Below are 113,749 nucleotides of genomic sequence, written 5' to 3'. Positions count from 1 at the left end.
CGTGCTCGCTTCCGGAAGACCTTGACCACCTCGCCGAACGCCCTCAGGCTGTCCGACACCTCCGGCTCGCCGCCGTCCGTCATCCCGTCCACCTCCCGTGCCCCGGACTCCATCCCGAGCCATGGTCACGGGCTGTCACCCCTACTGTCCACACTCCGAACCCGTACGCTCACTCAGCGTACGGGTCGCTGACCTGGTAACCCGCCCTTCGCATCGCCACATTGATCGCATGACGCCACCCCCGACTCGCCAAGAGCCCGTCACCGTACGTGTGTTCACCCAGCGCTTCAGTTCCACGCCCCGCGGCGCCCGGCTCGCCCGGCACCTCGCGCTGCATCAGCTCCACCGCTGGGACATCCCGCACGGCAGCGACGTCTCCGACGTCGCCGGGCTGCTCGTCTCCGAGCTGGCCACCAACGCCGTCACCCACGGGCGCGTGCCCGGACGCGACTTCGAGCTGGTTCTCTCGTACGGTCCTGGCCTCCTCCGCATCGACGTGTCCGACACCCGCACCGAACTCCGCCCTCCCCGCCCTGGCGCGCTCCCCGTCCCCGACCCCGCCGCCGGCACCGGGCGCGGGCTGCTCCTCGTCGAGGCCCTCGCCTCCCGGTGGGCGGTGCTCGACCGCCTGCCCGTCGGGAAGACCGTACGGGCCGAGCTGGATCTGTCCTGATCGCGGATAATCCCCCCATGGAGTCCGCTCAGTTCGATGAGCTCGTCGCCCGCGCCCGACGCCTCGCCGCACCCGGCGCGCGCCGCATCCTGGGCCTCGCCGGCGCCCCCGGTGCCGGGAAATCCACCCTCGCCTCCCGGCTCGTCTCGCGGCTCGACGGGCTCGCCGTGCTCGTGCCGATGGACGGGTTCCATCTCGCGCAGGCCGAGCTGGAGCGGCTCGGGCGGGCCGAGCGGAAGGGCGCCCCGGACACCTTCGACGCCGCCGGGTACGCCCATCTCCTCGGCCGGCTTCGCGCGCCCGAGCCCGGCGTCGTCGTGTACGCGCCCGCCTTCGACCGGGCTCTGGAGGAGCCGGTCGCCGGGGCGATACCCGTCCCTGCCGACGTTCCCCTTGTCGTCACCGAGGGGAATTACCTGCTGCACGACGAAGACGGCTGGGCCTCCGTCCGCCCGCTCCTCGATGAGGTCTGGTACCTGGAGCTCGATGATCGCCGCCGGGTGCCTCGTCTCGTCGAGCGGCACGTTCGGTTCGGGAAGGAGCGGGACCGGGCCGAGGAATGGGTCCGGCGGTCCGACGAGGCCAACGCCCGCCTCGTGGCGCGCGGACGGGACCGCGCCGACCTCGTCGTACCGATGAGCTGAGCTACGCGACGGCCATCCGGGACGCCCTCTCGACCGCAGCCGTCGCCAGTGCCCTCACGATCGGGTGCGGCCGGCTCCCGTCGCCCGCCAGCTCCGGCTGGAACAGCGTCGCCAGGAAGAACGGGTGTCCCGGCAGCTCCGCGATCCGCACCTGTCCGTCCTCGTCCTCGCCCGAGAACCGCAGCCCGTGCGCCCGCAGGGCGTCGAGGTGGCGGCCGTCCGGGCCGTAGCCGCAGTGGTACCGCTCCGTCGTGCGCTCCGCGCCGAGGATCCTCTCCGCGAGCGAGCCGGGCGCGACCCGCACCGGACCCTCGTGGCCGACGAGCGAGCAGGCCAACGGGGCGATCAGTAGGTCGCCTTCGTCGGCCGCCGGGTCGTTCTCGGCGTGCGCGGCGCGCTCCAGGCCGCAGACGCCGCGCGCGTACTCGATCAGTGCGTGCTGGAAGCCCGCGCAGGTCCCGAGGAACGGGATCCTGCCCTCCCGGGCCGTCCGGACCGCCGCCAGCGCGCCCTCCTCGCTCTCGTACGGGCTGCCCGGCAGCAGCCACACCGCGTCGAAGCCGCGTACCGCGTCCGGTTCGGCCGCGTCTGCGGTGCCGGTCCAGTACGCGTCGAGGATCAGGCCGTCGCGCTCGGCGAGGGCGTCGAGCAGCAACGGCACGCGGACGTGCGAGCGGACGTGCGGGGAGCGGTCGCCGACCAGGGCGATGCGGGGGACGCGGCGAGTGGTGGTCGTGTTCGTCATGGAGAACATGCTGATCGGCCCCGTCCGTTCACGTCCAACGATGATTCCTGCTTCCTCCATCGCGATCGCTTATGGCCCCGGCGCTAGGCTCCTTCCATGACCGCCGACACCACCGCCACCACCCCCTGGGACGACCGCGTCGCAGCCCTCTGGGCCGCGATCGACACCCACGAGCCGGCCGACTTCCGCGCTCGGATCGCCGAACTGGCCGCCGAGCGGCCCGCCGACGACGCGCCCGCGCTCTTCGAGCAGGGCGCCGCGCACGATTCCACCGGACTGCCCGTGGAGGCCGTGGAGTTCTACCAGGCGGCGCTCGACCGAGGCCTCAGCGGGCTGCGCCGCCGCCGCGCCGTGATCCAGATGGCCAGCAGCCTGCGCAATCTGGGTCAGGTCGAGCGGGGCCTCGAACTCCTCACCGCCGAGCGGGCGATCCCCGTCGAGCGGCTCGACGCCGACGAACTCGCGCTGTCCGGAGCCGTCGACGCCTTCCTCGCGCTGTGCCTCGCGGACACCGGCCGCGAGCGTGAGGCCGCCTCGCTCGCGCTCGGCGCGCTCGCGCCGCTGCTGCCCCGCTACAACCGCTCGCTCGCGTACTACGCCCAGGCGCTGGTCACCCCCGACGCACCGGCCTCCGAAGAGCCCGCCCCCGACGCGCCTGTCCCCGACGCACCGGCCTCCGACGAGCCGGCCCCCGACGCGGGCTGACCGTCCCATGGACCCGCACCTGCTGCGTACGTACGTCACGGTCGCCCGGCTCCGTTCCTTCTCCGCGGCGGCCCGCGAACTCGGCTACACGCAGTCGGCGGTCTCGCAGCACATCGCGGCCCTGGAGCAGGACCTCGGTCTGCCGCTGCTCGGCCGTCGCCCGGTCGCGCCGACGCCCGCAGGGGAGCGGCTGCTCGAACACGCCGGCTCCCTGCTGCTGCGCATCGACGCGGCCCGCGCCGACCTCGCCGGGTACGCCGCGGCGCCTCGCGAGGAGTTGACCGTCGCGGCCGCCCCGCTCGCCGCGCACCCCGCCGTGCTCGACGCGCTCCCGTCCACCGGGGTCACGCTGCGCGTCCTGCCGCGCGACGAGGTGCCCGGCGCCGTCGCGACCGGCGGCGCCGACCTCGGGCTCGTCGACGGGATCGCCGCGCCCAGCGACCCGCTGGCGCTGCCCGACGTGGCCCCGCTCACCGCCGCCGCGATGCCAGGCGCGGCGGCGGAGCCGCTGGTCGTGGTGGTGCCGGACGACCATCCGCTGGCCCGCCGGGCCGGTGTTCGGCTCACCGATCTCGCCGACGCGCGCTGGCTCGACGCGCCCGCCGTCGGACCCCCGCTCGAACGGCTCCGCGCCGCGGTGGGCACGCCCGGCGGTTTCCGGCCGTCGCTCCGGTACGAGGGCACCGACGTGCGCACGCTCGTCGCCCTGGCCGCCGCCGGGCACGGCCTCGTCCTGCTGCCGGCCGGCGCGGCGCGCACAGCGGACGTGGCGGCGGACGTGGCGGCGGTGCCGGTCGTCGCGCCCCGGCTCGTCCACCGCACCGAACTCCTGCGCCCCGGCGGCGTTTCCGCAGGTCCGGTCGCCCGCGTCCTCGACGCACTGGGAGTTGCCTCACAGGGCCCATGAGTTCGTCCATGTGTGGGTACGTCACCCCTCTGTAAGGTGGGCCGGAACGCAAGAACCGGCACCGAAGTGGCTCGACAGCGGCTCGACAGTGGCTCGACAGCAGTGCGACAGCGGCTCGACGGAAGGCGGCGGACGGTGGGTTGGTTCCTGCGAAGGCCAAAACGCGACGGGGACGACGTCCCCAGGGACACGGAGTTCGCCTACTTCTCCGATCGGGAGGCGGCGCACTTCCGCGGCCAGGTACGCGAGGCGTTCGCCGAGCACGGCCTCGAAGTGACCGTCTTCGCCGACATGGTGACCGACGACGGCGGCCGACACTTCGGCCTCGGCAACCTGGCCGCCGTCTGCCACAACGACGACCGCGGCCCGCGCGTCTGGCCGGACCTGGTCCGACAGCACGTCGAGCGGGTGCTGCGCACCATGGACGCGCCGTCCGCGCTCGACACCCTGTCCCCGGAGCAGATCCGGGCGCAGCTCTACCCGCGGGTGGTCGGAGTCGAGGGCATCGACCCGGCGGCCTTCGGCTACGCCCGCAGCGTCGCTCCCGGCCTCTACGAGATCCTCGCGCTCGACCTGCCGGAGAGCGTCATGATGCTCACCGACGAGGCCCTCGAACCGCTGGGCGACGTCCGGCACCTCCGGGACCGGGCGCTGGCCAATCTGCGCGGACTCCCGGTCGAGGGCCACGAGACCGTGCGGGACACCGACGGCATGCGCTTCGAGGTGCTGATCGGCGACTCGTTCTACACCGCCAGCCGGGTCCTGGACCTGGACGCGGTGGTCCGCCGGGTGACCGGCGAGCCGCTGGGCGAGCACGGCGCGCTGGTCGCGATGCCGTTCCGGCACCAGCTGGCCTTCCACCCCATCCGTGACACCGGGATCATCCCGGCCCTGGGCGCGATGGCGTCCTTCGCCGCCGCCGGGTACGCGGACACCCCCGGTGCGATCAGCCCGTACGTGTTCTGGTGGCGCGACGGCACGCTCACCCAGCTCAGCGATTACGACGAGGACGGCGACGGCCTCCGGATCGTCGTCGGCGGCGACTTCGAGGACCTGCTCGAACGCCTCGTCGCGGAGAACCCCGGCCCGGGCTGACCCCGGCCCGGACCGACCACGACCCCGGCCCGGACTGACCCCGGCCTGGACTGCCCCCGGCCCCGGCCCGGCCCGACGGCCGGACCGCTGCGGCTGCGCTCGCGCGCCCTGCCCGGTGCGGGCAGGATGCTGTACGTCGAGGAGGAGCCCCATGCCGCACACCCCTGAGCCCGCGCCCGAGTCCGCGCCCGAGTCCGAGTCCGCGCCGACCCCCTTCACCGCCGACGACTACCGCGCCCGCATGGCCCGCGCCGCGCAGTCGGCCGCCGATGCCGGGCTCGCCGGAGTGCTGGTCGCACCCGGCCCGGACCTCGTCTACCTGACCGGGTACCAGCCGACCGCGATCACCGAGCGGCTCACCGTCCTCGTGCTCACCGCCGGCCAGGACCCCGTGCTCGTCGTCCCCACCCTGGAGGCCCCGGACGCCCGGCACGCCGCCGGCGCCGCCGCGCTCACCCTGCGGGACTGGACCGACGGCAAGGACCCGTACGCCGTCACCGCCCCGCTGCTCGACAAGCAGGGCCGGTTCGGGGTCAGCGACAACGCCTGGGCGATGCACCTGCTGGGCCTGCAGCAGGCGCTGCCCAGCACCTCGTACGTCTCGCTCACCGAGGCGCTGCCGATGCTCCGGGCCGTCAAGGACGAGCACGAACTGGCCCGGATCGCGGCGGCCGCCGCCGCCGCCGACCAGGCGTACGGCGAGATCCTCAAGGTCCGCTTCGCGGGCCGCAAGGAGACCGACGTGGCCGCCGACCTGGCCGCGCTGCTGATGCGATTCGGCCACTCCCAGGTGGACTTCACCGTCGTCGGCTCCGGACCCAACGGGGCCAACCCGCACCACGAGGCCGGCGACCGGACCATCGAGCGCGGCGACATGGTGGTCCTGGACTTCGGCGGCCTCAAGCACGGTTACGGCTCCGACACCACCCGGACCGTCCATGTCGGCGAGCCGACCGCCGAGGAACAGCGCGTCCACGACCTCGTGCGCACCGCGCAGCAAGCCGGTTTCGAGGCGGTGCGGCCGGGCGTCGCCTGCCAGGAGGTGGACCGGGCGGCCCGCGCGGTCATCGCCGATGCCGGCTACGGCGAGTACTTCATCCACCGCACCGGCCACGGCATCGGGGTCACCACCCACGAACCGCCGTACATGATCGAGGGCGAGGAGCAGCCGCTCGTGCCCGGCATGTGCTTCTCCATCGAGCCGGGCGTCTATCTGCCGGGCCGGTTCGGCGTCCGGATCGAGGACATCGTCACGGTCACCGAGGACGGCGGGCGACGCTTCAACGCCACCCCGCACGAGATGGCGATCGTCGAGTAGCCGCTCCGCAACAAGGCGCCGCCTCGGCCGCGTCACGCCGGCGGCCGACGGGCCGTCGCGTCGGGCGGCGGCGCACCGAGCCCCGCGTCGCGCGCCTGCGAGACGGCCTCGGCCCGGTGGGCGACGTGGAGCTTGGCGAAAATACGGCTCACGTTGTTGCGGACGGTCTTCTCCGAGAGGACCAGCTCCCGCGCGATGCGCCGGTTGTCGTGCCCCCGCGCGACCAGATCCAGCACCTCGGCCTCCCGCTGCGTCAGTTCGGGGAACGGAGGGCCGGGGGCCGCACGGCGGACGCCCGCGAGCCGGGCGGCGATCCGGCCGGCGACCTCGGGCCCGAAGACCGCGCCCCCGGCCGCGACCGTCCGCACGGCGCTCAGTACCGCCTCCCGCCCCGATCCCTTCACCAGGTACCCGCGCGCCCCCGCGCGCAGGGCGGCGAGGAGATCGTCGTCGTCCTGCGACATCGTCAGCATCAGGACGGGCAGCGACGGATGGCTCGAGCCCAGTCTGCGCACCGCCTCCGTGCCCGGGATCCCGGGCAGCCCCGCGTCCATGACGACCACGTGCGGCCGCGTTTCGTCGACAAGGACGTCCAGCGCTTCGGCGTCGCCCGCCTCGGCCACGACGTCGATGTCGGCGGCACTGTCCAGCGCGGCGCGCAGCCCGGAGCGGAAGAGGGGGTGGTCGTCGACGATCAGAACACGGATGTGCGAGTGGTCTTCGATGGTGTCTGCCACACCCGCATGCTACTTGTAGTGGAGTGATCACGAAGGGTAGCGACCAGGGGGCGGTCGGAGCACGACCCGCGCGCGACGCCGCCGTCCGGGAGCGCGAGTGGTCGGCGGCGGCCTTCTGCGTGCTGCTGTGCGTGCTGTCCGTACTGGGCTGGGGATCCCTGTGCACGCTCCACCCGCCGCGGGACGGCTGGTACCTGGACATGGGGTCGGACCTGTCCACCGCCCTGGTCGGTCCGCCGTGCGCCGTCCTGGGCTTCCTCGTTCTCGTACGCGCCGCCGACCGCACGGCCGGTTGGCTGCTCCTCGTCACCGGGATCGGGCTCACGCTGCCGCTGATCACCGGGCAGCTCGTCGTCCTGGCCGAGCCCGGTCCACGGGTGCGCCTCGCCGCCCAGCTCTTCGCCCAACTGTGCTCGCTGGCCCACGGCTACGCGATGGTGGTGCTGCCGCTGACCTTCCCGGCGCCCCGGCGCGCCGGCCCGGTCGTCCGCCTGTACGTGGCAACGCTGGCGGCGCTCTGCGTCGGGATCGCGCTCGTCGCCACCGCCGTGGAGGAGGCGCCCGGCGCCGGCGCCCACCCGCTGCACGGAACCTCGTGGGAACGCGCCGCGCTGGCCGTCCTGGAGCCCTGCGCCGCCGCGAACCTCTGGCTCCTGCTGGGCTGCACCCTGGTGAACGTGTCGGTCGTCGCCCGTCGTTGGGGCCGGGCCGGCCGGTGGGCGCGCGGGGAGGCCGTCGTCTTCGGCGCCGCGTATCTCCCCTGGACGTACGGCGACATCGCCGAGGAGCTGCCCGGGCTGCCCCCGTGGACGGTGATCGCGGCCTTCGTCACCGGCGCGGTCGGCTGGTACGCGGCGGTCGCGTACGTCATCGGCAAGGGCGGTATGTGGCAGATCGGCCGCACCAGCCGCCGGCTGCTCGTGACCGCTGTCGTCGTGACGGCCGTCGTCCTCGCCTACACTGCCGCCGCGGCCACGGTCTCCACGGCGCTGCCGGACGCCGACGGCGCCGGGGCGTCCGCCGTCGCGGTCGTCGCCGTGCTGATCGGATCCGGTCTGCGGCCGCTCGCCTCCTGGGCCAGCCGCCGCGTCGACCATGTCTTCCACGGCAAGAGTTCGGTGCCGTACGAGGCGGTGCGCGTGCTCGCCCGGCGCCTGCGCGAGGCGCCGGAGCCGGACGACGTCCCGGTGGTGCTGTGCCGTTGCGCGACGGAGGACCTGCGCTTCCCCATGGCCCTGGTCGAGGTGGCGACCCGCTCCGGGCCGTGTGTCCTGGCCGCCATCGGAGGGCCGTGGCACGGCGAGGGGGCGCACGAGTTCCTGCTGCGGCATCACGACGAGGTGATCGGCACGCTGCGCGTGGCGCCGCGCTCGGGCGAGCCGCACCTGTCGGGCCGGGACGCCGAACTCCTCCAGCTGCTGAGCGACCAGGCCGCGCCCGCGATGGCCGCGCTGCGGCTGATCCAGGACGTACGGGCCGCCCGGCGGCAGCTCGTCCTCGCTCGCGAGGAGGAACGTCGGCGGCTGCGCCGGGAGTTGCACGACGGACTCGGGCCGCTGCTCGCCGCTGCCCGGATGCATCTGGACACCGCCCTGGCGGTGATCCCGCCCGCCGCGCCCGCCCCGTCCACCCCGACCGAACCGGCACGGCACGCCGCCACGCCGTCCGTACCGTCCGCGCGCCCGATACCGGCGCCCGCGGAGACGGCCGCGGGTGTCGAGGCCGCGCTGCGGCCCGCCGTCGAGGCGGTCGTTCAGGCGACGGCCGAGACCCGGCGCCTCACGGACGGTCTCGGGCCGACCGTGCTGACCGAGCAGGGACTCGACTCCGCGCTCCGGGAGCTGGCGCGGACGCTGGCGGCGCCCGGGATGGTCGTCACGGTGGTCACGGACACGGACACGGACACGGACCAGCAACCGGAGCCGGACCAGCACCCGGACCGGCACCCGGACGCGGACCCGGCGCCGGATCAGGGGACGGGCTCGGCGCCGGAACCGCCGCTGCCCGCCGCCGTGGAGAGCGCCGTGTACCGGATCGCGTCGGAGGCGCTCACCAACACCGTCCGGCACGCGGGCGCCACCCGGTGCGAGATCCGGCTCACCCGGCAGGCCCATGCCGCCGCCCTGACCGTCGTCGACGACGGAACGGGACTGCCCGCCCGGGTCCGTCCCGGTGCCGTGGGGCTGGCGTCCATGGCCGAACGGGCCCGGGAACTCGGAGGTGTCTGCGAGGTGACGAGCGGCCCGGCCGGCACCCGGGTGCACGCGGTGCTGCCGACGGCCGCCGTGCCGCCCCCTCCTGTCCCGGCCGCAGGACGGGACAGGGACGAGACCGGCGCATCATGCGCCCGGGACAACGGGCGGCGGAAGCTCTGACCACGGCGCCGGAACGGCCGGCGCGCCCCGTGGAACAGGAACCCTCCCATGACCATGCGTATCCGCCTGCGGTCGGCCACGGCCGCCCTGGCGACAGCGGCGGTGCTCGTCCTGACCGCGCAGACCGCGGTCGCCGCGCCGCAGGGCGTCGGCCGCTGGGACATGCCCAACGGCATCCTGTGGGCCGAGAGCGCCCCTGATCACGTCGACGTGGGCTACCAGCGCACCGGAGACGGCACCAGGGTGTCCATCGGCTGGGTCGACAACGAAGGCGAGCGCCGCTCGCACACGGAGACGCTGCTCACAGGCCGGTCCATGGCGTTCAGCTGGGACAGGGGAGCCCTCTCCGGCCCGTGCGTGACGGTGTTCGTGCAGTTCACCTTCACGCGCGAATCGTTCGAACTGTGCGACTGACAGCCCGCGCCGCGCCCTCACTTCCCGCCGCTCCACGGAGAAAGGCCACCGCCGTGCCGACCGCCCACCGCTTCCTCGTCCTGTCGAGCGTCCTCGCCTCCGCCCTCCTCTCCTCCGTCGCCCCGGCCGGCTCCGCGCCGAGCGGGTTCGACCGTTGCCCCGCCGGCCACTTCTGCCTGTTCGACGGTCCCGACGGCACCGGCCTGATGGCCAGCTTCCGCACGGGCTCGCCCGACCTCGCGCGGCAGAGCATGGACAACCGGGCGTCGTCCCTCGCCGACAACGTCCCCGACACGGTCTGGTGCATCTACGACGAGCGTGACTACGCCGGAACCGAGTACCAGCGCGTGTACCCGGGGGCCGCCGGCAACTTCGAGCCCGAATGGGACGACAGGGTCAGCTCGACCCGCCTCGGCGAATGCAGCCCCTGACGCAAGCCCTGACGCAAGCCCTGACGCAACGCCTGTGACGCAACCCCTGACATCGACCTTTGGAGCTCCCATGCGCGTCCGGAACGTTCTGACCACACTCACCACGACGGTGGCCGCGGTGTCCTTCGCCACCGTCGCCCATGCGGCCTCCGGTCCGCCGTCGGCGCCTCGGGCGGAATGCCCGGCCGGCCACATCTGCCTCTGGGAGGGTGCCGACTTCCAGGGCTTCCAGTGGGGCGGCCCGCCCGAGCCGAACGAGGAGCCCAACGGCTGCGTCGACTTCACCGAGAAGTCGCCCGGATCGGTCATCAACAACTCCGGACGGACGTACTACGTGTTCCGGGAAGGCACCTGTACGAACGCCGGCCGCACCTTGGACCTCCCGACGGGCGAGTCCCCGCGGTTCCCCTGGCGGGTCGGCTCCGTCTCGTGGTGCCGCGGCTGCTGATCGGTGTGGGCCGGCCCCCGTTCAGCCCCGCGCAAGGCCGTTCGCCAGCACCACGCACGATTCCGCGGGCAGCCGCAGCACCCCGTCCGGGCCGGGGGCCGGCACCGGCTCCCAGGCCGCGAGGACGCGGTGTCGGCCGCCCAGCGGGATCTCCGCGGGCTGCCCGGCCAGGTTGACGACGACGCGCAGGTCACCGCGCCGGAACGCCAGCCAACGGGCCTTCTCGTCGAAGGCGGCGCGGACCGCCGCGAGGTCCGGGTCGGTCAGGTCGGGGTGGCTGTGCCGCAGGCCGATCAGCTTTCGATACCAGGCGAGCAGCCGGGCGTGCGGCTCGCGCTCCCGCTCGGCCCGGTCGAGGACGGACCGGTCCCGGGTCGCCGGGTCCTGCGGGTCCGGCACCTCCTCTTCGGCCCAGCCGTGCGCGGCGAACTCCCGGCGCCGGCCCTGCCGTACCGCCTCGGCCAGTTCGGGGTCGGTGTGGTCGGTGAAGTACTGCCAGGGCGTTCCGGCGCCCCACTCCTCGCCCATGAACAGCATCGGTACCGACGGTCCTGTCAGGACGAGCGTGGCCGCGCAGGCCAGCAGGCCGGGGGAGAGGGAGGCGGAGAGCCGGTCGCCGAGCGCCCGGTTGCCGATCTGGTCGTGGGTCTGGGCGTAGCCCAGGAAGCGGTGCGCGGGGGTGCGCACCCGGTCCACCGGGCGGCCGTGGTGGCGGCCCCGGAAGGCCGAGTAGCTGCCGTCGTGGAAGAAGACGTGCCCGAGGGTCTTGGCCAGCGCGGCCATCGGCGCGCGCGCGAAGTCGGCGTAGTAGCCCTGCGACTCACCGGTCAGCGCGGTGTGCAGGGCATGGTGGAAGTCGTCGTTCCACTGGGCGTGCAGGCCGAGCCCGCCGGCCGCGCGCGGGGTCGTCGTCCGCGGGTCGCCGAGATCCGACTCGGCGATCAGGAACGGCTCGCGGTTCTCCGCCGCTCCGTGCGCGTCCACCGCCGCGGCCAGCTCCTCCAGGAACGTCAGCGCCCGCGTGTCCGCGAGCGCGTGCACCGCGTCGAGCCGCAGCCCGTCGATCCGGTAGTCCCGCAGCCAGGCCAGCGCACTGCCCAGCAGGTACGCGCGGACCTCGTCGGACCCGGGCGCGTCCAGGTTCACGGCCGCGCCCCAGGGCGTGTGGTGGGTCTCGGTGAAGTACGGGCCGTAGGACGGCAGGTGGTTCCCGGACGGGCCCAGGTGGTTGTGCACCACGTCCAGGACCACGCCGAGCCCGAGGCCGTGCGCCGTGTCGACGAATCGCTTCAGCGCCTCGGGCCCGCCGTACGGCTCGTGCACCGCCCACGGCGCGACCCCGTCGTACCCCCAGCCGTGCACCCCCGGGAAGGAGCACAGCGGCATCAGCTCCACATGCGTCACGCCCAGCTCCGCCAGCTCGCCGAGCTGCTCCGCCGCCGCGTCGAGCGTCCCCTCCGGGGTGTACGTGCCGATGTGGAGCTCGTACAGGACCGCGCCGCGCAGCGCACGCCGCGGGAAGGGGTGCCGCCAGGGGTACGCGGTGTGGTCGACGACGGCGCTCAGGCCGTCCGGGCCGTCCGGCAGCCGGCGCGAGCGCGGATCGGGCAGCACCGGCCCGCCGTCCAGCGAGAAGCCGTACCGGTCGCCGTCCGCGGCGGGCGCCTCGGCCTGCCACCAGCCGTCCCGGGCCGGGTCGGGGGCCAAGGGGAGCCGGGCGTCGCCCAGTTCCAGCTCGACCCCGTCCCGGGCGTTCGGCGCCCACACTTCGAACAGCACTGGCGGAATCCCCTCGCCGACGATTCGGAACGACGGGAACCATCCTGGCAGTCAGGACCCCGTCGTGCCTGGTACGTCCCACACGAAGTTGATCGCGCGTTGGAAGTTCACGTATCCGGCCCGCGCGAAGGCGTTCGCCATCGGTACGTTGCCGAGGTCGGTCGCGGCCCGGATGCGCGGCACGTCCCGCGCGGCCAGGAGCGCAGTGCCCTCGCGCAGCACGTCGTCGATGTAGCCGTGGCCGCGGTGCGCCGGGAGCACGCCGATGTAGGCGATCGTGTGGTGGTAGTTGTTGCGGGCCGGGACGACGAAGCCGACCGGCTCAGCGGTGCCGGGCAGTTCGGCGATCCGCCACCACTCCCGCGGCGACGCGTAGTGCGCGAACTCCTCGTCGTAGTGCTGCTCCGCGGCCTCCCGCGCGGACAGTCCGGAGGCGAGGTCCGCCTGGCCGTGCGCGTCGAGCGTGCCCGCCATGACCGGCGTCATCAGCGCGACCAGGTCCTCCCGGTCCCGTACCGGACGGAACGCCAGTCGGCCGGACGGCTCCGCCACCGGGGTGCCGGGCCGCCACTCCAGGCGCAGCCGCTCCACCAGCGGCCGGGCGCCCGCCCGTTCCAGCACGGCGAACAGAGTCTCCAGTTGTTCGCGGACCGTGTCGTCCTCCCGCCAGTCGGAGGGCAGGAACCGCCCGTACTCCGGGCGCGGCGCGCCGGCCGGGACGACCGCGGCGGTCGCCGTCTCCAGCAGGCGCAGGCCGGTCGCGATCCGCTCCTCGGCCGGCAGCGCGGGGTCGAGGTCGAAGAAGTCCAGGGCCTGCGGCTCGCCGCCGGGGACACCGGTCCACCAGGCGATCCGGGCCACGACGCGGTCGCCGCGCAGCGCGACCCACATCCATTCGGGCAGCCTGCGCCCGGTCCCCAGGTCCTCGGCGAGCTCGTCGTCGAGGACGTACTCCAGGCCGAGGAACAGGTCCAGTTCCTCCGGTCCGGCGAGCGGGCGCAGCACGAGGCCGTCACGGGATTGCGGCGCGGGTGTCCGGGCAGTGGTCAAGAGAGGTTCCCCCAGGTGGTCGAGAGCGCAGACCGTATCAACGATCTTGAACGGCCGGTACCGGATTGCGCCGGGGCCCGGCCGGGCCGCCTCACGGTGCGCCGGGACAGCGCTTCTGGACACTTCGGGCCCTTCGGCCCGACAATCACGTCTGTGACGACCCCTTTCGAGTTCCCGACGCATTCCGCTCGGCTGTCCGACGCCGAGCGGGACCGTGCGCTGGTGATACTCCGGGAGGGCGCGGCACAGGGCCGGCTCTCGCACGACACCTTCCTGTTCCGGATGGAGAAGGCCCTCGCCGCCCGCCGGCCCGACGAACTCGCCCTGCTCACCGCCGACCTGGAGTCCGAGGGCCGCTGGTCCCGGCGGGTCTTCGGGGCGGTCGAGCGGGTGTCCGCGTTCACCGCGCGCCTCGGCCGCGCCTGGACGTCGGAGCGCCTGCCGAAGCTGCTGCTGCCCGAACCGGGTCCACATCCGCTGCGGATCGGCCGCGACCCGGTGAACGGGCTGCGGCTCAGCCACGAGACGGTGTCCCGGCTGCACGCCGAACTGATGCTGCACCGCGACGTGTGGCTGCTGCGCGACCTCGGCTCGACCAACGGGACGACGGTGAACGGCCGCCGGGTCACCGGCACGGTCGTGGTGCGCGCCGGCGACATCGTGGGCTTCGGCCAGATGAGCTTCACCCTCTCCCACCGCTGAACCCGCCCGCGTGGCAAGGGAGTTCCCCTAAGGGACCTCAGGGTGGGGGTAACCCCCGACGCAGACGCCGGGAACCGCCAGTGACTGGGACCCGCCCGGGGCGGAAGGCTGACTCCCGTTCGAGCAGTCAGTCGTCCCAGAGGGGGTGCCCGCATGTCGGGCAGAGTTCCGGTCACGGTCCGTACGGCGCGGTGGTGCGCCACACATCCGGGGAAGGCCGTGGTCGGCTGGCTCGTGTTCCTCGCGCTGTGCATCGGCGCCGGAGCGGCGGCCGGCACCAACAAGGGCACCTTCGAGGACTTCTGGATCGGCGAGGCCGGCCGCGCCGAGGCGATGGCCGCGCACAGCGGGCTCACCCCGCCGCCCGTCGAGCAGGTGCTCGTCGAGGCGGCGGCGAAGGGCGCCCGCCCCGAGGCCGCCGCCGGGGAGATTCGCCGCCGGATGACGGCGCTCGCCCCGGTCGTGGTGGACGTCGCCGCGCCCGTCCGCAGCGCCGACGGCTCGGCGCTGCGGATCGCGGTCACGCTGCGCGGCGACCGGGAGACCGCGAAGAAGGACGTCGACGCCCTGCTGGCCGAGACGGCCGCCGTCCGGGCTGACCACCCGGAGCTGCGGATCGAGCAGACCGGCAGCGCCTCCATCTCCGTCGCGGTCAACGACAAGCAGGGCCAGGACCTGCAGCGGACCGAGATGATCAGCCTCCCGGTCACCTTCCTGATCCTGTTCGTCGTCTTCGGCGCGGTGCTCGCGGCCGGCATCCCCGTGCTGCTCGCGCTGTCCGCTTTCGCCGGCTCGGTCGGCCTGTACGGGCTCGCCTCCTGGGTCTTCCCGGACGCGGGCGGCGCCGCGCTCAGCGCCATCTTCATGCTGGGCATGGCGGTCGGCGTCGACTACTCGCTCTTCTATCTCAAGCGGGTCCGCGAGGAGCGGGCCCGTACCGGCGGCACGCTGTCCCACACCGCCGCCGTCGAACTGGCCGCCGCGACCTCCGGCCGCGCCGTCGTCGACTCCGGTCTCGCCGTCTCCCTGGCCCTCGCCGGGCTGTACGTCATGGACGACGTGATCTTCTCGTCGATCGCCACCGGCTCGATCCTCGTGACGCTGGTGGCCGTGGTCGGCTCGCTGACCGTGCTGCCCGCGGTGCTGGCCAAGCTCGGCCCGCGGATGGACGGCCGCCGGCTGCGCCGCCGCGCCGCCCGGAACCCGCAGGGTGCCCGGCAGGAGGGCCGGCTGTGGGCCGCGCTGCTGCGCCCCGTGATGCGCCGTCCGCTGCTCGCGCTGGTCTCCGGCGTCGTCGTCACCGCCGCGCTGGCGGCACCCGCCCTGGGCATGAAGCTCGGCACCGAGGGCAAGGAGACCTTCCCCGACAGCATCCCGGCCGTCGCGGCGTACGACCGGCTCGTCCGGCACTTCCCCTCCGCCGGCCCCGCGCACCTCGTCCTCGTGCGCGGCGACGACCCGGCCGCGGTGCTGGGCAGGCTCGCCGCCGCGACCCGCGGCGACGCCCTGTTCGCCCAGGACACGGTGCCCGTGCCGAGGACCGCACCGGACGGCCGGACCGCGCTGCTCGCGCTGCCGGTGCCGTACGCGCAGAACTCGGCCGAGGCCACGGAGTCCCTGGCGAAGCTGCGCGGCGAGCTGCTCCCGGCCGCCGTGGCCGGCGCGGGCGTGGAGACCGCGGTCTCGGGTGAGATCGCGGGCGGCGTGGACTACGCCGCGCACCAGGAGAAGCGGCTGCCCTGGGTGATCGTCTTCGTCTCGCTGGCCGGCCTCGTCGTGATGTACGCGGCGTTCCGCTCGCCGGTGCTCGCGCTTCTCGGCACGGCGCTCAACCTCGCAGCGGTGACGGTGTCCTGGGGCATCCTCACCCTGGTCTTCCAGGGGACCTGGGCCGAGGGGCTGCTCGGGTTCGAGTCGCTGGGCTTCGTCGGCTCCCGGACCCCGCTGCTCGTCTTCGGCATCCTGGTCGGACTCTCCACCGACTACCAGATCTTCGTGGTCAGCAGGATCCGCGAGGCGGTGCGGCGCGGAGTGCCGACCCGCACGGCGGTCGTGGACGGCATCGCGGGCTCCGCGAGCGTGGTGACCAGCGCGGCCGTGATCATGGTGTCCGTCTTCGCGGCCTTCCTCTTCATCGACCGGATCGAGATGAAGCAGCTCGCGGTCGGCCTGACCGCCGCCGTCCTCTTCGACGCGATCGTGCTGCGCGCGGTGATCCTGCCGTCGGCCATGGCCCTGCTGGGGGAACGCTGCTGGTGGCCGCGCCGGCCGGGCGCCGAGCCGGCGCGCGAGGCGGTGGCGGCCGGGGGCGGTCGCCCCCGCCCGGTCCGGGCCTGAGTCCGACCCCGACCCCGCGCACACCGACGCCGCCCCGCACCCCGGGGCGGCGTCACCCGTTCGGCCGCACGCGGACTGCGGGCGAGGCGCGCCGATGGTGAGCTGGGGCCAGGCGCGCCGCGACGGAGCGGCCGCGGTGATTCCGACGGCCGCACCGAGCGAGGGGGCCCGATGGCGCAGGAACTCCAGCCCGACATGCCCGGCACGCCCGGCACGACCGGCGCCCCCGTCACGACCGGCGCCCCCGTCACGACCGGCGCCCCCGGCACGACCGGCGCCCCCGTCACGACCGGCGCTCCCGTCACGACCGGCGCCCCCGGCACGACCGGCGCCCCCGTCACGACCGGCGCTCCCGTCCCGTCCGTCCCGCCCGTCACGTACCCGTCCCGGACCGTGCCGCCCAGCCCGCTCCAGCCGGGCGCCGGGCGCGACCCGTACCGGCTGTACCGCACGCTGCGGGAGGAGTTCCCGCTCACGTACGACCCGCTGCTGCGGGCCTGGCTGCTCAGCCGGTACGCCGACGTGGCCGCAGCGCTCACCGACGCCCGCTTCGGCCACGGCCACCGGCCCGGCGACCCGCCCTGCGCCACCGGTCACCAGGACGTCGACGAGGCCGAGTTGCGGGCCGTCGCCGCGCGGACCGCCCATGTGCTGGCCCGCCGGCTCGCCGGGCGGACGCAGGTCGACCTGGTCGCCGAGTTCTGTCACTGGCTGCCCGCCGGAACGGTCGCCGCCGCGGTCGGCGTCCCGTACCGCGACATGATGCGGCTGGTCCGTGGCCGGGCCGCGAGCGCCCTCGCCGGGCAGTGCACCGCCCAGATCGCCGTCCGTGAGAAGGCCCTCGCCTCGTTCCTGGCCAACGTGCTCGACGACCCGCTGCGCGCCGCCGAGTTGCGCGAGGCGCCCGCCGGGGTGGTCGCCCGCGCGTGGACCGAGTCGCTGCGCCGCGACCCGCCCGTCCAGGTCGCGATGCGCCGCACCACCGCGGACGTCCCGGTCAGCGGGGGGACGGTGCCCGCCGGGGTGGCCGTCGCGCTGCTGATCGGCGCGGCGAGCCGGGACCCGGAGCGGTTCCGCGACCCCGGACGGTACGACCCGGACCGCGACGACCCCGGCCAGCTCACCTACGGCACCGGCCCCTGCCCCGCCGTCCTCCTCGCCGGCCTGGAGGCCGAGTACGCGCTGCGCGCCCTGTTCGACGCCATGCCCCGCCTCACCCTCGCCCCCGGCTTCCGCCCCGAACAGACGGGCCTCATCACCCGCGCCCCCCGCACTCTGCTGGTCCGCCCCGGCGGCTAGCGCCTCTCGCCGTCCTGCTCGGCGTCGAGCCAGCCCTGCCGTGCCGCGTGAAAGCCCAGTTGCATGCGATTGCGCACCTTCGCGGTGTCCATCAGCTGTCGGATCCGGCGCTGCACCGTCCGGGTGGAGGTCTGCAGTTGGGTGGCGATCGCCTGCTCGGTGAGGCCGGTCAGCAACAGGCTGAGGATCTGTGTGCCCAGATCGTCGAGGACGGGCGCGCTCGGTGAAGCGCCCGCCGAGGTGACGAACGGGGTCGCCTTCTCCCACGCGGACTCGAAGAGCGCGATCAGCGCGTCGAGCAGACTGCTCTCGCGCACGAGCAGGGCTCCCGCTCGTACGGAACGGGTCGAACCGAGGAGTGGGACGACGGCCAACTCGCCGTCCACGACAAAGAGTTTCAATGGGAGGGTGTCGGCGATCCGGACGTCCTCCCCCGCGGCCCGCGCCCGGCTGATCTCGTCGAACGAAGGGGCTCCTTCGTCCAGCATCGAGCGCTCGAGGATCACGCGGTAGCGGACGCCGCGCTCCATGACCGCGCTGTCGGTCATGCTGCCGGGCGAGAAGAACGGCGCCTTGACGAGGTTCATGATCTCTTTCCGCGCGCCGAGTTGTATGTGCCCGACGCGTTCGCGGATGGCCTCGGTCCCGTGGATCACGTCGACGACCTCCGCGACGCCGCGCCCGAGGGTGGCCGCGCGGTAGATCTCGTCCAGCGAGTCGAGTTCGAGTTCCGCCAGTTTGAGTTCGTGCTGCCGCTGGACGAGGAGCGCCCGCAGCGCCGCCGCCGGCGGGGAGGCGACGAACCGGGTCGTGTCGCCGACGCTGCGCGCGGCGAGCCCCTGGCCCTCCAGCCGGACGAGGATGCGCACCACCAGGAGGGAGTTGCGGCCGACGAGTTCGGCGAGTTCGGCGGGTGTGGCGGAGGCCACCGAGACCAGGGTGCGGTAGGTGTCCGCCTCTTCGGGGGTGAGCCCCAGCACGTCCGACAGCATGATGCTCCTGTGCTTGTCCTCGGGTACGTCGGTCGGGCGCCCGTGTCCTGGAAGGAGCACGCCGGGGCCGGACACGTGTGTCCGGCCCCGGCCGTGGCCCCTCAGGGGCGCTTCACCGTTTCGGCGGTCCGCCTCAGCGCAGTCGGTACGCCTGCGGGATCGTCTGCTCGACGGTGTTGCCCGCACTGTCGGTCGCGCTGATCCGCAGCGCGACCCCTCCGGACGCCCGGTCCCGACTCGGATGCGTGATGCGCGCGGTGAAGGTGTTCTTCCCGCCGGCCGTGGTGGTCACCGGCTTCCAGGTCTTGCCGCCGTCGAAGCTGGCCTCCGCCCGCAACCGGGTCACGGTCGGCGGCGTGCCGAGCCGGTCCTGGTAGTAGCCGGTGACGGTGACGGGGTGGGCCTCCTCGGCCGGTGCGGTGTTGTCCAGGCCCAGGCCGAAGTCATACCGGAGGAAGATGAGCGGCTCCGGACGGCACGGACCGGGCTCCTTGACGACGACGTCCGCGAGGCACGGCTGTGACGTCGGCGTGTCGGCCTTGGTCGGCCGCTCGGAGGTGTACCCCCACACGGTCTTGACCCCGTCGGTCTCCGCCCGGAACGAGTAACGGGCGGATTCCGCCGGCAGGTCGTAGGCGATGACGTCGGCCTTGCACCCCACCAGGGCGAGCATCGCCAGGGCGGCCGAGACCACCAGCTTCACCTTCCGGCGCCGACTCGACGGCGCGGCCGCGTTCATCGGAGCACCCTCCATTCCCATGTCGGTCATCACCGCTCGCTCCTCGACGTCAGGTCCGACGCGTCGCCGGGCTCGCCGAGCTGGAAGGCGAACTCGACCGGGTGGAGCTTCTGCTCGATCTCACGGCCGGTGTCGTCGAAGAGGCCCACGCGGCAGGCGGGGGGCTCGCAGGCCTGGACTCCGTAGATCAGATGGGCGATGCCCGTGTCGTTCAGCATGCCCATCATGGCCTGGCGTCCGCCCCCGCCGCTGGTCAGGTACAGGGTGGGCCAGAAGCGGTCGCCCTCCCGGCAGCCGGCGCACGGCAGGCCGGTGTCGGCGGTGAAGCCCGACGCGGTGCGGACCGGGGGTGCCGCGCCGGGAAGGGACGGTCCCTCGTTCCAGTCGATCGTGTTCTTCGCCCCGAGCAACCGGTCCTGCGTCTCGCTCGGGCCCGAAGGACCTGCCACGGACGGCGCGAGATAGTCCCTGACGGACATCTCGAAGCGGTCGATCGCCTCGGCGTTCCGCGGCCCCACCCAGGTCGTGAACTGCCGCTGGCTGTCCGGCTTGGGCAGCATGCTCTCCTCCGTCACCGGGCCGGACTTCGTCATCCGGTTCCAGCTGAAGTGGGGAATCGCGCCGGGCCGGTCGGAGTGGAAGCGGTGATCGACGCGGTCGAGATCCCGGGAGTCGACCCGGTACGGCAGGTTGCCGGGAACCCGTCCGGGGGAGTCGAACGCCAGAGCGTAGGCCTCGGACACCTCACGGCTGCCGCCGAGCGCGATCCGGACGTCGGCCTTCGCTCCGTCGATCCGCCGGATCAGGGTGTCGGCCTGGGCCGGAGGCACGGTCACGATCGGCAGCGCCGCGTACGGGTCGACCGGCGGACAGCTGTCAGGGCCGTTCTCGCACTTGTACTGCCGGAACGACTCGTACTTCAGCAGGGCGACCCGGTCGGTCTCGCCGGTCACGAGCACCCCGACCGCGCCCGCAGCGGCGGCCGCCGCCACGCGCTTGCGCAGCGCCGTGAAGTCGCAGGTCGTCGTGCAGATGTCGGTCGGCTTCAGCAGCACCAGCGCACCCTTGGCGTCGACCCCGGCGAGTTCCTCGGCCGAGCCGGTGCCCGCGTGGACGACGCGCTTCGTCCCGTTGACGGGCAGCCGGGGGATCGCCGACCGCACGAGCGTGGACACGGGCTTGCCGTCCTTGGTCCACCGCTGGTTTCCGCCGTTGATGGTGGTGTCCGGTGTCGCGTAGCGGGCGTCCAGGCCGAACGCGTCGCCGTTCCCCGTGACCGTCATCGTCACCGACGGCGGAACGAGAACGTGCCGACTGAAGAAGTCGAGCGTCCCGAGGCTGACCTCGCCGGTGGTCGGCAGCGCCCACCAGTGCGGGTCACCGGGACCGTACTCGGCGCTCAACGAGGCCGTGATCCCCCAGGCTCCGTCCACGGAGACCCGCTGGGTCTTGAAGAGTGCCGCGTACGTCTCGGTGGGCTCCGGGGTGTTCACCCTGATGGGCTTGACCTTCCGCAGGTCCAGCTCCACCGTGGTCGCCCCGGCGACCTTCACCTCGGGCACCAGCGGCGCGGCCATGTGCTTCTCGCCCGCCGCGTCACGCCACGTCACCCCGATGGCCGCCGTGACCGTGCCGGCGAAGACCCGTGCCCGGATCGTCTCGCCGCCCGGGACCGTCAGCGGCTTCTCGTACAGCTTCAGCTTGTCCTCGTCGACCGGGACGATCAGCGCGCTGCCGTACGAGACATCGGTGGCGCCCGCCGGAGGAACGATCCTGATGTTCAGGTCGTGGCGGATCGGCTCCACATAGGTCGAGATCCGCGTCGATCCGAACAGTGTCCCCGCGCCGTCCTTGGCGGTCAGGACGCCGGAGTACGCGCCGTACTGCCCGGAACTGTCCACCGCCCTGCCGTCCATGGTCACCGTCACGTCGGCCGAGCCCTTGGCGGGCACGGTGACCTGGTCGGCGCCGAGGGCGAAGAGCCCGGCCGGTGCGGGCTTGCCCGCGGAGGAGGCCGAGGCGGACAGCGCGAGCGTGATCGGCTCGTCGGTCACGTTGGTGTAGGTGACCGTCCTGGAAACCGGCGCGTGCGGATACTCGGCTCGGCCGAAGCTCAGGTTTCCGTCGGGGATGATCTTCGGGTCGATCGCCCGGGCCACGTCCACCCGGCCGGCGCCCTGCGCGAACAGGTCGTGCCCGAGGTCCTTGGACGTCGCCATCAGCAGCGACTTGATCTGCCGCCCGGTGAAGTCCGGACGCTGCTGGGCGATGATCGCCGCGGCGCCGGCCATATGGGGCGTAGCCATGGAGGTGCCGCTGGCGGACGTGTAGTAGTCGTCCACGGGCTTGCCCATCCCGGTGCCCTTCGCGCGCGCCGCGACGATGGCGACGCCCGGGGCCGAGATGTCCGGCTTGACCGCGCCGTCCCCGACGCGGGGTCCGCGGCTGGAGAAGCGGGCCATCTGGTCGCTCTTGTCCACGGCCGCGACGGTCAGCGCCTCGTCGGCGGCACCCGGCGCCCCGACCGTCTCGGAGTCCGGGCCGGCGTTGCCCGCGGCGATGACGAACAAGGTGCCGTAGGTGCGGCTGAGCGCGTTGACCGCTGTGCTCAGCGGGTCCCTTCCGTCGGAGGGCGCGCCGCCGAGGCTCATGTTGACCACGTCGGCACCGGACTTGGCGGCCCACTCCATGCCGGCGATGACCGAGGAGCCGGCGCACGAGCCGTCCGCACCGCAGACCCTGCCGACGGCGAGCTTCGCACCGGGCGCCACACCGCGACGCAGCCCGTCGGAAGCCTGTCCGGTACCGGCGATCGTGGACGCCACATGGGTACCGTGTCCGTGTTCGTCCACCGCACCCTTCGGGCTGTTGGTGAAATCGACCGCCTCGGCGATCCGGCCGGCGAGATCGGGGTGGGTGGCGTCGACGCCACTGTCCAGCACCGCGACCTTCACGTTCGCGCCGTCGTAGCCGCGGGCCCAGGCGGCGGGCGCGCCGATCTGCGGTACGGACTGGTCGAGCTGCAGCTTCGTCAGCTCGTCCAGCCACACCTTCCCCACCCCGGCCAGCGGGCCGGAGGCCCTGGAGGCGGCGGCGGACTTGCCGGTGGTCTTCTCCCGCACCTCTCGCCACCACCGGCCGTCGCCCTTGACGCTCATCGCGCGGGCGTTGATGCCCGGCAGGACGGACTTGGCGGTCGTACCCGTCGGGGGCGTTGCCGTCCGGGCACTGGCTTTGCCGGTGTACGTGGCGATCACCGGGACCTCGCCGGTCCTGCCCGCGGTCGTCCAGTCGGCCAGCTTGGCCAGGTTGAAGAGCTCCCAGTCCAGCAGGTCGGCGCGGAGCAGCGACAACGCGTCCTGCGGGACGACGTAGACCTTGTCGCCCCGGGTGACGGTGTGGAAGAGGACCGACTCGTTGCCGGGCCGCGTCGCGGGCACGATCTCACGGACGACCGGCTTCCGGTCCTTCGTGATGCCGATCTGCACCTTGTCGCCGGTCACCAACGTCAGTGACAGGTTCGCTCGCGTTCCGGCGGCGGCCTTGAGGAGGCTGTCGCCGACCGAAGCCGGCAGGTTGAGGGAAGTGGGAGAAGACGGAGCCCGGTTGGGGTCGGAGGCACTCGCCGCGGTGCTCGACATGACCGTCCCGAGGACAGTGATGCCGGCGGCCGCCGCGGCCAGCCGTCGCCCGAAACGCCTCATCGCGAGGCCTCCTGTGATGTCGTTCTTCCGGCTTCGTCGTGAAAATGGCGCGGGGGATGCATGAGCGTCTCCAACTCGTCGTGAGAGAGAAGTTCTTGCTGCATCAGGCACTTTCGGGCGCTGCGTGGACCGAGGCAACGGATCAGCTGTGGCGGACTTGGTCCTTGTCACGAACCCGCCACGACACTCGGGCGGAAGGCAGGCGGAGGCACGCCAAGGTGCCCGCGGTCAGGGCAGACCGTCGGCGCTGCGTTCGGGAACGAGAAACCGCGCCCACGAGGGCGCGGTATCGACCGGACCGGTTTCGACTTCGAAACCGCGGATGAATTCGGCCTTTCGAGCCTGCTCTCGATGGTGGCGACAGGGAATGGGGAGCGGTCGAAAGAAGGCTCCGTGAAATGGAGGGAATTCCGTTGCTAACGGCGTTCCATCAGGGCCACCGGGCGGTTCGAGAGAAGCTCTGCGAGGCGCAGTGGACCGCCGGTGAACTCCCGTCCTCCGTGTCCGAGTTCGACCCAGCGCCCGGCCGGCAGCGGCAGGACGGTGTCCCGCCAGCCGCCCGATTCCGCGAGGCGCAGCGAGAGCCGGGTGACCACGGTGAGCGATCCGTCCCCGCGGACGAAGGCAAGACAATGGCCGGCCGCCGGGCCCTCTGCGGTCAGCGGCGCGTACCCGCCGCCCGGTCCGAACAGCTCCGGGCGGCGGGTACGCAGCGCCAGGGCGGCCCGGGTCAGTGTCGTCTTCTCGTCGTCCTCCGCGACCTTGAACGGCGCCCGGTTGTCCGGGTCGACCAGGGCGCGGTACTCGCGCTCCGTTCCCTGGTACAGCTCCGGGACCCCGGGCATCGTCAGGTGGACCAGCGCCGCGCCCAGTGACTGCGCGCGGATGTGCGGCTCCAGGGCGAAGGCCGCCGGGGATGCCGTCCGCAGCGGGATCCGGCCCGGGCCCGCCGCCACGAACTCGGTCACCGCCTTCTCGTACGCCGGGTCCGGCTCCGTCCAACTGGTGTGCAGGCCCGCTTCCCGTACGGACTTCAGCAGCGCGGGCCCCAGCCGCTCAGGGTCCGGCACGCCGAAGCCGAACGCGGTCTGCCAGGCCGTCCACGCGAGGTGCGGGTCCGGCGCGGGCACCCCCGCGACCTCGTCCAGGAGCTCCGCCCAGCGCTCGGGGCACTGCGAGAGCACCGCGATACCGGCCCGTACGTCCGCGCTGCGCTTCGTGTCGTGCGTGGTCAGCACCGTCCCGGTGGACGGCCAGTCGCGGGCCAGCCGTTCGCAGTACGCGTGGAACTCCTCCGGGCCGACCGCCGGCCGCCCGGGATCCCCGCCGACCTCGTTCGCCGACAGCAGCGGCGTGTACCGGTAGAACGCCGTGTCCTCCACGGACTTCGCCCGCAGCGCCGACGACGTCTGCGCGAACCGGGCCCGGAACGCGCACTGTTCGGGCCCGTCCCCGAGCCGCCCGAGCGCCAGGTCCCGTACGAGGTCCACCGCCGCGGCCTCCTCCTCCACCGCGAACGCCGCCTTCGCGCCCCGGGCCGCCTCCTCGGTCAGCACCTCCTCGCCGCCGGTCCGGTACGTGCGGTACACCGGTACCCGGACGAGCAGTTCGCGCACCGCGGTCCGCAGCGCCCACGGCGCGTGGTCCCGCAGGGCGGGGTCGGCGGCGCAGATCCGGGCCGCGGTCCGGGTCAGCGCCGCGGTCTCCGCGGCCAGTTCGTGGGTGACCACCTTGTACGCGGCGCGCCGCGCCGTCGCGTCCCAGCTGCCGCCCCGGTCCGCGGCGCGCCCCGCGAACTCCCGGTAGAGGTCGCGCAGTTCGTCGGCCCCGGCGCCGTCGACGAAGACCCCGTCGACGTACCGCAGCGCGTCGTACCCGGTGGTGCCGGCGACCGGCCAGCCGGCCGGCAGGTGCTCGGGACCGGTGAGGATCTTCTCGACGACCGTCCAGCAGCCGCCGGTCGCGTCCCGCAGCCGTTCCAGGTAACCGTCCGGGTCGGCGAGCCCGTCCGGGTGGTCGATCCGCAGCCCCTCGATCACCCCGTCCCGCACCAGCCGCACGATCGTGTCGTGGGTGGCGTCGAACACCTCCGGGTCCTCCACCCGCACCCCGATCAGGTCCGAGATCGTGAAGAACCGCCGATAGTTCAGCTCGGTGCGGGCCAGCCGCCACCAGCCGAGCCGGTACCACTGCGCGTCCAGCAGCTCTGGCAGCGGCAGCCCCGCCGTACCCTCCCGCAGCGGGAACTCCTGCCCGGCCACGTGCAGCGCCCCGTCTGCGACGCGCATCCCGTCCAGGACGCCGCCGACCCGGCCGGGCAGCACCGGCAGCAGGATCCGTCCGTCGCCGGCCGCCCAGTCGATGTCGAACCAGCGCGCGTACGGCGACTCCGGGCCGCCCCGCAGCACCTCCCGCAGCGCGTGGTTGTGCCGGGGGGAGGCCGCCATGTGGTTGGGCACCAGGTCCACGACCAGGCCCAGGCCGTGCGCCCGGGCGGTCGCGGACAGCGCCCGCAGCCCCTCCTCGCCGCCCAGCTCGTCCCGGATCGAGCGGTGGTCGGTGACGTCGTAGCCGTGCGTGGACCCGGGCACGGCCTCGAGGACGGGCGACAGGTGCAGGTGCGAGACCCCGAGCCGGGCCAGGTACGGCACGGCCCGCTCGGCGGCCGCGAACGGGAAGTCGGGCTGGAGCTGGAGCCGGTAGGTGGCGGTGGGCGCAGGCGTCATGCGAACGTACGTACCCCGCTCGGCGGTCATCCTGACATGCGGTCATACGTCCGATCGTGTGTATTACGCCGGGCGGCGCAGCACCGTCAGGCTCAGCGGGGCCAGCGGAACCCGCTCGCCCGCCCCGACCTCCGGTCCCTCCTGCGGGGGCATGCCCTCCGGGTGCGAGGTGTCCACCACCATCCGCCAGCTCCGCCCGTGGTCGTCCGGCACCGCGAACTCCAGCTCCTGCTGCGAGGCGTTGAACATCAGCAGGAAGGAGTCGTCCGCGATCCGTTCGCCCTGCGGCCCCGGCTCCGAGATCGCGTTGCCGTTCAGGAAGACCGTCAGCGCCTGTGCGTGCGCGGCCTGCCAGTCCCGGTCCGTCATCTCCTCGCCCTCGGGGGTGAACCAGGCGATGTCGGTGAGCTCGTCGTGGGTGCCCTGCACCGGCCGGCCGTGGAAGAAGCGGCGCCGCCGGAACACGGGATGGTCGCGGCGCAGCCGCACCATGGCCCGGGTGAAGTCCAGGAGCGTGCCGTCGGCCTCGGAGCCGGGCTTGGGCCAGCGGACCCAGGAGACCTCGTTGTCCTGGCAGTACGCGTTGTTGTTGCCGCCCTGGGTGCGGCCGAACTCGTCGCCGTGGCTGAGCATGGGCACGCCCTGCGACAGCATCAGGGTGGCGATGAAGTTCCGCATCTGCCGGGCCCGCAGCTCGACGATGCCGATGTCCTCGGTGTCGCCCTCCGCCCCGCAGTTCCACGAGCGGTTGTAGCTCTCGCCGTCCCGGTTGCCCTCGCCGTTGGCCTCGTTGTGCTTGCCGTCGTAGCTGACCAGGTCGCGCAGCGTGAAGCCGTCGTGGCAGGTCACGAAGTTCACCGAGGCCAGCGGCCGGCGGCCGTCGTCCTGGTACAGGTCGGAGGAGCCGGTCAGCCGGGAGGCGAACTCGGCGAGGGTGCGCGGCTCGCCGCGCCACAGGTCGCGCACGCAGTCACGGAACTTGCCGTTCCACTCGGTCCACAGCGGCGGGAAGTTGCCCACCTGGTAGCCGCCCTCGCCGACGTCCCACGGCTCGGCGATCAGCTTCACCTGGCTGACCACCGGGTCCTGCTGCACCAGGTCGAAGAACGAGGACAGCCGGTCCACCTCGTGGAACTGCCGGGCCAGCGTCGCCGCCAGGTCGAAACGGAACCCGTCCACGTGCATCTCGGTCACCCAGTACCGCAGCGAGTCCATGATCAGCTGGAGCACGTGCGGGGAGCGCATGAGCAGCGAGTTCCCGGTGCCGGTGGTGTCCGTGTAGTACCGGGGGTCGCCGCCGAGCCGGTAGTACGACGGGTTGTCCAGGCCGCGGAAGGAGAGCGTCGGGCCCAGGTGGTTGCCCTCGGCGGTGTGGTTGTAGACCACGTCGAGGATGACCTCGATGCCCGCCTGGTGCAGCGCCCGCACCGCCGACTTGAACTCCAGGACCTGCTGGCCCCGGTCGCCCCAGGACGCGTACGCGTTGTGCGGGGCGAAGAAGCCGATCGTGTTGTAGCCCCAGTAGTTCGAGAGTCCCGCGTCGGCCAGCCGGTGGTCGTTCACGAACTGGTGCACCGGCATCAACTCCAGTGCGGTCACACCCAGTTCCTGGAGGTGGCCGATGACCGCCGGGTGCGCGAGCCCCGCGTACGTGCCGCGCAGCTCCTCCGGCAGGTCGGGGTGGAGCATCGTCAGGCCCTTCACATGGGCCTCGTAGATCACCGTGCGGTGGTAGTCCGTCCGGGGCCGGCGGTCGTCGCCCCAGTCGAAGTACGGGTTGACCACCACCGAGGTCATGGTGTGCGGCGCCGAGTCCAGGTCGTTGCGCGAGTCCGGCCGCCCGAAGTGGTAGCCGTACACCGCCTCGCCCCAGTCGACCGCACCGGCGACGGCCCGCGCGTACGGGTCGAGCAGCAGCTTCGCCGAGTTGCAGCGCAGCCCCCGCTCCGGCGCGTACGGGCCGTGCACCCGGAACCCGTAGCGCTGCCCGGGCATCACGCCGGGCAGGTAGGCATGCCGCACGAACGCGTCCGTCTCGCGCAGCTCGACGGCGGTCTCCGAGCCGTCGTCATGGATCAGACACAGCTCGATCCGCGAGGCGGCCTCCGAGAAGACCGCGAAGTTGGTACCGGCGCCGTCGTAGGTGGCGCCCAGGGGATACGCCTGTCCCGGCCAGACCTGCATAGATACGACTCTTCCACTTCTGATCCGGGTACTGGGGCTTTCGGCCAGATCCTGCCCGAAAGAGGGGCAACCTCCTAGGACTTCGGCCCGTCCTACCGGGTGACCACCGCTCCATAGGGGGACAGAGGGGGATACGTGTACGAAAAACTACGCCGCCACCTGGGGAAGGTGGTGGCGGGCACGGCCATGGCGGTCACGGGGAGCGCGATCATGGTCGGCGTCACCCTGCCGGGCACGGCGGGCGCGGACGACACGGGGGGCCGCGCCACCGGGACGGTACGAGCCGAGGGGGAGAACGGGCCGGACGCGCAGGGCGCGCCGGAACCCGGCACCGTCGCGAGCGTGCCGCCGGCCGGCGCGAAAGGGGTCGGCACCGACCCGCTCACCGACGACGAGCTGAAGCGTGCCGAGGCGCTGGCGCTGACCCCGCCGGCCCGGGCCGCCTACCGCGACGTCGAGGGGGAGCGGGGCCCGCAGCACCTGGCCACCGTGCTCGCCGAGCCGCCGCCCGCCGAGGCGGACGCCCCGGCCCCGCCGCGCCGCGCCGAGGTGCGGTACTACGACTACGGCCGCGACGAGCTGATCACCAGGACGGTGAACCTGGACACCGGGAAGGTGGAGAGCTCCCGCGCGCAGCGCGGGGTGCAGCCCTCCGCGCACCCCGGTGAACTGCGCGAGGCGCTGCAGCTGATCCTGGTGAGCCCGCTCGGCAAAGGCGTCCGGGAGGACTACAAGGACGCCACCGGGAAGGCCCTTACCTCGCCGGATCAGCTCTGGTTCAACGGCGACGTGTACCGGACCTACCGCGAGGCGAACGTGCCCGCGGCGCTCGCGAAGTGCGGCGAGCACCGCTGCGTCCGGCTCGTCACCAAGATCCGCAACGGTTCGTGGATCGACACCCGGAATCTGATCGTCGACCTCAGCGCCCGGACCGTGACCCGCGTCGGCTGACCACCCGCGCCTGTCCGTCTCCGTCCGGCTCCGTCTTTTCAGCACTTCCGTACTTCTGTACGAGGGGGTTCCTGTCCCATGCTCTTCTCCCGGCTCCGCCGTGCCCGCAGGCACGGCGCCGTCCTTGCCGCCGCCGCGCTGCTCGGCACCGCCACGGCCGCCGCGGGCCCGGTGACGGCCACCGCCGCCCCGGCGCCCACCCGGCCCGACTGCTCCGCCGCGTACCGCATCGAGCAGAAGCTCGACGGCGGCACCACCTGGCGCATGTGCTGGCGCTACGACACCGACCACGGGCTGATCCTGAACAAGGTCACCTACCAGCCCAAGGGTGCCGCCGCCCCGATCCGCGTCCTCAACAGCGCCAAACTGGCGCAGATCCACGTCCCGTACGACGACGGCAACGCCGAGTACGACGACCTCACCGGCGCCGGGTTCGGCTGGGGCCTGCAGAACCTGCGCCCGGCCGAGTGCCCCGGTGGCACCCTCACGCCCGTGAAGATCCCCGAAGCGGGCACCGTCAACGGGCTCTGCACCACCACCCGGTCCCGCGGCCACGCCTACCGGATGGCCAACGACGAGGGCACCAAGGTCTGGCAGGCCCAGGGCAAGGACCTGCTCGTCTACACCGTCAACAAGGTCGCCTGGTACGAGTACATCACCGAGTGGCGGTTCTCCTCCGACGGCCTGATCTCGGCCAACGTCGGCGCCACCGGCAGCCTCTCGCCCGGCGACTACAACGCCACCGACGGCCGCGGCTGGCCGATCGGACCCGGCGCGGGCTCGTACGCCACCAGCCACGCCCACAACGTGTTCTGGCGGCTCGACTTCGGCCTCGACGGCAGCGTCAAGGACCGGATCGAGCAGTTCGACTCCAAGGTCACCCCGCCGCGCGGCAGCGGTCAGCCGAAGGCGAAGACCACCCGCACGCCGGTCACCAAGGAGCTGGCCGGGGACGCGAAGACCATGCGCTGGTGGCGGGTGGTGAGCGCGAACGGCAAGAACAAGGACGGCCACCCGCGCTCGTACGAGATCGTGCCCGGCCCGTCCGCCAAGCACGACGGGCGGAGTTTCACCCGGCACGACGTCTACTTCACGCAGACGAAGCCCTGCGAGCAGTTCGCCAGCAACAACATCCGCGACTGCGGGGCGGGCGCGCCCGACAGCGTGGACAAGTGGGTGAACGGCGAGACGCTGACCGATCCGGCGGTCTGGGTCAACATCGGGTTCCACCACATCGCCCGGGACGAGGACCAGCAGCCGATGCCGGTCCACTGGCAGGGATTCCAGCTCGCGCCCAGGGACGTAACCGCTATGAATCCGCTCACTCCGGCAGATCTCGCCGATCAGAACGGGGCTCCCCGGCTGGGTAGTTGAGCCGCGAGCCTGCCGATCCGGCTGCACCGCCTCCTTCTCCCGGAGTACCCTTCCTTGATCGTTGCTAAGGGCGTCCAGGAGCAGAAGGCGGTGCGTGGGTGAGCTCGGGAGGTCTGGAGCTTCCCCCAGGTGACGCGGGTCACGAGGGGGACCCCGTGAACCCTGTCGACCCGGACACCGTCGTCGTGACGCCGGGCGCGGTGCCGCTCGTGCGGCCGATGGAGATCGGGGCCGAACTCGACTGGGGCGCGGAGGCCTGGAGCGAGGTCCGCACCCGCGCCCAGCGGGCCGGCCGGGCCTACATCTGGCTGAATCTCGTCGAACAGCGGCTGCGGGCCGTCGTGGCCGCCGTGCTGCGCCCGGTGTACGAACCGGTCCACGGCGAGGACTGGGTGGTGGCGGCGGCCGGGCCGGCCGGACAGGAGTGGGTGCAGCGCGCGGTCGCGGTGCGGGAGGTGTCCCGGCGCAAGGGCTATCTGCTGGACCCGGCCGACGACAACGTCCTCAGCTTCCTGACGCTCCCGCAGCTGCGGGAGCTGATGGTGCAGCACTGGCCCTGCTTCGAGCCGTACTTCGACGACCGGCGCGAGGTCGAGCTGGCGCTCGACGAGCTGGAGGTCACCCGCAACGTCGTCTCCCGCAACCGGGCCCTCTCGCTGACCGTGCTCGCGCAGTCCGAGCGGGCCTCCGCCCGGCTCCTGGAGATCCTGGGCAGCGGCGCCGGCGTCCCGTCCGCCGACCGGCTGCCGGTCGACGCGGTCGAGGACCTGGTCGGCGACCGGTACGCGGACGTGGTCTCGGTCCACCCGGACCGGGTGCGGCTGCAGCGGCAGCTGCCGGCCGAGGACCTGTTCGGCGGGGCGCGCCGGCTCGACGCCACCGGCATAGGCCTGAACCTGCTGGTGCAGAACTTCTCCGGCCGGCGCCTGGTGCGCCTCGCCGAGTCCGGCTGCCGGATACGGCTGCTGTTCCTCAACCCGGCGAGCAGCGCGGTGAAGCGGCGCGAGCGGGAACTGGGGCTGAAGAAGGGCGAGCTGAGCCGCTCGGTGGAGATGAACATCCTGCACATGCGGCGGGTGCGTTCCCGGCTGCGCGATCCGGGCGCGTTCCAGATCCACGTCTTCGACGAGACCCCGCGCTTCACGGCCTACCTGGTGGACGGGGACGGGCCGGACGGGGTCGCGGTCGTCCAGTCCTATCTGCGCCGGGCGCGGGGCATGGAGGCCCCGGTGCTGGTGCTGCGCGGCGGTGGCCGGAACGTGGTCCGGGAGGGCCGGCCGGGCGGGGATGGCGAAAACGGACTGTTCGTCACGTACCGGGAGGAGTTCGAGTCGGTCTGGCTCGATTCCCGTCCGGTTTCGTGAGATTTGTCCGGGCTGGCCGGTCTGTTGTCAGTGCCGCGTGCGAGGGTGGTCGGCACCACGGGGGAGATCACGTAAGGAGGACCCGATGGCCTGGCATGGGGAACCACTGGTCGGCTTCGACCTGGAGACGACGGGCACCGATCCGCTGGAGGCGCGGATCGTGACGGCCTCGGTCGTCGCCGTCGAGGGCGGCCGGGTGGTCGGCCAGCGCGACTGGCTCGCCGACCCCGGCATCCGCATCCCGGAGCAGGCGTCCGCCATCCACGGCATCAGCAGCGAGCGTGCGGCGGCCGAGGGGCGGCCGGTGCGCGAGGTGGCCGAGGAGATCGCCGAGACGCTGACCGGGTACTGGAACCGGGGCGTCCCCGTCGTCGCGTACAACGCGGCCTTCGACCTGACCCTGCTGTCCGCCGAACTGCGGCGGCACGGACTGCCCTCGCTCGGCGACCGGCTCGGCGGGGCGCCGACCGGCCCGGTCGTCGACCCGTACACCATCGACCGCTCCGTGGACCGGTACCGGCGCGGCAAGCGGACGCTGGAGGCCGTCTGCGCGGAGTACGGCGTCGTCCTCGACGCGGCCCACCAGGCGGCCGCCGACGCGCTGGCCGCGGTCCGGGTCGCCGTGGCGATAGCCGAGCGGCACGCCGCCGTGGCCGCGCTGACCCCCGCCGAGCTGCACACCCGTCAGATCGGCTGGTACCGCGACTGGGCCGAGAACTTCCAGGCCTTCCTCCGTGGGAAGGGAGACCCGGAGGCGTTCGTCGACCCGTCGTGGCCGCTGCGGGAGCTCGTCCCCGCCACGAACTGAGCCGGTTCAGCCCATCGGGTGCTCCGCGAGGAAGTCCAGGAGCAGCGCGTTCAGCCGCTCCGGGGCGTCCAGCTGGAGCCAGTGGCCCGCGCCGTCGATCCGCTCGTACCGCCAGGAACCGTCCACGTGCTTCGCCGTGCCGGTCATCGACTGCTCGGTGAGGAACCGGTCGCCCGTGCTCCACACGCCCATGACGGGACCGGGCAGCGGCTGCGGCTCGCGCACCGGGGCGAACATCTGCTCAGGCGGCAGGGCCGCGCGGTAGATGTTCAGGGCGGCGGTCAGCGCGCCCGGCTCCTTCAGGGTCTCCAGGATCGCCTCCGCGTCCCTGTGCTCGCCCAGCATCTCCTGGAGGTTGGCGAAGCCGTCCCGGGTCATCCAGTCCTCGGCCACCCCGGCGAACTGGAACAGCAGCATGTACCAGGACCGCTGCTTCTGCTCCCAGCCCGCGTCCTGGATCGAGGCCCAGTGGCCCACCGACAGGATGCTCAGGGAAGCCACCCGGTCCGGCACGATCTGCGCAAGACCCTGCGCGATGCCCGAGCCCCAGTCGTGGCCCACCAGGTGGAACCGGTCGATCTCCAGCCCGGCCAGCAGCTCCAGCAGGTCGCCCACGTGCTTCGCCGGGTGGTACGCCTCCGGGCCGCCGTCCGGCCGGTCCGACGCGCCGAAGCCCCGCAGGGTCGGGGCGATCGTGCGGTAGCCGGCCGCGTTCAGCGCCGGCACCTGATGGCGCCACAGGTCGTGCGAGTCGGGGAAGCCGTGCACCAGCAGCACGGCCGGTCCCTCACCGCTCACCTCGACGTCCAGCGTCACCTCGGACAGTTCCCTACGCATCGCAACACCCCGTCCTGGCATGGGTTTTAGGTCCCGGCCATGATGTCAGAACGGGTACCAGCGCACCTCGGGGTCGCCGTCCCGCAGCGAGGCCACCCGGCGCTCGAACTCGGCCAGTGCCTTCGGGTTCGCCGGCGCGTGCTGGGCCACCCAGGCGCAGCTCGCGGTCTCCCGGGCGCCCCGCAGCACCGCGCAGCCCTCCCACTCCCGGACGTCCCAGCCGTACGCGGCGGTGAACGCGTCGTACGCCGCCGGGTCGAGCCCGTACCGGTCGCGGGAGAGGGCCAGGACGACCAGGTCGTGCTCGCGCAGGTCCGAGGAGAAGGTCTCCAGGTCGACCAGGACCGGCCCGTCCGGGCCGACGTACACGTTGCGGGGGAGCGCGTCGCCGTGGATCGGGCCCGGGGGCAGGTGCGGGGTGAGCGCTGCCGCCGTCGGGGCGAAGGAGTCCCGCCGCTCCCGCAGGAAGGCGGCGTCCGCCGGGTCGATCGCGTCGCCCGCCAGGCGCAGCCAGCGCTCGACCCCGCCGAGCAGGTCGCGGCGGGGGAGCGTGAAGCCCTGCGGCTCGGGCAGCTCGTGCACCCGGCGCAGCAGCGGGGCCAGGTCCTTCGGTTCGGCCGGGCGCACCGCGTCGGGCAGCCGGTGCCAGACGGTGACCGGGTGGCCGTCCACCAGCCGCGGCTTCGGCTCCGCCGCCCGTACGGCAGGGACCTCCGCCTCGGCCAGCCAGTCGGCGAGCGCCAGCTCCCGCTCGGCCCGGTCCAGCAGCTCCGCGTCCCGGCCGACCTTCACCACCAGGCCGCCCGCGGCGAAGACCGCGTTCTCGCCCAGCGCCAGCAGCGTCGCGTCCGCCGCAGGCAGCCCGGCGGCGGCCAGGACGTCCCGTGCCCGCGCCTCGTCCATCGATATCTCCCCAGCTCCAGGTGCGAATGCGACAAAGTCTCGCATCGACGCAGGGCGCCTTGACGAACCGACAGCCTGTCAGGACCATGACGGAGGCGGGTTCAACTTCACAAAGGGCACCAAAAGGGGTCGAACGTGAGTTCAGTGACCGCAACGAAGCGGTCCGGCGGAACGAAGTCGGCCGCCGGCCCGAGACCGGACCACGCACGACGCGACCACGGCGCCTGGTTCCTGGTGCTGCCCGCGCTGATCCCGATCCTGCTGCTCAGCGTCGGCCCGCTGCTCTACGGCCTCGCGCTCGCGTTCACCGACGCCCAGTCCGGCCGCACCCAGGCCACCCAGTGGGTCGGCGCCCTCAACTTCCAGGACCTGTGGCACGACACCCTCTTCTGGGACTCCTTCCGGATCGGCCTGTCATGGGCCGTCGGCGTCACCGCCCCGCAGTTCCTGCTCGCCCTCGGCCTCGCCCTGCTGCTCAACGAGAAGCTGCGCTTCCGCTGGCTGACCCGGGCGCTCGCGATCATCCCGTGGGCCATGCCCGAGGTCGTCGTCGGCATCATGTGGCGGCTGGTCTACAACCCCGACGCGGGCGTCCTCAACGAGACGATCCGCGACCTGGGCCTCGGCGACGGCCGCGACTGGCTCACCGGGCTCGCCACCGCACTGCCCGCCGTGATCCTCGTCGGCGTCTGGGCCGGCATGCCGCAGACCACCGTGACCCTGCTCGCCGGACTCCAGAACACCCCGCACGAACTCCACGAGGCCGCCGCGCTCGACGGCGCCGGCGCCTGGCGCCGCTTCCGCACCGTCACCTGGCCCGCCCTCAGACCCGTCGCGCTGGCCGTCACCGCGCTCAACTTCATCTGGAACTTCAACGCCTTCGCCCTGGTCTACGTGCTGACCAACGGCGGACCCGGTGGCCGCACCCGGCTGCCGATGCTCTTCGCCTACGAAGAGGCCTTCCGGTACGGGCAGTTCGGCTACGCCGCCGCGATGGGCTGCGTGATGGTCGCGGTGATCTCCGTGCTCCTCGCGCTGCATCTGGTCGGCCGGCTCAAGGGGGAGGACCAGCGGTGAGCGTGACGCGTACGAGCAGACCCGCCCGGCTCGGCCAGTACCTCGCGCTCCTCGCGTACCTGGTCTTCCTCGCCTTCCCGTTCCTCTGGCTCGTCTCCACCGCCTTCAAGCCCGCCAGGGAACTCGGCTCGCTGCACCCCACCTGGATCCCCGAGGACCCGACCCTCGACAACTTCCGCCAGGCCTTCGACGAGCAGCCGCTGCTCCGGGCCGCCGGCAACAGCCTGCTCGCCGCCCTCGCCGCCGCCCTGATCGCCGTCCTCGTCGCCACTCCGATGGCCTACGCGATCGCCCGGCACCGCTCCCGGCTCTCCACCGCCGCCACCGGCTGGGTGGTGGTCAGCCAGGCGTTCCCCTTCGTCCTGGTGATCATCCCGCTCTTCCTGGTCCTGAAGAACCTGCACCTGATCAACAGCCTGGCCGGACTCGTCATGGTGTACGTGGTCTGGGCGCTGCCGTTCGCGCTCTGGATGCTCGTCGGGTACGTACGGGCCGTGCCGGCCGAACTGGAGGAGGCCGCCGCGGTCGACGGGGCCGGACGGCTGCGCGTCCTCGTCTCGGTCACCGCGCCGCTGCTCACGCCCGGCATCGTCGCCACCGCGCTCTTCGCCTTCATCACCGCATGGAACGAGTTCTTCTTCGCGCTCGTCCTGCTCAAGACCCCGGAGAAGCAGACCTTGCCGGTCGTCCTCACCCACTTCCTCGGCGCCGAGGGCGCGGCCGACCTCGGACCGCTCGCCGCCGCCGCCTTCCTCGCCACCCTTCCCTCCCTGGTGATCTTCGCGATCATCCAGAAACGGATCACCGGCGGCATGCTGGCCGGGGCGGTGAAGTCCTGATGCGCGCCCCGAGACTCGCCGCCGCGGCTGCCGCGCTCGCGCTGATGCTCACCGGCTGCACCGCCGGCGGCGACGACGGAACAGCGGGCACGGTCCGGCTCCGGTTCCAGTCGCTGGCCTGGCAGAAGGAGTCCGTCGACGCCAACAAGCAGCTGGTGGCGGAGTGGAACGCCGCCCACCCGGACATCCAGGTCGACTACGTGCAGGGCAGCTGGGACAGCGTCCACGACCAGTTGCTGACCTCCTTCGAGGGCGGCGAGGCCCCGGACGTCATCCACGACGCCTCCGACGACCTGGCCGACTTCGCGTACGGCGGCTATCTCGCCGACCTGCGCGGGCTGCTGCCCGAGCGGCTGCGCGCCGACATTCCCGCACGCAGCTGGGAGACCACCACCTTCGGCGACGGGATCTACGGCGTGCCGTTCCTCCAGGAGCCGCGCGTCATCATGGCCAACAAGAAGATCCTGGAGTCCTCCGGCGTCCGGATCCCGACACCCGAACAGCCCTGGACCTGGACGGAGTTCCGCCGGGTCACCAAGGACCTGACGACCGCCATGGGCAAGGGGAAGCACGCGATCGCCTGGCCGCTGAAGGAGCCCGTCTCGGTCAGCCTCAACCTCGGCCTCTCGGCCGGCGGGCAGCTCTTCCACCGCGGCCCGGACGGCCGGGTGACGATCCGCTTCACCGACGCCGACTCCGTCGTCCCCGGCACCGTCCACGACCAGGTCAACACCGATGGCAGCGCCTCCCGTTCGACGCTCGGCACCGGCGGCTCCGACACCCTGCCCGGCTTCTTCGGCGGCAAGTACGCGATGGTGCCGCTGGGCTTCTCGTACCGGCAGCAGATCACCCAGCAGGCCCCGAAGGGCTTCGAGTGGATCGTGCTCCCGGCCCCCGCCGGACCCGAGGGGCTCGCCCAGGGGGTCAGCCCGCAGACCCTCTCCATCGCCGAGGACAGCCCGCACAAGAAGGAGGCCGCGCGCTTCCTCGACTTCCTGCTGCAGCCGGCGAACATGGTCCGGCTCGCGCGCGGCGACTGGATGCTGCCGACCGGCACCACCGCGCTCGCCGACCCCTCCCTGCACACCGCGAAGGACGGCTGGGCGACCGGCGCGGCCGTCGCCGCGCATCTGCGCTCGGCGCCCGCCCAGTCGGTGCGCGGATATCCGGAGTGGAAGGACAAGGTCGCGACCCCGGCTTTCCAGGAGTTCTACAGTGGTGCGATCGATGTGGGGGAGCTGCGTAAGAGGCTTGTGAAGGACGGAAACAGGGTGCTGTCGCGCTACCAGCGCTAGCCCAGGGCGAGTTGAGAGGTACGCCCGACTTTGTTATTACGAAGGCTTGTTGAGTAAGTCACAGCTGTATGAAGGTCTTGATCTGAGCGCGTCAGTCGGCCAGGGTTTTTGACCAGTCGCCGGAGATTTTCCGTCCGGAGGCCCAACCCCCCACAAAATGCTGACGAGGAGACCTCTCTTCATGGCAACACACAAGCGTGCCCGCAAGCTGACGCTCACCGCCGGAATCACCGCCGTGGCCGTCGCAGCCGGACTGACCGCACTCACCTCCCCGTTCGCGGGCGCTGCCTCCGCCCCCACCGAAGGCACCGTCTACGGACTCAACGCGACCGGTGAGGTCGACGGCAGCTTCATCGTCCTCCTCGACGAGAAGGCCGACAGCAAGAAGCTCGCCGCGAAGTACGGCGGCACCCTGCGCCGCAGCTACACCTCCTCGATCAACGGCTTCTCCGCCGGGAACCTCTCGGACACCGAGGCCAAGCGCCTCGCCGCCGACCCGGCCGTCGCCAAGGTCGTCCAGAACAAGAAGTTCTCGATCAACGAGACGCAGGACAACCCGCCGTCGTGGGGCCTGGACCGCGTCGACCAGACCGAGACCGCCGGCGACCAGAAGTACACCTACCCGGACCAGGCGGGCGAGGGCGTCACCGCGTACGTCATCGACACCGGCGTCCGGATCAGCCACGAGGACTTCGGCGGCCGCGCGTCGCACGGCTTCGACGCCGTGGACAACGACGACAGCGCCGACGACGGCAACGGCCACGGCACGCACGTCGCCGGGACCATCGCCGGCACCGCGCACGGCGTCGCCAAGAAGGCGAAGATCGTCGCCGTCCGCGTCCTCGACGACGAAGGCTCCGGCACCACCGAGCAGGTCGTCGCCGGCATCGACTGGGTCACCAAGAACCACCAGGGCCCGTCCGTCGCCAACATGAGCCTCGGCGGCGGCGCCGACGAGGCCCTCGACGAGGCGGTCCGCAAGGCCATCGACTCCGGCGTCACCTTCGCCGTCGCGGCCGGCAACGAGTCCTCCGACGCCGGCCAGGGCTCCCCGTCCCGTGTCCAGGAGGCCATCACCGTCGCCTCCTCGACGAAGGACGACGAGCAGTCGGACTTCTCCAACTTCGGCTCCGTCGTGGACATCTACGCCCCGGGCTCGGACATCACCTCCGCCTGGAACGACAGCGACAGCGGCACGAAGACGATATCCGGCACCTCCATGGCCACGCCGCACGTCGTCGGCGCGGCCGCGGTCTACCTGGCCGGGCACCCCGACGCCACCCCGGCGCAGGTCGCCGAGGCCCTGGTCGCGGGCGCGACGGACGGCGCGATCAAGAACCCGAGCGAGGGCACGGCCAACAAGCTGCTCAAGATCGTCGAGTAGCAGCGGCACCCCGATGACCGGCGGTCGCCGTGCCCTCCCCCACGGGGCACGGCGACCGCCCTATCGTGTGCCCATGACAACGACGTACGCGCTGCTGCTCCGCGGGATCAACGTCGGGGGCCACCGCAAGGTCCCGATGGCGGATCTCCGTTCGGTCCTCGAAGGTCTCGGGTACCGGGACGTGAAGACGTACCTCCAGAGCGGCAACGCCGTTTTCACCGCCCCGGCGGACCACCCGGACGACGTCGTCCGGCAGGCCGTCGAGGCGGCGATCGAGAAGCATTTCGGCTTCAGCGTCGACTGCCTGGTCCGCGACCACGACTACCTCGCCGCCGTCGAGCGGGACTGCCCGTTCCCCGCCGCGGAGCTCGAGGGCAAGCAGCTCCACGCCTTCTACCTCTCGGGCTCCGTCGACGAGAAGCGCTTCGCGGGAATCGACGAGGAGGCCTTCCGCCCCGAGGCGTTCGCGCTCGGCGACCGGGTCCTCTACCTCTACGCGCCCGACGGTCTCGGCCGCTCCAAGCTCGGGGAGGCGCTGTCGAGGCCGGCCGTCTTCAAGGGTGTCACCGTCACCGCCCGCAACTGGAACACCGTCCGGAAGCTCGTCGAGTTGACCGAAGTGGCCCAGTCCGACGAGTCGTGAATGGCCCGCCCCGACGGGCCGGTCCGGGGCTAGGGTTCCCACCATGACAACGACTGTGGACTTCTATTTCGACCCCGCCTGCCCGTTCGCCTGGATCACCTCCCGCTGGATGCTGGAAGTCGAGCGGCAGCGCGACATAGAGCTGCGCTTCCATGTGATGAGCCTGTACTTCCACAACGAGGGCAACGAACTCCCGGACTGGTACCGCACGCTCGTCGACAAGTCGATCGGCCCGGTCCGGGTCGCCGCCGCGGCTGCCGCGCAGCACGGCCCCGAGGTGCTGCGGGACCTCTACACCGCGTACGGCACCCGGATCCACGAGAAGAAGAACGAGGACTTCGACGCCGTCGTCGCCGAATCGCTCGCCGAGCTGGGCCTCCCGGCCGGACTGGCCGCCGCCGCGCACGACGCCGCGCACGACGAGGCGGTGCGGGTCAGCCACGACGCCGGCAAGGACCCGGAGGCCGGCGGCTATGTCGGCACCCCCACGATCCACGTCGACGGCACGGCCTGGTTCGGCCCGGTGCTGCGGGCGATCCCGCGCGGCGAGAAGGCGGCCGAACTCTTCGACAGCTTCCGCGTCCTCGCCGGCCACCCGGACCTGTTCGAGATCAAGCGCACCCGCACCGGCGGCCTCGACTTCGGCTGATCCGCACGCGCGGTGCCGGCGGGGCGTCAGCTCCTCTCGGTCTCGAACACGCGCAGCAGATCGGCGGCGACGCTCACGGCGATGGTCGCGGGTTCCTTGCCGGTGATGTCGGCCAGCCCGATCGGGGTCTTGATCCGATCGATGGTGGCGTCGTCGTGACCGCCCTCGGTGGAGAGGCGCTTGCGGAACCGCGCCCACTTGGCCGCCGACCCGATCAGCCCGATGGAGCCGAGACCGGGCGTACGCAGGGCGACGTCGCACAGAGCGGCGTCCTCGGCGTGGTCGTGCGTCATGATCAGGACATGGGTGCCGCGCGGCAACTCCTCGAGGACCTGCTCGGGCAACAGCGGAGCGTGATGCGCGTGCACCTGAGCCACCGAGTCGTCCAGCACGGCGAGCCGTTCCTCGGTGAGCATGTCGGCCCGGCTGTCGACGAGATGGAGGTCGAGGTCCTGACGGGCCAGGATGCGCGCCAGTTCGAGACCGACGTGCCCGACGCCGAAGACCGCCACCGCCCGTGCCACCGGCAGCGGTTCGAGCAGCACCTGGACGGTGCCGCCGCAGCACTGCACGCCGTGCCGGTTGGACACCTTCTCGTTCAGGGCGAAGTCGATGAACTCCGGCGCCGGTTCGGCGGCGGCGATCATCTCCCGGGCCCGGTCGATCGCGACGGCCTCCACGTTGCCGCCGCCGATCGAGCCCCAGGTCTCGACCTGCCCCACGACCAGTTTCGCGCCGGCGTCGCGCGGGGCGTGGCCGCGCACGGTCGCGACGGTCACGAGCACGCCGGCCTCCCGGCGTGCCCGCAGCCGCGCGACCGCGGCGAACCACGTCATGTCAGGCACCGCTCAGGGCTTCCGCGTCGGCCGCTACGGCGGGGGCGGCACCGCCCCGACGGGCCTCCTGGATCGCCCAGTACACCGCCTCCGGCGTCGCGGGCGAGGCCAGATGGACACTGACCCCGCTCGGCCCGAACGCGGCGGCGGCCTGCCGAAGCGCCTCGCGCACCGAGAACGCCAGCATCAGCGGAGGCTCCCCCACCGCCTTGGAGCCGTAGACCGCGCCCTCCTCGGTGGCGTTCTCGAGCAGCCTGACGTGGAACTCCTCGGGCATCTCCGAGAAGCTCGGCAGCTTGTAGGTGCTCGCCGCCTGGGTCAGGAACCGGCCGCGGCTCGGGCCGTCGCCGGTGTCCCAGCGCGGGTCCTCGAGCGTCAGCCAGCCCGCGCCCTGCACGAAACCGCCCTCGACCTGACCGATGTCGATCAACGGGGAGAGGCTCTCGCCGACGTCGTGCACGATGTCCACCCGCCGGACGCGGTACGCGCCGGTGAAGCCGTCGACCTCCACCTCGGTCGCCGCGGCGCCGTAGGCGAAGTACTTGAACGGCCTGCCCCGGAACGCCTTCGCGTCCCAGTGCAGCCCCTCGGTCCGGTAGAAACCGGACGCCGAGAGCTGGACCCGCTGGAAGTACGCGGTGCGCACCAGGTCGTCCCAGGCCAGCTCCCCGTCGCTGCCCAGGACGCGCGCGACGCCCTCGACGATGCGCACGTCCGAGGCGTTCGCACCCAGCCGGGAGCCGGCCACCTGGAGCAGCCTGTCGCGCAGCTGCTCACAGGCGTTCTTGATCGCCCCGCCGTTGAGGTCCGCACCGGCGCTGGCGGCGGTGGCGGAGGTGTTGGGCACCTTGTCCGTACGCGTCGGGGCGAGGCGCACCCTGTGCAGAGGGATGCCCAGCGTGGTCGCGGCCACCTGCATCATCTTGGTGTGCAGGCCCTGGCCCATCTCGGTGCCGCCGTGGTTGATCAGGACGGAGCCGTCCTTGTAGATCAGCACCAGCGCGCCGCCCTGGTTGAAGGCGGTGAGGTTGAACGAGATGCCGAACTTGATGCCGGTGATCGCGAGCGCCCGCTTGGTGTGCGGGTGCGCGGCGTTGAAGGCCGCGATCTCGCGCGTGCGGTCGGCGAAGCCGGCGTCCTCCCGCACCTGCTGCCAGACGGTGGAGATCCGCTCGGCCTGTGTGACCGGCTGCCCGTACGGCGTCGTCTGGCCCTGGCCGGGCGTGTAGAAGTTGCGCTCCCGCAGCTCCATGGCGTCCAGTCCGAGCAGCGGTGCGCAGCGGCCCAGGATGTCCTCGATCACCAGCATGCCCTGCGGTCCGCCGAAGCCGCGGAAGGCGGTGTTGGAGACCGTGTTGGTCCTGGCGACGCGACCCGCGACGCGCGCGTGGGGGATCCAGTACGTGTTGTCGATGTGGCACAGCGCGCGGGCGAGCACCGGCTCGGACAGGTCCAGGCTCCAGCCGCCGTCCGCCGTCAGGGTGGCGTCGAGGGCCTGGATGCGGCCCTCGGCGTCGAAGCCGATCTTCCACGTGGCGTGGAATCCGTGCCGCTTGCCGGACATGGTCATGTCCTGAGTGCGGTTGAGCCGGAACCGGACCGGCCTGCCGGTCAGCTTGGCGCCGAGCGCGGCGACGGCCGCGAACCCGTGCGGCTGCATCTCCTTGCCGCCGAAGCCGCCGCCCATCCGCAGGCACTGCACGGTCACCTCGTGGGCCGGCACGCCGAGCACGTGCGAGACGATCTCCTGGGTCTCCGACGGGTGCTGGGTGCTGCTCTGGACGAACAGCTGCCCGTTCTCGTCGACCTGCGCCAGCGCCGCGTGCGTCTCCAGGTAGAAGTGCTCCTGACCGGAGAACTGGAACTCGCCGGTGAACACGTGCGCGGAGTCGGCGAAGCCGGCGTCGATGTCGCCGTGCACCATCAGGGGCCGGGCGCCGTGGAAGCTCTCCGCCGCGATCGCCTCCTGCAGCGTGATCAGGGAGGGGAGTTCCTCGAGTTCCACCTCGACGGCCGCGGCGCCGAGGCGGGCCGCCTCCAGGGTCTCGCCGAGCACCCAGGCGACCGCGTGGCCGTGGAACATGACCTCGTCGGGGAACAGTGGCTCGTCGTGCTTCATGCCGGCGTCGTTGACGCCGGGCACGTCGGCACCGGTCAGCACGCGGACCACACCGGGCACGGCGAGCGCGGGCTCGGTGCGCAGCGCGGTGATCCGGCCACGGGCCTTCATGACCTGGACCGGGTGGAGGTGCAGCACGTCCTTGGTGCGCTGGACCAGGTCGTCGGTGTAGAGCGCGGTGCCGGTGACGTGCTGGAAGGCACTCTCGTGCGGCATCGCGACGCCGACGACGGGCTTCTCGGGACGCTCGGACAGGTGACTCATGACGACACCGCCTCGGTGGTCTGTGCGTGCAGCTTCAGCAGGCTCTGGCCGAGCATCGCGGAACGGTAGAGGGAGCTGGCGCGATGGTCGTCCATCGGTGTGCCCTCGCCCCGCAGCACCCGGGCCGCGGCCTCGACCGTCTCCGCCGACCACGGCCTGCCCTCCAGGGCCGCCTCGGTGGCGAGCGCGCGGATCGGGGTGGCGGCCACGCCGCCCAGACCGATGCGCGCCTTGCGGACGATCCCGGCGTCGATGTCGAGCGCGAAGGCGACCGCCACGCTGGAGATGTCGTCGAAGCGCCGCTTGGCGATCTTGTGGAAGGCCGTGACCGGCGACAGCGGCAGCGGGACGCGCACCGCGCGGATCAGCTCGTCGGGACGGCGCACGCTCTGCCGGTAGCCGGTGAAGTACTCCGCCAGCGGGACCACGCGCTCGCCGTCGGCGTCGGCGAGCACCAGCGACGCGTCGAGGGCGAGCAGCGCCGGCGGGCTGTCACCGATCGGGGAGCCGGTGCCCAGGTTGCCGCCGAGGGTTCCGCTGTTGCGGATGAGCCGGGAGGCGAACTGCGGAAACAGCTCGGCGAGGAGCGGGACGTCGCCGTCGAGGCGGCGCTCGATCTCGGTGAGCGTCAGCGCCGCCCCGATCTCGATGTGGTCCGACTCGACGCGCAGCTCCCGGAGTTCGGGAAGCCGGTCGACGGCGACCACACAACCCTCGCGGCGGGAGCGGATGTTCACCTCGACGCCGTGGTCGGTGGAGCCGGCGACCACCACCGCGCCGGGCCGCTCGCGCAGCAGCCGCAGCGTCTCGGCCAGGGTCTCCTTCCGCAGGAACGCGCTGCCGTCCCGGGTGTACTCGGTGGCGACCGGTGCCGGCGGGGCCTGCTCGCGCCGCCGCGCCAGCGGGTCCTCGGCCGAGGGCGCACCGACGGCGAACGCGGCATCCCGGATCGGGCGGTAGCCGGTGCAGCGGCACAGGTTTCCGCTCAGCGCGTGCAGGTCGAAGCCGTTCGGACCGTGCTCGTGGTCGGCGCTGCCGTCCGCGTCCGAGCCCGGGTGCGCGCAGCGGTCGGCCCGGTAGTACTCGGAGGCCATGCTGCAGACGAATCCCGGCGTGCAGTAACCGCACTGGGACCCGCCGCGCACCGCCATCTCCTCCTGCACCGGGTGCAGGGTGGGCGGCGTGCCGTCCTCGCCGGGCGTGGCGAGGCCCTCGGAGGTGACGACCTCCTGCCCGTCGAGCGCCGCGGCCGGGATCAGGCAGGCGTTGACCGCCACCCAGTCGGTGGGCTCGGTCACGCCCGGACGCGCCACCAGGACGGAACAGGCGCCGCATTCACCCTCGGCGCAGCCCTCCTTGGTGCCGGTGAGGCCACGCTCGCGCAGGAGATCCAGCACCGTGGTGTGAGGCGTGGCCGGTGACAAGGGTGTTTTCTTCCCGTTCACCATGATCATGAGGTTCGCCAATTTCGGGCAGCTTTCTGTGTTCAGCCGCGCCACTCGGGAGAGGCGCGCGCAAAACGGCACGCGACAACGACGTGCCAGGAGAGGGAGACATCAAACCCGGAAAGTGCCGCGGACGGGCGGCACGACAGGACGGCGTGTCAGCAGCCGTGCGCGATGCGACCCGGAACCCAGACGGTGAGCTGGGCGAGGCGACCGAGATCGGAGTGGATGCACATCCGCGGGTCGCCTCCTTCGGTGGTCATGGGTCGAACGACCACAAGACTCGACGACAGAAGGCACCGAGGTCAAGAGATCGACCTCGGTGCCTTGGAGAATCCACCGGATTCGTGGCGACGACGCTCAGGCGGCCACGCGCTCCCGGGCCGACGCCTGGTCGTAGCGGTCGAGCAGCAGCCGGGCCAGCTCCGGAGACGGGCCGAGGACGTCGGCCAGTACGTCGGCCCCGCCGTCGCGGGCACCCGCCGCGATGCGATCGGGGAGCCGGCCGGGGGCGATCACGTACGGGGCGACCGCGACCCGGCGGACGCCGTCGGCGCGCAGCGCCCGGACGGCGTCCTCGGTGCGGGGGAGAGATGCGGAGGCGAACGCAGGCCGCACGGAGCACCAACCGGTGCGCCGCAGCTCCCGCGCCGTCTGTGCGATCGCTGCGATCGCCTCCGGGTCGGTGGAGCCCGCCGAGGCCAGGACGACCCCGGTCGCGCTCTTGTCGGCAGGGCTGAGCCCGGCCTCGTACAGTCGTCGCTCCACCGCCGCGAGCAGCAGCGGCGACGGGCCGAGCACCTCCGCCTGCCGGATCCGCAAGGACGCGGGGGCCTCGCGGAGCACGGCGGGGATGTCGGACTTGGCGTGGAAGGCCCGGGTCAGCAGCAGCGGCAGCGCCACCACGTCCCGCACCCCCTCCGCCGCGAGCCGGTCGAGCACCCCGGTCACGGACGGCAGGTTGAAGTCCAGGAACGCCGTCTCCACGCGCAGCCCCGGCCGCAGCGAGCGCACGCCGCGCACCAGCGCGTGCACGGTCGCCGCGTGCCGCGGATCACGGCTGCCGTGGGCGATGACGAAAAGAACGGGGTTCATGGAATCTCAGGCCTTCACCAGCAGGCCGCGGCGGCGCAGCACGGCGCGCTCCAGCGGGCTGAAGATCAGCAGGTCGATGGCGACGCCGACGAGCAGGATCAGGATGATCGCGAGGAAGATCCCCGGCATGTCGAAGTTGTTCCGGCCGTTCTCCAGGAGCTGGCCCAGGCCCAGGCCCAGGTCGGGCGAGGAGGCGATGATCTCGGCGGCCATCAGCGAACGCCAGGAGAACGCCCAGCCCTGCTTCAGGCCCGCCAGGTAGCCGGGCAGCGCGGCCGGCATGACGATGTGCCACGCGCCCTTGAGCCCGGTCGCGCCCAGGGTCCGCCCGGCCCGCAGGAACAGCGGCGGCACCTGGTCGACGCCGGCCACCAGGCCGTTGGCGATGGACGGGACCGCGCCGAGCAGGATGACGGCGTACATCATGCTGTCGTTGAGGCCGAGCCACAGGACCGCGGGTGCCACCCAGGCGACCGACGGCAGCGACTGCAGACCGGACAGGATCGGGCCGATCGCCGCGCGCACCGCGCCGACCCGGGCCACCAGCAGGCCCAGCGGCGTACCGATGGCGAGCGCCAGCAGGAAGCCGAGCAGGGCCCGCGACACGCTGGTCCACAGGACTTCGAGGAGCGTGCCCTGCAGCCACATGTCGGAGAGGCTGTCCCAGACCGCGCCGGGCGACGGCAGCTTGCCCTCGTCGGCGACCTTCGCGACGACGAGCAGCTGCCAGACGACCAGCACCAGCGCGACGGCCAGGGCGGGCGGCAGGACCTTCTTCAGCAGCACCTCACGCACCGGGGCGCGGCGGATCTGCACGCTGTCCAGCGCGTCGAGTCCGGCCTCCAGTCCCGCGAGGTCGTCGGTCTTGACCGGCTCGACGGCCTCGGTCGTCTCAGTGCTGGCCATGACGGCGGATCTCCCCACGCAGTTCTTCGGTGATCTCGACGGACAGCTCCGCCACGGCGGCGTCCTCGATGCGGCGCGGCTGCGGGATGTCGATCGTCCATTCCCGGGCGATCCGGCCGGGCCGGGACGACAGCAGCACCACGCGCTCGGCCAGCCGCACGGCCTCGCGCACGTTGTGGGTGACGAAGAGCACGGACAGCTTCGTCTCCCGCCAGATCCGGGTCAGCTCGTCGTGCAGCACGTCCCGGGTGATGGCGTCGAGCGCCGCGAACGGCTCGTCCATCAGGAGCAGGTCGCTGTCCTGGGCGAGCGCCCGGGCGAGCGCCACGCGCTGGCGCATGCCGCCGGACAGCTCGTGCACCCGCTTGCCGTACGAGCCGCCGAGCCGGACGAGTTCGAGCAGCCGCTCGGCCTCGGGCCGGCGTTCGGCCTTGGGGAGCCCGCGCAGCTTCAGCGCGAGCTCGATGTTCTTGCCCGCGGTGAGCCACGGGAACAGGGCGTGCTCCTGGAACATCAGGGCCGGCCGGCCGCCGGGGGTCTCGATGGACCCCGCGGACGGCCGGTCGAGCCCGGCGACCAGGTTGAGCAGCGTCGACTTGCCGCAGCCCGAGGCCCCCAGGAGGGTGACGAACTCGCCCGGGGCGACATCGAGCGAGATGTCGTCGAGGACGAGCTGCCCGCCCTTGGGCCCGCCGAAGGACTTCGAGACGTGCTCGATGCGGGCCGCGTGCGTCTGCACCGCGCGGTCCTCGGCCTTGGCGAGCGTGGCGGTCGTGGCCATGGTCGTCACCTCCTGGGGAACTGGGCTGCTGGTCGGGTTACTTGGCGCCGAGACCGGCGTCGGAGACCACGGGCTGACCGGCGGCCTTCAGGACCTTGTTCAGGGCCGTCAGGTCGTAGATGCCCTTCAGGTCGGGCTTCTCCAGGAGACCGGCCTTCACCGCGTGGTCCGCCTGGGCCTGGAGGGTGGCGGCCAGCGGGTCGTTGGTGAACTGGATCGACGGCCAGGCGCCGTTGATGACCTTGTCACCGAGCGGCTTGCCGGACAGCTTCGCCAGCTTGGCGTTGGCCGAGGCCTTCGCCTTCTCCGGGTTGGCGTTGATCCACGCGTTGGTCTTCACCGAACCGCGCAGCACCGCCTCGACGACGTCCGGGTGCTCCTTCAGGAACTTCTGCGACACGATGATGTTCGTGATCACGAACTTCTTGTCCGGCCACAGGTCGGACTCGTCGAGCAGCACCTTCGCGCCCTCGCTGACCAGCTTCGACGCGGTCGGCTCCGGCACCCACGCGCCGTCGATGGAACCGGACTTGTAGGCGTCCGGAGTGACCTTGTTGTCGGTGCGGAGCACGGAGACGTCGCCCTTGCCGCTCTGGGCGTCGACCTTCCAGCCCTTCTCCGAGACCCAGTTGAGGAAGGCCACGTCCTGCGTGTTGCCGAGCTGCGGGGTGGCGATCCGCTTGCCCTTGACGTCGTCCAGGGTCTTGATCTTGTCCGGGTTCACGACCAGCTTCACGCCGCCGGAGGCCGAGCCGCCGACGATGCGCAGGTTGGTGCCCTTGGACTTGGTGTAGCCGTTGATGGACGGCGACGGGCCGATGAAGCCGATGTCGATCGAGCCGGCGTTCAGCGCCTCGATCTCGGACGGGCCGGCGTTGAAGGTGGAGACCTTCAGCTCGGTGCCGCCCAGTTCCTTCTGGAAGATGCCTTCCTGGTGTCCCACCAGGGCGGTGGCGTGCGTCAGGTTCGGGAAGTACCCGAGCCGGACCGCGTCGGCGGAGAGCTTCTCGCCCTCGGTCGCCACCTTCTTCTCGTCGTTCTTGGCCTCGGAGCCGTAGCCGCAGGAGGCGAGCGCGCCGATCAGCAGCGGCAGGGCCGCGGCGGCGGCGATGGAGCGGCGCAGGGTGGTACGGGAGGCAGGCACGGAGGTTGTCCCCTCAGGGTCTTCGAAGTCTTCGTCTGTGTCGTGAGTGGTGGAGCGGGTGGAGCGGCACGGCGCCGCGTACGGCGCGCATCGGTGTCAGCACGCACATCGCGCGACACCTCCCATGCCGGCGCCGAGGGCGCCGGAGCCCACCCGGCCGCCCTCCTTGGCGAAGGACGCGTAGACGTCGGTCATCTAGAAGTCCCACCCTTCCGCGTCGTCGTCGGCGTCGGCCGCGGCCTTGGCGGAGACGAAGGACTCGCCCGCCATGCCGGCCGCCAGCGTGGTGCCGTCAGCGGGGTCGATCAGCAGGAACGAACCGGTGCGCCGGGAGTCCGCGTACGCGTCGAGCGCGAGCGGCTCGGCGGTACGGACCTTCACCTGGCCGATGTCGTTGGCGACGAGCTGCCCCGGCTCGGGGTGCTGGGAGAGGTCGTCCAGCGTCAGCCGGGACGGGATCTCCTTGACGATCGCCTTGACCGTGCGGGTGGTGTGCTTGAGCAGCACCCGCTGGCCCACGGTGAGCGGCTGGTCCGCCACGTGGCAGACGGTGGCGACGACGTCCTGGCTGGTGGCCGGGGCGTCGCCGCTCGGGGCGAGCAGGTCGCCGCGCGAGATGTCGATGTCGTCGGCCAGCCGGATCGTCACCGACTGCGGCGCCCAGGCGATGTCGACGGACTCGCCGAGCGCGTCGATCCCGGTGATCGTGGAGGTCTTGCCCGAGGGCAGCACGGTGATCTGCTCGCCGACCCGGAACGCGCCGGCCGCGATCTGACCGGCGTAGCCCCGGTAGTCCGGGTGCTCGGCGGTCTGCGGACGGATCACGTACTGCACCGGGAAGCGCGCGTGGCAGGCCGTCAGATCGTGGCTGACCGGCACGGTCTCCAGGTGCTCCAGGACCGTCGGGCCGCCGTACCAGTCCATGTTGGCGGACGGCTCCACCACGTTGTCGCCGGCCAGCGCGGAGATCGGGATCGCGGTGATCTCCGGGACGCCCAGCTCGGAGGCGTACGTGGTGAACTCCTCGGCGATCGCGGCGAAGACGGACTCCTGGTAGTCGACCAGGTCCATCTTGTTCACGGCCAGGACCACGTGCGGGACGCGCAGCAGCGCGGCCACCGCGGCGTGCCGGCGGGTCTGCTCGACGACGCCGTTGCGGGCGTCGACCAGGACCACGGCCAGCTCGGCCGTCGAGGCGCCGGTGACCATGTTCCGGGTGTACTGCACGTGCCCGGGGGTGTCGGCGAGGATGAACCGGCGGCGCGGGGTCGCGAAGTAGCGGTACGCCACGTCGATGGTGATGCCCTGCTCGCGCTCTGCCCGCAGACCGTCGGTGAGCAGCGCCAGGTCCGGAGCCTCCTGGCCGCGGGACCGGGAGGCGTGCTCGACGGCCTCCAGCTGGTCGGCGAGCACCGACTTGGAGTCGTGCAGGAGCCGGCCCACCAGGGTGGACTTGCCGTCGTCGACGGACCCGGCGGTGGCGAAGCGCAGCAGGGTGGTGGCCGCCAGCTGCTCGGACAGCTGCTCGGTGGACGTGCTCATTAGAAGTACCCTTCGCGCTTGCGGTCTTCCATCGCGGCCTCGGACATCTTGTCGTCGGCGCGGGTCGCGCCCCGCTCGGTGAGGCGGGAGGCGGCGATCTCGGCGATCACGGCGTCGAGCGTGGTGGCGTCGGAGTCGACGGCGCCGGTGCAGGACATGTCGCCGACGGTGCGGTAGCGGACCAGCCGCGTCTCGACCGTCTCGGTCTCCTTCGGGCCGCCCCAGTCGCCGGCGGTCAGCCACATGCCGCTGCGGGCGAACACCTCGCGCTCGTGGGCGAAGTAGATCTCCGGCAGCTCGATGGCCTCGCGCTGGATGTACTGCCAGACGTCCAGCTCGGTCCAGTTGGACAGCGGGAACACACGGACGTGCTCGCCCGGGGCGTGCCGGCCGTTGTAGAGCTGCCACAGCTCCGGGCGCTGCCGGCGCGGGTCCCACTGGGAGAACTCGTCGCGGAGGGAGAACACGCGCTCCTTGGCGCGGGCCTTCTCCTCGTCGCGGCGGCCGCCGCCGAACACCGCGTCGAAGCGGTGCTGCTGGATCGCCTCGGTAAGCGGCACCGTCTGCAGCGGATTGCGGGTGCCGTCGGGGCGCTCGCGCAGCTTGCCGGCGTCGATGTACTCCTGCACGGACGCGACGTGCAGCCGCAGCCCGTGCTGGGCGACCACGCGGTCGCGGTACTCGAGGACCTCGGGGAAGTTGTGCCCGGTGTCGACGTGCAGCAGCGTGAACGGGATCGCCGCGGGGGCGAACGCCTTCAGCGCCAGGTGCAGCATGACGATGGAGTCCTTGCCGCCGGAGAACAGGATCACCGGCCGCTCGAACTCACCCGCCACCTCACGGAAGATGTGCACCGCCTCGGACTCCAGCGAGTCCAGGTGCGACAGCGCGAACGGGCTGTCCGTGGTGTCGTGGACGTGAGCGACGGTCGTCATGCGAGACCCCTCTCGGTGAGCAGCTTGTGGAGCTGTGCTGCCGACTCCTGCACGGTCTGGGTGTGGGACTCGATCCGCAGATCGGGGTTCTTCGGCTCGTCGTACGGGTCGTCGACGCCGGTCAGGCCGCTGATCTCGCCCGCTGCCTGCTTGGCGTACAGACCCTTGACGTCACGCTCGGAGCACACCTCCACCGGAGTGGCGACGTGCACCTCGACGTACGGCGTGTTCTCGGACGCGTGCCGCCCCCGAACCGCCTCGCGGCTGTCCTCGTACGGCGCGATGACCGGGACGAGGACCTTCACGCCGTTCGAGGCGAGCAGCTCCGCGACGAAGCCGATCCGCTGCACGTTGGTGTGCCGGTCCTCGCGGCTGAAGCCGAGGCCCGCGGAGAGGAACTCGCGGATCTCGTCGCCGTCGAGCACCTCGACCCGGTGGCCCTCGCCGCGCAGCCGGCCGGCGAGTTCGTACGCGATGGTCGTCTTGCCGGCGCTCGGCAGACCGGTGAGCCAGATGGTGGCACCCGTCACGTGCTTCTCCTGAACTTCCTGAGTGTCCGTCATCCGTGCAGTCCGCACTCGGTCTTGGCCCGGCCCGCCCAGCGTCCGGCGCGGGCGTCCTCGCCCTCGGCGACCCGGCGGGTGCAGGGGGCGCAGCCGACGGAGGCGTAGCCGTCCATCAGCAGCGGGTTGGTGAGCACGCCGTGCTCGGCGACGTACGCGTCCACGTCGTCCTGCGTCCAGCGGGCGATCGGGGAGATCTTGACCTTCTGCCGCTTCTCGTCCCAGCCGACGACCGGGGTGTTCGCCCGGGTCGGGGACTCGTCGCGGCGCAGGCCCGTCGCCCACGCCTGGTACGCGGTCAGACCCTCTTCGAGGGGCTGGACCTTGCGCAGCGCGCAGCACAGGTCGGGGTCGCGGTCGTGCAGCTTCGGGCCGTACTCGGCGTCCTGCTCGGCGACCGTCCGGCGCGGGGTCAGCGTGATGACGTTGACGTCCATCACCGCCTCGACCGCGTCCCGGGTGCCGATGGTCTCCGGGAAGTGGTAGCCGGTGTCGAGGAAGACCACGTCCACGCCGGGCCGGGCCCGGGAGGCGAGGTGGGCGACCACCGCGTCCTCCATCGAGGAGGTGACGCAGAACGTCGGGCCGAAGGTGTCGGCCGCCCACTGGAGGATCTCCAGCGCGGAGGCGTCCTCCAGATCACGGCCGGCCTGCTCGGCGAGTGCCTTCAGGTCGGCCGCGGTCGCGTCCTGAGTGATCGTCATATCTCTTCCCCTCCGTCGGAGTTGCTCGAAGTGCCCGGGGCGAGGAGCCCCAGGAACTTCAGCTGGAAGGCTCGACTGCACGCCCGGCATTCCCACGCGCCGTGACCCTGCTCGTGCGGCCGCAGGTCCTCGTCGCCGCAGTAGGGGCAGTGGAACGGCGCTGCTCGCTCGCTCATGACCCCTCCCTCTGCTGCCGCTCGCCGACGCTCACGACAGGGCTTCTTCCGAGGCGCGGGCCGCCCAGGAGGCGAAGCGCTCGCCGTCCTCGCGCTGCTCCTGGTAGCGCGTGAGGACCCGCTCGACGTAGTCGGGCAGCTCGGCCGAAGTGACCTTCAGGCCGCGGACCTTGCGGCCGAAGCCGGCCTCCAGGCCCAGCGCGCCGCCCAGGTGCACCTGGTAGCCCTCGACGCGGTTGCCCTCGTCGTCCAGGACCAGCTGTCCCTTGAGACCGATGTCCGCGACCTGGATACGGGCGCAGGCGTTCGGGCAGCCGTTGATGTTGATGGTGATCGGCTCGTCGAACTCGGGGATTCGGCGCTCGAGTTCGTCGATGAGCGAGGAGCCGCGGCCCTTGGTCTCGACGATCGCCAGCTTGCAGAACTCGATGCCGGTGCAGGCCATCGTGCCGCGGCGGAACGGCGAGGGGGTGACGCGCAGGTCCAGCGCCTCCAGGGCGGAGACGATCGACTCGACCTGCGCCTCCTCGATGTCGAGGACGAGCATCTTCTGCTCGGCGGTGGTGCGCACCCGGCCGGAGCCGTGCGCCTCCGCGATCTCGGCGATCTTGGTCAGGGTGGCGCCGTCGACCCGGCCGACGCGCGGCGCGAAGCCCACGTAGAAGCGGCCGTCCTTCTGCGGGTGGACGCCGACGTGGTCGCGCCAGCGGCCCGCGGGCTCCTCGGGGGCGGGGCCGTCCGTCAGCTTCCGCTTCAGGTACTCGTCCTCCAGGACCTGGCGGAACTTCTCCGGGCCCCAGTCGGCGACCAGGAACTTCAGGCGGGCGCGGGTGCGCAGCCGGCGGTAGCCGTAGTCACGGAAGATCGAGATGACGCCCTCGTACACGTCCGGGACCTCGTCGAGCGAGACCCAGGTGCCGAGGCGCACGCCCAGCTTGGGGTTGGTGGACAGACCGCCGCCGACCCAGACGTCGAAACCGGGGCCGTGCTCGGGGTGCTCGACGCCGACGAAGGCGATGTCGTTGATCTCGTGCGCCACGTCGAGCAGCGGCGAGCCGGAGACCGCGGACTTGAACTTGCGGGGCAGGTTGGAGAAGTCCTTGTTGCCGACGATCCGCTTGTAGATCTCCTCGATGGCGGGGGTGCCGTCGATGATCTCGTCCGCGGCGATGCCGGCGACCGGCGAGCCGAGGATGACGCGCGGGGTGTCGCCACAGGCCTCGGTGGTGGACAGGCCGACGGCCTCCAGCCGGTTCCAGATCTCGGGTACGTCCTCGATCCGGATCCAGTGGTACTGGACGTTCTGCCGGTCCGTGATGTCGGCGGTGCCGCGGGCGAACTCCTGCGAGATCTCGCCGATGACGCGAAGCTGCTCGGTCGTCAGCCGGCCGCCGTCGATACGGACACGGAGCATGAAGTACTCGGCGTCCAGCTCCTCCGGCTCCAGGACACCGGTCTTGGTGCCGTCCAGGCCTTCCTTGCGCTGCGTGTACAGGCCCCACCAACGCATCCGGCCGCGCAGGTCGTTGGGGTCGATCGAGTCGAAACCGCGCTTCGAGTAGATCGTCTCAATGCGTGTCCGCACATTGAGACCGTCGTCGTCCTTCTTGAACTGCTCATTGCCGTTCAGCGGGGTGAAGTGCCCCACGGCCCACTGACCCTCGCCACGGTGACGGCTCACCTTGCGGCGCGGCGTGGCGGGGGCGGGGTTTTCCGGGGTGGCGGCCATGGCGTCTTGTCCTTCGGGACTGCAGGAGGGCGGCTCTGACCTGCACACTCACGCAGGTGTCAGAGGATGGCGCGACGGTGCGCAGCAGGGTCGGGCAAAAATGGAATCGCGGCGTTGCTGGTTCTCTCAGCGCACCGGACAGATGGCGCTGGACATGCGGCCCAAGTCGACGTGTCGCCGACTCACCAAGGCAATTCCAGTTCCAGACATGACGGAAGCGTGTCACGGGACTTTGGACCCAGTCCAGCTTCATCCATCATGTGGACACCACCGTCCCGCATCGCGAGACGGTATGCCGTGGGTCACGTCGAGCCTGCGCAGGCCCTCCTGCGGGCCCGGTCGTACGGGGGAGTCGGTCAGGCGTGCGCGCCCGGCCAGGGGCCGGGGGTCTCGGACTCCTCGACCTGCTCCACCTTGGTGTCGAAGAGCCGGAAGCCGCGGCGCTGATAGTTGTCCATCGCGTGCGGGCCGTCCAGCGAGCAGGTGTGCAGCCACACCCGCTTCGTCGGCTCCCGGTCCGGCCAGCGCTCGGCCAGGTCCCAGGCGCGCCGCACGCCCTCGGAGAGCAGGTGCCCGCCGATCCGGCGGCCCCGGAAGGCCGGGATCAGGCCGAAGTAGACGATCTCCACCACGCCGTCGTCCTGAGGGTCCAGCTCCACGTAGCCGGCCGGCGTCCCCTTCTCGTACGCCACCCAGAGCTCGGCACCCGGCTTCTCGACGATCTCCTGCCACTGCTTGTACGTCAGCGGCAGCCGGTCGTTCCAGCGGATGTCGCCGCCGACCGCCGTGTAGAGGAAGCGGCTGAACTCCGGCGAGGGCATTTCGGCCCGCACGATCCGTACGTCGTCGCCCTCCGGCTCGGTGGCGGGACGCAGGTCGGACGGGTCGGTCTGTTCGAGGGACCAGGTGGTGAGAGTGATGGTGCTCATGGGCCCATCGCATCATGTGGACGGCGAGATTCCTACCGGGGGTCCGGGCGCGGGGCCGCGGCCGGCGCCGGGGCCGGGGCCGCCTCGGCCAGCAGCTCCGCGGTCCGTGCGTCCGCCGGCAGGAAGGCCTCCAGCTTCAGCTCCGCAACCGTGACGTCGGCCGCGGTACCGAAGCGGGTGAGCGTGGTCAGCAGGCGCAGCTCCTCCGTGCTCCCCGGTACGCGCAGCCGCAGCGGCACGGCGAAGCCCACGTAGTCGGGCCCCGGGTTCGAGGGCCGTTCGGGTACGAGCCGGGCCAGCTCGGCCGCCCGCTGGGTGAGCCGGTCGTCCGGGTTGCGGACGGCCTCCGTGTTCATGGCGTCCAGGATGTGCCAGGCCCACTCCTCCAGGTTCACGATCCGCGGCGCGAGGCCGCGCGGGTGCAGCAGCAGCCGGGCCACGTCGACGGGAGGTGTCAGGAGCGCCGGGTCGGCCGTCGCCACCAGCGCCGTGAAGGCCGCGTTGCAGGCCACCAGGTCCGCGTACCGGTCCACGATCACCGCGGGGTACGGGTGGTGCGCCTCCATCACCTGGGTCAGCGCGGCGCGCACCGGCGCGAGCCGCGGATCGTCCAGCCGGGACTCCTGGTACGCCGGGGCGTAGCCCGCCGCGAGCAGCAGGGCGTTCCGCTCGCGCAGCGGCACCTCCAGGGACTCCGCGATCCGCACGACCATCGCCCGGCCCGGGAGGGACCGGCCGCTCTCGATGAAGCTCACGTACCGCTGGGTGGTTCCGGCCCGCGTGGCCAGCTCCAGCTGGCTCACCCGGCGGCGGGTCCGCCAGTCGCGCAGGGATCGGCCCAGGCCGTTCGGTCGTGTCTCGGTGGTCACGCTCCCGTGTCTACCTCAGCCGGCACGGCCGGGTCATTCCCTTCGGGGAATTGCCGCGACCTGCGCGGGTCCGGAATCTGGATGCACACACCGCACCCCGGCGCACCGCATCGCACCGGACGCCGGAGAACCAGGGAGCAGCCATGTCGTACACCACCCCGCAGGACCTCGCCGACCGCTACAGCGCGCTCTGGAACGAGCCCGACGCCGAGGTCCGCCGCCGGACGGTCCGGGAGCTGTGGCACGAGGACGGGGAGCACGTCCTCCAGCCGCCGCAGGAGATGCGCAAGACCGCCCGCGAGCTGGGCTTCGCCGAGCCCGAGCTGAAGGCCCGCGGCCACGTCGAGCTGGAAGCCCGGGTGCGCCGCGCGTACGAGGACTTCGTCGCGCCGGGCACCATGACCTTCCGCGCGGTCCAGGACGCCGAGCGCCTCGGGAACGTGGTCAAGTTCCGCTGGGAGGCCGTGCTCGCCGAGACCGGTGAGCCGGGAGGCGGCGGACTGGAGTTCCTGGTCCTCGCCGAGGACGGCCGGATCGCCGAGGACTACCAGTTCATCGAGAACTGACGGCGGACGGCGTCCGCCGGCGCCCGGAGCGAGGAGCGGGTCCACGATGTGGACGGGTGATCAGTCCGTGGACGCCGGCGCCGGCTCGCCCGATCCCGGCTCGCTGATCAGCACGTTCCTGGCGCGGCGGAGCGGGACCGGGTGAGCTGTACGGTGCCCGGGAAGGGCTCGATCGACGACGGGTGACGGACTCCGCCGCGAGCGCCGTCGAAAGGAACCCGCATGAGCGAGACCCGCCCCGTGGCCGTACTCGGCGAGTGCGTCGCCGACGCCTTCGTCGTCCCCGGCGGGACGGACGACGCAGGACTGCGGCTCGACGTCCTGCCCGGTGGCGGGCCCGCGAACACCGCCGTGGCGCTCGCCCGCCTCGGCACCGCCACCCACTTCCTCGGCCGGTTCTCCGGCGACGTGTTCGGCCGGATGTTCCGGCGGCGGCTCGCCGGGGCCGGGGTCCGACTCGACCTCGCCCCGGACGCCGCCGAGCCCAGCACCCTGGCCGTCGCCGGGCTCGGCGCCGACGGCCGGGCCGAGTACTCCTTCCACGCCGAGGCCACCGCCGACTGGCAGTGGACCGGCGCCGAACTCGCGCCCGTCGCCGGGCTCGGCGCCGCCTGCCTGCACACCGGCTCCCTCGCGCTCGTACGCGAGCCCGGCGCCGGTGCGGTCGAGGCCCTGCTGGAGCGGCTCCGCCCGGACACCACGGTCTCCCTCGACCCGAACGTCCGCCCGCTGCTCGTCGCACCCGCCGAGTACCGTGCGCGGCTGCCCCGCTGGTGCGCCCTCGCCGACATCCTGCGGCTCAGCGAGGACGACCTCGCGCATCTGCATCCCGGCCTGAGCCCGGAGCAGGCCTGCGACGACTGGCACCGCGCAGGCGTCCCACTGGTCGTCGTCACCCTCGGCGGCGCCGGTGCGCTCGTCTCGTACGACGGCGTCCGCACCCGCGTCCCCGCGCCGGCGGTCGACGTGGTCGACACGGTCGGCGCGGGCGACGCGTTCACCGCGGGCCTGCTGCACCGGCTGCACCTCGCCGGCGTGCTCGGCGGCCGGCCGGCCGCCCTCACGAGCACGGTGCTGCACGACGCGGTCGCCTTCGGCACCCGCGTCGCGGCGGCGACCTGCGCCGTCCGCGGCGCCAACCCGCCCACGGCCGCGGCCCTCGCCGCCGAGGCGGTCTGAGCCGCGCCGAGGCCGCGATCAGCGGCGTGCCCCCACGAGCGAGGGTCCGTGCAGCAGGCCGGACACGAAGGCGCTGTCGAAGACCGCGTGCGGATCGAGGGAGGTCAGGGCGGCGCACACGGCGGACCAGTCCGGGAAGGCCTCCGGGATGGTCTCCGCGATCACCCGGGCGTTGCTCCACGGACCCCGGCCGTCCGTGTACGCCCAGCCCTTCGACCACTCCGGGCGCACGACACCGCGGTCACCCGTGAACGTCGTGAACACCCACTCCTCGATCTCCCGGTAGAACGGCCCCGACGAGGGTGTGCCGGGGAGGGTCACCACGTCGAGCCAGACCGCCACGTCCCACTCGGGGTGGTCGGGATCCGGTCGGACGGGCGACAGCAGCGGATCGGCCCCGGGCGCGGTGTCCGTACCGGTGACCCTGATCTCCAGCGGGCCGTTCATCGGGTACTCCCCGCGCTCCCGGTACCTCTCGACGAGGTCGGCCAGGAAGGACTGGAACTCGCTGACCACCCGCTGGACCTCGCCGCGCGCGGTGACCACGGCATAGCCGTTGGTGGTCATGCGCAGCGCGCTGGGCCGCAGGTAGAGCAGGAGGTTCTTGGACCAGCCCCACAGGTCGTGCGCCGCCGTGGCCGCGAGGCCGGCCCTGATCGACTCCGATTGGGCGGCGCAGAAGGCCGGGGTCAGTTCGCCCTGCCCCCTGACGATCTTCCGGACGAGTTCGGACGCCTCCTCCGGGAGCCGGTCGGTGAAGGGATAGTTGTACGGGGAGTCCACCTCGCGCGAGAGCTCCGGCTTGACCGGTGTCACCGACCACGACTTGATCCACGTCGTGTCGGTGAACGGCCACCACAACAGCTCTGCCCGGCCGGTCCGTTCGAGGAGTTCGGCGAAGGAACCGGGGCGCCGCTCCGCGGGCGCCGCGAACACGTCGCTCGCCCGGGCCTCGCAGTGACTGACGCAGCGCAGCCGCCGGTCGGGCTCGGTGCGCAGCGTGACCTCGGTCAGGAACATCCGGCCGAGGCAGGTCAGCAAGGGGCCGGACTCCGCGTCCGTACGGTCGAAGACCCGAAGCTCGTAGCCTCCGCGGTCGGCGTTCCACACCACCGCGGTGAGCGACAGCACCCGGTCGCTCAGCGAGCCGAACGACGAGCCGGGAGACGGCTGTTCGCCGGGCGCGGGAACGCCGGCGCCGTGGGCGCCGACCGCCAGCACGCCGCCCAGCGTGGGCTCCCCGGTCGCCGGAACGGCCGTCAGCCCCTGCCCGGCCGCCTCCAGGGCCGACAGCAGCGCCTCGACCGTGACCCCCGTCTCGGCCGTGACGCTGCCGGACCCGTCCGGCTCGCAGGCATGCACCCGCACCCGCGTCAGGTACTGCGTGGTGTCGACCAGCAGCACCTCGCCCCCGGTGTCCTCGTCGACGACCAGCGGCGACCAGTTGTGCGCCTTGCCCGCGGGGCGCAGCCGCCAGCCCTCGGCGTGCGCCCAGTTCGCCAGCGTGACCACGTCCTGCGGCGTCACCGGCGCGCAGGTCCAGACATGTGGGACACGTGTCTCGCCCGACCAGTTCCGGAACGAATGCGGATACAGCACGAGGCCGGCGGGGAAGCGGGGCGGTCGGTTCACCTGAACTCCTGGATACGGGGGAGGAGGATCTGCTCGCTGACGGGTCGGCCGTGGTGTCAGTAGCGCACGGGAAGCCGTTCCAGTCCGCGGATGGGACACCCCGGCCGCCACGCGAGCGTCGCCGGGTCGGCGTCCAGCGCCAGGTCCGGAAAGGCCCGGAGCAGACCCCGCAGCGCGAGCTGGCCCTCCATGCGCGCCAGAGCGGCCCCCAGGCAGAAATGCATGCCGTGGCCGAAGGCCAGATGGCCGTGGGTGTCGCGGTGGATGTCGAAGCGCTGCGGGTCGGGGAAGTACGCGTGGTCGTGGTTGGCGGACGCCAGCACGATCAGCACCTCGTCGCCGTCACCCGGGATCACGGTGTCGCCGATCCGCACCGGAGCCGCGGCGAACCGCCGGGTCGTCATCTCCGCCGGGCCGTCGTACCGCAGGGTCTCCTCGACGGCGTTGTCGATCAGGCCGGGATCCTCCCGCACCGCGGCGAGCTGCCGCGGGTGCCGGAGCAGCGCGAACACCGAGCCGGAGATCAGGTTCACCGAGGTCTCGTGTCCGGCGACCAGGAGCACGAAGGCGGCCGCGCGCAGCTCGGTCGGGGACATGGCGTCCCGGTCCTCGTCGCTGCACTCGATGAGAGTGCTCAGCAGGTCCGGGCCGGGCGCGGCGCGCTTGCGGTCGATGAGGTCGCCGAGATAGTCGACGAGGGCGTGGCAGGCGGCCAGGTAGGCGTCCTTGCCCGTCGGGCAGACGACGGCCCGGGAGTGCGCCCTGAAATGCTGCTGATCGGCGAAGGGCACCCCGAGCACGTCGCAGATGACCCCGAGCGACAACGGGAAGGCGAAGTCCTCGACGAGGTCGGCGCGACGGCCGGAGGACTCGGCGGACAGCGCGGCCGTGAGTTCGCCGACGATCTCCGTGACGCGTGGCCGCAGCGCTTCCAGCCGCCGGGGGCTGAACGCCTTGGCGGCGGGCTTGCGCAGCCGCCCGTGGTCGGGATGATCGGCCACCAGTATGTGCAGGCCGAACAGGGGCGCCGTCGCGTTCGCGTCGCCGACCTGCTGCTCGCGCCACTCCGCGGGGGACGCCCGCCAGTCCTTCGCCAGACCGGGGTGCGTGAGGGCCAGTTTCGACTCCTCGTACCCGAGCACCAGCCACGCCTCCCGGTCGTCCTGGAGGATCGCGCGGTGCACGGGCCCCGACCTCCGCAGTTCCTCGTAGTACGGATAGGGGTTGCGCGCGAAATCCTGGCCGTGGACGCGCAGATCCACGATGTTCCCGGCCATCTCTCGACACTCCTCGGGGAGAACCGGTCGTTCGCCCCCACTAGTACCGGGTGTCCCTTCGAGCCGGAGCGCACCATGCCGGGCATGCTTCCGGAACCACTCTCCGCGCCCCGGCCTCCGCCCGGCGCACGGGCGAGGCGGCGGCACTCGTACACCCGGGTACCGCTCACCGGGTGTCGCGCCCGTCCCCGCCCGGTGCCCGGCGGCCTCGACCTTTACTGGGGGCCATGGACACCTTCCGGCTTCCCGCGCCTCCCGGCCTCCGCCTCCCCACCCCCTCCGCGGGAGAGCCTCCGCCCGCGCCGCCCCGGCCGTCCGCCATGCCGGAGGGGGAGGCGCTCGCGGCGCTCGAGCGCGCCCTCGCGGGCCCCAGTGGATTCGGCACGTCGGCGGCCCGGCTGTTCCTGCCCCGCGAGACGCCGGGCGCGCCGGACCGTGGTGCGCCGCACGGGTCCGGGCGGGTCCCCCGGCTGTACTGTCCGCCGCCCGCGCGCATCGACGACGCGCTCGGCCGGGAGGTCGACGACCGGCTGGTCGAGTGGGCCGAACAGGTCGGCATCTACGAGGGCAGGCTGGACGACGTCAGATCCCTGAGCCTCGGCCGGATGATCATGCTCGCCTTCGCTCAGGTCGACGACCCGGACCGGCTGCTCGCGGCGGCCAAGTGCACCCTCGCGCAGTGGGCCACCGACGACTACTACTGCGACGACGAGACCGCCGGAGCCGTGCCGATGGACGTCGCCACGAACCTCTCGCTGGCCACGGCGGCGGTGGACCCGGCCCACCTCCCGTCCGCCTACGCACCCGCGCTGGAGGAGCGCATGAGGGACGACCCCGTCCTGGTCTCCCTGCGCTCCAGCACGGCACACCTCGCCCGCTACGCGAACTTCGAGCAGATCACCAAGTACCGCCACGAGCTGAGCGTGCTCTTCTCCGGCTACACCGCCGAGGCCCAGTGGCGGGTCTCGGGCCGGACCCCTCAGGTGTGGGAGTTCCTGATGGTGCGGCAGGACAACAGTTTCATGCCCTGCATGGTGATGCTCGACGCGGTCGGCGGGTACGAACTGCCGGTCGCCGTGTACGCGTCCCCCAGGGTGCGGCGCGTGCAGACGATGGCCGCCAGCGCGAGCGTGATCGTCAACGACCTCTACTCGATGGACCGCGAGGACCGCGGCTCGGCCGTCAACTTCAATCTGCCCGCGCTGATCGAGGCCGAGGAGTGCTGCTCGCGGGAGGAGGCCGTGGCGCGGACCGTGGCGGCGCACGACGAGCTGATGCACCAGGTCGAGGAGGAGTCCGCCGCTCTGTGCGCCACCGGGTTCGCCCCGCTTCAGCGCTACCTCGCGGACGTGTGGGCCTGGCTCGGCGGCAACCACGAGTGGCACCGCACCAGCGACCGCTACAACGGCTGAAGGGAGTACGAGGACGTCTCATGGTTCGTGTCGTACCGCCAGGACCGCCGGGGCCGTCGAGTGGGGGAGGAGGTCGGCGGGGAGGGGCGGGGTGACGAGTTCGACGGTGACCTCCTCGCTGAAGCGGTACGGGCGGTGGGCCAGCACGCTCGCCAGGTTGCGGCGGATCCGCGACATCTCCGCCCGGACCGTGACCGTCCTCGTCCGGTCGCCGAACACGTCCTCCGCCAGTTCCGCGGCGGTCCGGCCCGCCGGGTGCCGGGCCAGTACCCAGAGCAGCTCCGCATGACGGGGGCTCAGCTCCTGCGTCCAACTGCCCGCCGCGCCCGACACCGCCACCGTCCAGCGGCGCGGCCTGCTCAGGTCGAGCACCACCCGGCTCGCCGCGCCGCCCTCCGCCGGGGTCTCCTCGGTGACCCGCAGCAGCCAGCCGCCCGGCAGCGGCTCCACCGCGCACATCCCGAGGGACGGCAGCCACACCCGGCCCGCCCGGAACGACTTGGGCAGCGTCAGCCGGTCCACCGGAGCCATCCCGGTCACCGCCGCCGTCCAGCCGTGCGTGTCCACCGCGATCGCCCGGCCGCCCACCCGGCACAGGATCGGCGCCGCGACCGAGCGCAGCCGCTCCACCGACCGCAGGTGCCGCTCCCGCATCTCCGCCTCGGCGAGCTGCGCCACCGAGCCGACCAGCGCGAGGGTGGCCGGATGGAAGCTGGACGCCGGACCGCTCACGTCCACGATGCCGAGCAGCCGCTGGTCGCGCGGGTCGTGCACGGGGGCGGCGGCGCAGGTCCAGTTGTGCAGGGTGTGCACGTAGTGCTCGGCCGAGTGCACCTGCACCGCCCGCCGCACCGCCAGCGCCGTACCCACCGCGTTCGTGCCCGTGGCCGACTCCGCCCAGGCCGCGCCCTCCTCCAGACAGATCCCGTGGGCCTTGCGGAGCACCGCCATGTTGCCCTCGCGCCACAGCACCCGGCCGTGCTCGTCGGTGACCACCATGATCTGCATCGAGGCGTCGGCGATCCCGCTCAGCCCGGCGCTGAGCGTGCGCATCAGCTCGCCGATGAGCGTCGTGCGGCGCCGCTCCTCCAGCTCGTCGCGGTGCAGCAGGACGCTGCTGGTGTCCTGGTCCGGGTCGAGCCCGAGCCGGAACATCCGCCGCCACGACGCGTCGATCACCGGGCGCGGAGCTATCGGCGGCTGCCGGCCCGCCAGCGTCTCCTCCCGCACCCGGTGGAGCAGCCGGGCCGCCTGCACGGCGTCCATGGCGGCCAGACGACGCATGTCGAGCGCGGTGTTCTTCATCGGTATCCCCCAGGCACCGGTGGTGCTGTATCGGTTCTGCAGGCGTGGGAGCCCTGCGACCCCATCGTGCCGCCCCGGCCTTCCCGGCGAAGGGCGGTTCGGACAATCCTGCAACCGTCTGCAACTCTGGCGGACTCCGGGGACGTGCGTGAGGGTGGTGCACCAGCGGAGGGTGGTGCCGTGTCGGCGCAGCACCACCCTCGGCTTTTGCCTCTTCGGGCAGCTCAGACCGCCGCGCGCGCCCGCTCCACCACCTTCGCCAGATCGAGCGAGTGCGGAAGCGTCCCGAAGGCCGTTCCCCAGTCACCGCCGAGCCGCGAGGCGCAGAACGCGTCCGCCACCTCCGGCGGTGCCCAGCGCACCAGCAGCGAGCCCTGGAGCACGAGCGCCATCCGCTCGACGAGCCGGCGCGCCCGCGCCTCGATCCCGTCCAGATCGGCCAGTTCGGTCAGCAGCCCCTTGATCGCGCCGTCCAGCCGGTGGTCCGCGCCGCGCGCCTGTCCGACCTCCTGCAGGAACGCGTTCAGCGCCTCCGGCTCCCTCTGCAGCGCCCGCAGCACGTCCAGCGCCTGGACGTTGCCGGAGCCCTCCCAGATCGAGTTCAGCGGCGACTCGCGCAGCAGCCGAGGCATCCCCGACTCCTCCACGTACCCGTTGCCGCCCAGGCACTCCAGCGCCTCCGCCGCCACCGGCGTGCAGCGCTTCGTCACCCAGTACTTCGCCGCCGGCACCGCGAGCCGCAGGAACGCCCGGTCCGTCTCCGACCCCGAGTCGTAGGCGGCGGCGAGGCGCAGCCCCAGCGTCGTCGCCGCCTCCGACTCCAGCGCCAGGTCCGCGAGCACGTTGCGCATCAGCGGCTTCTCGATCAGCACCCCGCCGAAGGCGCTGCGGTACGCCGCGTGGTGCACGGCCTGCGCCACCGCCTGCCGCATCAGCGCCGCCGAGCCCAGCACGCAGTCGAGCCGGGTCGCCGCCACCATCTCGATGATCGTGCGCACGCCCCGGCCCTCGTCGCCGACCCGGCGCGCCCAGGTCCCGTCGAACTCCACCTCGCTCGACGCGTTCGACTTGTTGCCCAGCTTGTCCTTCAGCCGCTGGATCGCGAACACGTTGCGGCTGCCGTCCGGCAGCACCCGCGGCACCAGGAAGCAGGTGAGACCCCCCGGCGCCTGGGCGAGCACCAGGAAGCCGTCGGACATCGGCGCCGAGCAGAACCACTTGTGCCCGGTGAGCACGTACTCGCCCGAGGCGGCCAGCGGCCGGGCCTCCGTGGTGTTCGCGCGGACGTCGCTGCCGCCCTGCTTCTCCGTCATGCCCATCCCGAAGAGCGCACCGGCCTTCTCCGTGGCCGGCCGCAGGCCCTCCTCGTACACCTGGGAGGTCAGCAGCGGCTCCCACTCCGCGGCCAGCTCCGGGTCGGTGCGCAACGCCGGCACGGCGGCGTGGGTCATCGACAGCGGACAGCCGTGCCCGGCCTCCGCCTGCGTCCAGACCAGGAACCCGGCGGCCCGCCGGACATGACCGCCGGGCCGGCCCCAGGCGTTCGTCAGCCCGGCCGAGACGCCCTTGCCGAGCAGCCGGTGCCAGGCCGGATGGAACTCGACCTCGTCGATCCGGTTGCCGTAGCGGTCGTGGGTGCGCAGCCGCGGCGGATTCTCGTTGGCCAGCACCCCCCATTCCTGGGCCTGCGCCGAGCCCGCGCTGAGACCCAGCACCTCCAGCTCCTCCCGCGCCACGGGAAGGAGTTCGGGGTCCAAGTGGCGCTCGACGGCCTCCGTGAGCGCTCGGTCGGACGTGAATACGTCATATCCCACCAGGGGCGGAGCCTGGTTGGTCACTGTGTGGGTGGTGGCTGCCATGCCGCTACGGTAAGGAGGTGCAGGCAGCAAATGAAACACCCGAGCGGCCCCCGGGGAGACTTCACCGGGCCCGAGTCCTCTACCGCAACGTGTCGAAGCGGAAGCTGGTCTGGCTGCTCCTGAAGGACACCGTCAACTCGTGCATCGAGTACCGCATCCTCGGGCTCGCCGCCGAGGCGGCGTTCTTCACGCTGCTCTCGCTGCCGCCGCTGATGCTCGGTCTGCTCGGTCTGCTCGGCTATGTCGACAACTGGACCGACACCACCACCGTCGCCTCGATCCAGGAGAACATTCTGCGCGCGGCCGGGACGGTGCTGTCCGACCGGGGCGTCAACGACGTCGCCAAACCGCTCCTGGAGGACGTCACCCGGGCCGGCCGGCCCGACGTGATCTCGATCGGCTTCGCGATCGCCCTGTGGTCCGGCTCCCGGGCGGTGAACGTCTTCATCGACACGATCACGGTCATGTACGGGCTCGACGGGCACCGCGGCATCGTCGCGACCCGGCTGCTCGCCTTCCTGCTGTACATCGTGGCGCTGCTGATCGGCGCGGTCGTGCTGCCGCTCGCCGTGGTCGGCCCGGACCGGGTCGTCGAACTGATCCCGTGGGGCACGGAAGTGGTCGCGGTGCTGTACTGGCCGGCCGTCATCCTGCTCTCGGTCGCGTTCCTGACCACGCTGTACCACGTGTCCGTCCCGGTCCGCTCGCCCTGGATCGAGGACATCCCCGGCGCGCTGGTCGCCCTCGGGATGTGGGTGATCGGCAGCTTCGTGCTGCGGATCTACCTGACCAGCCAGGTCGAGGGACCGACGATCTACGGCTCGCTCGCCGCGCCGATCGCGGTGCTGCTGTGGATCGGCATCTCGGCGTTCGCGGTGCTGGTCGGCGCGGCCGTGAACGCCGCGATCGACCGGGTCTGGCCCTCGGTCGCCACGGCCGCGGCCCGCGAGGCCAACGAGCGCGCCCGTGCCGCCCAGGCAGCCGAGCTGCTGGCCCGCGCGCGGGCGGAGGCGGACGACGTCGACGAGGACGACCCGGACATGCCCTCGGAGTTCCCCGAGCGCTGGTCGAAGTTCCTGCCCCCGGACGACGTGAAGTCCCGCCTGCACAGCGGCTGGGAACGCGACTGAGAAAACTTCGACCGGGGGCGAATCCTTTCCGGAGCTGCCCGCCTCCTATCCACGTACCGGCCGAACGGGCCGGCGGAACCAGGAGGAAGCCCCAATGATGATCACCGTTGGCGTAGTGGTCGCCGTCCTGCTCGTGGGCGCGTGCAGCTGGCACCTGATGCGGCGCTACCTGAACCGCTGAGAGTCGCACATGAAGCAACGCTTCCGCTGGCCGGACGAGCGGCTGATCAAGGCCGCCCAGGACGGCGACATCACGTCGCTCACCACCGTCGTCATGGAATCGCAGCCGCACGTCCGCAAGTTCGCCCTCTCGCTGTGCGCCTCCCCGCAGGACGCGGAGGACGCGGCGCAGGAGGCACTGATCATCCTCTACCGGAAGATCGGCACCCTGCGGGCCACCGGGGCGCTCGCCTCCTGGATGTTCCGGATCGTGCGCAACGAATGCCTCCGGCAGGTACGGCTCCTCGTCCCGCGCAGGGACGAGGAGCCGGCCGAGGCCGAGGTGTCCCCGGAACGGTCCGCCGAGGAGGCGGTGCTGCACCGGCTGGAGGCGGAGCGGATCGCGGCCGCGGTCGGGGCGCTGCCCCGGGACCAGCGGCAGGTCCTGGTCATGCGGGACGTGCAGGGCCTGCCCGGCCGGACCGTCGCCCATGCGCTCGGCCTGAGCAACGCCGCGATGAAGTCGCGCCTGCACCGGGCGCGGGCGGCGCTGCGCGACTCACTGGAAGCGTCCGATCGAGCCATCGACCCGTCCGTCGGAGGAGACCCACGACCGTGAACACCATGAAGAACGTGACCACCGTCAAGAACGTGACCACTGCCGACAACGTGATCACCGTGAAGCACGTGCACGTGCCGAGCCCGGCGAACGCCGCGAGCCCGGCGAGCACCGCGCGTGGCGCGAACGCGACGAACTTCGCGAGCAAGTCCGTCCCGCGCCATCTGGCGCGCGGCGTCATCGGCTTCGGGCTGATCATCGGCTCGATCGCCATGGTGCCCGTCGTCGGACCGGCCGGCCTGCTCGCGGCCCCCCTGGCCCTGATCGCCTTCCGCGGCTGCCCCACCTGCTGGATGGTCGGCCTGGCGCAGACGATCTCCCGGGGCCGCCTGGAACGCCAGTGCGTGGACGGCGTCTGCATGATCGCCAAGGCGCAGCCGGCGGCGGACGGGAAGATCCCGGCCGCCTCCCGCTGAGCGGGGGCGCCGCCTACCCTGGTCGGCGTGTACGCGGAACGCGCCTCGCGGCTCGACGGGGCGGTGGTCTGGACGATCGGGTCCCGGGCCGCCGCCGACGTGCGGCCGGTGCTGCCCGACGGCTGCATGGACCTGCTGTGGAGCGAGGGCCGGCTGCTCGTCGCCGGCCCCGACACCCGGGCCCACCTGCCCGAGGGCGGCGCGGCCTGGGCCGGGGTCCGGTTCGCGCCCGGGGACGCCCCGGGGCTGCTCGGCGTCCCCGCCCACGAACTGCGCGACCGGCGGGTCGAACTCGCCGACCTGTGGGGCGCGCGAGAGGCCCGAGGCCATGCCAGGAGCATCGCCCGGGCCGCCGACTCCGCAGCCGCCCTGGAGGATGTGGCCCTGACGCTCGCCGCCCGCGCTCCCGCGCCCGATCCGCTGCTGCGGGCCGTCGTCGCCGGACTCCGCGCGGGACGGCCGGTCGCCGAGACCGCCGACTCCGTCGGGATCGGGGCCCGCCAACTGCACCGGCGCTCCCTCGCCGCGTTCGGCTACGGCCCCAAGACCCTGGCCCGGATCCTGCGGCTGCGCCGCGCGCTGGCCCTGGTCGCGGCCGGGACGCCGTTCGCCGAGGCCGCCGTCGCGGCGGGCTGCGCCGACCAGGCCCACCTGGCGCGCGAGGCGCGCTCGCTGGCCGGCACCACGCTGAGCGCCTACGCGGCGGCGGCGAAGAGGCTGACGCCGTTGCCGTCCGGGTCGAGCACCACCGCGTAGCGCTGCCCCCACTCCGCGTCCCACGGCTTCAGATGGCCCGTGTACCCGGCGCCGACCAGGGCCGCGTACACCGCGTCCACCGCGGCGGGGGAGTCGCAGCGGAAGGCCAGGCCGATCCGGTCGCCGCCGACCGGCCGGGTCCACTCCGGGTCGAACGAGCGGACGACCTGCTCCGTGTCCCAGGCGATCCGCAGTCCGCCGGGCAGCCCGGCCTCCACGTGCGGGGCGGCCTCGGCACCGGCCGGAAGGTCCAGGCCGAGCCGGCGGTAGAAGTCGAGCGAGGCGGCCATGTCGGAGACGACCAGGCCGATGACGTCGAGTCGAGGTGCGTTCATGCCCTCACGGTAGGAGCGAGCCGCCGGTCTGGTCTTGTACGAATCGGACGCGTACGCCGCCTGCCGGCTGACGCCCGAGCCTGCCGGCCGCCGCCGAGCGGCGACCCGGGCGTACTCGGCGCCGCCGGGGCGGGCCGGGACCGCGGCGACGTGCCGGCCGGGTGTGCCCGCGGGTCCCCTCCCGTACGCCCGCCCCGCGCCCGCTCGGCGAGTGCCGTGTCCACAGCCCGGAGCAGGGCCCGGGGCCGGCTCCGCGGACCGCCCGCTCCAGGGGGGTCGGTGATACGGTGAGTTACGTCGTTTTTACGGCTGTCTGTCCCTACTTGTCGGTTGTTGGTCGCACCGGCCGGCCGCTGCTCCCAGAGAGGCGACCGTCATGGGCACGCGTCGCATCCCGCTCCCCGGTGTCGGCACGCAGTACGACCTGACCACCGAGTCCGGCGGCCACCTCTCCGTCGTCGTCCACCACGACGGCCGCCGCTTCCTGGGCGTCTACCGCGCCGACGACCCCGACGCCTGCGAGTCCGTCGCCCTCGACCCCGAAGAGGCCACCGCCCTCGCCCACTTGATCGACCCCACGCGGCTGGAGGGCATCGACACCGACGGCCTCGACCTCGTGACCGAGCACATCCCGGTGGGCTCCCGCTCCCCGTACGCCGGGCGGCTCCTCGGCGACACCCGGGCCCGGACCCGTACCGGCGCGTCCATCGTCGCCGTGCTGCGCCGCACCAGCGTGCACCCGTCGCCCGGGCCCGACTTCCGGCTCGGCCTCGGCGACACCCTCGTCGCGGTCGGCACCCGCGAGGGTGTGGACGCCCTCGCGGCGATCATCGGGGGAGGGTGATGTGCACGACACCACCTCCCTGCTGCTCGAACTCGGCGCGCTCCTCCTCACCCTGGGACTGATCGGACGCTTCGCCGGCCGCATCGGCCTGTCGCCCGTCCCGCTCTACCTGCTCGCCGGCCTCGCGTTCGGCAAGGGCGGACTGCTGCCGCTCGACGCCAGCGAGGAGTTCGTCGCGGTCGGCGCCGAGATCGGCGTCATCCTCCTCCTGATGACCCTCGGCCTGGAGTACTCCGCCTCCGAACTGGTCGGCAGCCTGCGCACCCAATACCCGTCCGGGCTCGTCGACTTCGTCCTCAACGCGCTGCCCGGGGCGCTCGCCGGGATCCTCCTCGGCTGGGGCCCCGTCGGGGCCGTCGCGCTGGCCGGCGTCACCTGGATCTCCTCCTCCGGCGTCGTCGCCAAGGTCCTCACCGACCTCGGCCGGCTCGGCAACCGTGAGACCCCCGCGATCCTCGGCGTCCTCGTCATCGAGGACCTGTCCATGGCGCTCTATCTGCCGCTGCTCACCGCCCTGGTGGCCGGCGTCGGCCTGGCCGGCGGCAGCATCGCGCTCGTCGTCGCGCTCGGCACCGTCGTCGTCGTGCTGTACTTCGCGCTCCGCCACGGTCACCACCTCAGCCGGGCCGTCTCCTCCGACAACCCCGAGATGCTGCTGCTCGTCGTGCTCGGCCTGACCGTCCTGGTCGCCGGGATCGCCCAGCGGCTCCAGGTCTCCGCGGCCGTCGGCGCGTTCCTCGTCGGCATCGCGCTCTCCGGCGAGGTCGCCGAGGGTGCGCACCGGCTGCTCACCCCGCTGCGGGACCTGTTCGCGGCGGTCTTCTTCGTCTTCTTCGGGCTGTCCACCGACCCGGCCGCGATCCCGCCGGTGCTGCCGGTCGCCCTGCTGCTCGCCGCCGTCACCGTCGTCACCAAGGTCGCCACCGGCTGGTACGCGGCCCGACGCGCCGGAGTCGGTACGCGGGGCCGGTTCCGGGCCGGTGGGGCGCTCGTCGCCCGTGGCGAGTTCTCCGTCGTCATCGCCGGCCTCGCCGCCGCCACCGAGCCGCGGATCCTCCCGCTCGCCACCGCCTACGTCATGCTCATGGTGCTGCTCGGCCCGACGACCGCCCGCTGGACCGAGCCGCTGCTCACCCGGCTCAGAGGCGCCCGCGGACGCGGAACGGCGCCGGCTCCGCACCCGCGAGGGGTGGGAGCCGGCGCCGCTGCGAACAGGCGAGGTCAGCGCAGGTAGACGAGACCGTCGCTAGTGACGGTCGGCCGGCCGGAGGTGCCGACCACCACGATCTTCACGGTGTGCTTGGCCGCAGACGACCAGCTCCGTGTCCAGATCGCGTCCCGGTACTTCGTGGTCGACGACTTCAGGTCCACCGTCGCGATCTTGACCCCGTCCACGTACACGTACGCCTGACCGGAGGTCGTCGCCCGGGAGACCACCCACGCGGCCGAGCGGCCGGTGAACGTCCAGCTCAGCGAGGCGTTGCGCGAGCCGCTGGAGAGGGACTTGCCGCCGAGGTAGCCGGCCGACGACTTCGCCGTCCAGGTGCCCGAGCGGACCGCGGAGGTCTCCTGGAGGATCACCGGCGTCGAACCGACCGACGCGGTCGTGCGGTTGCCGGCCTGGTCGTACGCGTTGAGCGTCCACATCGTGGCGACGGCGGACTTCGCGGTGTGCGCTGCGGTGGTCACCGTCGGGCCGTACACCTTGGGCACCGGCGTCGTCAGTCGGACGTCGCGGAGCGCGGCGGCGTCGGTGGCCTTCCACACCAGATTCAGCGGCACGGCGGTCGTGTCGACCGTGCCAGGGCGCAGGTAGACGCGTGGCGTGGTGGAGAACACCGGGGCGGTGGTGTCGCCGACCACGGCGAGCGCGGGCGTCGTGGCGAGCTTGCGCGTCGTGTGGACCGCGCGCACGGCGACGCTGTGGCGGCCCGCAGGGACGGTGATCGCGGCGGACGTCGCCGAACCGGTGGCGGTGGCCACTACGTTGCCGTCGATCAGGACCTCGTGCCGGATGATGAACGAGGACGGTGTGGTCGACGTCCAGGCGACGGTCAGCGGACCGCGCGTGTAGTACGTGCCGGCCGACTGCGTCGCGCCGGTGACGGACGTGACGCGCAGCCCTGCCACCGGGCCCGCGGCCCAGGAGCGGATCGAGGGCAGTTGGTTGTACGCGGCCTGGCCCGGGCACTGGGTGTTGAAGCCGTCCCGGTGGCCGAACACGTTCGAGAAGGGGACCTGAGTGCCCTTCGCCCAGGACTTGCCGTAGTAGTTGGTGCCGACGTCACCGGCGGTCAATGTGGTGGTGCCGGCCGGGTCCACGCCGTACTGGCCGAGCTTCCAGGCGGCGATCCGCGCGGCCGAGATCAGCTGCGACTTCGACGGGGTCGTCGTGGTGTAGCCGCCGATCAGGGAGATGCTGGTCGTCTCGCTGTTGAAGCCGTAAGTGTGCGCGCCCACCACCGGCAGGTCCACGCCTCCCTTGCGACCCTCGAAGATCGTGCCGCACTTGTCGACGAGGAAGTGGTAGCCGATGTCCTTCCAGCCGTTGCCGCCCTCGGACGCCGGCTTGACGTGGTAGGCGTAGATGCCGCGCACGATCGCCGCCGAGTCGGCGCAGCTGTAGTCCTCCGTCGCGGCAGTGTGGTGCACGGCCACCGCCTTGATCTTCCCGCCCGGCAGGTACGTGGGGGCCTCCGGGCTCATGCTCTCGTCGGCGCCCCAGCCGGCCCGCGAGGTGATCGCCGGCCGGGCCGCCGTCGACGGCGGCGGGGTCGGTCCGGTCGCGCTCGGGGACGGGGTGGCGGTGGCCGGCGCGGAAGCGGACGGCGAGGCGGTCTCCGGCGCGCTCGTCTCCGGGGCGGGCGGCGCGGGCTCGGTGGTCTCCGGTGCCGTGGTCGGGGCGCCGGTGGTGGGGGTCTCGCTGGGCGCCGGCTCGGGCGCCGGGCTCTCGGTGCCCGGCTCAGGGGCGGGAGCGGTCGGCGTCGCGGACTCCTCGCCCTCGACGGCGAACGCGGCCGGCGCCATCGCCTGCGGGGTCCCGCCGCTCCTGCCGGGGTCGACCAGGGTGAGCCGCAGGTCGGAGGGGAGCACGGCGGTGGACTTCCCGCCCGCGACGACCCGGACCTCCACGCCGTCCGACGACCCGAACCAGACGGGCTCGGTGCCGCCGCGCTCGGCCGTCGGATCAGGCGTGCCGAGGTCGTCCAGCTCGACCCAGCGCGACCAGTCGCCCGACTCGGCACCGCGGGTGCGCGCCTCGACCGTGCCCGGCATCCGGGCCGCTGGATCGGCCCAGGTGACGCCGAGCATGCTGAACGGCTCGGTGTCCTGCCGGGCCAGCGAGGCGCTGCGCCCGCCGTCCACGGTTTTCAGCTTCACGCTCCTGGTCTTCGTGTCGACGGGGCCGCCCGCGGCCTTGCCGTCGTACTCCCCGTCGGCGTTCCCGGTCATCCCCCCGAAGACCACCACGCCCGACAAACCCGCGGCCACGGCGATCGCCGTACCCCAAACCCGACGCCGCTTCATGCGGCCCACCCCTCTGAGTCCTCTGCCGGTGCGCCGGGTGCGCCCGTGTCGGCGAGAACTTACCTGAGCGTGGAATCCCGCCTTCCACCAGGGATTCGCCTGGGCGGCACGGGGGGGCGTGTCAGGGCGCCAGGGGCGGCCGCTTGGCCGGCATGCGCTGCGTACGCGCCTCGGCGCGGGCGTGCATCAGCGCCAGGTTCTCCTGGACCTCCGGATCGTGCTGGTAGTCCCGGTGCCCCAGGATGGGCGGCACCAGCGGGTCGTCGGCGGTACGCCCGTGCCGCACGGGATCCTTCAGCGGGCCGAAGTCCGCCGGGCCGCCCGGACGCCGATCGCGTGCGACCGGGGGAACCGCGGGAACTTCCCTCCCGGGAGCACCGTCCGCCTCGGCTCACCGCGGCAGTACCCAGCCCGGCGCCCAGGTCCCGGTGGCGTCGGGGCGGTCCGCCGCGGCGGCGAGATGGGAACGGAGGGTGGCCAGCGCCGGGTGGGGGTTGTCGCGGTGCCAGAGGAGCGAGTGCGGGTAGACGGGCGTGGGGTCGGTCACCGGGATGCTGCGCAGGTCGTGACCGGCGGGCCAGATGAGACGGGTGTGCGCGCCCATGAAGGTGGCCAGGGCCGGGGTGTCGGCGATGGTGTCGAGGAGCGCGTCGGAGCCGAAGTTGGGTCCGGTCGCCTCGACGGTGAGGCCGAACTCGGCGACGAGGTCGTCGTAGTAGGCGCCCCACTCGGTGCCGGGGACGATGCCGGGCATCCAGATCCGGTGCCCGGCCAGCCGGCCGAGCGCCACCGACCGGGCACCCGCCAGCGCGTGGCCGGGGCCGGTGAGGAGCTGGAGCGGCTCGTCGAGCACCCGGACGGACTCGATGCCCTCGGGAAGGGGCCGACCGGGCGCGGCGACGGCGCGGAAGGTCGCGTCGATGGCACCGGAGCGGAGGGCTGCGACGGCCTCCTCGATCTCGAACAGCTTCATCACGTCGAGCTCGATCTCCGGGTGCGCGCGGTGGAAGTCGCGCATCAGGCCCGACGTCGCACCACGCAGGTTGATCACGTCGACCCGCAGCGGACGGCGGTCGGTGCGCACGGACCCGGCCGCGCGCTCGGCGACCCGCAGCAGCTCGCGCGCGTGGGGCAGGAACGCCTGACCGTCGATGGTGAGCTCGGCGCCGCGCGGGGCGCGGGTGAACAGCCGGACGCCGAGACTGCGCTCCAGCGCGGCGATGCGCTTGGAGACGGCCTGCTGGGTGATCGACAGGTCGGCGGCGGCCTTCTGGAACTGGCCCGCGTCGGCGACGGCGACGAAGGTGCGCACTGCTTCGAGATCCATGCCGAGACACCTTAGTGAACAACCAACGGTTGTAGGAATCGGGCACGATGGTTGTTTGACCTGCTACTTCCCTGCCCGCTTGGCTCTCCCTGGTCAACACCTGTTTGTGGGGACGGGGCTTCGAGGGGAGTGCACCGAGGATGCTGGGCAGGAGACCGCTGGGCCGGCGGTTCGGCTGGTTGTGGGCGTCGTACGCGGTGAGCGCCTACGGGTCCGGGCTCGGATTCGGGGCCCTGCCGCTGATCGCCGTGCTGGTGTTGCACGCCGGTCCCGCCGAGGTGTCCGTGCTGTCGGCGGTGGGGCCCGCGGTGGGCGCGCTGATCGCGGTGCCGCTCGCGCCGTGGGTGGAGGTCCGCGCCAAGCGCCGGGTCATGATCACGATGGACCTGGCCCGGTTCGCGGCCATGGCGACGATCCCGGTCGCCTACGCCTTCGGCCTGCTCGGCTTCGTCCACCTGCTCGTGATCTCGGTGGTGGTCGCCGCGGCCAGGATCGCGTTCGGCGCGGCCGGCGGCGCGTACCTCAAGTCGCTGGTGCGACCGGACGACCTGCTCGTCGCCCACGCGCGGTTCGAGTCCACGAACTGGAGCGCCATCGCGGTCGGGCCGCCCCTGGGCGGGGCGGCGATCGGCCTGTTCGGGCCGGTCGTCACCGTGGCGGCCGACGCGCTCAGCCACCTGCTCTCCGCGCTGGGCCTCACCGCGATCCGAGACCCGGGGGACGCGCCGTCACCGACCCGCAAGAGCCCGGTCCGGACGGGCGGGGTGCTCGACGGCTGGCGACACATCCTGGGCCGTCCCGTGCTGCGGGCGCTCTACCTCAACAACATGCTCGTCTCCGGCCTGATCATGGCCAGCGAGCCGCTGCTGGCCGTGCTGCTGCTGCGCGGGCTCGGGTTCCCGCCCTGGCAGTACGGCCTCGCCTTCGCCGCGCCCTGCCTCGGCGGACTCGTCGGCTCCCGGCTGGCCCGCCGGGTCGTCGCCCGCTACGGCCGGCCGGCGGTCTTCCGGACCGTCGGCACCCTGCGCGCCGTCTGGCTGATCGGCCTGGCGCTCGTCCGTCCCGGCGCCGTCGGCCTCGTCACCGTGATGGTCGTCGAACTGGCGATCATCATCAACATGAGCCTGTACACCCCGGTGCTCGCCGCCTACCGGCTCGAACACACCCCCGAGCACCTCGTCGCCCGCACCCTGACGGCCTGGTCGATCGGCCAGCAGGCGGCCATCGCCGTCCTCACCGCGCTGGCCGGGCTGCTCGCCGACGTCACCGGCCCGCGCGCCGCGCTCACCGTCGTGGGACTGCTCGCCCTGACCACCCCGCTCCTGCTTCCCCGACACGACCGGAAGAAGAAGTCCGGCGGCGATGCCGAGAACATCGACTCCCGCCTCCCCGCCGCCGGGTCGTAGTGCCACGAAACCCCAGGTCAAAAATCGTTGGCGCCGTGCGCGGTGCGGCGGTTACCGTTCTGCTCGTTCCACGACGGCGAAGCGTCGTCGTGACCGGTTGTGTGTGATCCAGGAGGTGTGACCGATGGCTGTCGTTTCGATGGGCGCCGCCCTCATCCAGAAGCTCGTCAACTCCACCTCCGTGGCCGCCGGCTGACCTCTCTCTCCTTCCGCGTCTCGTCGAGGCGCGCGCCGGGGCCACCCTTTGTGAAGGGTCACCCCTTGTCTCTCGCCTCTTTCCAGGCACACAACTCCACCTCCGCGCACCCGCTCGCCCCGTACGGCTGGGACGAGGAGTGGGAGGCCGCGTTCGCCCCGTACGCCGACCAGGGTCTCGTCCCCGGGCGGGTCGTACGCGTCGACCGCGGGCAGTGCGACGTCGTGACCGCGGACGGACTCGTCCGCGCGGACACCGCGTTCGTCACCCCGCACGACCCGCTGCGGGTCATCTGCACCGGCGACTGGGCCGCCGTCGAGACCGACGGCACCCCCCGCTACGTCCGCGCGTACCTGCCGCGCCGGACCGAGTTCTCCCGTTCCACCTCGTCCCAGCGGTCCGAGGGCCAGGTGCTCGCCGCGAACGTCGACCACGCGATCATCACCGTCTCGCTCGCCGTCGAGCTGGACCTCGGCCGGATCGAGCGGTTCCTCGCGCTCGCCTGGGAGTCCGGCGCCGAACCGGTCGTCGTGCTCAACAAGGCCGACCTGGTCCCGGACCCGGTCGGGCTCTCCTACCTCGTCCAGGACGTGGAGTCGGTGGCGCCCGGCGTCCAGGTGCTCCCCGTCAGCTCGCAGACGGGGGAGGGCGTCGAGGTGCTCAAGGCCGTCGTCGGCGGCGGGACCAGCGTGCTGCTCGGCGTCTCCGGAGCCGGGAAGTCGACCCTCGCCAACACGCTGACCGGCGAGGACTCCATGGAGGTGCAGGCCGCCCGGGACGTCGACGGGAAGGGCCGGCACACCACGACCACCCGCAACCTGCTCCTGCTGCCCGCGGGCGGCGCGCTGATCGACACGCCCGGACTGCGCGGCGTCGGCCTCTGGGACGCGGAGGGCGGCGTCGGCCAGGTCTTCTCGGAGATCGAGGAGCTGGCCCGGGACTGCCGGTTCCACGACTGCGCCCACGAGTCGGAGCCCGGCTGCGCGGTGATCGCGGCGATCGACGACGGCTCGCTGCCGGTGCGTCGCCTGGAGAGCTACCGCAAGCTCCTCCGGGAGAACCAGCGCATCGTCGCCAAGACCGACGCCCGGGTCCGCGCGGAGATGCTCAAGGACTGGAAGCGCAAGGGCGCGGAGGGTCGCGCGGCCATGGCGGTCAAACGCGGCGGCCGGGTCCGGTAGCGGCCGGTCACCGGGCGCGGGTCCGGTGGCAGCCGCCAGGGCGGGTGGCGGGTGCCCGCCCGCCCCGCCCGAACGCCGTGTCCGAATACCGCGAGTCCCGGCTGCCCGGGTCCCGCACACTGGGTGTGTGAGGGACGAAGAGACCAGATACGAGGCGGTCAGCAGCCGGGACGCACGGTTCGACGGGGCGTTCTTCTTCGCGGTCGCCACCACCGGGATCTACTGCCGCCCGAGCTGCCCGGCGGTCACCCCCAAGCGCCAGAACGTCCGGTTCTTCCCGACCGCCGCCGCTGCGCAGGGCCACGGCTTCCGGGCCTGCCGGCGCTGCCGGCCCGACGCCGTGCCCGGCTCCGCCGAGTGGAACGTGCGGGCCGACGTCGTCGGCCGGGCCATGCGCCTCATCGGCGACGGAGTCGTCGACCGCGAGGGCGTGCCCGGGCTCGCCGGGCGGCTCGGCTACAGCGCCCGCCAGGTGCAGCGACAGCTCACCGCCGAGCTGGGCGCCGGGCCGGTCGCGCTCGCCCGCGCGCAGCGCGCCCACACCGCCCGGCTGCTCCTGCAGACCACCGGCCTGCCGGTCACCGAGATCGCGTTCGCGTCCGGCTTCGCCAGCGTCCGCCAGTTCAACGACACGATCCGCCGCATCTACGCCCGCACCCCCAGCGCCCTGCGCGCCGAGTCCGGCACCGGCACCGCCACCGGCCCGCGCACCGCGCAGGCCGCCGGCGTCCCGCTGCGGCTCGCGCACCGCGGCCCGTACGCCGCCCGCGAGGTCTTCGACCTGCTGGCCGCCGAGGCCGTCCCCGGCATCGAGGAGGTCGTCGGCGAGCCCGGCGCCCGCACGTACCGCCGCACCCTGCGGCTGCCGTACGGCTGGGGCGTCGCCGCCGTCGACGAGGCGTCCCCCGGGCCCTGGCTGGAGGCCCGGATCCACCTCGCGGACCTGCGCGACCTCACCACCGCCGTGCAGCGGCTGCGCCGCCTGTTCGACCTGGACGCCGACCCGTACGCGGTCGCCGAACGGCTGGCCGCCGACCCCGGGCTCGCCCCCCGCGTCGCCGCCCGCCCCGGGGTGCGCTCGCCCGGCGCGGCCGAGCCCGAGGAGTTCGCACTCCGCACCCTCGTCGGCCCGGCCGAGGCGACCCGGCTGGTGACCGCCCACGGCACCGCCCTCGACACCCCCTGCGGCGGCCTCACCCACCTGTTCCCCGAACCCGCCGCGCTCACCGCCCACCCCGTGGCCGGCCCGCTCGCCGCCGCGCTCGCCGACGGTTCCGTACGCCTCGACCCGGGCGCGGACCGGGACGCGGCCGAGCGGGCGCTGCTCGCCGTCGACGGTGTGACCCCGGCGGCGGCCGCCGCGATCCGGATGCGCGCCCTCGGCGACCCGGACGTCGCGCCCGCCGGGACTCCGGACGGCGATGCCTGGGCGCCCTGGCGTTCGTACGCCGTTCGATACCTGGCGGCCGTACCGGCAGAATGACGCCATGATCAGCACAGACAGGCTCGGGCCCGCCGACCGCGAGGCATGGGAGTCGCTCTTCCGCGCGTACATCGACTTCTACGGGCGCACCGAGGGCCCCGAGATGTACGAGCGGTCCTGGCATGCCTTCCAGGACGACACCCGGATGCACGCGCTCGGCGCCCGCATCGACGGCCGGCTCGTCGGCATCACGCACTTCTTCGTCCACCCGAGCACCTCGGGCCCGGACGTCTGCTACCTCCAGGACCTCTACACCGACCCGGAGGTCCGGGGCCGAGGCGTGGGCGGGGCCCTGATCGAGGCCGTCGCGCGGTGGGCGGAGGACCGGGGCTGCAGCCGGGTCTACTGGAACACCCAGACCTCGAACACCACGGCCCGTCGCCTCTACGACAAGGTCGCCCGCGACACCGGCTTCATGAAGTACCAGATCGACCTTCCCCGCTGACCTCGCCGACCTCGCCGACCTCGCCGACCTCCAGCCCCCAGCTGTGGACGCGCCGCGGGTGGATGCGGATCACCTCCGCGCTGAAGTGGGGCCCCAGCTCGTGGGGCCCCACCAGCAGTTCCGCCTCGCCCCGGATCTCCACCCCGCGGACCCGCCAGGGCCGGACGCTCGCCAGATCGTCGACGACCAGCGCGACCTTCGGGTTGTCGTGCAGATTGCGCCACTTCTTCGTGCGGCCCATCGCCATGCCGCCGACCAGCACCGTCCCGTCGTCCCGCGGGAAGAAACCGACGGGGTTGACCTGAGGCTGTCCCGCGGCGTCCACGGTGGCCATCCGGCCCAGCCGCTGGGTCCGCAGATACGCGCGCTCGGCCTCGCTGAATCCCTCGAAGTCCCTCATGACCCCAGCCTCCCGCGCGGCCGCCCACCCGGCATCGGCACACGGACCCAGACGCGACGGGGCCCGGGACCTAGGTCCACGCGGGCGTCGGCCGGCGTGAGCGCGGCGGCCGTCAGCCCCAGATCACCGCGCCCAGCCACGCGCCGACGATCAACAAGCAGGAGAACAGCTCCACCAGCACGCTCGTGCCGACCGCCCGCATCAGCCGCCGCGTCGAGGCGCGGGCCTGGCCGTGGCCGCCGAGCCGGAGCCGCTCGGAGAGGTAGACGCCGCCGACGAAACCCGGGATCGCGCCGATCACCGGGACGATGAAGAAGCCGAGCAGGGCCCCGAGGCCGGCGGAGGTCACCAGCCGCCGGGTGATGCCGAGGCCGCGGATCCGGCGCGGCGGCAGCTGCCACACGACCACCTGGGTGACGAGCAGCAGCGCGGTCGAGGCGACCAGCAGGATCCAGGCGAGCTTCGTCTGCTCGTGCAGCGACCACCAGAGCATGGCCGCCCACACCAGCCAGGGCCCCGGCACGCCGGGCGCGAGCACCCCGAACAGGCCGAGCAGCATCACGCTCGCGATCAGCAGGAGCTGCCACACACCCATCTGCCAAGGGTGCCGGAATCCCGCCGTCCGCGCAGGTCACAGCCGCCCGAACGGGCCCCGGCGGCCCCGCCCCGGGGCCGCCGCCCGGCCCCCCTCTCAGTGCCGGGCGACCCAGCCCTTCTCGTACGCGTGCCAGCCCAGCTGGAGCCGGGTCGTCACGCCGGTCAGCTCCATCAGGCCCTTCACCCGGCGCTGCACCGTGCGCAGCCCCAGGTCCAGCTGCTTGGCCACGCTCGCGTCCGTCATCCCGGCGAGCAGCAGCGACAGCACCTCCAGGTCCGTCGCGTCCGGGCCCGGCATCTCGTCCTGCGTGACCTGCGCGCCCGCGCCGAGCCGCAGCGGCAGCGCCTCGCGCCACACCGACTCGAAGAGGCCCATCAGGGATTCCAGCAGCCCGCTCGCGTGCACCACCAGCGCCGCCGGCTCCGCACCGCGGCCGGTCAGCGGCACCAGCGCCAGCGTCCGGTCCGCCACCACCAGCTTGGTCGGCACCCGGTCCACGACCCGGACCTGCTCGTCGCGGCCGAGCGCCGCCGTCAGATCGCCGAGGCCCGAGGGATGCGCCAGCACCTCCCGCTCCAGGACCACCCGGTAGGACACCCCGCGGCTGGCCACCCGGTCCTCCGCGTCGTTCTCCGCCCCGGTCACCGCGATCGGCTTCCCCGTGACCAGGCAGCAGACCTCCTCCGTCGCCCCCAGCTGGATCTGGAGGAACCGGTGCGCCACTGCGCCGCGGCCGGTCACCACCTCCACCAGGTCGTGCACCGCGGGCTCGCTGGCCTCCGCCCGGTACTCCTCCGCGAGCAGCGCCGCCGCCAGCTCCGCCTGCTCCAGTTCGTGCCGCTGCTGGGTCAGCAGCGCCCCCAGCGCCACTCCCGGCGGCGCGGCCACCCAGCGGCCGGTCCGGGCCGTCGACTGCGCCGCGAGCCCCTGCGCCTCCAGGCGCCGCAGCGCCCGCTCGGTGTCCGTCTCCGGCATCGACAGATGATGCGCCAGATCGGTGACCTCCGCCGCTCCCAGCGCGATCAGCGCGCGGTACGCGGACTCCTGGCGTTCGTCGAGACCTATCGCTCCCAGCACCGCTGCCCCACCCCTTACCGGACGTTCATGTTCCAACACGCCGCTGGCGGGAATCGGCCACGGCGTATTCCCGCCTCGTACATCATCCCTGCACCACCCGCTCCTCTGCCAATGTCATGCCACCGCAGCACCAACAGCCTCCGGGAAAGGGCGCTTTGCCGCCCCATGCCCGGATTCACCTGGGGAGAGCGATGCGTCCGATATCGCGTACGGCACTGGGGGCGGCGACCGCCGCCGTCCTGGCCGTCACCGCGGTCGCCCCGTCCACCGCGGCCATGCCGCGGGACGAGGCGACCGCCCAGCGACCGCTGGTCGGCAGCGAGGCCGCCGCGAGGACGGGGGACCGGTCGGCGACCGTCACCCTCGTCACCGGCGACCGGATCCTGGTGACCCGCGATGCCGCCGGCAACCCGTCCGCCGTGGCCCTGCCCGGCGAGGACGGCACCGTGCCGTTCGTGCAGACCCGCCGCTCCGGTCAGGACCTGTACGTGTACCCCGCGGGCGCCACCGCCGCGCTCGCCGCGGGCCGCGTCGACCAGGAGCTGTTCAACGTCACCGGCCTGATCCGGCAGGGCTATGACGACGCCGCCGCCAAGACCCTGCCGCTGATCGCCGTGTACGGCTCCGACGTCGCCCGCTCCGCGCCCGCCGCGCCGCGCGGCGCCAAGCGCGGCAAGGTCCTCAAGACCGTCCGCGGCGTCGCCCTCGCCGCCGACAAGAAGCAGGCCGGCGCGTTCTGGAAGGACGTCGAGGCCCCGGCCGCCCGCAGCGCCTCCGGCCTCGAGAAGCTCTGGCTCGACCGCAAGGTCCAGGCCACCCTGGAGCGTTCGACGAAGCAGGTGCACGCCCCCGAGGCATGGGCCGCCGGCTACGACGGCACGGGCACCAAGGTGGCCGTACTCGACACCGGCGCGGACGCCGAACACCCCGACCTCAAGGGCCGTATCAGCGCCGCGGAGAACTTCACCGACTCCGACAGCGCCGACGACCGCCAGGGCCACGGCACCCACACCATCTCCACCGTCGGCGGCTCCGGCGCCGCGAGCGGCGGCAGGAACAAGGGCGTCGCGCCCGGCGCCGAGCTGCTCAACGGCAAGGTCCTGAACGACAGCGGCTCCGGAGCCACGTCCTGGATCATCGCGGGCATGGAGTGGGCCGTCGCCCAGGGCGCCGACGTGGTCTCCATGAGCCTCGGCAACCCGTCCGAGACCGACTGCACCGACCCGATGAGCGTCGCCGCCGAGCAACTGGCCCAGAACAAGGGCACGTTGTTCGTGATCGCGGCCGGCAACACCGGGCCCTCGCTCAACACCGTCTCCTCGCCCGGCTGCGCGCCGAGCGTGCTGACCGTCGGCGCCGTCGACCGCGACGACTCGACCGCCTGGTTCTCCAGCCGCGGCCCGACGACCCTGAGTCACACCCTCAAGCCCGAGATCGCCGCCCCCGGTGTCGGCATCAACGCCGCCGCGGCCGGCGGCCGGGGCGTGTACGCGTACCAGGGCATGTCCGGCACGTCGATGGCCACCCCGCACGTCGCGGGCGCCGCCGCCGTCGTCAAGCAGCGCCACCCCGACTGGACCGCCCAGCAGATCAAGGCGGCCCTCGTCTCCTCCGCGAACAACGGCGTCCCCGGCGACGTCCGCGAGGTCGGCGGCGGCCGGCTCGACGTGAAGGCCGCCGTCGACCAGACCGTCCTCGGCGCAGACGCAGTCCAGGGCGGCACCTTCAACTGGCCGCAGAACAACACCGACCGCACCACGGTCGCCGTGCCGTACACCAACACCACCGACAAGCCCGTCACCCTGACGCTCGCGGTCGAGAAGGTCACCGGCAACAACGGCTCCGCCCTGGCCTCCCCGATCGCCCGGCTCGGCGCGCGCACGCTCACCGTCCCGGCCGGCGGCACCGCCGAGGTCCCGCTGAAGCTCGACCCGACCGCCGACCTGCAGCGCGCCCAGTACGGCGACATCACCGGCCGCGTGGTCGCCACCGCCCCCGGCGGCGTCCACGTCTCCACCCCGTTCTCGCTGTACGTCGAGCCCGAGACGGTCACCCTGCGGGTGAAGCTGATCGACCGGCAGGGCAAGCCCGCGGACGGCGCGTCGTCCCTCGACGTCATCGGCACCGACACCTCCACCGGTGAGCGCCGCTTCAACGACGGCTCCGCCGACCAGGTCTACCGGCTGCGCCCCGGCAGCTACTTCCTGTCCTCCTTCGTCACCACCCCCGACGCGGGCGAGAACGCCGGGCTCGACGACTCGATCAGCTACCTGGGCCGCCCCCAGGTGGAGCTGAAGAAGGACACCGTCGTCGTCCTCGACGCCCGCAAGGCCCACAAGCTGTCGGTGCGCACCGACAAGGCCGGTGAACTGCGCGGCGCCACCCTGGCGTTCGCCCGGTCCTGGGACGAGACCTGGCTGCACGCCGGCACCGCCGTCGGAACGCGCACGGTCCGCGGCTACTACGCGTCCGTCGAAGGCGCCGCAGAGGACGGCGAGTTCGAGTTCGGCAGCTACTGGCGCACCGCCGCCCCGCAGGTCTCGGAGCTGAAGACGGCCGACGGACTCGCGCTGCACCCGTACACCGGCTCCACGGGCTCCGACAACCTCGACGGCACCGGATCCGCCGCTCTCGTCGACGCCGGCGCGGGCACCCCGGCCGAGCTGACGGCCGCCGGGGTCAAGGGCAAGGTCGCGCTGGTCCGGTTCCCCGACGACAACAACTTCTCGGCCACCGTCGCCCGCAACGCCAAGGCCGCCGGCGCGATCGCCGTCGTCGCCCACCGCACCGCCCCCGGCCGCTGGTACCCGTCCGCCGGCTTCGGCACGGCCGGACTCCCGGTCCTCGCCGTCGAGGCCGCCGAGGCGGCGACGCTGCTCCAGAAGCTCTCGGCCGGCGCGGTCACCCTCTCCTGGAAGGCCACCGCGAAGAGCCCGTACCTCTACAACCTCGGGTTCCCGGAGTCCGGCGCGATCCGCGACGACAGGACGTACCGGGTCCGCGACGGCGAACTGGGCAGCACCAGGTCCACGTACACCGCGATGGGCGTCGCCAACGACTTCCTCGACTTCGGCACGGCGCGCCGGCCGAGCGGTCTTGCGGTCGGCTTCGGCGGCCTGGAGACGGTCCCCGCGCCGGGCTCCCGCACCGAGTACTACACGACGGGTGACACCGCCTGGGACAAGATGCTCTGCTCCAGCTTCCCGTTCGGCGAGTTCATGATCGGCACGCCGCACACGTACGAGGCCGGCGAGCGGCGCACCGAGAGCTGGTACGACGGTGTGGTCGCCCCCACCGCACCGCGCGACGCGGCCGGCAAGCCGGTCCTCGTCTCCGAGCGGCAGGGCAACCTCATCGGCTTCGCCGACGCCATGTGGGGCGACAACACGCACCACGGCGAGCCCGGCTCCTTCGGTGACGTCGGCAACGTCGTGCTCCGCAAGGGCGGCGAGGAGATCGGCCGGAGCGCCTGGCCGTTCGGCGCCTTCGAGGTTCCGTCCGAGGAAGCCGAGTACACCCTCGAACAGAACGTCATGAAGTTCTCCAGCAAGGTCTGGAACCGCTCGAGTTCCGTCAACTCCGTCTGGAAATTCACCTCGAAGCTCGACGAGAACGTCTACTCTCAAGGCATCCCGATTCTCTTCCCCCGGTACGACCTTCCGGAGGACGGACTCAAGACCCTCGCCGCGACCGACGGCCAGAAGATCGGCCTCACCGTGACGGGTCACGCGGGTTACACGCCCGCCGCGCTCACCTCCGCGAAGCTCTCGTACTCGTACGACGGGGGCACCACGTGGACGGCGGCGCAGGTCACCCAGCAGGGCGGTCGGTGGACCGCGACCGTGAACCACGCGGGCGCGACCGGTGAGCCGGTCACCCTGAAGACCGAACTGACGGACGCCAACGGCAACTCCGTCACCCAGACCGTGGTCCGCGCTTACGACGTGCGCTGATCACGCCGGTCCGCCGGGCGTCCTTCCCGTGGGGGGTGGGGCCGCCCGGCGGACCACTTTTTCCGGATGTCCCGTTTTCGCACGCCCTTCGCGGTGGACAATAAGGGCATGACTCAGCAGGGGGACAACTGGTGGGACAAGCTGTACGACGACGCGGCGCCGGACACGGCCCCGACGAGGTCGGGTGACACGCTCGACGACCGCTTCGACTCGGCGACCCGGGCGACCGGGGGAGACGCCGAGTCCCCGCCGCCCCAGGCCCCGACACCCCCGCAGGCCGCCCCGCCTCCTCGGGCCGCCCCGCCTCCTGTGCCACAGGCGCCGCCGCCTCCCGTGCCCCCGTCGCCCCCGCAGGCCGCACCGCTCGGGCGCGCCCCGTGGGAGGCCCCGGCCGACGGCCCCGCCGCCCCGCGCACCTTCCCGTCCCGCCCGCCGGAACCGCCCCCGGCGCCCCCCGCACCCCCCGTGCCCCCGCTCCCCGACGTACCGCCGGCCACCGTCACGGCCGGGCCCGCCCCGGAGACGGAGACCGAGACGGATCCCGACACCGAGCCCGAGTCGCCGCCCTCCGCCGTCCCCCGGCCCCGTACCGGCCACATCGGCGACCGGCCGCCCACCTACGAGCCCGAGCCGACGGCGCTGCCCGCCGCCCGCCCCGGCGAACTGGCCGATCTCGTCGCCGACACCGTCCTCGACGGCGCCCGCTACGGCGCCTGCACCCTGCGCGCCGCCTCCGTCCGCGGCGACTCCGCCCGCTACCGCGGCGAACCCCGGCGCGACGCCCTGCTCACCGCCCGCTTCGGCCACGACGAGGCCGCCCTCGTCCTCGTCGCCGTCGCCGCCGGCGCCCGAGCCGCCGAGGACGCCCATCTCGCCGCCGCCGACGCCTGCCGCTGGATCGGCGAAGCCGTCGGCCGCAGCCACGCCCGGCTCTCCGAGGACATCCGGGCCGGCCGGCGGGGCGACCTCAAGTCGGGCCTGCACCGCCTCACCGACCGCACCTACGGCCGGCTGCGCGGCCGCGCGGCCGAACGCGGCCTGGCCCCGGGGGAGTACACCGCGACCCTGCGCTGCCTGCTCCTGTCGGCCGACCCCGAATGCCGCACCCGGGTCTTCTTCGGCATCGGCCGCGGCGGCCTGTTCCGGCTCCGTGACGGCGCCTGGCAGGACATCGAGCCGCTGATCCCCGAGCCCGCGGCGACCGTCGGCGCGCCCGTCGTCGGCTTCGGCTCGACGCGGGACGCGGAGCCGGACGAGGCCTACGGGCTCACCATGGACCTCGGCATCACGACAGCGCCGGGGCCGTTCGTCGAGGCCCCCCTCCCGCCGCCCGCCGAACCGTTTCGGTTCCGTGCCTCGGTGGCCCGCCCCGGCGACACCCTGCTGCTCGCCTCGACCGGCCTCGCCGACCCGCTGCGCGGCGAACCCGCGCTCGCCGCCGAACTCGCGGCCCGCTGGGCCGGCCATCAGCCGCCCGGCCTGGCCGCCTTCCTCGCCGACACCCAGCTGCGGGTGAAGGGGTACGCGGACGACCGCACCGGCGTCGCGGTCTGGGAGACGTAGGCACGGGCGGGGCGGGGTCCCCCGTTCGAACGGTTCGTCGAGGCACGACCGGGCGGACCGTGGGTTGATGGACCCATGGCCAAGCAGAACGTCGCAGAACAGTTCGTCGACATCCTCGCGCGGGCCGGCGTCCGCCGGCTGTACGGGGTCGTCGGCGACAGCCTGAACCCGGTCGTGGACGCGGTCCGCCGGCACTCCGGCATCGACTGGATCCAGGTCCGCCACGAGGAGACCGCCGCGTTCGCCGCCGGGGCCGAGGCACAGCTCACCGGCAAGGTCGCGGCCTGCGCCGGCTCCTGCGGCCCCGGCAACCTGCACCTGATCAACGGCCTGTACGACGCCCACCGCTCCATGGCGCCGGTCCTCGCGCTCGCCTCGCACATCCCGTCCAGCGAGATCGGCCTGAGCTACTTCCAGGAGACCCACCCCGACCAGCTGTTCCGCGAGTGCAGCCACTACAGCGAGATGATCTCCAACCCGCGCCAGATGCCCCGCGTGCTGCACACCGCGATCCAGCACGCCGTCGGCCGGGGCGGCGTCGGCGTCGTCGCGCTCCCCGGGGACGTCGCCTCCCAGCCGGCCCCCGAGAAGTCGGCCGAGATCGCCCTCGTCACGACCCGGCCGACCGTACGCCCGGGCGACGACGAGATCGAAGCCCTGGTCCGGCTGATCGACGGGGCCGACCGGGTGACCCTGTTCTGCGGCAGCGGCACCGCCGGAGCGCACCCGGAGGTCATGCAGTTCGCCGAGCGGATCAAGTCGCCGGTCGGCCACGCGCTGCGCGGCAAGGAGTGGATCCAGTACGACAACCCGTACGACGTCGGCATGAGCGGACTGCTCGGCTACGGCGCCGCGTACGAGGCCACCCACGAGTGCGATCTGCTGATCCTGCTCGGCACCGACTTCCCGTACAACGCGTTCCTGCCCGACGAAGTGCGGATCGTCCAGGTGGACGTGCGGCCCGAGAACCTGGGCCGCCGCTCCCGACTGGACCTCGCCGTGTGGGGCGACGTCCGCGAGACGCTGCGCTGCCTGATCCCGCGGGTGCGTGCCAAGACGGACCGGCGCTTCCTCGACAGGATGCTGAAGAAGCACGCCGACGCCCTGGAGGGCGTGGTCAAGGCGTACACCCGCAAGGTCGAGAAGCACACCCCGATCCACCCCGAGTACGTCGCCTCCGTGCTCGACGAACTCGCCGACGAGGACGCGGTGTTCACCGTCGACACCGGCATGTGCAACGTCTGGGCCGCGCGTTATCTCTCGCCCAACGGGCGGCGCCGGATCATCGGCTCGTTCAGCCACGGCTCGATGGCGAACGCCCTGCCCCAGGCCATCGGCGCGCAGTTCACCGACCCGCGCCGGCAGGTCGTGTCGATGTCCGGCGACGGCGGATTCTCCATGCTGATGGGCGACTTCCTCACCCTCGTCCAGTACGACCTGCCGGTGAAGGTCGTACTGTTCAACAACTCCTCCCTGGGGATGGTGGAGCTGGAGATGCTGGTCTCCGGGCTCCCCTCGTACGGGACCACCAACCGCAACCCCGACTTCGCCGCGGTCGCCCGCGCCTGCGGGGCGTACGGCGTGCGCGTGGAGAAGTCGAAGCAGCTCGCGGGCGCGCTGAAGGACGCCTTCAGGCATCGCGGTCCGGCCCTGGTGGACGTCGTCACGGACCCCAACGCGCTGTCCATCCCGCCGAAGATCAGCGCCGAGATGGTGACCGGCTTCGCGCTCTCCGCGAGCAAGATCGTGCTGGACGGCGGGGTCGGCCGGATGCTGCAGATGGCCCGCTCCAACCTCCGCAACGTGCCCCGGCCGTAGCGCCGACCGGGTGGGGGCCGCTCACCCCGGAGAGTGGATCCGGGAGACCGGTGGGGTGCAGCGGGGCCGGTCGTTGCGGGGTGGGGGCGGGCGCGCCAGAAAGCTGTGGGGCCCGAGGATCCCCACAGACGGAGTGGACGCGCATGCCCCTTCATCCCCCACCGTGCCGAGCGGTTCGCATCGGCGCGCTGATCGCCACGTCCATGGCGCTCGTGCTGAGCCTGCCCGGGGTGGCGACGGCCGCCCCGGGTGATCTGGATCCCTCGTTCGGCGGCGACGGCGTGGTCAACATCGCTGTCGCGCCCAGCGAGTTCAACGAGGACGTGCTCGTTCAGCCGGACGGCAAGATCCTCACGCTCAGCAGCGGTGAGGACCCCGAGATCCCGAGCGACTTCTACCTGCTGCGCCGCAACGCGGACGGCAGCCCGGACACGACGTTCGGGAACGGCGGCGTCGTCGTCACCGACTTCGGCGGCTCGGCCGACGAGGCTCGTGGCATGGGGTTGATCGGCGGCAAGATCGTCGCGGTCGGCACCAGGCAGGCGGACAGCGGCGACGCGCCGCAGATCGCGGCGGCCCGTTACAACATGGACGGCTCCCTGGACACCAGCTTCGGGGGCGACGGCACGGTCCTCACCAGACTCGGGGGGACCGTTCCGACCTCCGCCAACGTGGTGCTGTCGGGGAACGACGGCGGGATCCTCGTCGGCGGGGTCTATGGCGGAAACGCCATGGTGGCAAGCATCACCGCTGCCGGCGTCCCTGAGGCCGGCTTCGGTGAGGACGGTTCGGGCAAGACCGTCTTCACGTTCGCCGGCGGCGAGTCGGCGATCAACGACATGACGTTCATCGGCGGCGAACAGATTCTCGCCGTTGGCTCCAGCCCCGCCGGGTTCGGACTCATGCGCTTCTACCAGGTGGCCGGCGGCCCCGACCCGACGTTCGGCGACAACGGCAAGGTGGCCAGCCCGTTCGGCAACGCGGCCCAGAGCGTTGCCGTGCATGGCGCCGACAGGTACGTCGTTGCCGGGTCCAGTGGCAGCGGCGCCGGATCCGAGTTCGCGGTGGCCCGCTACGACTTCGACGGGAACTTCGACACCACGTTCGACGGCGACGGCAGGGTGACCACGGGCTTCGGCGGCAGCGGTGCGGTCGGGAACGACATGGCCGTCCAGGCAGACGGGAAGATCGTCGTTGCGGGCGGTGGCAACGGCGACGTCGCCGTCGCCCGTTACAACACGAACGGTTCCCTGGACACCACTTTCGGCGGCGACGGCAGGGTGACCACCGACCTCGGGCGCATCTTCGACGAAGCCCATGCCGTGGCGCTGCAGTCCGACGGCAAGATCGTCGTGTCCGGGAGCAACTTCGACGACCAGGCCCTGGTCCGCTACCTGGTCGACGCGGGCCCGCCGCCTCCGCCCAGCGTCGACGTCTCCGTGACCAAGACCGGTCCGGCGACGGTGAGTCTGGGTGACAGCGCGACGTACACGATCCGGGTGACGAACAACAGCACCACCACGACGGCGACCGCGGTCTCGATCTCGGACACGCTGACCGGTGGTTCCGGGACGATCCTGTCGGCCACGGCGAGCCAGGGCGGTCCCTGCACCGTGAACCCGACCACCATGACCTGCCGGCTCGGGAATCTCGCTCCCGGTGCCTCCGCCACCGTCACCGTCGTGGCCGAACCCCGTGCCACCGGCACGCTGACCGACTGGGTCGCCACCGCGGCCGTCGAGACCGACCCCAACCCGGCCAACAACAACGCCAACGCCGCCACCACCGTCAACAACTCCCGCGGCTGCACCATCGTCGGCACCAGCAACTTCGAGACGATCAACGGCACCGCCGGCAACGACGTGATCTGCGCCCTCAGCGGCAACGACACCGTCTACGGCAACGCCGGGAACGACACGGTCTACGGCGGCGCCGGCAACGACTACATCAGCGGCGGCCTCGGCACCGACCGGCTCTTCGGCCAGGCCGGCAACGACTGGCTCGCCGGCGAGAGCGGCAACGACAACCTCAACTCCCAGGACGGCGTCGGCGCCAACGACGCCGTCGACGGCGGCGCCGGCCTCGACACCTGCACCACCGACGCCAACGACTACCGCTACAACTGCCCGTAGGGACGGCCGCTCCGCGGCGCACCCACGCCTCGCGCCCCCGCGTTCCGCGCGGGGGCGCACGCGTGACTTACCCCGATGCATCCGTTCGCCGACGGTTCGACAGGAATGGGGGCCATCGTCCGGGGCATGCATCCCCGTGAGCCTGTTCGAGCGAAAGGGATGTTCCGACGTGTGGGTGGGGGTTATGAACGGGGAGGCGGGAAGGCCGACTCAACTGCGCAGAAGGGTGGGGTGCGCCGAGCTCACCGCGCTACCGGAGGTGAGACACGCGCTGCGGGCGATGCTCCGGCACTGGGGCGGGCCCGGCGCGAGCGACGTGGCGGAGCTGCTGACCAGTGAGCTCGTCACCAACGCGCTGATCCATACCGATCAGGGGGCCGTGGTCACCGCGACCGTCGTCCCCGACACCAGCGACACCCTCCGGGTGGAGGTACGGGACTTCGTCCCCGACCTCCCCGCGCCGTACGTACCGCACGCCGACGCCGGTACGCACGAGGCCACCCACGGCAGGGGACTCGTCCTGGTCGAGGCTCTGGCGGACGCCTGGGGGATACAGGTGCAGGGTCAGGGCCAGGGGAAACCGGGGAAGGTCGTCTGGTTCGAACTCTACGGCGGGGCCGCCTGAAGGCGACCCCGCCGTCGTACGCCGTGCCCGGACCGGGGGCGGTCAGCCGAACTGCTGCTCCAGGTCCTTGAGCTTGCGCTCCAGGGAGTCGAGCCGGGGCAGCGTCTGGGTGTCGTCCTCGGCGGTGAGGTCCACCGTCCGGGACTCGCCCCTCGGGTCAGCGCCCCTCACGGCTTGCAGGGAGGGCCGGGGTCGAAGCGGCAGTTGTTCCGGGTCCGCTATGGCGGGCTCCGCGACCGACGGGCCGGGGCCCGCCGCCGCGGAGCCAGCGCCGGCGGTCAGCGTCGGCACGTCGACCTGGCGTCCGCCGCTGCGGCCGAGCCCGAACGCCCGCTGCTGCCCGCTGAGGGCCTTGATCCTGGCCCGGTCGAGCTTCTCCCGCTCGCGCCGGCGGAGCCGGTTCTGCTGCTTCTCCCGCCGCTCCTCGCGGACCTCGTCGACGGCCTCGTCCAGGGTCCGGACGCCCTCCAGGAGCATCAACGACCAGGCGGCGAAGGTCTCCCGGGGTGCCCGCAGCCAGCGGACGATCCGGATCTGCGGCAAGGGGCGGGGCACCAGGCCCTGTTCGCGCAGCGCCGCCCGGCGGGTCTGCTTGAGGGCCCGGTCGAACAGGACCGCGGCCGACAGCGACATGCCCGCGAAGAACTGCGGGGCGCCGTCGTGGCCCAGACCCCGCGGGGCGTGCACCCAGTTGAACCAGGCGGCCGCGCCGGCGAAGGTCCAGACGAGGAGCCGGGAGCCGAGGGCCGCGTCGCCGTGGCTGGCCTCGCGGACCGCGAGCACCGAGCAGAACATCGCCGCGCCGTCGAGGCCGAACGGGACGAGGTACTCCCAGCCGCCGGAGAGGTTGAGGTTCTGCCGGCCGAAGCCGACGAGTCCGTGGAAGGAGAGCGCGGCGGCGACGGCCGCGCAGCAGAACAGCAGAACGTACGACGCGGTCCCGTAGACCGCTTCCTTGCGCCGGCGGCGCTCCTCGCTGCGTTCCCAGGAGTCGTCGGCCGAGGACTGGTCACCGGCGCGCTTGCCGCGCGCGAGGACCGCCACCGCCGTCAGGACTCCCACGAGCATCACGCCGCCCGGAAGCAGCCAGTCCAGCGATATGTCGGTCAGTCTCATGCGGTGTCCCTTGCATCGCGTAGGGCGTTTCGGCGGCCCATATTGGCCGACGGCCGCACGTCGTCACGGGGTTTCGGAGCAAGAGCACGCCATTGGGGAGGCGCGGCATACGAATAGGTGCGATCTGCTCGAACTGTCGTGCAAAGCAAGGGGGTTGTGTTCGATTCATGCCACCTGTACGGGTGGCATGAACCGGCAGACGGCCGCAAGGGACGGGCCGTGGATCGGTCAGGCCGCGGTGGTCAGCCGGCGCAGCCGCTCGGCGTCGCAGGTGCGCGGACAGGTCACACAGGTGTCCTCGGGACGCAGGGTGTAGAAGAGGCAGCAGCTGGCCCGGTCCCGGGTAGGCAGCACCGCCCCGTCCGGCCCCGCCAGCTCGCGGAAGCCCGCGGCGCCGACGTACGGCTTCGCCGTCCCCGGCAGCAGCAGCTCCAGCTCCGCCATCGCCCGGGGCTCCTCGCCCAGCAGGGACCCGACGTACCAGAGGCCCTCGACGATCTCGTCGGTCGCCATGCCCCACAGGGCCCGCCGGCCGCGCCGCATCCGCGGCCCGAAGCCCTCCAGAACCGGCCCGAAGTGCTCGGCGAGCGAGTCGCGGAGCTCGGCCCGCAGCGCCTCCTCGTCCGGTACGACCCTGGCGCCGGGCAGCGCCGCCGCCGGGTCGCCGGGCAGGCAGGCGAACTCGGTGATCCGTACGGTCATCAGGCCGAGCGCCCGCTGGAAGGCCACCTGTCCGACGGGGATGCGGGGGACCCTGCGGTGCAGGAACCAGGGCATCGTCACCAGGAGGCAGGCGGGCCAGGCGTACCGGTGCAGTCCGAAGCTCGCGACCACGTCCGGCCGGGCCTGGCGGCCGTAGTCGCGCAGCACCTGCGCGTCGTCCCAGGCGAGGAAGGCGTCGAGGGCGGGGCCGCCGGCCGCGAGCTCGTCCGCGCCGACCCAGCCGGCGCCGCGCGGGGCGGGCTCGGTGGGTCCCAGCTCCCGTATCCGCAGGCCGGGGAAAGCCTCGGACAGCCGCGCGTACGAGGCGGCGACGGGCGAGGCGGGGACGGCGGGGAGCACAGCGGAGACGGTCATGCAGGGACCACCGAATCGCGATCGTTGGCAGGTTAGCCTTACCTTACCCGAGGCGTTCGATGTTTGAACTCCATGCCTGTCCGCCTATGGTGCACAGGGGAACCCGGTATCGCGAGCCGGGCTCGGCACGAGGCCGCAGGAGGACCCGGGTGGAGCAGGGCACAGCGCGCGAGCGGGCAGCGGACCAGCCGTACGCCGCTTCCGGCGGCGTCCCGTTCGGCGACGCCGCGTACGGCGGCGCCGCACGCGTCCCCGAGCAGGCCCGGGTCACGGACCGGACCCCCGGCCCCGAGCAGGCCCGCGGGGAGCACACGCACAGCGAGCCGCCCGCCCCGCGCGTGGTGCGCCGGCACTCCGTACGCGGCCAGATCCTCGACGCCCTGCGCACCGCCCTCGTCGGCGGCGAGCTGCTGCCCGGCGAGGTCTACTCCGCCCCGGCGCTCGGCGAGCGCTTCGGGGTCTCCGCCACCCCCGTGCGCGAGGCGATGCAGCAGCTCGCCCTGGAGGGCGCCGTCGAGGTGGTGCCGAACCGCGGCTTCCGGGTCACCGTCCGCACCCCGCGCGAGCTCGCCGAGCTCGCCGCGGTCCGGGCGCTGATCGAGGTGCCCGTGATGCTGGAGCTGGCCCGCACCGTCCCGGTCGAGCGCTGGCACGAGCTGCGGCCGCTGGCCGAGGCGACCGGGGCGGCCGCGGCGCGCGGCGACCGGGCGCGCTACGCGGAGGCCGACCGGGCCTTCCACCGCGCCGTCCTGTCGCTGGCCGGCAACACCCAGCTGGTCGCGGTCGCCGACGACCTGCACCGCCGCTCCCAGTGGCCGCTGACCAGCGCGCCCGTCGCCCGGCACGCCGACCTCGTCGCCGACGCGGCCGAGCACAGCGCCCTGCTCGACGCGCTGATCGCCCAGGACCTGCCCGTCGTGCGCTCACTCGTACGGGAGCACTTCACCGGATCGGAAGGCTGACGACCCACGTGCCCGAGGCTCTCCTGCGTGCCTGGCTCGCCGACCCGCGCGCGCCGCGGCTCTGCCTGGTCCCCGCGCTGCCGGCGGTGACGCTGCCCGGTGTGACCTGGCTGTCCCTGGCGGGCCACGGCGTCCCCGGCGCGGTGTGGGCGCTCGCCAACACGCTCGGCGTCGCGGCCCGCACCCCGGGCGAGCTGCTGTCGGCGCTGCTCGCGGACGGCCGCCGCCGCGTCCTCGCCCTGCCGGGCCTGGCCGACGCCGAGGACCCCAAGGGCCTCGCGGAGCTGGTCCTCGCGCTCGCCGACCTCGGCTGCCTCCGCCTCCTCGTGGAGTCCCCTGCGCCGCTGACCGCCCGGCTCTCCCAGGGCCCGGCCGTTCTCCTGGAGGAGCTGGAGGAGGCGCACTGGCCGGACGACGACGACTTCACGTCCCTCACGGACGAGCCGGAGCCGCCCGCCGCCACGGAGCCCGTACCCGCCGCCACCGAACCCGCGCCCGCACCCGCCGCCGTCGAGCCCGAGGCGCCCGCGCTCCCCCCGCCGCCCCCGCCCGCCCCGCTCCCTCCGCTCGACCTCGACGACCCGTACGCCGTCTGCGCCGCCGACCCGAAGCGGGTCACCGTGGGGTACGACCGCGACGGCGCCGCGCACGGCGGTCTGGGGCGGGCCTGGGTGCGGGCCGGGCAGGCCGTGACGCGCGAAGTGCCCGTGGCCGTAAGGGCGTTCACGCTGCTCACCGCGCTCGGCGAGGAAGCCGACGCAGGGCTCCGGGCCGCGCTGACCGACCTCGCGGGCGACGGGCCCTGGCGGCTCGTCGCGTCGCGGGTCAAGGGCGACCGCACCCCGCCCTGGCCGGGTCCCGCCGCCGCACTGACCATCACCCCCGGCGGCCGGCTGCTGCTCGCCGACGACCTGGGCACCGTCCACCCGCTGCACGCCGCCGACGCCACTCCGGCCGGCGAGCCGGCCGCCACCTCCGTACGCCCCCGGTCTCTCGCCGCGCTCGGCGACGGCACGCTGCTCCTGCTGGACGAGCGGGGGCGGCTGCGCACCGAGCGGGGCCCCGGGAACCGGCTCACCCGGGCCGTTGCGGACACCCTCGCCCAGCACCCCGGCTCCGCGTTCGCCGCCGCGGCGGGGCCGCTGCTGGTCGGCGACCGGATGGGCTCGGTGCACGTCTTCGGCACCGAGGGCGTGCACCAGGCCGCGCTGCACGCGGGCCGGGTCACCGCGCTCGCCTCGGTCGACGAGCCGGTCCCGATGGCGTGCAGCGGTGGCGCGGACGGCGCGGTCCGCACCTGGACGCCCGGCTGCACCCCGCGCCCGGCCCCCGTGGCGGAGCGCGACTGCGCGGTGGTCGCGCTGGCCGCCGCCCCCGGCGCGGACGGGCCGAACCTGCTGGTCGCCTGGGCGGACGGCCTGGTCGAGCTGTACCGGTCCGGCGGCCCCGGCCCGGAGCCGCTGCGGTTCCGCCCCGGCCCTCCGGTCCGTTCCCTCGCCCTCACCGCCGACGGCACGGCCGTCGTCGGCACGGACGAGTCCCTGACCCTGCTCCGCCCGGCCTGAGGCCCGCCCCGCCTCTAGGACGCGTCGAGTCCGGTCAGGAGCTGGGCGACGTCGAGGCCGGTCTCCAGGTACTGGACGAAGACCTCGTTGTGCAGCGCCCACGGTGAGCGGCGGCGCCGGATCAGCGCGACGGCCTCCTCGGCGTCGAGCCCGAGGTCCATCAGCGCCTGCGCGGTGACCAGGCCGGAGCGGTTGTAGCCGGCGAAGCAGCGGACGAGGGTGGGCCGCCCGTCCCGGACGGCGGCCGCCGTCCGGGTGGCCGCCTCGCGCACCGCTCCGAGCTGTTCGAACGTCAGCGGAAGATCGGGAATTTCGTGGACGAGATGTTCCACGTCCGGGTCCGGACCATGACCCGAACGAGTGAACAGACTCACGACCAGCGCGAATTCACCCTTCGCGATCGCCGGCCGGGGAATTCCCGAACCGTCGTCCCAGAAGTGGCCCCCCATCCACAGTCCCGGAATGATCTCGCTCCACGGAGCACCCGGTTCGGGTACGTCCCCACCCGGTCGTTTCTCGCTGACCATCTGCTTTCCCTCCCCCCGAGCCGCGCCGAAGCCACGGCTCCGCGCGGACGCGCCGTCGGACCCTACCGGGCCGCCGGACGTCCGCGCGCGTCGTCAGACCGCCGGACGGGCCGTCAACTGCCCCGCGAGCCAGGTCGGTACCCCGCCGAGGAGCCGGAACAGCCGGCGGGCCTCCGCCCGCAGCCGCCCCGCCTCCGGCTCCGTCTCGGTGTCCGCGAGCGAGGCCAGTGCCGGGGCCGTACCCACCAGATACCCCAGCTCCTCCCGGATCCGCAGCGACTCGGCGAATCCGTGCCGGGCCTCCGCCAACTCGCCGTCGCGCAGGGCCAGTCCGGCGAGATGGCGCCAGGTGAAGGACAGCAGCAGCAGGTCGTCCTGGGCCGTCGCGCCCGCGTGCGCCCTGCGGTACGCGGCGCGCGCCGCCTGGGGCGAGTCCCCGAGGTTCTGGGCGATCAGCCCGCGCCGGAAGTCGAGCAGCGGCCGCCCCTGCGCCGAAGGACCGATCAGCGCGGCCGCCCGGCCCAGCGCCGCCCGCGCCTCGTCGGCCCGGTCGCGGACCCCCAACAGCGTTGAGGCGTAGGCGAGATAGCCGCGTTCGCAGGCCGCCGCCCCGCGCTCCTCGTCGTCGTGCGCCACCGCCTCGGCCGCGCGCAGCGCCTCCTCGGCCTCCGCCCAGCCCTTCTCGGTGTACAGGCAGCGCTCGATCAGCAGCGCGGCACGCTGGAGCGCCGCGGCCGGATCGGTCGCGTGCGGTGTGAGCAGGGCGGCCGCGTCGGACCAGCAGCCGCGGGAGCGCAGTCGCCATATGGCGGTCTGCACCGGAGTCTCCTTGCCGTAGGCGAGGGACGGATCTTCGCCACCCGTTGTTCCGGAACCAGACATGGCGGTGTCCGCCACATTGCCCTCCCCGAGCGCGCCATTGAGCTGTTGGGTCAGATCGAATCTCAGCATGAACGGGCGCGCCCGGCCAAGAGGTTTGGTGAATGAATTCACAATCCCCGGGCGATTACCGGTAATCGAACATGAATTACCGATGGGTGCGATCTTGGAATGCCCCGTACTCGGGGACCGCCCGGGAGAGTTGGCGGTCCCCGACCCTCCTCCTACGACATGCGCAGGGCCAGGAAGAAGTCCAGCTTGTCCTCCAGGCGGGACAGGTCGCGGCCCGTCAGCTGTTCGATGCGGCCCACCCGGTACCGCAGCGTGTTCACGTGCAGGTGCAGACGCGTCGCGCAGCGGGTCCAGGAGCCGTCGCAGTCGAGGAACGCCTCCAGGGTGGGGATGAGCTCCGCGCGGTGGCGGCGGTCGTAGTCGCGCAGCGGGTCGAGCAGGCGGGCCGTGAAGGCGCGCCGGACGTCGTCCGGGACGAACGGGAGCAGCAGGACGTGCGAGGCCAGCTCGTGGTGGCCGGCCGCGCAGACCCGACCCGGGCGGGCGGCCGCGACGCGGCGGGCGTGCCGGGCCTCCTCCAGGGCGCCGCGCAGGCCCTCCGCGGAGTGCACGGCGGCCGAGACGCCCAGGGTGAGCCGGCCGTCGTCGGCGAGCCCGGCGGAGAGCGGCTCGCGGACGGCCGCGAGCAGCGCGTCCGCGTGCAGGCCGAGCGCCGTCGCCGTCTCGTCCTCGCTGTCCGGCAGCGGCGCCGCCGCCAGCGGCACCAGCGCGACCGCCTCGTCGCCCGTGTGCGCGACGGCGATGCGGTCGGCGGAGTCCGCTCCGGACGCCGCCGGATCGACGAGGATCTCCTCCAGCAGAGCCTGGGCCACCGGACCGGACTCGAGCGGCTGGCCCGTCCCGCCCTCCTGGTCCCACTCCACGCGGGCCACGACGACCTGCCAGTGCGGAGCCGTGCCGAGCCCGGGCAGCAGCACCGGAGCGGCGACCCGCAGGCGCGCCGCGATCTCGGCCGGCGCGGCCCCGGTCTGCACCAGCTCCAGCACCTCCTGCGCCAGCCGGCGCCGTACGGTGCGGGCCGCGTCCCGCCGGTCGCGCTCGACCGCGATCAGCTGGGTGACGCCCTGGAGCAGGTCGAGCCGGGCGGCCGGCCAGTCTCCGGCGTCCGCGTCGACGGCCAGCAGCCAGTCCGACAGGACCGTCTCCCGGACGTCCCGCGAGGCCGGTGCCGTGCCGCGCCCGACGTTCCGGATCGGGAACAGGGAGTACGTGGATCCGCTCAGGGAGACCCGGTGCGGGCCGCGCCGCCCGATGCGTGTGGCGGCCAGGTGCTCGCCGGCCAGGGCCGCGCCGAGGGAGCCCTCCAGGGGCTCGCCCGCACCGGCGATCTGGCGGCCGGTGGGGGAGAGTACCCAGGCCCGGAGGTCGAGGTCGGAGCCGAGCAGGTCGAGGACGGCCTCCGGGCCGCCGCCCGCCGGGCCGGACGTCATCAGACGCCGGTGCCGGTCGACGACCGCGGCGAGGTCGCCCGCTCGCTCACCGGAGACCTGTCGAACAACGTGCTCCGTGATAGTTGCGAACGCAACGGATTCGTTCACCGCGAACAGCGGCAGCCGGTGGCGCGAACACGCCGCCACCAGATCGTCGGGAATGTCGCCGAGCTCGGCCTCGCCGGCCGCGAGACCGGCCACACCGGCCGCCGAAAGGATCCGGACGAACGGCTCCGCGTCGGCCGGCTCCCGGAGCCAGGCGAGGCCGGTGAGCACCAGCTCGCCGCCCGAGAGGTAGCGGCTGGGGTCCTTCAGGTCCGTCGTCATCACGCCACGGACCGTGCGGTCGAGCTCTTCCTCGCCGCCGAGCAGGCGCAGCCCCAGCGCGTCGGTTTCCAGCAGTGCGCGCAGCCGCATCTCGTCGCCGCCGTTCTCTCGTCTGTGGTCTGAAGGTGTCTCGTTGTGGGCGGTTGCCGGGTACTCGTGTTTCCGGGGGGAAACCGCGAGGTGAATGAGCTCCGCCTTTCGTTCGAATCTACAAGACGGGACCGGACACCAGCCAACTCCTTCATGTCTTCGGTTACTGCACAGGGGCGAGTCCGCCTTGTGTACTAGGCCACACACCGCGTTAACAGCACATGAATACACGTCGAGGGCCGGCCGTCCCCCCGGGCCCGATCGACCCCCGATCACTAGAAGCACAAGAAGAGAGCCACCATGGACTTCCTTCGCCCCGCCACCTGGGAGGAGGCGCTCGCCGCCAAGGCTGAGCACCCCACCGCCGTGCCCATTGCGGGCGGTACCGACGTCATGGTCGAGATCAACTTCGACCACCGGCGTCCCGAGTACCTCCTGGACCTGAACCGTATCGAGCTGCTGCGCGAGTGGGAGGTCGGGGAGGAGAACGTCCGCCTCGGCGCGTCCGTTCCGTACACGCAGATCATGGAGCACCTGCGCGCCGAGCTGCCCGGTCTGGCTCTCGCCTCCCACACGGTCGCCTCGCCGCAGATCCGCAACCGCGGCGGCGTCGGCGGCAACCTGGGCACCGCCTCCCCGGCCGGTGACGCCCACCCCGCGCTCCTCGCGGCGGGCGCCGAGGTCGAGGTCGAGTCGGTGCGCGGCAGCCGGTTCATCCCGATCGACGAGTTCTACACGGGCGTGAAGCGCAACGCGCTGCAGCCCGACGAGCTGATCAAGACCGTCCACGTCAAGAAGGCGGACGGCCCGCAGCAGTACTCGAAGGTCGGCACGCGCAACGCGATGGTCATCGCGGTCTGCGCCTTCGGCCTGGCGCTCCACCCGGAGACCCGCACCGTGCGCACCGGTATCGGCTCGGCGGCGCCCACCCCGATCCGCGCCAAGGAGGCCGAGGCCTTCCTGAACGCGGCTCTGGAAGAGGGCGGCTTCTGGGAGAGCGGCAAGATCATCACCCCGTCGATCGCGAAGCAGTTCGCCGACCTGTGCTCGGGCGCCGCCAACCCGATCGACGACGTCCGAGGCACCGCCAAGTACCGCCGCCACGCCGTCGGCATCATGGCCCGCCGCCAGCTCGGCTGGACCTGGGAGCAGTACCGCGGCACCGGCCGCACGCTTGAGGGAGCTGCATAACCATGCGCGTCAATTTCACGGTCAACGGTCGTCCGCAGGAAGCCGACGACGTCTGGGAGGGCGAGTCCCTGCTCTACGTTCTGCGTGAGCGCATGGGCCTGCCCGGTTCCAAGAACGCCTGCGAGCAGGGCGAGTGCGGTTCCTGCACGGTCCGTCTGGACGGCGTGCCGGTCTGTTCGTGTCTGGTCGCCGCCGGCCAGGCCGAGGGCCGCGAGGTCGTCACCGTCGAGGGTCTGGCCGACTACGCCCAGCACCGCGAGGACGCCCACCCGGGCGGCGCCTGCGGCACCGGCGGCTGCGGCACCGGCCTCGACGAGGCCAAGCGGTGGCAGGCCAAGCCCGCCCAGGACTCGCAGACGGGTGAGGGCATCGAGCTGAGCCCGATCCAGCAGGCGTTCATCGACGCCGGCGCCGTCCAGTGCGGTTTCTGCACCCCCGGTCTGCTCGTCGCGGCCGACGAGATGCTGGAGCGCAACCCGTCCCCGACGGACGCGGACATCCGCGAGGCGCTCTCCGGCAACCTCTGCCGCTGCACCGGTTACGAGAAGATCCTCGACGCGGTCCGCCTCGCGGCCGCTCGCCAGGAGCGTCAGGGAGAGGCGGTCTGACGATGGCTCAGAACACCCGTACGGCTCCGGTGGGCACGCCCACCGACGTCACGCAGAACCACGTCAAGGGCGGCATCGGCGAGTCCACGCTCCGCCCGGACGGCACCCTCAAGGTCACCGGCGAGTTCGCCTACTCCTCGGACATGTGGCACGAGGACATGCTGTGGGGCCAGATCCTGCGCTCCACCGTCGCGCACGCCGAGATCGTGTCCATCGACACCACCGAGGCCCTCACGATGGACGGCGTCTACGCCGTGCTGACCCACGAGGACCTGCCGGCCGCGAAGAACTACGGCATGGAGTTCCAGGACACCCCGGTCCTCGCCTACGGCAAGGTCCGTCACCACGGTGAGCCGGTCGCCCTCGTGGCCGCCGACCACCCGGAGACCGCCCGCCGCGCCGCCGCGAAGATCAAGGTCGAGTACCGGGAGCTCCCGGTCATCACGGACGAGGCCTCGGCCCTCGCTCCGGACGCGATCCTGGTCCACGAGAACCGCGACGACCACCACTCCGGCCACGTGCCGCACCCGAACATCGTGCACCGCCAGCCGATCATCCGCGGCAACGCCGACGAGGCCGCCGAGCGCGCCGACGTCATCGTCAAGGGCGAGTACACCTTCGGCATGCAGGACCAGGCCTTCCTCGGCCCGGAGTCCGGCCTCGCCGTACCGGCCGAGGACGGCGGCGTCGACCTGTACGTCGCCACCCAGTGGCTGCACTCGGACCTCAAGCAGATCGCCCCCTGCCTCGGCCTGCCCGAGGAGAAGGTCCGGATGACCATGGCCGGTGTCGGCGGCGCCTTCGGCGGCCGCGAGGACATCTCCATGCAGATCCTCGCCTCCATCCTCGCGCTGCGTACCGGCAAGCCGGTCAAGATGGTCTACAACCGGTACGAGTCCTTCTTCGGGCACGTCCACCGGCACCCGGCGAAGCTCTACTACGAGCACGGGGCCACCAAGGACGGCAAGCTCACGCACATGAAGTGCAAGATCGTGCTCGACGGCGGCGCGTACGCGTCGTCCACGGCCTCGGTCGTCGGCAACGCCTCCTCCCTCTCGGTCGGCCCGTACGTCATCGACGACGTCGAGATCGAGGCGATCGGCCTCTACACCAACAACCCGCCCTGCGGCGCCATGCGCGGCTTCGGCGCGGTCCAGGCCTGCTTCGCCTACGAGGCTCAGATGGACAAGCTCGCGGCCAAGCTGGGCATGGACCCGGTGGAGCTGCGCCAGCTCAACGCCATGGAGCAGGGCACGATCATGCCGACCGGCCAGGTCGTGGACTCGCCGGCCCCGGTCGCCGAGCTGCTGCGCCGGGTCAAGGCCCGCCCGATGCCGCCGGAGCGCCAGTGGGAGACCGCCGGCGAGGGCGCGGACGTCCGCGCGCTGCCGGGCGGCCTCTCCAACACCTCGCACGGCGAGGGTGTGGTGCGGGGCGTCGGCTACGCCGTCGGCATCAAGAACGTCGGCTTCTCCGAGGGCTTCGACGACTACTCGACCGCCAAGATCCGCATCGAGGTCATCAACGGTGAGGCCGTCGCCACGGTCCACACCGCGATGGCGGAGGTCGGCCAGGGCGGCGTCACGATCCACGCGCAGATCGCCCGTACCGAGCTCGGTGTCCAGCAGGTCACCATCCACCCCGCGGACACGCAGGTGGGCTCGGCCGGTTCGACCTCCGCGGGCCGCCAGACGTACATGACCGGCGGCGCCATCAAGAACTCCTGCGAGCTCGTCCGCGAGAAGGTCCTGGAGATCGGCCGGCGCAAGTTCGGCTCGTACCACCCGGCCTGGGCCAACGCCGAACTCCTCCTGGAGGGCGGCAAGGTCGTCACCGACGGCGGCGAGGCCCTCGCCTCCATCGCCGACGTCCTCGAGAACGAGGTCGTGGAGATCGAGGAGGAGTGGCGGCACCGCCCCACCCAGGCCTTCGACCTCGTCACCGGCCAGGGCGACGGCCACGTCCAGTACGCCTTCGCCGCACACCGCGCGGTGGTGGAGGTGGACACGGAGCTCGGCCTCGTGAAGGTGATCGAGCTGGCCTGCGCCCAGGACGTCGGCAAGGCGGTCAACCCGCTGTCCGTGGTCGGCCAGATCCAGGGTGGCACCACCCAGGGCCTGGGCGTCGCGGTCATGGAGGAGATCATCGTCGACCCGAAGACCGCGAAGGTGCGCAACCCCTCCTTCACGGACTACCTGATCCCGACGATCCTCGACACCCCGACCATCCCGGTCGACTACCTCGAGCTGGCCGACCCGAACGCGCCGTACGGCGTGCGCGGTATCGGCGAGGCCCCGACCCTCTCGTCCACCCCGGCCGTCCTCGCGGCGATCCGGGCGGCGACGGGTCTGGAGCTCAACAAGACGCCGGTCCGCCCCGAGGCGCTCACCGGCACCCTGTAGAGCCCCCGAAGCTCTCCGGACGGTGCGTGCCTCCCGGGAACGTCACACTTCCACCGCCCGCACCGTCCGGAGCAACTCCTGCACCACCAGCAACACCAGCAGGAACTGCAACACCCCCGTATGAACAGCAGTAACGGCAGTACTCGCAGTACCCCGTCTCACCCGTTCGTCTCGGGCCGTCCCCCGGGTCGTGCAGCCAACGAAATATCCCAAATCCCGCAGCTTCATAGATCAGATAGTCAGTGCGAAGTCTGATGCGGGTGCCCCTTTGAACCTTGGGAGTAGGCCCCATGACCCAGTCGTCAGTGGAGCCCAAGACCGCCGCGGAGGACGCGGGCTCCGGCTCGAACGTTCCCGCCGGCCGTTCTTGGCTCGACCGGTACTTTCACATCTCCGAAAGAGGATCGACCGTCGCGACGGAGGTGCGCGGCGGCATCACCACCTTCATGGCGATGGCGTACATCCTCCTGCTCAACCCCCTGATCCTCGGCGGCAAGGACGTGGCCGGCAACAGCCTCAGCCAGCCCGCTCTGATCACCGCGACCGCGCTGTGCGCCGCCGCGACCACCCTGCTGATGGGCTTCTGGGGCAAGGTCCCGCTCGCCCTCGCGGCCGGCCTCAGCGTATCCGGCGTGATGGCCTCGCAGGTCGTCCCGCTGATGACCTGGCCGCAGGCCATGGGCATGTCCGTGGCGTACGGCGCCGTGATCTGTCTCCTGGTCGTCACCGGCCTGCGCGAGATGATCATGAATGCCATCCCGCTCGCCCTGAAGCACGCGATCACCATCGGTATCGGTCTCTTCATCGCGATCATCGGCTTCGTCAAGGCCGGCTTCGTGCACGAGAACCCCTCGCCCGGCGGCGGTCCCGTGACCCTCGGGCCGCTCGGCGAACTCCAGGGCTGGCCCGTCCTGCTCTTCGCCCTCACCCTGCTGCTCATCTTCGCGCTGCAGGCCCGCAACGTCCCCGGCGCCATCCTCATCGGCATCGTCGTCGGCACCGTCGTCGCCGCGATCATCAACGCGGTCGCCGACATCCCGGCGAAGGGCGCCGGCGCCTGGTTCGCCGGAGCCCCCGAGCTGCACGGCAGCGCGGTCTCCGCCCCCGACTTCTCGCTCATCGGCGATGTCTCGTTCAGCGGCTGGGGCGACGTCGGCTACATCACGATCACCATGATCGTCTTCACCCTGGTGCTGGCCGGCTTCTTCGACGCCATGGCCACCATCCTGGGTGTCGGCACCGAGGCCAAGCTCGCCGACGACAAGGGTCGCATGCCCGGCCTGTCCAAGGCCCTGTTCATCGACGGCGCGGGCGGCATCCTCGGCGGCGCCGGCGGCGCCTCCGGCCAGACGGTCTTCGTCGAGTCCGCGACCGGCGTGGGCGAGGGAGCCCGTACGGGCCTCGCCTCTGTCGTCACCGGCGGATTCTTCGCCCTCTGCCTCTTCTTCACCCCGCTCACCGCGATCGTGCCCGCCGAGGTCGCCTCCGCGGCCCTGGTCGTCATCGGCGCGATGATGATGCAGAACGCCAAGCACGTCGACTGGAGCGACCGCTCCGTCGCCATCCCGGTGTTCCTCACCGTGGTCCTGATGCCCTTCACGTACACCATCACCACCGGTGTCGCGGCCGGCGTCATCTCCTACGCCGTCATCAAGACGGCGCAGGGCAAGGCACGGGAGGTCGGAGCCTTCATGTGGGGCCTGACCGCGATCTTCCTCGTGTACTTCGCGATCCACCCGATCGAGAGCTGGCTCGGCGTCGGCTAGACGCCGTACCGTCGCCCTCCCCACACCCCAAGGAGACCGAGATGCTGGACATCGCCGAAGAGCTGCACCGGTGGGTCGAGCAGGGACGTGACTTCGCCGTCGCCACCGTCGTGGCGGTCGGCGGGAGCGCGCCCCGGCAGCCCGGCGCCGCGCTCGCCGTCGACAGCGATGGCACGGCGATCGGCTCGGTCTCCGGCGGGTGTGTGGAGGGCGCCGTCTACGAGCTGTGCCAACAGGCGCTGGAGGACGGCGAGACCGTCGTCGAGCAGTTCGGCTACAGCGACGAGGACGCCTTCGCGGTCGGTCTGACCTGCGGCGGCATCATCGACATCCTCGTCACCCCGGTCCGCGGCGGGGTCTTCCCCGCCGCGCTCGCGGCCGCCGCCTCCGGTGAGGAGGCGGCGCTGGCCCGCGTCGTGGACGGCCCGGCGGAGCTGCGCGGCACCGCGCTGCTCGTCCGGCCGGACGGCTCGTACGAGGGTGTCCTCGGCGGCCACCCCGAGCTGGACCGAACCGCGGCCGCCGAGGCCCGGGCCCTGCTGGACGCCGGCCGCACCGGCACGGTGACCATCGGCGAGGACGGCAGCCGGTGCGGGCAGCCGCTGACCCTGCTGGTCGAGTCCTCCGTCCCGGCCCCCCGCATGATCGTCTTCGGCGCCATCGACTTCGCGTCCGCGCTGGTCCGGGTCGGCAAGTTCCTCGGCTACCGCGTGACCGTGTGCGACGCCCGCCCGGTCTTCGCGACCCCGGCCCGCTTCCCCGACGCGGACGAGATCGTCGTCGAGTGGCCGCACCGCTACCTGGAGTCGACCGAGGTCGACGGCCGTACAGTCCTCTGTGTCCTCACGCACGACGCCAAGTTCGACATCCCGCTGCTCGAAGTGGCCCTGAGACTTCCCGTCGCCTACGTCGGCGCGATGGGCTCCCGCCGTACCCACGAGGACCGCAACAGGCGACTGCGCGAGGTCGGCGTGGGCGAACTCGAGATCGCCCGGCTGCGCTCCCCGATAGGCCTCGACCTGGGCGCCCGCACCCCCGAGGAGACCGCGCTGTCCATCGGCGCGGAGATCGTCGCCAACCGGCGCGGCGGCAGCGGAGTCTCCCTGACCGGCGCCCACACCCCGATCCACCACGACGGCCCCCGCCCGCCGGCCGGCCGGATCGGTTCGGTCGCGTAGCGGCCCCTTCCCGCGTCCTCCCTTCGGCGGAGCGTGCGGTGCGCCCGCGCGCCCGCCGGGTGGTGGCGGAGCTTGAATCCGGGTACCCGGGGCGGAAGGCTCCTCGGAGCGTTCGCCTCGGAACGTTTCTGCCCTCCCGGTCCGTCGAAGGACGGTTCATGCGCCGCAGCCTCACCTCCGCCGCCGTGCTCGCCCTCGCCCTGGCGGCCGCGTTCCTGCCGGCCGCGCCCGGGACCGCGACGGCGGACGGGCCCGCCCCGGTCCGCTTCCACACGCCCGCGCACACGTCGGCCGCGTACGCCCAGTACCGCGAACTCCTCGCGCGCGGCGAGCGGAGCGACGCCGCCGGGCTGCTCGCGATGATCCGGACCCCGCACGCCGTCTGGCTCGGCGACGGGGGCGCCGCCGAGACCGAGGCCGAGGCGCGCGACACCGTGCGTGCCGCCGCCCGCGAGGGGACCGTTCCGGTCTTCGTCGTCTACGACATCCCCGGCCGGGACTGCGCCGGTTACTCCGGCGGCGGCGTCGGCACCACCGCCGCGTACCGCGCCTGGATCGACGCCGTGGCGCGCGGTATCGGCGCGAGTCCGGCGCTGGTCGTCCTGGAGCCGGACGGGCTCGCCCTGCTCCCCTCCGACTGCGGCCAGGACGACGCGGCCGGCACCCGGACCGCCGCCCGCTACGCCGAACTCGGCTACGCCGTCGACACCCTCGAACCCCTCGCCGGGACCAGGGTCTACCTCGACGCCGGGCATCCCGGCTGGCACACCGTCAACTCGCTGGTGGCGCGCCTGATCAGGGCCGGGGCCGAGCGCGCGACCGGCTTCGCCGTCAACGTCTCGAACCACCACACCGACGCCGCGAGCACCTGGTACGGCCGGCTGATCTCGTCCTGCCTCGGGCACGCGACGGCCGGCGGCGATCCCGCGGCCTGTCCGAACCAGCGGACGGACCCGCGGACCGCGCGCGACTGGCTCGCGCGGCACCCCGGCGTCCGGCACTTCGTCACCGACTCGAGCCGCAACGGCCGCGGCCCGTGGACCGCGCCGGCCGGCAGGTACAGCGACCCGCAGGACTGGTGCAACCCGCCCGGCCGCGGCGTCGGGGCCCGCCCGACCGCGGCCACCGGGGACCCGCTGCACGACGCCCGGCTCTGGATCAAGACGCCGGGGGAGTCCGACGGCCTCTGCCTGCGCGGTACGGCCGGTCCGCTGGACCCGGAGCGCCGGACGGCCGACCCCGCGGCCGGCGAGTGGTTCCCCGCCCAGGCCCTGGAACTCGTCCGGCTGGCCGTCCCCGCCCTGCCGACGGTGTGAGCCGGCTGAGCCGGCTCAGACCGCCAGTGCCTCGTCCCGCCAGAACGTGAACAGCTGCTCCGGGTCGCCCGTGTACGACCACGGCACCTTGGTCGCACGGTTCGCGAGCAGCCGGAAGACGTCCCCGGCCTCCTCCTTGCGGCCCGCGTTGACCAGCGCGTGCGCCAGGTGGTTGAGGTCGGGGACGTCCTGCGCGTACTCCGTGGTGCGCGCGCCGATCCACTTCTCCAGTGTCACGCGCAGGTCCCACTGCGCCCGTTCGCCGTTCCAGTGGTACGTCAGCCCGATCGCGGTCCGGCCCTCGTGCTCCAGCCGGTAGCGGTAGTGCTCCGCGCGGGCGACCAGCGGCAGCACGGTCAGCGGTGAGCCGGGCGGCGCGTAATCCACCGTGTCCCAGGCGAAGTTCTGCGCCTCGCCGTGCGAGCCGTGCCAGCGGGCGGACAGGTAGCGCAGCGCCTGGTGGTGGCCCTCCCGGTGGTACGGGTCCCGGGTGCGAAGCTCCTGCCACCAGCGCCCCATGTCGTTGTGCCCGGCCGGGTACAGCCGGCCGAGCGCGATCAGCGAGCCCCAGGGCTGGGGGTCGGCGGGGGCGAGTTCGGAGGCCCGGAGGCAGAGCCGCGCCGCCCCGTCGAGGACGTCCGCAGCCGGTGAGGTGCCGGAGCGCGCGGCGGCGAACATCCGCATCACCTCGGTCTCGGCGCGCAGCACGGCGGCGTCCGGGCTGCCGGGCTCGGCCGCGTGCCACACGTCCACGGTGCGCAGCCCGGCCGCCGCGTCGGCCAGCAGTCGGACGCGGTGCGCGCGGCGGTCCCAGTCGTCGTACGGCTGCTCGGCGAGCAGTTCGCGGGCACCCTCCCACCGGCCCATCAGCATGTCCTGGCAGCCGTCGGCGAGCGCGCGGTCGCCGTGGGCGGGGTCGTAGACGAGCTTGCGTGAACTGCGGCGCAGCCAGGCGGACATGGGCGTGCTCCAGGAGTCGGAGGGTCAGAAGTCGGAGAGGACGTCGTCCCGTCCGGAGGAGCCGCCCCTGGACGCCGGCCGGGCCGCCGCCCCGCCGCCGAACGCGTCGAAGGCGACGAACTCGTCGGTCGCCTCGGTGTGTTCGGGGTGGCCGGAGAGCGGGACGAGCGGCCGCGGCCGGTAGTAGCTCCGGCCCTGGAACCAGGTGAGGGACATCGGGACGAGTCCGAGCGCCAGGGCTCCGAGTCCGATGCCGAGCGCCTGGGCGTTCAGCGCGGGCACTGACTCGACGAAGATCCAGCCCATGAACACCGCGCCACCGAGGGGCCACAGACCGACGAAGAACAGCGTGCCCGCCGAGGAGAAGAGCACCGTGCGATGGACGACGACGACCGCGAGCCCCGCGAGCGCGTAGTAGAACGCGATGTGCAGGCCCACGCCGGACACCGCGCTCGCGATGAATTCCGCACCGGATCCGGCCGTCAGGGCGGCCACGAGGAGGAGCACCGCGACCGCCGCGACGGTGAGGGTGGCGACCCAGGGTGTGCGCCACTCGGGGTGGGTGCGGCCGAAGATCCGCGGCAGCGTGCGGTCGCGGCCCATGGCGAACAGCGTCCGGCTGGCCGAGAGGAGCGCCAGCTCCAGGGTGGAGACGGTGGACAACAGGACGGCGAGGGCCAGCAGTCGGCCGCCCCAGCCCGGCCAGATGCTCTGGCCGAGCGCGGAGAGGTACCCGGCCGGGTCGTCCGCGATCGCCGTCGGGCCGAGGACGCCCAGCGCCGACACGGTGAAGAGCACGAAGACCGCACCCGTCAGCGTCACGCCGATGAGACCGCCGAGACCGGAGGTGCGTCGGCTGTCGCGGGTCTCCTCGCTGAGGTTGCTGGTGACGTCCCAGCCCCAGTACGTCACGCCGGCGACGAGCGCGCCCGCGACGAAGGCGTCCGGACCGGCGAAGTGGCCGAATCCCAACCAGGAGAACGAGAACTCGGCGGCCTTGTCGTCGGCGAGGAGACCGGCCACGGCGAAGAGCAGCAACAGCGCCAGCTGGACGGCTCCGAGCGTCGTCCGGGCGAGCGTGCCGAACCGGCTGCCGCGCGCCGCCACCAGGGCCATGAGCAGGAACCAGCCGACGCCGATCACGACCGTCAAGCCGGTGTCGTGGGCCGGCCCGGGGGAGACGAGGGAGAGCGTCGCCTCACCGGCCGGCACCGTCGCCGAGACGAGGAAGACGGTGGTCGAGCAGAGCACCGCCCAGCCGCTCAGGAAGCCGAGCAGTGGGTGCAGCGAGCGGGCCACCCAGCTGTACGAGGCGCCGGCGTTGACGTCGAGCCGGCCCAGGTGACGGAAGGCCAGCGCGATCCCGATCATGGGGATCGCGCAGAACAGCAGGACGGCCGGGGCGGCGAGACCGGCGGTGGCGACGACCAGCGGGACGATCCCGGCCACGGCGTAGGCGGGGCCGCATCCGACGACCGCCATCACCACCGAATCGAAAGTGCCCAGGGCGCCGGCCCGCAGGCCACCGCCGCCCTCGGTGTCGGGCCTGTTGCTCAACGGACGCGCCTCTCCGGCGAAGGAACCAGGAACATGGGGAAGTGGGGGAGGGCCGGCCGTCATGCTCCGGCCGGCCGCACGATCTTCCTCAGGCGCCCGTTGTTTCACAAGGTGAAGGCCGCACATTCTTGAGATATGGACAAGATGAGCGACCGCTTTCCTTGCTTTCGATGGCGCGGCTGCGGATTTCGTTGTCGCCTCGCATGCGCCGCCGCACGGGGGTCGCGAACCGGCCGGGCGACGCCGGAACGGCCGCGTCAGCCCTTGCGGAGGCCGCTCAGCAGCAGCTCCGCGAGCTGCTCGTACGCCTCCGCGTCCTTGAGGCCGGTCGCCGCCGCCACCTGGCGCTGCTGGATCCGTACCATCACGGAGGCGATGACGTCCGCGGCGAACGCCACGTGCACCTCGCGGAAGGTCCCGGCCCGCACGCCCTCCTCGATCAGCTGCTGCACCCGCCCCGCGGCCGCCCGGGTGTTGCGCTCGTACACCTCGGCGGCGGGCTCGAAGGCCGCCACGTCGTCGAAGAACCGGGGCGAGAGCGGGGCCAGCTCGGCCGCGACCGCGCGCAGATAGGCGGCGAGCCGGCCGGCCGGGTCGGTCTGCGCGGCCAGGACCGCCTCGACCCGCTTCGTCGCCCGCCGGAAGAAGTGCACCACCGCGGCCCGGACGAGCTGCTCCTTGCTGCCCGCGAGTCCGTACAGCGTCCGCTTCGAGCAGTGCAGGCGCGCCGCGAGGTCGTCGAGCGTGAAGTGGGCGAAGCCCTCGGTCACCAGGAGCGCCACGAGCTCCTCGAACAGCTCGGACCGGCGGGCCGCGCCGCGGCCCGTCAGCTTCGGTGCGTCGGCTGCGGAGGTCTCGATCACCCGAACAGTATGCCGGGCTACCCGTTCGGGGGGTTACGTCGGACACCGCCTGCGCTACTCTCGACGGTACTGCGGTACCACTCGCAGTACCGTTTCACTCTTGCTCCTCCGAGCGCCACTGGAGTCGCCATGGACGTCGACCGCCTGCTCCCCACCCCCGAAGCAGCGGACCTGATCGCCCTCACCCGGGAGATCGCCGACAAGGAGCTCGCCCCCCGCGTGGACGAGCACGAGGCCGCCGAGTCGTACCCGGAGGGCCTGTTCACCACCCTCGGCCAGGCAGGGCTGCTCGGCCTGGCCTACCCCGAGGAGTTCGGCGGCGGAGGCCAGCCGTACGAGGTCTACCTCCAGGTCCTGGAGGAGCTCGCGGCCCGCTGGGCGGCCGTCGCCGTCGCCACCAGCGTCCACACCCTCGCCTGCCACCCGCTGCACGCCTTCGGCACGCCCGAGCAGAAGGAGCGCTGGCTCCCGGCCATGCTCGCCGGCGAGCGCGTCGGCGGCTACAGCCTCTCCGAGCCGCAGGCCGGCTCCGACGCCGCCGCCCTCGCCTGCAAGGCGGAGCGGACCACCGACGGCTCCGCGTACCGGATCACCGGCAACAAGGCCTGGATCACCCACGGTGGCAAGGCCGGGTTCTACTCCCTGTTCGCCCGCACCGCCCCGGGCAGCCGCGGCATCTCCTGCTTCCTGGCCCCCGGCGCGACCTCCGGGCTCACCTTCGGCAAGCCGGAACGCAAGATGGGCCTGCAGGCGGTCCCCACCACCTCCGCCCACTGGGACGGCGCGCTGCTCGACGCGGACCGCCGCATCGGCGAGGAGGGCCAGGGCCTCCAGATCGCGTTCAGCGCCCTCGACTGCGGCCGGCTCGGCATCGCCGCCTGCGCCACCGGCCTCGCCCAAGCCGCCCTCGACGCGGCCGTCGCGTACGCCAACGAGCGCACCACCTTCGGCCGGAAGATCGTCGACCACCAGGGCCTCGGCTTCCTGCTCGCCGACATGGCCGCGGCCGTCGACTCCGCCCGCGCCACCTACCTCGACGCGGCCCGCCGCCGCGACCTCGGCCGCCCCTTCGGCCGCCAGGCCAGCGCGGCCAAGCTGATCGCCACCGACACCGCCATGAAGGTGACCACCGACGCGGTCCAGGTCCTCGGCGGCTACGGCTACACCCGGGACTTCCCGGTCGAGCGCTACATGCGCGAGGCGAAGATCATGCAGATCTTCGAGGGCACGAACCAGATCCAGCGCCTGGTGATCAGCCGCCAGCTGTCGGCGGCCGCGCACTAGCCGGACGGGGAGGAGCGGCCGACCGGCCGCTCCCCGCGGGAGCCTCAGAAGGCGGCGAGCTGCTGCTCCAGCGACGCCAGCGTCCGGTAGCAGGGCAACACCTGGGCGATGGAGGAGTTCGGCTCGCGCCCCTCGCGGATCGCGGCGACGAACTCCCGGTCCTGGAGCTCGATGCCGTCCATCGACACGTCGACGCCGCTCACGTCGATCGGCTCGTCCTTGCCCGTGAACAGGTCGTCGTACCGGGCGATGTACGTGCCGGTGTCGCCGATGTAGCGGAAGAACGTGCCGAGCGGCCCGTCGTTGTTGAACGACAGCGACAGGGTGCAGAGGGCGCCGCTCTCCGTTCGCAACTGGATCGACATGTCCATCGCGATGCCCAGCTCGGGGTGGATCGGGCCCTGGATCGCGTGGGCCTGCACGATCGGCGAGCCCGTCTGGTACGCGAACAGGTCGACGGTGTGCGCGGCGTGGTGCCACAGCAGGTGGTCCGTCCACGAGCGCGGCTGCCCGAGCGCGTTGAGGTTGGTGCGCCGGAAGAAGTACGTCTGCACGTCCATCTGCTGGATGTTGTACTCGCCGGCCCGGATCCGGCGCCGCACCCACTGGTGACTCGGGTTGAAGCGGCGGGTGTGGCCCACCATCGCGACCAGTCCGGTGCGCTCCTGCGCCGCCTGGCACGCCTCGGCGTCCGCGAGGGAGTCGGCCAGCGGGATCTCGGTCTGGACGTGCTTGCCCGCTGCGAGACAGGCCAGCGTCTGCGAGGCGTGCATCTGCGTCGGGGTGGCCAGGACGACGGCGTCGATGTCGTCCATGGCGAGGACCTCGTCGAGGGAGGCCACCCCGCGGCCGATGCCCTGCTCGGCGGCGAACTTCCGGGCCCGGTCGAGGGAGCTGCTCACCACGGCGGCCACCTCGACGCCCTCGATCCGCCGGAGCGCGGCCGCGTGCTTGGCGCCGAAGGCGCCGCCGCCGGCCAGGGCGACGCGGAGGGTGCGGTCGTGGGTCATGTCAGTTCACTCCTTCGGCGGGCTCCTGGGCCCGCGGGTGGTTCTCGAGGATCAGATGCCCGACCGCCGTGTTGGACGCGGGCACATGGTAGAAGCGGTGCTTGACCTCGACGGCGCCGGAACCGTCCACGTCGCTCAGCGCGCCGCGGGCGATCAGCCACATGACCAGCTCGATGCCCTCCG

The 113,749-nt window shown here is 72.7% G+C and carries 99 protein-coding genes (2 of these 99 only partly in view); 50 read left to right on the top strand and 49 right to left on the bottom strand.

From position 1 onward, the window contains the following. Positions 1–83 carry the 5' end (the start) of a helix-turn-helix domain-containing protein gene (locus tag R2D22_RS08530; RefSeq protein WP_318102356.1) on the bottom strand. The gene continues 739 nt to the left of window position 1, outside the view, so 83 of the gene's 822 nt are visible here — the first part of the coding sequence; the start codon lies at positions 81–83; the stop codon falls past the left edge of the window. 146 nt (positions 84–229) lie between these two features. Between R2D22_RS08530 and R2D22_RS08525 the strand changes: the two genes are divergently transcribed. Together R2D22_RS08525 and R2D22_RS08520 are read left to right on the top strand one after the other, a co-directional pair. Then, positions 230–673, top strand: coding sequence for an ATP-binding protein (locus tag R2D22_RS08525; RefSeq protein ID WP_318102355.1), 444 nt, complete (start codon positions 230–232; stop codon positions 671–673). A 17-nt stretch (positions 674–690) separates the two neighbouring features. After that, positions 691–1,317 (top strand): nucleoside/nucleotide kinase family protein, encoded by a 627-nt coding sequence (locus R2D22_RS08520; protein ID WP_318102354.1) that lies wholly within the window; start codon positions 691–693, stop codon positions 1,315–1,317. Between the two features lies 1 nt (position 1,318). Here R2D22_RS08520 and R2D22_RS08515 read toward each other — a convergent pair whose 3' ends face one another. Further along, positions 1,319–2,062, bottom strand: a complete 744-nt coding sequence (locus tag R2D22_RS08515; protein ID WP_318102353.1) for a CTP synthase C-terminal region-related (seleno)protein — start codon at positions 2,060–2,062, stop codon at positions 1,319–1,321. Positions 2,063–2,158: 96 nt separating this feature from the next. Here R2D22_RS08515 and R2D22_RS08510 point away from each other — a divergent pair, with 96 nt between their 5' ends. From R2D22_RS08510 to R2D22_RS08495, 4 genes are all read left to right on the top strand, one after another. After that, entirely contained in the window at positions 2,159–2,767 is a 609-nt protein-coding gene (locus R2D22_RS08510) for a tetratricopeptide repeat protein (RefSeq protein ID WP_318102352.1), read from the top strand. A 7-nt stretch (positions 2,768–2,774) separates the two neighbouring features. Then, positions 2,775–3,674: a LysR family transcriptional regulator gene (locus R2D22_RS08505; RefSeq protein WP_318102350.1), complete on the top strand. Its 900-nt coding sequence runs from the start codon at positions 2,775–2,777 to the stop codon at positions 3,672–3,674. A 135-nt stretch (positions 3,675–3,809) separates the two neighbouring features. After that, positions 3,810–4,769: a DUF1444 domain-containing protein gene (locus R2D22_RS08500; protein ID WP_318102349.1), complete on the top strand. Its 960-nt coding sequence runs from the start codon at positions 3,810–3,812 to the stop codon at positions 4,767–4,769. A gap of 151 nt (positions 4,770–4,920) precedes the next feature. Beyond that, positions 4,921–6,087 carry an aminopeptidase P family protein gene (locus R2D22_RS08495; protein WP_318102348.1) on the top strand — a complete coding sequence of 389 codons (1,167 nt, stop codon included), beginning with the start codon at positions 4,921–4,923 and terminating at the stop codon, positions 6,085–6,087. Between the two features lie 32 nt (positions 6,088–6,119). Here R2D22_RS08495 and R2D22_RS08490 read toward each other — a convergent pair whose 3' ends face one another. Further along, positions 6,120–6,824, bottom strand: coding sequence for a response regulator (locus R2D22_RS08490; protein WP_318102346.1), 705 nt, complete (start codon positions 6,822–6,824; stop codon positions 6,120–6,122). A 23-nt stretch (positions 6,825–6,847) separates the two neighbouring features. Between R2D22_RS08490 and R2D22_RS08485 the strand changes: the two genes are divergently transcribed. The 4 genes from R2D22_RS08485 (at position 6,848) to R2D22_RS08470 (ending at position 10,492) form a co-directional block, all read left to right on the top strand. Next, positions 6,848–9,199 (top strand): sensor histidine kinase, encoded by a 2,352-nt coding sequence (locus R2D22_RS08485; RefSeq protein ID WP_318102345.1) that lies wholly within the window; start codon positions 6,848–6,850, stop codon positions 9,197–9,199. Positions 9,200–9,247: 48 nt separating this feature from the next. Then, entirely contained in the window at positions 9,248–9,613 is a 366-nt protein-coding gene (locus tag R2D22_RS08480; RefSeq protein WP_318102343.1) for a hypothetical protein, read from the top strand. Between the two features lie 53 nt (positions 9,614–9,666). Further along, on the top strand, positions 9,667–10,044 hold the full coding sequence (locus R2D22_RS08475; RefSeq protein WP_318102341.1) for a peptidase inhibitor family I36 protein: 378 nt from the start codon (positions 9,667–9,669) through the stop codon (positions 10,042–10,044). Between the two features lie 70 nt (positions 10,045–10,114). Further along, entirely contained in the window at positions 10,115–10,492 is a 378-nt protein-coding gene (locus R2D22_RS08470) for a peptidase inhibitor family I36 protein (protein ID WP_318102339.1), read from the top strand. 21 nt (positions 10,493–10,513) lie between these two features. Here R2D22_RS08470 and treZ read toward each other — a convergent pair whose 3' ends face one another. Both treZ and R2D22_RS08460 read right to left on the bottom strand, forming a co-directional pair. Then, positions 10,514–12,271, bottom strand: a complete 1,758-nt coding sequence (gene treZ / locus R2D22_RS08465) for a malto-oligosyltrehalose trehalohydrolase (protein ID WP_318102338.1) — start codon at positions 12,269–12,271, stop codon at positions 10,514–10,516. A gap of 51 nt (positions 12,272–12,322) precedes the next feature. After that, positions 12,323–13,321, bottom strand: coding sequence for a GNAT family N-acetyltransferase (locus R2D22_RS08460; RefSeq protein ID WP_318102337.1), 999 nt, complete (start codon positions 13,319–13,321; stop codon positions 12,323–12,325). Between the two features lie 153 nt (positions 13,322–13,474). On the opposite strand from R2D22_RS08460, the gene R2D22_RS08455 reads away from it, so the two are divergent. The 3 genes from R2D22_RS08455 (at position 13,475) to R2D22_RS08445 (ending at position 17,659) form a co-directional block, all read left to right on the top strand. Further along, the gene (locus R2D22_RS08455; RefSeq protein ID WP_318102335.1) at positions 13,475–14,023 is read left to right on the top strand and encodes an FHA domain-containing protein; all 549 of its coding nucleotides are present in this window, start codon (positions 13,475–13,477) and stop codon (positions 14,021–14,023) included. A gap of 153 nt (positions 14,024–14,176) precedes the next feature. Beyond that, the gene (locus tag R2D22_RS08450) at positions 14,177–16,360 is read left to right on the top strand and encodes an MMPL family transporter (protein ID WP_318102333.1); all 2,184 of its coding nucleotides are present in this window, start codon (positions 14,177–14,179) and stop codon (positions 16,358–16,360) included. Positions 16,361–16,531: 171 nt separating this feature from the next. After that, positions 16,532–17,659, top strand: coding sequence for a cytochrome P450 (locus tag R2D22_RS08445; RefSeq protein WP_318102332.1), 1,128 nt, complete (start codon positions 16,532–16,534; stop codon positions 17,657–17,659). Here the strand turns inward: R2D22_RS08445 and R2D22_RS08440 are convergent. From R2D22_RS08440 to glgX, 5 genes are all read right to left on the bottom strand, one after another. Further along, positions 17,656–18,651 (bottom strand): helix-turn-helix domain-containing protein, encoded by a 996-nt coding sequence (locus R2D22_RS08440; protein ID WP_318102330.1) that lies wholly within the window; start codon positions 18,649–18,651, stop codon positions 17,656–17,658. The genes R2D22_RS08445 and R2D22_RS08440 overlap by 4 nt on opposite strands. Positions 18,652–18,784: 133 nt before the next feature. Then, entirely contained in the window at positions 18,785–19,420 is a 636-nt protein-coding gene (locus R2D22_RS08435) for an Ig-like domain-containing protein (RefSeq protein WP_318102328.1), read from the bottom strand. After that, positions 19,420–23,094 carry a S8 family peptidase gene (locus R2D22_RS08430; protein WP_318102327.1) on the bottom strand — a complete coding sequence of 1,225 codons (3,675 nt, stop codon included), beginning with the start codon at positions 23,092–23,094 and terminating at the stop codon, positions 19,420–19,422. The genes R2D22_RS08435 and R2D22_RS08430 overlap by 1 nt, the downstream gene beginning before the upstream one ends. A 416-nt stretch (positions 23,095–23,510) precedes the next feature. After that, positions 23,511–25,820, bottom strand: a complete 2,310-nt coding sequence (gene treY / locus R2D22_RS08425) for a malto-oligosyltrehalose synthase (RefSeq protein ID WP_318102326.1) — start codon at positions 25,818–25,820, stop codon at positions 23,511–23,513. Between the two features lie 63 nt (positions 25,821–25,883). Next, positions 25,884–28,004: a glycogen debranching protein GlgX gene (glgX, locus tag R2D22_RS08420; RefSeq protein ID WP_318102325.1), complete on the bottom strand. Its 2,121-nt coding sequence runs from the start codon at positions 28,002–28,004 to the stop codon at positions 25,884–25,886. 135 nt (positions 28,005–28,139) lie between these two features. Between glgX and R2D22_RS08415 the strand changes: the two genes are divergently transcribed. The 4 genes from R2D22_RS08415 to R2D22_RS08400 all read left to right on the top strand — a co-directional run bounded on the left by R2D22_RS08415 (position 28,140) and on the right by R2D22_RS08400 (position 32,501). Beyond that, on the top strand, positions 28,140–28,955 hold the full coding sequence (locus R2D22_RS08415; protein WP_318102323.1) for a Tat pathway signal sequence domain protein: 816 nt from the start codon (positions 28,140–28,142) through the stop codon (positions 28,953–28,955). 78 nt (positions 28,956–29,033) lie between these two features. Next, positions 29,034–30,329 carry a copper amine oxidase gene (locus tag R2D22_RS08410; RefSeq protein WP_318102321.1) on the top strand — a complete coding sequence of 432 codons (1,296 nt, stop codon included), beginning with the start codon at positions 29,034–29,036 and terminating at the stop codon, positions 30,327–30,329. 98 nt (positions 30,330–30,427) lie between these two features. Beyond that, positions 30,428–31,693: an SAV2148 family HEPN domain-containing protein gene (locus R2D22_RS08405; RefSeq protein WP_318102319.1), complete on the top strand. Its 1,266-nt coding sequence runs from the start codon at positions 30,428–30,430 to the stop codon at positions 31,691–31,693. Positions 31,694–31,778: 85 nt separating this feature from the next. Further along, positions 31,779–32,501: a 3'-5' exonuclease gene (locus R2D22_RS08400; RefSeq protein WP_318102317.1), complete on the top strand. Its 723-nt coding sequence runs from the start codon at positions 31,779–31,781 to the stop codon at positions 32,499–32,501. Between the two features lie 6 nt (positions 32,502–32,507). On the opposite strand, the gene R2D22_RS08395 is transcribed toward R2D22_RS08400, so the two are convergent. Together R2D22_RS08395 and R2D22_RS08390 are read right to left on the bottom strand one after the other, a co-directional pair. After that, positions 32,508–33,338 (bottom strand): alpha/beta fold hydrolase, encoded by an 831-nt coding sequence (locus tag R2D22_RS08395; RefSeq protein WP_318102316.1) that lies wholly within the window; start codon positions 33,336–33,338, stop codon positions 32,508–32,510. Positions 33,339–33,383: 45 nt separating this feature from the next. Beyond that, complete coding sequence (locus R2D22_RS08390; RefSeq protein ID WP_318102315.1) at positions 33,384–34,241, bottom strand: phosphotransferase enzyme family protein; 858 nt, start codon at positions 34,239–34,241, stop codon at positions 33,384–33,386. Between the two features lie 135 nt (positions 34,242–34,376). Here R2D22_RS08390 and R2D22_RS08385 point away from each other — a divergent pair, with 135 nt between their 5' ends. From R2D22_RS08385 to R2D22_RS08360, 6 genes are all read left to right on the top strand, one after another. Next, a complete protein-coding gene (locus R2D22_RS08385) occupies positions 34,377–35,318 on the top strand; it encodes a carbohydrate ABC transporter permease (RefSeq protein WP_318102314.1) in 942 nt (313 codons plus the stop codon). Then, complete coding sequence (locus R2D22_RS08380) at positions 35,315–36,157, top strand: carbohydrate ABC transporter permease (protein ID WP_318102312.1); 843 nt, start codon at positions 35,315–35,317, stop codon at positions 36,155–36,157. The genes R2D22_RS08385 and R2D22_RS08380 overlap by 4 nt, the downstream gene beginning before the upstream one ends. Beyond that, positions 36,157–37,452 carry an ABC transporter substrate-binding protein gene (locus tag R2D22_RS08375; protein WP_318102311.1) on the top strand — a complete coding sequence of 432 codons (1,296 nt, stop codon included), beginning with the start codon at positions 36,157–36,159 and terminating at the stop codon, positions 37,450–37,452. Before R2D22_RS08380 ends, R2D22_RS08375 begins: the two co-directional genes overlap by 1 nt. 181 nt (positions 37,453–37,633) lie before the next feature. Continuing rightward, positions 37,634–38,836, top strand: a complete 1,203-nt coding sequence (locus tag R2D22_RS08370) for a S8 family peptidase (RefSeq protein ID WP_318102310.1) — start codon at positions 37,634–37,636, stop codon at positions 38,834–38,836. A 73-nt stretch (positions 38,837–38,909) separates the two neighbouring features. Continuing rightward, entirely contained in the window at positions 38,910–39,479 is a 570-nt protein-coding gene (locus R2D22_RS08365; RefSeq protein WP_318102309.1) for a DUF1697 domain-containing protein, read from the top strand. Between the two features lie 43 nt (positions 39,480–39,522). Beyond that, positions 39,523–40,128, top strand: coding sequence for a DsbA family protein (locus R2D22_RS08360; protein WP_318102308.1), 606 nt, complete (start codon positions 39,523–39,525; stop codon positions 40,126–40,128). A gap of 26 nt (positions 40,129–40,154) precedes the next feature. On the opposite strand, the gene xdhC is transcribed toward R2D22_RS08360, so the two are convergent. The 16 genes from xdhC to R2D22_RS08285 all read right to left on the bottom strand — a co-directional run bounded on the left by xdhC (position 40,155) and on the right by R2D22_RS08285 (position 56,165). Then, complete coding sequence (gene xdhC, locus R2D22_RS08355) at positions 40,155–40,964, bottom strand: xanthine dehydrogenase accessory protein XdhC (RefSeq protein WP_318102307.1); 810 nt, start codon at positions 40,962–40,964, stop codon at positions 40,155–40,157. A gap of 1 nt (position 40,965) precedes the next feature. Next, positions 40,966–43,347 carry a xanthine dehydrogenase molybdopterin binding subunit gene (gene xdhB / locus R2D22_RS08350; protein ID WP_318102305.1) on the bottom strand — a complete coding sequence of 794 codons (2,382 nt, stop codon included), beginning with the start codon at positions 43,345–43,347 and terminating at the stop codon, positions 40,966–40,968. Then, positions 43,344–44,801 carry a xanthine dehydrogenase small subunit gene (locus R2D22_RS08345; protein WP_318102304.1) on the bottom strand — a complete coding sequence of 486 codons (1,458 nt, stop codon included), beginning with the start codon at positions 44,799–44,801 and terminating at the stop codon, positions 43,344–43,346. Before R2D22_RS08345 ends, xdhB begins: the two co-directional genes overlap by 4 nt. A gap of 351 nt (positions 44,802–45,152) precedes the next feature. Further along, a complete protein-coding gene (locus tag R2D22_RS08340; RefSeq protein ID WP_318102302.1) occupies positions 45,153–45,887 on the bottom strand; it encodes a sirohydrochlorin chelatase in 735 nt (244 codons plus the stop codon). 6 nt (positions 45,888–45,893) lie between these two features. Beyond that, the gene (locus R2D22_RS08335; RefSeq protein WP_318102301.1) at positions 45,894–46,793 is read right to left on the bottom strand and encodes an ABC transporter permease; all 900 of its coding nucleotides are present in this window, start codon (positions 46,791–46,793) and stop codon (positions 45,894–45,896) included. Beyond that, a complete protein-coding gene (locus R2D22_RS08330; protein WP_318102300.1) occupies positions 46,780–47,574 on the bottom strand; it encodes an ABC transporter ATP-binding protein in 795 nt (264 codons plus the stop codon). The genes R2D22_RS08335 and R2D22_RS08330 overlap by 14 nt, the downstream gene beginning before the upstream one ends. 37 nt (positions 47,575–47,611) lie before the next feature. Next, positions 47,612–48,718, bottom strand: coding sequence for an aliphatic sulfonate ABC transporter substrate-binding protein (locus tag R2D22_RS08325; RefSeq protein ID WP_318102298.1), 1,107 nt, complete (start codon positions 48,716–48,718; stop codon positions 47,612–47,614). Between the two features lie 195 nt (positions 48,719–48,913). Further along, positions 48,914–50,260 carry a sulfate adenylyltransferase subunit 1 gene (locus R2D22_RS08320; protein WP_318102297.1) on the bottom strand — a complete coding sequence of 449 codons (1,347 nt, stop codon included), beginning with the start codon at positions 50,258–50,260 and terminating at the stop codon, positions 48,914–48,916. Beyond that, on the bottom strand, positions 50,260–51,195 hold the full coding sequence (gene cysD / locus R2D22_RS08315; protein ID WP_318102296.1) for a sulfate adenylyltransferase subunit CysD: 936 nt from the start codon (positions 51,193–51,195) through the stop codon (positions 50,260–50,262). The genes R2D22_RS08320 and cysD overlap by 1 nt, the downstream gene beginning before the upstream one ends. Next, a complete protein-coding gene (cysC, locus tag R2D22_RS08310) occupies positions 51,192–51,758 on the bottom strand; it encodes an adenylyl-sulfate kinase (protein ID WP_318102295.1) in 567 nt (188 codons plus the stop codon). The genes cysD and cysC overlap by 4 nt, the downstream gene beginning before the upstream one ends. Continuing rightward, entirely contained in the window at positions 51,755–52,462 is a 708-nt protein-coding gene (locus tag R2D22_RS08305; protein ID WP_318102294.1) for a phosphoadenylyl-sulfate reductase, read from the bottom strand. The genes cysC and R2D22_RS08305 overlap by 4 nt, the downstream gene beginning before the upstream one ends. Next, entirely contained in the window at positions 52,459–52,638 is a 180-nt protein-coding gene (locus tag R2D22_RS08300; protein WP_318102293.1) for a hypothetical protein, read from the bottom strand. The genes R2D22_RS08305 and R2D22_RS08300 overlap by 4 nt, the downstream gene beginning before the upstream one ends. A 31-nt stretch (positions 52,639–52,669) precedes the next feature. After that, the gene (locus tag R2D22_RS08295) at positions 52,670–54,367 is read right to left on the bottom strand and encodes a nitrite/sulfite reductase (RefSeq protein ID WP_318102292.1); all 1,698 of its coding nucleotides are present in this window, start codon (positions 54,365–54,367) and stop codon (positions 52,670–52,672) included. Between the two features lie 126 nt (positions 54,368–54,493). Continuing rightward, a complete protein-coding gene (locus R2D22_RS36110) occupies positions 54,494–54,577 on the bottom strand; it encodes a putative leader peptide (RefSeq protein ID WP_349817346.1) in 84 nt (27 codons plus the stop codon). Positions 54,578–54,723: 146 nt separating this feature from the next. Next, a complete protein-coding gene (locus R2D22_RS08290; RefSeq protein ID WP_318102291.1) occupies positions 54,724–55,296 on the bottom strand; it encodes a GNAT family N-acetyltransferase in 573 nt (190 codons plus the stop codon). 32 nt (positions 55,297–55,328) lie between these two features. Next, the gene (locus R2D22_RS08285; protein ID WP_318102290.1) at positions 55,329–56,165 is read right to left on the bottom strand and encodes a helix-turn-helix domain-containing protein; all 837 of its coding nucleotides are present in this window, start codon (positions 56,163–56,165) and stop codon (positions 55,329–55,331) included. A 143-nt stretch (positions 56,166–56,308) separates the two neighbouring features. Between R2D22_RS08285 and R2D22_RS08280 the strand changes: the two genes are divergently transcribed. Both R2D22_RS08280 and R2D22_RS08275 read left to right on the top strand, forming a co-directional pair. Further along, positions 56,309–56,731 carry a hypothetical protein gene (locus tag R2D22_RS08280; RefSeq protein WP_318102289.1) on the top strand — a complete coding sequence of 141 codons (423 nt, stop codon included), beginning with the start codon at positions 56,309–56,311 and terminating at the stop codon, positions 56,729–56,731. A 222-nt stretch (positions 56,732–56,953) separates the two neighbouring features. Then, positions 56,954–57,910, top strand: a complete 957-nt coding sequence (locus tag R2D22_RS08275; protein WP_318102288.1) for a carbohydrate kinase family protein — start codon at positions 56,954–56,956, stop codon at positions 57,908–57,910. A gap of 18 nt (positions 57,911–57,928) precedes the next feature. On the opposite strand, the gene R2D22_RS08270 is transcribed toward R2D22_RS08275, so the two are convergent. Together R2D22_RS08270 and R2D22_RS08265 are read right to left on the bottom strand one after the other, a co-directional pair. Continuing rightward, positions 57,929–59,542 carry a cholesterol oxidase substrate-binding domain-containing protein gene (locus tag R2D22_RS08270; protein WP_318102287.1) on the bottom strand — a complete coding sequence of 538 codons (1,614 nt, stop codon included), beginning with the start codon at positions 59,540–59,542 and terminating at the stop codon, positions 57,929–57,931. Positions 59,543–59,598: 56 nt separating this feature from the next. Next, on the bottom strand, positions 59,599–60,819 hold the full coding sequence (locus R2D22_RS08265; protein WP_318102286.1) for a cytochrome P450 family protein: 1,221 nt from the start codon (positions 60,817–60,819) through the stop codon (positions 59,599–59,601). Between the two features lie 227 nt (positions 60,820–61,046). Between R2D22_RS08265 and R2D22_RS08260 the strand changes: the two genes are divergently transcribed. Further along, a complete protein-coding gene (locus R2D22_RS08260) occupies positions 61,047–62,231 on the top strand; it encodes a family 2 encapsulin nanocompartment cargo protein terpene cyclase (RefSeq protein ID WP_318102284.1) in 1,185 nt (394 codons plus the stop codon). Between the two features lie 18 nt (positions 62,232–62,249). Here R2D22_RS08260 and R2D22_RS08255 read toward each other — a convergent pair whose 3' ends face one another. Further along, positions 62,250–63,536 (bottom strand): helix-turn-helix domain-containing protein, encoded by a 1,287-nt coding sequence (locus tag R2D22_RS08255; RefSeq protein ID WP_318102283.1) that lies wholly within the window; start codon positions 63,534–63,536, stop codon positions 62,250–62,252. A 224-nt stretch (positions 63,537–63,760) separates the two neighbouring features. Continuing rightward, complete coding sequence (locus R2D22_RS08250; RefSeq protein ID WP_318102281.1) at positions 63,761–65,395, bottom strand: acyl-CoA dehydrogenase family protein; 1,635 nt, start codon at positions 65,393–65,395, stop codon at positions 63,761–63,763. A gap of 17 nt (positions 65,396–65,412) precedes the next feature. Between R2D22_RS08250 and R2D22_RS08245 the strand changes: the two genes are divergently transcribed. The 4 genes from R2D22_RS08245 to R2D22_RS08230 all read left to right on the top strand — a co-directional run bounded on the left by R2D22_RS08245 (position 65,413) and on the right by R2D22_RS08230 (position 68,475). Further along, on the top strand, positions 65,413–66,525 hold the full coding sequence (locus R2D22_RS08245) for a YihY/virulence factor BrkB family protein (protein WP_318102280.1): 1,113 nt from the start codon (positions 65,413–65,415) through the stop codon (positions 66,523–66,525). A 190-nt stretch (positions 66,526–66,715) separates the two neighbouring features. Further along, positions 66,716–67,303 (top strand): RNA polymerase sigma factor, encoded by a 588-nt coding sequence (locus R2D22_RS08240; RefSeq protein WP_318102278.1) that lies wholly within the window; start codon positions 66,716–66,718, stop codon positions 67,301–67,303. 53 nt (positions 67,304–67,356) lie between these two features. Next, positions 67,357–67,719, top strand: a complete 363-nt coding sequence (locus tag R2D22_RS08235; protein ID WP_411977128.1) for a hypothetical protein — start codon at positions 67,357–67,359, stop codon at positions 67,717–67,719. Between the two features lie 27 nt (positions 67,720–67,746). Continuing rightward, a complete protein-coding gene (locus R2D22_RS08230) occupies positions 67,747–68,475 on the top strand; it encodes a helix-turn-helix domain-containing protein (RefSeq protein ID WP_318102275.1) in 729 nt (242 codons plus the stop codon). Here R2D22_RS08230 and R2D22_RS08225 read toward each other — a convergent pair. Next, positions 68,415–68,810, bottom strand: coding sequence for a VOC family protein (locus R2D22_RS08225; protein ID WP_318102274.1), 396 nt, complete (start codon positions 68,808–68,810; stop codon positions 68,415–68,417). The genes R2D22_RS08230 and R2D22_RS08225 overlap by 61 nt on opposite strands. Positions 68,811–69,186: 376 nt before the next feature. Here R2D22_RS08225 and R2D22_RS08220 point away from each other — a divergent pair, with 376 nt between their 5' ends. Beyond that, complete coding sequence (locus R2D22_RS08220) at positions 69,187–69,654, top strand: cation:proton antiporter regulatory subunit (RefSeq protein WP_318102272.1); 468 nt, start codon at positions 69,187–69,189, stop codon at positions 69,652–69,654. Position 69,655: 1 nt separating this feature from the next. Beyond that, positions 69,656–70,888, top strand: coding sequence for a cation:proton antiporter (locus R2D22_RS08215; RefSeq protein ID WP_318102270.1), 1,233 nt, complete (start codon positions 69,656–69,658; stop codon positions 70,886–70,888). On the opposite strand, the gene R2D22_RS08210 is transcribed toward R2D22_RS08215, so the two are convergent. The 3 genes from R2D22_RS08210 to R2D22_RS08200 form a co-directional block, all read right to left on the bottom strand. Further along, positions 70,876–73,182, bottom strand: coding sequence for an N-acetylmuramoyl-L-alanine amidase (locus R2D22_RS08210; RefSeq protein ID WP_318102269.1), 2,307 nt, complete (start codon positions 73,180–73,182; stop codon positions 70,876–70,878). The genes R2D22_RS08215 and R2D22_RS08210 overlap by 13 nt on opposite strands. 121 nt (positions 73,183–73,303) lie before the next feature. Continuing rightward, positions 73,304–73,468, bottom strand: a complete 165-nt coding sequence (locus R2D22_RS08205) for a hypothetical protein (RefSeq protein WP_318102268.1) — start codon at positions 73,466–73,468, stop codon at positions 73,304–73,306. A 105-nt stretch (positions 73,469–73,573) separates the two neighbouring features. Beyond that, entirely contained in the window at positions 73,574–74,509 is a 936-nt protein-coding gene (locus tag R2D22_RS08200; RefSeq protein WP_318102265.1) for a LysR family transcriptional regulator, read from the bottom strand. Positions 74,510–74,649: 140 nt separating this feature from the next. Here R2D22_RS08200 and R2D22_RS08195 point away from each other — a divergent pair, with 140 nt between their 5' ends. The 4 genes from R2D22_RS08195 (at position 74,650) to R2D22_RS08180 (ending at position 79,220) form a co-directional block, all read left to right on the top strand. After that, on the top strand, positions 74,650–75,915 hold the full coding sequence (locus R2D22_RS08195) for an MFS transporter (protein ID WP_318102263.1): 1,266 nt from the start codon (positions 74,650–74,652) through the stop codon (positions 75,913–75,915). Between the two features lie 261 nt (positions 75,916–76,176). Then, positions 76,177–77,292 (top strand): ribosome small subunit-dependent GTPase A, encoded by a 1,116-nt coding sequence (gene rsgA, locus R2D22_RS08190; RefSeq protein ID WP_318102262.1) that lies wholly within the window; start codon positions 76,177–76,179, stop codon positions 77,290–77,292. A 127-nt stretch (positions 77,293–77,419) separates the two neighbouring features. After that, entirely contained in the window at positions 77,420–78,775 is a 1,356-nt protein-coding gene (locus R2D22_RS08185) for a bifunctional transcriptional activator/DNA repair enzyme AdaA (protein ID WP_318102260.1), read from the top strand. A 4-nt stretch (positions 78,776–78,779) separates the two neighbouring features. Then, a complete protein-coding gene (locus R2D22_RS08180) occupies positions 78,780–79,220 on the top strand; it encodes a GNAT family N-acetyltransferase (protein WP_318102258.1) in 441 nt (146 codons plus the stop codon). Here the strand turns inward: R2D22_RS08180 and R2D22_RS08175 are convergent. The 3 genes from R2D22_RS08175 to R2D22_RS08165 form a co-directional block, all read right to left on the bottom strand. Beyond that, on the bottom strand, positions 79,189–79,620 hold the full coding sequence (locus R2D22_RS08175) for a PPOX class F420-dependent oxidoreductase (RefSeq protein WP_318102257.1): 432 nt from the start codon (positions 79,618–79,620) through the stop codon (positions 79,189–79,191). The genes R2D22_RS08180 and R2D22_RS08175 overlap by 32 nt on opposite strands. Before the next feature lie 112 nt (positions 79,621–79,732). Next, positions 79,733–80,215, bottom strand: coding sequence for a DUF456 domain-containing protein (locus tag R2D22_RS08170; RefSeq protein WP_318102256.1), 483 nt, complete (start codon positions 80,213–80,215; stop codon positions 79,733–79,735). A gap of 96 nt (positions 80,216–80,311) precedes the next feature. Further along, positions 80,312–81,295, bottom strand: coding sequence for a helix-turn-helix domain-containing protein (locus R2D22_RS08165; RefSeq protein WP_318102255.1), 984 nt, complete (start codon positions 81,293–81,295; stop codon positions 80,312–80,314). Between the two features lie 191 nt (positions 81,296–81,486). Between R2D22_RS08165 and R2D22_RS08160 the strand changes: the two genes are divergently transcribed. From R2D22_RS08160 to R2D22_RS08140, 5 genes are all read left to right on the top strand, one after another. Beyond that, positions 81,487–85,248 (top strand): S8 family peptidase, encoded by a 3,762-nt coding sequence (locus R2D22_RS08160; protein ID WP_318102254.1) that lies wholly within the window; start codon positions 81,487–81,489, stop codon positions 85,246–85,248. A 108-nt stretch (positions 85,249–85,356) separates the two neighbouring features. Next, positions 85,357–86,811 (top strand): protein phosphatase 2C domain-containing protein, encoded by a 1,455-nt coding sequence (locus R2D22_RS08155; RefSeq protein ID WP_318102252.1) that lies wholly within the window; start codon positions 85,357–85,359, stop codon positions 86,809–86,811. Positions 86,812–86,886: 75 nt separating this feature from the next. After that, positions 86,887–88,629, top strand: coding sequence for a pyruvate dehydrogenase (locus tag R2D22_RS08150; RefSeq protein WP_318102251.1), 1,743 nt, complete (start codon positions 86,887–86,889; stop codon positions 88,627–88,629). A 143-nt stretch (positions 88,630–88,772) separates the two neighbouring features. After that, positions 88,773–90,761 (top strand): calcium-binding protein, encoded by a 1,989-nt coding sequence (locus R2D22_RS08145; protein WP_318102250.1) that lies wholly within the window; start codon positions 88,773–88,775, stop codon positions 90,759–90,761. Positions 90,762–91,020: 259 nt separating this feature from the next. After that, entirely contained in the window at positions 91,021–91,386 is a 366-nt protein-coding gene (locus R2D22_RS08140) for an ATP-binding protein (protein WP_411976992.1), read from the top strand. Between the two features lie 42 nt (positions 91,387–91,428). On the opposite strand, the gene R2D22_RS08135 is transcribed toward R2D22_RS08140, so the two are convergent. Both R2D22_RS08135 and R2D22_RS08130 read right to left on the bottom strand, forming a co-directional pair. Continuing rightward, positions 91,429–92,502, bottom strand: coding sequence for a DUF2637 domain-containing protein (locus tag R2D22_RS08135; protein WP_318102247.1), 1,074 nt, complete (start codon positions 92,500–92,502; stop codon positions 91,429–91,431). 228 nt (positions 92,503–92,730) lie between these two features. Further along, positions 92,731–93,579 carry a (2Fe-2S)-binding protein gene (locus R2D22_RS08130; RefSeq protein WP_318102245.1) on the bottom strand — a complete coding sequence of 283 codons (849 nt, stop codon included), beginning with the start codon at positions 93,577–93,579 and terminating at the stop codon, positions 92,731–92,733. 149 nt (positions 93,580–93,728) lie between these two features. Here R2D22_RS08130 and R2D22_RS08125 point away from each other — a divergent pair, with 149 nt between their 5' ends. Together R2D22_RS08125 and R2D22_RS08120 are read left to right on the top strand one after the other, a co-directional pair. After that, the gene (locus tag R2D22_RS08125) at positions 93,729–94,541 is read left to right on the top strand and encodes a GntR family transcriptional regulator (protein ID WP_318102244.1); all 813 of its coding nucleotides are present in this window, start codon (positions 93,729–93,731) and stop codon (positions 94,539–94,541) included. Positions 94,542–94,549: 8 nt separating this feature from the next. Then, a complete protein-coding gene (locus R2D22_RS08120; RefSeq protein WP_318102243.1) occupies positions 94,550–96,106 on the top strand; it encodes a hypothetical protein in 1,557 nt (518 codons plus the stop codon). A gap of 14 nt (positions 96,107–96,120) precedes the next feature. Here R2D22_RS08120 and R2D22_RS08115 read toward each other — a convergent pair whose 3' ends face one another. The 3 genes from R2D22_RS08115 to R2D22_RS08105 form a co-directional block, all read right to left on the bottom strand. Then, on the bottom strand, positions 96,121–96,438 hold the full coding sequence (locus R2D22_RS08115) for a protein-tyrosine phosphatase family protein (protein ID WP_318102241.1): 318 nt from the start codon (positions 96,436–96,438) through the stop codon (positions 96,121–96,123). A 288-nt stretch (positions 96,439–96,726) separates the two neighbouring features. Next, the gene (locus R2D22_RS08110) at positions 96,727–97,515 is read right to left on the bottom strand and encodes a hypothetical protein (protein ID WP_318102239.1); all 789 of its coding nucleotides are present in this window, start codon (positions 97,513–97,515) and stop codon (positions 96,727–96,729) included. Positions 97,516–97,736: 221 nt separating this feature from the next. Continuing rightward, complete coding sequence (locus R2D22_RS08105) at positions 97,737–99,431, bottom strand: PucR family transcriptional regulator (protein ID WP_318102238.1); 1,695 nt, start codon at positions 99,429–99,431, stop codon at positions 97,737–97,739. A gap of 300 nt (positions 99,432–99,731) precedes the next feature. Here R2D22_RS08105 and R2D22_RS08100 point away from each other — a divergent pair, with 300 nt between their 5' ends. From R2D22_RS08100 to R2D22_RS08075, 6 genes are all read left to right on the top strand, one after another. Beyond that, positions 99,732–100,622, top strand: coding sequence for an FAD binding domain-containing protein (locus R2D22_RS08100; RefSeq protein ID WP_318102237.1), 891 nt, complete (start codon positions 99,732–99,734; stop codon positions 100,620–100,622). A 2-nt stretch (positions 100,623–100,624) separates the two neighbouring features. Further along, positions 100,625–101,230: a (2Fe-2S)-binding protein gene (locus R2D22_RS08095; RefSeq protein ID WP_318102235.1), complete on the top strand. Its 606-nt coding sequence runs from the start codon at positions 100,625–100,627 to the stop codon at positions 101,228–101,230. A gap of 2 nt (positions 101,231–101,232) precedes the next feature. Then, a complete protein-coding gene (pucD, locus tag R2D22_RS08090; protein ID WP_318102234.1) occupies positions 101,233–103,632 on the top strand; it encodes a xanthine dehydrogenase subunit D in 2,400 nt (799 codons plus the stop codon). 290 nt (positions 103,633–103,922) lie between these two features. Then, positions 103,923–105,398: an NCS2 family permease gene (locus R2D22_RS08085; protein ID WP_318102233.1), complete on the top strand. Its 1,476-nt coding sequence runs from the start codon at positions 103,923–103,925 to the stop codon at positions 105,396–105,398. Positions 105,399–105,439: 41 nt separating this feature from the next. Then, positions 105,440–106,576 carry an XdhC family protein gene (locus R2D22_RS08080; RefSeq protein WP_318102232.1) on the top strand — a complete coding sequence of 379 codons (1,137 nt, stop codon included), beginning with the start codon at positions 105,440–105,442 and terminating at the stop codon, positions 106,574–106,576. A 158-nt stretch (positions 106,577–106,734) separates the two neighbouring features. Beyond that, complete coding sequence (locus tag R2D22_RS08075; protein WP_318102231.1) at positions 106,735–107,892, top strand: glycoside hydrolase family 6 protein; 1,158 nt, start codon at positions 106,735–106,737, stop codon at positions 107,890–107,892. Between the two features lie 15 nt (positions 107,893–107,907). Here R2D22_RS08075 and R2D22_RS08070 read toward each other — a convergent pair whose 3' ends face one another. The 3 genes from R2D22_RS08070 to R2D22_RS08060 all read right to left on the bottom strand — a co-directional run bounded on the left by R2D22_RS08070 (position 107,908) and on the right by R2D22_RS08060 (position 111,272). Continuing rightward, complete coding sequence (locus R2D22_RS08070; protein WP_318102230.1) at positions 107,908–108,852, bottom strand: hypothetical protein; 945 nt, start codon at positions 108,850–108,852, stop codon at positions 107,908–107,910. Positions 108,853–108,876: 24 nt separating this feature from the next. After that, positions 108,877–110,409: an APC family permease gene (locus R2D22_RS08065; RefSeq protein WP_318102229.1), complete on the bottom strand. Its 1,533-nt coding sequence runs from the start codon at positions 110,407–110,409 to the stop codon at positions 108,877–108,879. Between the two features lie 257 nt (positions 110,410–110,666). Then, positions 110,667–111,272, bottom strand: a complete 606-nt coding sequence (locus R2D22_RS08060; protein WP_318102228.1) for a TetR/AcrR family transcriptional regulator — start codon at positions 111,270–111,272, stop codon at positions 110,667–110,669. A gap of 129 nt (positions 111,273–111,401) precedes the next feature. On the opposite strand from R2D22_RS08060, the gene R2D22_RS08055 reads away from it, so the two are divergent. Next, complete coding sequence (locus R2D22_RS08055; protein WP_318102226.1) at positions 111,402–112,556, top strand: acyl-CoA dehydrogenase family protein; 1,155 nt, start codon at positions 111,402–111,404, stop codon at positions 112,554–112,556. Between the two features lie 44 nt (positions 112,557–112,600). On the opposite strand, the gene R2D22_RS08050 is transcribed toward R2D22_RS08055, so the two are convergent. Further along, positions 112,601–113,566 (bottom strand): Gfo/Idh/MocA family oxidoreductase, encoded by a 966-nt coding sequence (locus R2D22_RS08050; protein ID WP_318102225.1) that lies wholly within the window; start codon positions 113,564–113,566, stop codon positions 112,601–112,603. Position 113,567: 1 nt separating this feature from the next. Continuing rightward, a protein-coding gene (gene ligA, locus R2D22_RS08045) for a protocatechuate 4,5-dioxygenase subunit alpha (RefSeq protein WP_318102224.1) crosses the window boundary here: on the bottom strand, positions 113,568–113,749 show its end. The gene runs 1,129 nt beyond the window's last position; the window shows 182 of its 1,311 coding nt (coding positions 1,130–1,311); the start codon falls outside the window, past its right edge; it ends in the stop codon at positions 113,568–113,570.

This window comes from Streptomyces sp. HUAS YS2, assembly GCF_033343995.1.
GTDB lineage: Bacteria > Actinomycetota > Actinomycetes > Streptomycetales > Streptomycetaceae > Streptomyces > Streptomyces solicathayae.
Note: the sequence above shows the minus strand (reverse complement) of the source record. Positions and strands in the feature narration are given on the sequence as shown.

Excerpts from the sequence above, each read along its gene's own strand:
- R2D22_RS08525 (WP_318102355.1), top strand. The coding sequence starts at position 230 with ATGACGCCACCCCCGACTCGCCAAGAGCCCGTCACCGTACGTGTGTTC.
- R2D22_RS08520 (WP_318102354.1), top strand. The coding sequence starts at position 691 with ATGGAGTCCGCTCAGTTCGATGAGCTCGTCGCCCGCGCCCGACGCCTC.
- R2D22_RS08515 (WP_318102353.1), bottom strand. The coding sequence starts at position 2,062 with ATGACGAACACGACCACCACTCGCCGCGTCCCCCGCATCGCCCTGGTC.
- R2D22_RS08510 (WP_318102352.1), top strand. The coding sequence starts at position 2,159 with ATGACCGCCGACACCACCGCCACCACCCCCTGGGACGACCGCGTCGCA.
- R2D22_RS08505 (WP_318102350.1), top strand. The coding sequence starts at position 2,775 with ATGGACCCGCACCTGCTGCGTACGTACGTCACGGTCGCCCGGCTCCGT.
- R2D22_RS08495 (WP_318102348.1), top strand. The coding sequence starts at position 4,921 with ATGCCGCACACCCCTGAGCCCGCGCCCGAGTCCGCGCCCGAGTCCGAG.
- R2D22_RS08480 (WP_318102343.1), top strand. The coding sequence starts at position 9,248 with ATGACCATGCGTATCCGCCTGCGGTCGGCCACGGCCGCCCTGGCGACA.
- R2D22_RS08470 (WP_318102339.1), top strand. The coding sequence starts at position 10,115 with ATGCGCGTCCGGAACGTTCTGACCACACTCACCACGACGGTGGCCGCG.
- R2D22_RS08450 (WP_318102333.1), top strand. The coding sequence starts at position 14,177 with ATGTCGGGCAGAGTTCCGGTCACGGTCCGTACGGCGCGGTGGTGCGCC.
- R2D22_RS08445 (WP_318102332.1), top strand. The coding sequence starts at position 16,532 with ATGGCGCAGGAACTCCAGCCCGACATGCCCGGCACGCCCGGCACGACC.
- R2D22_RS08440 (WP_318102330.1), bottom strand. The coding sequence starts at position 18,651 with ATGCTGTCGGACGTGCTGGGGCTCACCCCCGAAGAGGCGGACACCTAC.
- R2D22_RS08435 (WP_318102328.1), bottom strand. The coding sequence starts at position 19,420 with ATGACCGACATGGGAATGGAGGGTGCTCCGATGAACGCGGCCGCGCCG.
- R2D22_RS08430 (WP_318102327.1), bottom strand. The coding sequence starts at position 23,094 with ATGAGGCGTTTCGGGCGACGGCTGGCCGCGGCGGCCGCCGGCATCACT.
- treY (WP_318102326.1), bottom strand. The coding sequence starts at position 25,820 with ATGACGCCTGCGCCCACCGCCACCTACCGGCTCCAGCTCCAGCCCGAC.
- glgX (WP_318102325.1), bottom strand. The coding sequence starts at position 28,004 with ATGCAGGTCTGGCCGGGACAGGCGTATCCCCTGGGCGCCACCTACGAC.
- R2D22_RS08410 (WP_318102321.1), top strand. The coding sequence starts at position 29,034 with ATGCTCTTCTCCCGGCTCCGCCGTGCCCGCAGGCACGGCGCCGTCCTT.
- R2D22_RS08400 (WP_318102317.1), top strand. The coding sequence starts at position 31,779 with ATGGCCTGGCATGGGGAACCACTGGTCGGCTTCGACCTGGAGACGACG.
- R2D22_RS08395 (WP_318102316.1), bottom strand. The coding sequence starts at position 33,338 with ATGCGTAGGGAACTGTCCGAGGTGACGCTGGACGTCGAGGTGAGCGGT.
- R2D22_RS08390 (WP_318102315.1), bottom strand. The coding sequence starts at position 34,241 with ATGGACGAGGCGCGGGCACGGGACGTCCTGGCCGCCGCCGGGCTGCCT.
- R2D22_RS08375 (WP_318102311.1), top strand. The coding sequence starts at position 36,157 with ATGCGCGCCCCGAGACTCGCCGCCGCGGCTGCCGCGCTCGCGCTGATG.
- R2D22_RS08370 (WP_318102310.1), top strand. The coding sequence starts at position 37,634 with ATGGCAACACACAAGCGTGCCCGCAAGCTGACGCTCACCGCCGGAATC.
- R2D22_RS08365 (WP_318102309.1), top strand. The coding sequence starts at position 38,910 with ATGACAACGACGTACGCGCTGCTGCTCCGCGGGATCAACGTCGGGGGC.
- R2D22_RS08360 (WP_318102308.1), top strand. The coding sequence starts at position 39,523 with ATGACAACGACTGTGGACTTCTATTTCGACCCCGCCTGCCCGTTCGCC.
- xdhC (WP_318102307.1), bottom strand. The coding sequence starts at position 40,964 with ATGACGTGGTTCGCCGCGGTCGCGCGGCTGCGGGCACGCCGGGAGGCC.
- xdhB (WP_318102305.1), bottom strand. The coding sequence starts at position 43,347 with ATGAGTCACCTGTCCGAGCGTCCCGAGAAGCCCGTCGTCGGCGTCGCG.
- R2D22_RS08345 (WP_318102304.1), bottom strand. The coding sequence starts at position 44,801 with ATGATCATGGTGAACGGGAAGAAAACACCCTTGTCACCGGCCACGCCT.
- R2D22_RS08340 (WP_318102302.1), bottom strand. The coding sequence starts at position 45,887 with ATGAACCCCGTTCTTTTCGTCATCGCCCACGGCAGCCGTGATCCGCGG.
- R2D22_RS08335 (WP_318102301.1), bottom strand. The coding sequence starts at position 46,793 with ATGGCCAGCACTGAGACGACCGAGGCCGTCGAGCCGGTCAAGACCGAC.
- R2D22_RS08330 (WP_318102300.1), bottom strand. The coding sequence starts at position 47,574 with ATGGCCACGACCGCCACGCTCGCCAAGGCCGAGGACCGCGCGGTGCAG.
- R2D22_RS08320 (WP_318102297.1), bottom strand. The coding sequence starts at position 50,260 with ATGAGCACGTCCACCGAGCAGCTGTCCGAGCAGCTGGCGGCCACCACC.
- cysD (WP_318102296.1), bottom strand. The coding sequence starts at position 51,195 with ATGACGACCGTCGCTCACGTCCACGACACCACGGACAGCCCGTTCGCG.
- cysC (WP_318102295.1), bottom strand. The coding sequence starts at position 51,758 with ATGACGGACACTCAGGAAGTTCAGGAGAAGCACGTGACGGGTGCCACC.
- R2D22_RS08305 (WP_318102294.1), bottom strand. The coding sequence starts at position 52,462 with ATGACGATCACTCAGGACGCGACCGCGGCCGACCTGAAGGCACTCGCC.
- R2D22_RS08300 (WP_318102293.1), bottom strand. The coding sequence starts at position 52,638 with ATGAGCGAGCGAGCAGCGCCGTTCCACTGCCCCTACTGCGGCGACGAG.
- R2D22_RS08295 (WP_318102292.1), bottom strand. The coding sequence starts at position 54,367 with ATGGCCGCCACCCCGGAAAACCCCGCCCCCGCCACGCCGCGCCGCAAG.
- R2D22_RS36110 (WP_349817346.1), bottom strand. The coding sequence starts at position 54,577 with ATGTCTGGAACTGGAATTGCCTTGGTGAGTCGGCGACACGTCGACTTG.
- R2D22_RS08290 (WP_318102291.1), bottom strand. The coding sequence starts at position 55,296 with ATGAGCACCATCACTCTCACCACCTGGTCCCTCGAACAGACCGACCCG.
- R2D22_RS08280 (WP_318102289.1), top strand. The coding sequence starts at position 56,309 with ATGTCGTACACCACCCCGCAGGACCTCGCCGACCGCTACAGCGCGCTC.
- R2D22_RS08275 (WP_318102288.1), top strand. The coding sequence starts at position 56,954 with ATGAGCGAGACCCGCCCCGTGGCCGTACTCGGCGAGTGCGTCGCCGAC.
- R2D22_RS08265 (WP_318102286.1), bottom strand. The coding sequence starts at position 60,819 with ATGGCCGGGAACATCGTGGATCTGCGCGTCCACGGCCAGGATTTCGCG.
- R2D22_RS08260 (WP_318102284.1), top strand. The coding sequence starts at position 61,047 with ATGGACACCTTCCGGCTTCCCGCGCCTCCCGGCCTCCGCCTCCCCACC.
- R2D22_RS08255 (WP_318102283.1), bottom strand. The coding sequence starts at position 63,536 with ATGAAGAACACCGCGCTCGACATGCGTCGTCTGGCCGCCATGGACGCC.
- R2D22_RS08250 (WP_318102281.1), bottom strand. The coding sequence starts at position 65,395 with ATGGCAGCCACCACCCACACAGTGACCAACCAGGCTCCGCCCCTGGTG.
- R2D22_RS08240 (WP_318102278.1), top strand. The coding sequence starts at position 66,716 with ATGAAGCAACGCTTCCGCTGGCCGGACGAGCGGCTGATCAAGGCCGCC.
- R2D22_RS08225 (WP_318102274.1), bottom strand. The coding sequence starts at position 68,810 with ATGAACGCACCTCGACTCGACGTCATCGGCCTGGTCGTCTCCGACATG.
- R2D22_RS08220 (WP_318102272.1), top strand. The coding sequence starts at position 69,187 with ATGGGCACGCGTCGCATCCCGCTCCCCGGTGTCGGCACGCAGTACGAC.
- R2D22_RS08210 (WP_318102269.1), bottom strand. The coding sequence starts at position 73,182 with ATGAAGCGGCGTCGGGTTTGGGGTACGGCGATCGCCGTGGCCGCGGGT.
- R2D22_RS08200 (WP_318102265.1), bottom strand. The coding sequence starts at position 74,509 with ATGGATCTCGAAGCAGTGCGCACCTTCGTCGCCGTCGCCGACGCGGGC.
- R2D22_RS08195 (WP_318102263.1), top strand. The coding sequence starts at position 74,650 with ATGCTGGGCAGGAGACCGCTGGGCCGGCGGTTCGGCTGGTTGTGGGCG.
- R2D22_RS08180 (WP_318102258.1), top strand. The coding sequence starts at position 78,780 with ATGATCAGCACAGACAGGCTCGGGCCCGCCGACCGCGAGGCATGGGAG.
- R2D22_RS08175 (WP_318102257.1), bottom strand. The coding sequence starts at position 79,620 with ATGAGGGACTTCGAGGGATTCAGCGAGGCCGAGCGCGCGTATCTGCGG.
- R2D22_RS08170 (WP_318102256.1), bottom strand. The coding sequence starts at position 80,215 with ATGGGTGTGTGGCAGCTCCTGCTGATCGCGAGCGTGATGCTGCTCGGC.
- R2D22_RS08160 (WP_318102254.1), top strand. The coding sequence starts at position 81,487 with ATGCGTCCGATATCGCGTACGGCACTGGGGGCGGCGACCGCCGCCGTC.
- R2D22_RS08155 (WP_318102252.1), top strand. The coding sequence starts at position 85,357 with ATGACTCAGCAGGGGGACAACTGGTGGGACAAGCTGTACGACGACGCG.
- R2D22_RS08150 (WP_318102251.1), top strand. The coding sequence starts at position 86,887 with ATGGCCAAGCAGAACGTCGCAGAACAGTTCGTCGACATCCTCGCGCGG.
- R2D22_RS08145 (WP_318102250.1), top strand. The coding sequence starts at position 88,773 with ATGCCCCTTCATCCCCCACCGTGCCGAGCGGTTCGCATCGGCGCGCTG.
- R2D22_RS08135 (WP_318102247.1), bottom strand. The coding sequence starts at position 92,502 with ATGAGACTGACCGACATATCGCTGGACTGGCTGCTTCCGGGCGGCGTG.
- R2D22_RS08130 (WP_318102245.1), bottom strand. The coding sequence starts at position 93,579 with ATGACCGTCTCCGCTGTGCTCCCCGCCGTCCCCGCCTCGCCCGTCGCC.
- R2D22_RS08110 (WP_318102239.1), bottom strand. The coding sequence starts at position 97,515 with ATGTCTGGTTCCGGAACAACGGGTGGCGAAGATCCGTCCCTCGCCTAC.
- R2D22_RS08105 (WP_318102238.1), bottom strand. The coding sequence starts at position 99,431 with ATGCGGCTGCGCGCACTGCTGGAAACCGACGCGCTGGGGCTGCGCCTG.
- R2D22_RS08100 (WP_318102237.1), top strand. The coding sequence starts at position 99,732 with ATGGACTTCCTTCGCCCCGCCACCTGGGAGGAGGCGCTCGCCGCCAAG.
- R2D22_RS08095 (WP_318102235.1), top strand. The coding sequence starts at position 100,625 with ATGCGCGTCAATTTCACGGTCAACGGTCGTCCGCAGGAAGCCGACGAC.
- pucD (WP_318102234.1), top strand. The coding sequence starts at position 101,233 with ATGGCTCAGAACACCCGTACGGCTCCGGTGGGCACGCCCACCGACGTC.
- R2D22_RS08085 (WP_318102233.1), top strand. The coding sequence starts at position 103,923 with ATGACCCAGTCGTCAGTGGAGCCCAAGACCGCCGCGGAGGACGCGGGC.
- R2D22_RS08080 (WP_318102232.1), top strand. The coding sequence starts at position 105,440 with ATGCTGGACATCGCCGAAGAGCTGCACCGGTGGGTCGAGCAGGGACGT.
- R2D22_RS08075 (WP_318102231.1), top strand. The coding sequence starts at position 106,735 with ATGCGCCGCAGCCTCACCTCCGCCGCCGTGCTCGCCCTCGCCCTGGCG.
- R2D22_RS08070 (WP_318102230.1), bottom strand. The coding sequence starts at position 108,852 with ATGTCCGCCTGGCTGCGCCGCAGTTCACGCAAGCTCGTCTACGACCCC.
- R2D22_RS08055 (WP_318102226.1), top strand. The coding sequence starts at position 111,402 with ATGGACGTCGACCGCCTGCTCCCCACCCCCGAAGCAGCGGACCTGATC.
- R2D22_RS08050 (WP_318102225.1), bottom strand. The coding sequence starts at position 113,566 with ATGACCCACGACCGCACCCTCCGCGTCGCCCTGGCCGGCGGCGGCGCC.